Annotated in this window: 99 protein-coding genes and 1 pseudogene (1 of these 100 only partly in view); 65 read left to right on the forward strand and 35 right to left on the reverse strand. The window is 63.6% G+C overall.

Annotated features, from left to right (window positions below; translation table 11 throughout):
* Nucleotides 1–869 carry the 3' portion of a CoA-acylating methylmalonate-semialdehyde dehydrogenase gene (locus HDG34_RS14460; protein WP_184060955.1) on the forward strand. It extends 655 nt beyond the left edge of the window, so 869 of the gene's 1,524 nt are visible here — the last part of the coding sequence; its start codon lies beyond the left edge, outside the window; the stop codon is at nt 867–869.
* A 171-nt stretch (nt 870–1,040) separates the two neighbouring features.
* The gene (locus HDG34_RS14465; protein WP_184060956.1) at nt 1,041–1,193 is read left to right on the forward strand and encodes a hypothetical protein; all 153 of its coding nucleotides are present in this window, start codon (nt 1,041–1,043) and stop codon (nt 1,191–1,193) included.
* Nucleotides 1,194–1,998: 805 nt separating this feature from the next.
* On the opposite strand, the gene gyrB is transcribed toward HDG34_RS14465, so the two are convergent.
* The 3 genes from gyrB to dnaA all read right to left on the reverse strand — a co-directional run bounded on the left by gyrB (nt 1,999) and on the right by dnaA (nt 7,817).
* Entirely contained in the window at nt 1,999–4,470 is a 2,472-nt protein-coding gene (gene gyrB / locus HDG34_RS14470) for a DNA topoisomerase (ATP-hydrolyzing) subunit B (RefSeq protein ID WP_184060957.1), read from the reverse strand.
* A 114-nt stretch (nt 4,471–4,584) separates the two neighbouring features.
* Nucleotides 4,585–5,688 carry a DNA polymerase III subunit beta gene (gene dnaN / locus HDG34_RS14475; RefSeq protein WP_090802283.1) on the reverse strand — a complete coding sequence of 368 codons (1,104 nt, stop codon included), beginning with the start codon at nt 5,686–5,688 and terminating at the stop codon, nt 4,585–4,587.
* A 530-nt stretch (nt 5,689–6,218) separates the two neighbouring features.
* Entirely contained in the window at nt 6,219–7,817 is a 1,599-nt protein-coding gene (dnaA, locus tag HDG34_RS14480) for a chromosomal replication initiator protein DnaA (RefSeq protein ID WP_221309137.1), read from the reverse strand.
* Between the two features lie 383 nt (nt 7,818–8,200).
* Here dnaA and rpmH point away from each other — a divergent pair, with 383 nt between their 5' ends.
* From rpmH to yidC, 4 genes are all read left to right on the forward strand, one after another.
* Nucleotides 8,201–8,335 carry a 50S ribosomal protein L34 gene (gene rpmH / locus HDG34_RS14485; protein ID WP_004198824.1) on the forward strand — a complete coding sequence of 45 codons (135 nt, stop codon included), beginning with the start codon at nt 8,201–8,203 and terminating at the stop codon, nt 8,333–8,335.
* 19 nt (nt 8,336–8,354) lie between these two features.
* Complete coding sequence (gene rnpA, locus HDG34_RS14490; protein ID WP_409259356.1) at nt 8,355–8,834, forward strand: ribonuclease P protein component; 480 nt, start codon at nt 8,355–8,357, stop codon at nt 8,832–8,834.
* A gap of 112 nt (nt 8,835–8,946) precedes the next feature.
* Complete coding sequence (yidD, locus tag HDG34_RS14495) at nt 8,947–9,177, forward strand: membrane protein insertion efficiency factor YidD (RefSeq protein ID WP_167050029.1); 231 nt, start codon at nt 8,947–8,949, stop codon at nt 9,175–9,177.
* 30 nt (nt 9,178–9,207) lie between these two features.
* On the forward strand, nt 9,208–10,866 hold the full coding sequence (gene yidC, locus HDG34_RS14500) for a membrane protein insertase YidC (protein WP_184060959.1): 1,659 nt from the start codon (nt 9,208–9,210) through the stop codon (nt 10,864–10,866).
* A 136-nt stretch (nt 10,867–11,002) separates the two neighbouring features.
* On the opposite strand, the gene HDG34_RS14505 is transcribed toward yidC, so the two are convergent.
* Entirely contained in the window at nt 11,003–11,410 is a 408-nt protein-coding gene (locus HDG34_RS14505) for a helix-turn-helix transcriptional regulator (RefSeq protein ID WP_018418931.1), read from the reverse strand.
* A 382-nt stretch (nt 11,411–11,792) separates the two neighbouring features.
* Between HDG34_RS14505 and mnmE the strand changes: the two genes are divergently transcribed.
* From mnmE to HDG34_RS14520, 3 genes are all read left to right on the forward strand, one after another.
* A complete protein-coding gene (mnmE, locus tag HDG34_RS14510) occupies nt 11,793–13,187 on the forward strand; it encodes a tRNA uridine-5-carboxymethylaminomethyl(34) synthesis GTPase MnmE (protein WP_184060960.1) in 1,395 nt (464 codons plus the stop codon).
* A gap of 183 nt (nt 13,188–13,370) precedes the next feature.
* Nucleotides 13,371–14,540, forward strand: coding sequence for an integrase arm-type DNA-binding domain-containing protein (locus HDG34_RS14515; protein ID WP_184060961.1), 1,170 nt, complete (start codon nt 13,371–13,373; stop codon nt 14,538–14,540).
* A gap of 266 nt (nt 14,541–14,806) precedes the next feature.
* Nucleotides 14,807–14,968, forward strand: coding sequence for a hypothetical protein (locus HDG34_RS14520; RefSeq protein ID WP_184036753.1), 162 nt, complete (start codon nt 14,807–14,809; stop codon nt 14,966–14,968).
* 99 nt (nt 14,969–15,067) lie between these two features.
* Here HDG34_RS14520 and HDG34_RS14525 read toward each other — a convergent pair whose 3' ends face one another.
* The gene (locus HDG34_RS14525) at nt 15,068–15,397 is read right to left on the reverse strand and encodes an ecotin precursor (protein ID WP_184060962.1); all 330 of its coding nucleotides are present in this window, start codon (nt 15,395–15,397) and stop codon (nt 15,068–15,070) included.
* 285 nt (nt 15,398–15,682) lie between these two features.
* On the opposite strand from HDG34_RS14525, the gene HDG34_RS14530 reads away from it, so the two are divergent.
* Entirely contained in the window at nt 15,683–16,798 is a 1,116-nt protein-coding gene (locus HDG34_RS14530) for a diguanylate cyclase (protein ID WP_184060963.1), read from the forward strand.
* Between the two features lie 29 nt (nt 16,799–16,827).
* Here the strand turns inward: HDG34_RS14530 and HDG34_RS14535 are convergent, their stop codons facing one another.
* Nucleotides 16,828–17,667, reverse strand: coding sequence for an SDR family oxidoreductase (locus HDG34_RS14535; protein WP_184060964.1), 840 nt, complete (start codon nt 17,665–17,667; stop codon nt 16,828–16,830).
* A gap of 175 nt (nt 17,668–17,842) precedes the next feature.
* On the opposite strand from HDG34_RS14535, the gene HDG34_RS14540 reads away from it, so the two are divergent.
* Together HDG34_RS14540 and HDG34_RS14545 are read left to right on the forward strand one after the other, a co-directional pair.
* A complete protein-coding gene (locus HDG34_RS14540) occupies nt 17,843–18,778 on the forward strand; it encodes a GlxA family transcriptional regulator (protein ID WP_184060965.1) in 936 nt (311 codons plus the stop codon).
* 101 nt (nt 18,779–18,879) lie between these two features.
* Nucleotides 18,880–19,305, forward strand: coding sequence for an HIT family protein (locus HDG34_RS14545; RefSeq protein ID WP_090805510.1), 426 nt, complete (start codon nt 18,880–18,882; stop codon nt 19,303–19,305).
* Between the two features lie 205 nt (nt 19,306–19,510).
* Here HDG34_RS14545 and HDG34_RS14550 read toward each other — a convergent pair whose 3' ends face one another.
* On the reverse strand, nt 19,511–19,690 hold the full coding sequence (locus tag HDG34_RS14550; protein WP_090805511.1) for a hypothetical protein: 180 nt from the start codon (nt 19,688–19,690) through the stop codon (nt 19,511–19,513).
* Between the two features lie 622 nt (nt 19,691–20,312).
* Between HDG34_RS14550 and sap1 the strand changes: the two genes are divergently transcribed.
* Nucleotides 20,313–20,651, forward strand: coding sequence for a surface attachment protein Sap1 (gene sap1 / locus HDG34_RS14555; RefSeq protein ID WP_018418921.1), 339 nt, complete (start codon nt 20,313–20,315; stop codon nt 20,649–20,651).
* 254 nt (nt 20,652–20,905) lie between these two features.
* On the opposite strand, the gene araH is transcribed toward sap1, so the two are convergent.
* The 4 genes from araH to HDG34_RS14575 all read right to left on the reverse strand — a co-directional run bounded on the left by araH (nt 20,906) and on the right by HDG34_RS14575 (nt 26,250).
* Nucleotides 20,906–21,910, reverse strand: coding sequence for an L-arabinose ABC transporter permease AraH (gene araH, locus HDG34_RS14560; protein WP_184060966.1), 1,005 nt, complete (start codon nt 21,908–21,910; stop codon nt 20,906–20,908).
* Nucleotides 21,911–21,984: 74 nt separating this feature from the next.
* Nucleotides 21,985–23,544 (reverse strand): L-arabinose ABC transporter ATP-binding protein AraG, encoded by a 1,560-nt coding sequence (araG, locus tag HDG34_RS14565; RefSeq protein ID WP_184060967.1) that lies wholly within the window; start codon nt 23,542–23,544, stop codon nt 21,985–21,987.
* Nucleotides 23,545–23,636: 92 nt separating this feature from the next.
* Nucleotides 23,637–24,641: an arabinose ABC transporter substrate-binding protein gene (locus tag HDG34_RS14570; RefSeq protein WP_184060968.1), complete on the reverse strand. Its 1,005-nt coding sequence runs from the start codon at nt 24,639–24,641 to the stop codon at nt 23,637–23,639.
* 160 nt (nt 24,642–24,801) lie between these two features.
* A complete protein-coding gene (locus tag HDG34_RS14575; protein ID WP_184061039.1) occupies nt 24,802–26,250 on the reverse strand; it encodes an aldehyde dehydrogenase family protein in 1,449 nt (482 codons plus the stop codon).
* Between the two features lie 171 nt (nt 26,251–26,421).
* Here HDG34_RS14575 and HDG34_RS14580 point away from each other — a divergent pair, with 171 nt between their 5' ends.
* The gene (locus tag HDG34_RS14580; protein WP_184060969.1) at nt 26,422–27,399 is read left to right on the forward strand and encodes a LysR family transcriptional regulator; all 978 of its coding nucleotides are present in this window, start codon (nt 26,422–26,424) and stop codon (nt 27,397–27,399) included.
* A gap of 142 nt (nt 27,400–27,541) precedes the next feature.
* Complete coding sequence (locus HDG34_RS14585; RefSeq protein ID WP_184061040.1) at nt 27,542–28,096, forward strand: YaeQ family protein; 555 nt, start codon at nt 27,542–27,544, stop codon at nt 28,094–28,096.
* Between the two features lie 44 nt (nt 28,097–28,140).
* On the opposite strand, the gene HDG34_RS14590 is transcribed toward HDG34_RS14585, so the two are convergent.
* Nucleotides 28,141–28,566 carry a VOC family protein gene (locus tag HDG34_RS14590; RefSeq protein WP_184060970.1) on the reverse strand — a complete coding sequence of 142 codons (426 nt, stop codon included), beginning with the start codon at nt 28,564–28,566 and terminating at the stop codon, nt 28,141–28,143.
* Between the two features lie 463 nt (nt 28,567–29,029).
* On the opposite strand from HDG34_RS14590, the gene ada reads away from it, so the two are divergent.
* From ada to HDG34_RS14610, 4 genes are all read left to right on the forward strand, one after another.
* On the forward strand, nt 29,030–30,220 hold the full coding sequence (gene ada, locus HDG34_RS14595) for a bifunctional DNA-binding transcriptional regulator/O6-methylguanine-DNA methyltransferase Ada (protein ID WP_409259358.1): 1,191 nt from the start codon (nt 29,030–29,032) through the stop codon (nt 30,218–30,220).
* Nucleotides 30,217–31,137, forward strand: coding sequence for a DNA-3-methyladenine glycosylase (locus HDG34_RS14600; RefSeq protein ID WP_184060971.1), 921 nt, complete (start codon nt 30,217–30,219; stop codon nt 31,135–31,137). Before ada ends, HDG34_RS14600 begins: the two co-directional genes overlap by 4 nt.
* A gap of 213 nt (nt 31,138–31,350) precedes the next feature.
* A complete protein-coding gene (gene gshA / locus HDG34_RS14605; RefSeq protein ID WP_184060972.1) occupies nt 31,351–32,967 on the forward strand; it encodes a glutamate--cysteine ligase in 1,617 nt (538 codons plus the stop codon).
* Between the two features lie 223 nt (nt 32,968–33,190).
* The gene (locus HDG34_RS14610; protein ID WP_184060973.1) at nt 33,191–33,706 is read left to right on the forward strand and encodes a hypothetical protein; all 516 of its coding nucleotides are present in this window, start codon (nt 33,191–33,193) and stop codon (nt 33,704–33,706) included.
* Nucleotides 33,707–33,757: 51 nt separating this feature from the next.
* Here HDG34_RS14610 and HDG34_RS14615 read toward each other — a convergent pair whose 3' ends face one another.
* Both HDG34_RS14615 and HDG34_RS14620 read right to left on the reverse strand, forming a co-directional pair.
* A complete protein-coding gene (locus tag HDG34_RS14615) occupies nt 33,758–35,320 on the reverse strand; it encodes a DHA2 family efflux MFS transporter permease subunit (RefSeq protein ID WP_184060974.1) in 1,563 nt (520 codons plus the stop codon).
* Nucleotides 35,321–35,531: 211 nt separating this feature from the next.
* Entirely contained in the window at nt 35,532–36,038 is a 507-nt protein-coding gene (locus HDG34_RS14620; protein WP_090802317.1) for a MarR family winged helix-turn-helix transcriptional regulator, read from the reverse strand.
* A gap of 258 nt (nt 36,039–36,296) precedes the next feature.
* Here HDG34_RS14620 and HDG34_RS14625 point away from each other — a divergent pair, with 258 nt between their 5' ends.
* Together HDG34_RS14625 and HDG34_RS14630 are read left to right on the forward strand one after the other, a co-directional pair.
* Entirely contained in the window at nt 36,297–36,695 is a 399-nt protein-coding gene (locus tag HDG34_RS14625) for a hypothetical protein (protein WP_184060975.1), read from the forward strand.
* Between the two features lie 279 nt (nt 36,696–36,974).
* Nucleotides 36,975–38,579: an efflux transporter outer membrane subunit gene (locus HDG34_RS14630; protein ID WP_184060976.1), complete on the forward strand. Its 1,605-nt coding sequence runs from the start codon at nt 36,975–36,977 to the stop codon at nt 38,577–38,579.
* A 138-nt stretch (nt 38,580–38,717) separates the two neighbouring features.
* Here HDG34_RS14630 and HDG34_RS14635 read toward each other — a convergent pair whose 3' ends face one another.
* From HDG34_RS14635 to gspG, 8 genes are all read right to left on the reverse strand, one after another.
* A complete protein-coding gene (locus HDG34_RS14635) occupies nt 38,718–39,497 on the reverse strand; it encodes a type II secretion system protein N (protein ID WP_184060977.1) in 780 nt (259 codons plus the stop codon).
* 28 nt (nt 39,498–39,525) lie between these two features.
* Entirely contained in the window at nt 39,526–40,029 is a 504-nt protein-coding gene (locus tag HDG34_RS14640; RefSeq protein WP_090802323.1) for a type II secretion system protein M, read from the reverse strand.
* The gene (gene gspL, locus HDG34_RS14645; protein WP_184060978.1) at nt 40,026–41,435 is read right to left on the reverse strand and encodes a type II secretion system protein GspL; all 1,410 of its coding nucleotides are present in this window, start codon (nt 41,433–41,435) and stop codon (nt 40,026–40,028) included. Before gspL ends, HDG34_RS14640 begins: the two co-directional genes overlap by 4 nt.
* Before the next feature lie 28 nt (nt 41,436–41,463).
* Nucleotides 41,464–42,576, reverse strand: a complete 1,113-nt coding sequence (gspK, locus tag HDG34_RS14650; protein WP_184060979.1) for a type II secretion system minor pseudopilin GspK — start codon at nt 42,574–42,576, stop codon at nt 41,464–41,466.
* 1 nt (nt 42,577) lies between these two features.
* Nucleotides 42,578–43,252, reverse strand: a complete 675-nt coding sequence (locus HDG34_RS14655) for a type II secretion system protein J (protein WP_184060980.1) — start codon at nt 43,250–43,252, stop codon at nt 42,578–42,580.
* Nucleotides 43,230–43,622, reverse strand: coding sequence for a type II secretion system minor pseudopilin GspI (gspI, locus tag HDG34_RS14660; protein WP_090805517.1), 393 nt, complete (start codon nt 43,620–43,622; stop codon nt 43,230–43,232). Before gspI ends, HDG34_RS14655 begins: the two co-directional genes overlap by 23 nt.
* 52 nt (nt 43,623–43,674) lie before the next feature.
* A complete protein-coding gene (locus tag HDG34_RS14665) occupies nt 43,675–44,202 on the reverse strand; it encodes a GspH/FimT family pseudopilin (RefSeq protein ID WP_409259081.1) in 528 nt (175 codons plus the stop codon).
* A 189-nt stretch (nt 44,203–44,391) separates the two neighbouring features.
* Complete coding sequence (gene gspG / locus HDG34_RS14670) at nt 44,392–44,856, reverse strand: type II secretion system major pseudopilin GspG (protein WP_184060982.1); 465 nt, start codon at nt 44,854–44,856, stop codon at nt 44,392–44,394.
* Between the two features lie 135 nt (nt 44,857–44,991).
* On the opposite strand from gspG, the gene HDG34_RS14675 reads away from it, so the two are divergent.
* Complete coding sequence (locus HDG34_RS14675) at nt 44,992–45,405, forward strand: type II secretion system protein N (protein ID WP_184060983.1); 414 nt, start codon at nt 44,992–44,994, stop codon at nt 45,403–45,405.
* A gap of 76 nt (nt 45,406–45,481) precedes the next feature.
* Here the strand turns inward: HDG34_RS14675 and gspF are convergent, their stop codons facing one another.
* The 3 genes from gspF to gspD are packed head-to-tail and all read right to left on the reverse strand — an operon-like array spanning nt 45,482 to nt 50,611.
* Nucleotides 45,482–46,699: a type II secretion system inner membrane protein GspF gene (gene gspF / locus HDG34_RS14680; RefSeq protein ID WP_090802334.1), complete on the reverse strand. Its 1,218-nt coding sequence runs from the start codon at nt 46,697–46,699 to the stop codon at nt 45,482–45,484.
* A gap of 4 nt (nt 46,700–46,703) precedes the next feature.
* Nucleotides 46,704–48,224 (reverse strand): type II secretion system ATPase GspE, encoded by a 1,521-nt coding sequence (gspE, locus tag HDG34_RS14685; RefSeq protein ID WP_409259361.1) that lies wholly within the window; start codon nt 48,222–48,224, stop codon nt 46,704–46,706.
* Nucleotides 48,221–50,611 carry a type II secretion system secretin GspD gene (gene gspD, locus HDG34_RS14690; RefSeq protein WP_184060984.1) on the reverse strand — a complete coding sequence of 797 codons (2,391 nt, stop codon included), beginning with the start codon at nt 50,609–50,611 and terminating at the stop codon, nt 48,221–48,223. Before gspD ends, gspE begins: the two co-directional genes overlap by 4 nt.
* 496 nt (nt 50,612–51,107) lie before the next feature.
* Between gspD and HDG34_RS14695 the strand changes: the two genes are divergently transcribed.
* Nucleotides 51,108–51,551, forward strand: coding sequence for a lytic transglycosylase domain-containing protein (locus HDG34_RS14695; RefSeq protein ID WP_184060985.1), 444 nt, complete (start codon nt 51,108–51,110; stop codon nt 51,549–51,551).
* Nucleotides 51,552–51,696: 145 nt separating this feature from the next.
* Nucleotides 51,697–52,995: a GTP-binding protein gene (locus HDG34_RS14700; RefSeq protein WP_184060986.1), complete on the forward strand. Its 1,299-nt coding sequence runs from the start codon at nt 51,697–51,699 to the stop codon at nt 52,993–52,995.
* 147 nt (nt 52,996–53,142) lie between these two features.
* Here the strand turns inward: HDG34_RS14700 and HDG34_RS14705 are convergent, their stop codons facing one another.
* On the reverse strand, nt 53,143–53,421 hold the full coding sequence (locus HDG34_RS14705) for an HU family DNA-binding protein (protein ID WP_018418891.1): 279 nt from the start codon (nt 53,419–53,421) through the stop codon (nt 53,143–53,145).
* 17 nt (nt 53,422–53,438) lie between these two features.
* Nucleotides 53,439–53,636, reverse strand: a complete 198-nt coding sequence (locus tag HDG34_RS14710) for a hypothetical protein (protein WP_090802341.1) — start codon at nt 53,634–53,636, stop codon at nt 53,439–53,441.
* A 230-nt stretch (nt 53,637–53,866) separates the two neighbouring features.
* Here HDG34_RS14710 and mnmC point away from each other — a divergent pair, with 230 nt between their 5' ends.
* From mnmC to HDG34_RS14745, 7 genes are all read left to right on the forward strand, one after another.
* Nucleotides 53,867–55,834, forward strand: a complete 1,968-nt coding sequence (gene mnmC, locus HDG34_RS14715) for a bifunctional tRNA (5-methylaminomethyl-2-thiouridine)(34)-methyltransferase MnmD/FAD-dependent 5-carboxymethylaminomethyl-2-thiouridine(34) oxidoreductase MnmC (protein ID WP_184060987.1) — start codon at nt 53,867–53,869, stop codon at nt 55,832–55,834.
* A gap of 940 nt (nt 55,835–56,774) precedes the next feature.
* Nucleotides 56,775–57,980: a cation:proton antiporter gene (locus tag HDG34_RS14720; RefSeq protein WP_090802344.1), complete on the forward strand. Its 1,206-nt coding sequence runs from the start codon at nt 56,775–56,777 to the stop codon at nt 57,978–57,980.
* A gap of 87 nt (nt 57,981–58,067) precedes the next feature.
* On the forward strand, nt 58,068–59,183 hold the full coding sequence (locus tag HDG34_RS14725; RefSeq protein ID WP_184060988.1) for a YbdK family carboxylate-amine ligase: 1,116 nt from the start codon (nt 58,068–58,070) through the stop codon (nt 59,181–59,183).
* A gap of 569 nt (nt 59,184–59,752) precedes the next feature.
* Nucleotides 59,753–60,391 (forward strand): MarR family winged helix-turn-helix transcriptional regulator, encoded by a 639-nt coding sequence (locus tag HDG34_RS14730; RefSeq protein ID WP_184060989.1) that lies wholly within the window; start codon nt 59,753–59,755, stop codon nt 60,389–60,391.
* A 142-nt stretch (nt 60,392–60,533) separates the two neighbouring features.
* Nucleotides 60,534–61,247, forward strand: a complete 714-nt coding sequence (locus HDG34_RS14735; RefSeq protein WP_184060990.1) for a glutamine amidotransferase — start codon at nt 60,534–60,536, stop codon at nt 61,245–61,247.
* Between the two features lie 109 nt (nt 61,248–61,356).
* On the forward strand, nt 61,357–62,469 hold the full coding sequence (locus HDG34_RS14740; RefSeq protein ID WP_184060991.1) for an NADH:flavin oxidoreductase/NADH oxidase: 1,113 nt from the start codon (nt 61,357–61,359) through the stop codon (nt 62,467–62,469).
* Nucleotides 62,470–62,682: 213 nt separating this feature from the next.
* Nucleotides 62,683–63,216 (forward strand): SET domain-containing protein, encoded by a 534-nt coding sequence (locus tag HDG34_RS14745; RefSeq protein ID WP_184060992.1) that lies wholly within the window; start codon nt 62,683–62,685, stop codon nt 63,214–63,216.
* Between the two features lie 83 nt (nt 63,217–63,299).
* Here the strand turns inward: HDG34_RS14745 and HDG34_RS14750 are convergent, their stop codons facing one another.
* Both HDG34_RS14750 and HDG34_RS14755 read right to left on the reverse strand, forming a co-directional pair.
* A complete protein-coding gene (locus tag HDG34_RS14750; RefSeq protein WP_184060993.1) occupies nt 63,300–64,814 on the reverse strand; it encodes a sensor histidine kinase in 1,515 nt (504 codons plus the stop codon).
* A gap of 167 nt (nt 64,815–64,981) precedes the next feature.
* A complete protein-coding gene (locus HDG34_RS14755; RefSeq protein ID WP_013090980.1) occupies nt 64,982–65,668 on the reverse strand; it encodes a response regulator transcription factor in 687 nt (228 codons plus the stop codon).
* 149 nt (nt 65,669–65,817) lie between these two features.
* Here HDG34_RS14755 and HDG34_RS14760 point away from each other — a divergent pair, with 149 nt between their 5' ends.
* Nucleotides 65,818–66,042 (forward strand): DUF3717 domain-containing protein, encoded by a 225-nt coding sequence (locus tag HDG34_RS14760; RefSeq protein WP_184060994.1) that lies wholly within the window; start codon nt 65,818–65,820, stop codon nt 66,040–66,042.
* A 104-nt stretch (nt 66,043–66,146) separates the two neighbouring features.
* On the opposite strand, the gene HDG34_RS14765 is transcribed toward HDG34_RS14760, so the two are convergent.
* Both HDG34_RS14765 and HDG34_RS14770 read right to left on the reverse strand, forming a co-directional pair.
* A complete protein-coding gene (locus HDG34_RS14765) occupies nt 66,147–66,437 on the reverse strand; it encodes a 4a-hydroxytetrahydrobiopterin dehydratase (RefSeq protein ID WP_260321175.1) in 291 nt (96 codons plus the stop codon).
* Nucleotides 66,438–66,636: 199 nt separating this feature from the next.
* Nucleotides 66,637–66,879: pseudogene (locus HDG34_RS14770) on the reverse strand (phenylalanine 4-monooxygenase); the annotation flags it as partial.
* A gap of 150 nt (nt 66,880–67,029) precedes the next feature.
* Here HDG34_RS14770 and HDG34_RS14775 point away from each other — a divergent pair.
* Entirely contained in the window at nt 67,030–67,521 is a 492-nt protein-coding gene (locus HDG34_RS14775; protein ID WP_184036864.1) for an Lrp/AsnC family transcriptional regulator, read from the forward strand.
* An 87-nt stretch (nt 67,522–67,608) separates the two neighbouring features.
* On the opposite strand, the gene HDG34_RS14780 is transcribed toward HDG34_RS14775, so the two are convergent.
* Nucleotides 67,609–68,145: a class IV adenylate cyclase gene (locus HDG34_RS14780; RefSeq protein ID WP_184051682.1), complete on the reverse strand. Its 537-nt coding sequence runs from the start codon at nt 68,143–68,145 to the stop codon at nt 67,609–67,611.
* Nucleotides 68,146–68,381: 236 nt separating this feature from the next.
* On the reverse strand, nt 68,382–69,281 hold the full coding sequence (locus tag HDG34_RS14785; protein WP_184060995.1) for a LysR family transcriptional regulator: 900 nt from the start codon (nt 69,279–69,281) through the stop codon (nt 68,382–68,384).
* Between the two features lie 145 nt (nt 69,282–69,426).
* On the opposite strand from HDG34_RS14785, the gene HDG34_RS14790 reads away from it, so the two are divergent.
* The 26 genes from HDG34_RS14790 (at nt 69,427) to HDG34_RS14915 (ending at nt 100,027) form a co-directional block, all read left to right on the forward strand.
* Nucleotides 69,427–70,980, forward strand: coding sequence for a CoA-acylating methylmalonate-semialdehyde dehydrogenase (locus HDG34_RS14790; protein ID WP_260321176.1), 1,554 nt, complete (start codon nt 69,427–69,429; stop codon nt 70,978–70,980).
* A gap of 150 nt (nt 70,981–71,130) precedes the next feature.
* On the forward strand, nt 71,131–72,846 hold the full coding sequence (locus tag HDG34_RS14795; protein WP_184060996.1) for a GMC family oxidoreductase: 1,716 nt from the start codon (nt 71,131–71,133) through the stop codon (nt 72,844–72,846).
* A 289-nt stretch (nt 72,847–73,135) separates the two neighbouring features.
* Nucleotides 73,136–73,915, forward strand: coding sequence for an ABC transporter ATP-binding protein (locus tag HDG34_RS14800; RefSeq protein ID WP_018418872.1), 780 nt, complete (start codon nt 73,136–73,138; stop codon nt 73,913–73,915).
* Entirely contained in the window at nt 73,912–74,670 is a 759-nt protein-coding gene (locus HDG34_RS14805) for an ABC transporter ATP-binding protein (protein WP_184036876.1), read from the forward strand. Before HDG34_RS14800 ends, HDG34_RS14805 begins: the two co-directional genes overlap by 4 nt.
* A gap of 62 nt (nt 74,671–74,732) precedes the next feature.
* Nucleotides 74,733–75,947, forward strand: a complete 1,215-nt coding sequence (locus HDG34_RS14810) for an ABC transporter substrate-binding protein (protein ID WP_184060997.1) — start codon at nt 74,733–74,735, stop codon at nt 75,945–75,947.
* A 190-nt stretch (nt 75,948–76,137) separates the two neighbouring features.
* Nucleotides 76,138–77,022, forward strand: a complete 885-nt coding sequence (locus HDG34_RS14815; protein WP_184036882.1) for a branched-chain amino acid ABC transporter permease — start codon at nt 76,138–76,140, stop codon at nt 77,020–77,022.
* Nucleotides 77,022–77,993: a branched-chain amino acid ABC transporter permease gene (locus HDG34_RS14820; protein ID WP_167368667.1), complete on the forward strand. Its 972-nt coding sequence runs from the start codon at nt 77,022–77,024 to the stop codon at nt 77,991–77,993. Before HDG34_RS14815 ends, HDG34_RS14820 begins: the two co-directional genes overlap by 1 nt.
* Nucleotides 77,994–78,551: 558 nt before the next feature.
* Nucleotides 78,552–79,718: an ABC transporter substrate-binding protein gene (locus tag HDG34_RS14825; protein WP_184060998.1), complete on the forward strand. Its 1,167-nt coding sequence runs from the start codon at nt 78,552–78,554 to the stop codon at nt 79,716–79,718.
* Between the two features lie 419 nt (nt 79,719–80,137).
* Entirely contained in the window at nt 80,138–81,298 is a 1,161-nt protein-coding gene (locus tag HDG34_RS14830; RefSeq protein WP_184060999.1) for an ABC transporter substrate-binding protein, read from the forward strand.
* 220 nt (nt 81,299–81,518) lie between these two features.
* Nucleotides 81,519–82,574, forward strand: a complete 1,056-nt coding sequence (locus HDG34_RS14835) for a branched-chain amino acid ABC transporter permease (RefSeq protein ID WP_184061000.1) — start codon at nt 81,519–81,521, stop codon at nt 82,572–82,574.
* Nucleotides 82,575–82,578: 4 nt separating this feature from the next.
* A complete protein-coding gene (locus tag HDG34_RS14840; protein ID WP_184061001.1) occupies nt 82,579–84,363 on the forward strand; it encodes an ATP-binding cassette domain-containing protein in 1,785 nt (594 codons plus the stop codon).
* The gene (locus HDG34_RS14845; RefSeq protein WP_184061045.1) at nt 84,363–85,139 is read left to right on the forward strand and encodes an ABC transporter ATP-binding protein; all 777 of its coding nucleotides are present in this window, start codon (nt 84,363–84,365) and stop codon (nt 85,137–85,139) included. Before HDG34_RS14840 ends, HDG34_RS14845 begins: the two co-directional genes overlap by 1 nt.
* 175 nt (nt 85,140–85,314) lie before the next feature.
* Complete coding sequence (gene mnmG / locus HDG34_RS14850) at nt 85,315–87,273, forward strand: tRNA uridine-5-carboxymethylaminomethyl(34) synthesis enzyme MnmG (RefSeq protein WP_184061002.1); 1,959 nt, start codon at nt 85,315–85,317, stop codon at nt 87,271–87,273.
* A complete protein-coding gene (gene rsmG, locus HDG34_RS14855; RefSeq protein WP_184061003.1) occupies nt 87,270–87,953 on the forward strand; it encodes a 16S rRNA (guanine(527)-N(7))-methyltransferase RsmG in 684 nt (227 codons plus the stop codon). Before mnmG ends, rsmG begins: the two co-directional genes overlap by 4 nt.
* A gap of 71 nt (nt 87,954–88,024) precedes the next feature.
* The gene (locus HDG34_RS14860) at nt 88,025–88,816 is read left to right on the forward strand and encodes a ParA family protein (protein ID WP_090802387.1); all 792 of its coding nucleotides are present in this window, start codon (nt 88,025–88,027) and stop codon (nt 88,814–88,816) included.
* An 18-nt stretch (nt 88,817–88,834) separates the two neighbouring features.
* Nucleotides 88,835–89,722, forward strand: coding sequence for a ParB/RepB/Spo0J family partition protein (locus HDG34_RS14865; RefSeq protein ID WP_090802389.1), 888 nt, complete (start codon nt 88,835–88,837; stop codon nt 89,720–89,722).
* A 573-nt stretch (nt 89,723–90,295) separates the two neighbouring features.
* Nucleotides 90,296–90,841, forward strand: a complete 546-nt coding sequence (locus HDG34_RS14870; RefSeq protein WP_184061004.1) for an ATP synthase subunit I — start codon at nt 90,296–90,298, stop codon at nt 90,839–90,841.
* A gap of 165 nt (nt 90,842–91,006) precedes the next feature.
* Entirely contained in the window at nt 91,007–91,858 is an 852-nt protein-coding gene (atpB, locus tag HDG34_RS14875; RefSeq protein ID WP_184061005.1) for a F0F1 ATP synthase subunit A, read from the forward strand.
* 82 nt (nt 91,859–91,940) lie between these two features.
* Complete coding sequence (atpE, locus tag HDG34_RS14880) at nt 91,941–92,210, forward strand: F0F1 ATP synthase subunit C (protein ID WP_007180033.1); 270 nt, start codon at nt 91,941–91,943, stop codon at nt 92,208–92,210.
* Between the two features lie 136 nt (nt 92,211–92,346).
* Nucleotides 92,347–92,817, forward strand: coding sequence for a F0F1 ATP synthase subunit B (locus tag HDG34_RS14885; RefSeq protein WP_090802394.1), 471 nt, complete (start codon nt 92,347–92,349; stop codon nt 92,815–92,817).
* A 2-nt stretch (nt 92,818–92,819) separates the two neighbouring features.
* On the forward strand, nt 92,820–93,359 hold the full coding sequence (locus HDG34_RS14890; protein ID WP_184051706.1) for a F0F1 ATP synthase subunit delta: 540 nt from the start codon (nt 92,820–92,822) through the stop codon (nt 93,357–93,359).
* A 56-nt stretch (nt 93,360–93,415) separates the two neighbouring features.
* Nucleotides 93,416–94,957: a F0F1 ATP synthase subunit alpha gene (gene atpA / locus HDG34_RS14895; protein ID WP_090802398.1), complete on the forward strand. Its 1,542-nt coding sequence runs from the start codon at nt 93,416–93,418 to the stop codon at nt 94,955–94,957.
* Between the two features lie 140 nt (nt 94,958–95,097).
* Nucleotides 95,098–95,982 carry a F0F1 ATP synthase subunit gamma gene (gene atpG, locus HDG34_RS14900; protein WP_184061006.1) on the forward strand — a complete coding sequence of 295 codons (885 nt, stop codon included), beginning with the start codon at nt 95,098–95,100 and terminating at the stop codon, nt 95,980–95,982.
* A gap of 101 nt (nt 95,983–96,083) precedes the next feature.
* Nucleotides 96,084–97,478: a F0F1 ATP synthase subunit beta gene (gene atpD / locus HDG34_RS14905; protein WP_090802401.1), complete on the forward strand. Its 1,395-nt coding sequence runs from the start codon at nt 96,084–96,086 to the stop codon at nt 97,476–97,478.
* Between the two features lie 158 nt (nt 97,479–97,636).
* Nucleotides 97,637–98,062, forward strand: coding sequence for a F0F1 ATP synthase subunit epsilon (locus HDG34_RS14910; RefSeq protein ID WP_090802403.1), 426 nt, complete (start codon nt 97,637–97,639; stop codon nt 98,060–98,062).
* A 234-nt stretch (nt 98,063–98,296) separates the two neighbouring features.
* Nucleotides 98,297–100,027: an AMP-binding protein gene (locus tag HDG34_RS14915; protein WP_184061007.1), complete on the forward strand. Its 1,731-nt coding sequence runs from the start codon at nt 98,297–98,299 to the stop codon at nt 100,025–100,027.
* 789 nt (nt 100,028–100,816) lie between these two features.
* On the opposite strand, the gene HDG34_RS14920 is transcribed toward HDG34_RS14915, so the two are convergent.
* The gene (locus tag HDG34_RS14920) at nt 100,817–101,608 is read right to left on the reverse strand and encodes a transporter substrate-binding domain-containing protein (protein ID WP_184051712.1); all 792 of its coding nucleotides are present in this window, start codon (nt 101,606–101,608) and stop codon (nt 100,817–100,819) included.
* Nucleotides 101,609–101,902: 294 nt separating this feature from the next.
* Here HDG34_RS14920 and hemE point away from each other — a divergent pair, with 294 nt between their 5' ends.
* The 6 genes from hemE (at nt 101,903) to HDG34_RS14950 (ending at nt 113,370) form a co-directional block, all read left to right on the forward strand.
* Entirely contained in the window at nt 101,903–103,003 is a 1,101-nt protein-coding gene (gene hemE, locus HDG34_RS14925) for a uroporphyrinogen decarboxylase (protein ID WP_184061008.1), read from the forward strand.
* A gap of 474 nt (nt 103,004–103,477) precedes the next feature.
* On the forward strand, nt 103,478–105,715 hold the full coding sequence (locus tag HDG34_RS14930; RefSeq protein WP_184061009.1) for a primosomal protein N': 2,238 nt from the start codon (nt 103,478–103,480) through the stop codon (nt 105,713–105,715).
* 169 nt (nt 105,716–105,884) lie between these two features.
* The gene (locus HDG34_RS14935; protein WP_184061010.1) at nt 105,885–107,315 is read left to right on the forward strand and encodes a YeiH family protein; all 1,431 of its coding nucleotides are present in this window, start codon (nt 105,885–105,887) and stop codon (nt 107,313–107,315) included.
* A 109-nt stretch (nt 107,316–107,424) separates the two neighbouring features.
* Nucleotides 107,425–107,598: a hypothetical protein gene (locus tag HDG34_RS39165; RefSeq protein ID WP_260321177.1), complete on the forward strand. Its 174-nt coding sequence runs from the start codon at nt 107,425–107,427 to the stop codon at nt 107,596–107,598.
* A 597-nt stretch (nt 107,599–108,195) separates the two neighbouring features.
* Nucleotides 108,196–112,134 carry a trifunctional transcriptional regulator/proline dehydrogenase/L-glutamate gamma-semialdehyde dehydrogenase gene (putA, locus tag HDG34_RS14945; RefSeq protein ID WP_184061012.1) on the forward strand — a complete coding sequence of 1,313 codons (3,939 nt, stop codon included), beginning with the start codon at nt 108,196–108,198 and terminating at the stop codon, nt 112,132–112,134.
* An 87-nt stretch (nt 112,135–112,221) separates the two neighbouring features.
* Complete coding sequence (locus HDG34_RS14950) at nt 112,222–113,370, forward strand: branched-chain amino acid ABC transporter substrate-binding protein (RefSeq protein ID WP_184061013.1); 1,149 nt, start codon at nt 112,222–112,224, stop codon at nt 113,368–113,370.
* A 97-nt stretch (nt 113,371–113,467) separates the two neighbouring features.
* Here the strand turns inward: HDG34_RS14950 and HDG34_RS14955 are convergent, their stop codons facing one another.
* On the reverse strand, nt 113,468–115,201 hold the full coding sequence (locus tag HDG34_RS14955) for a thiamine pyrophosphate-binding protein (protein WP_184061014.1): 1,734 nt from the start codon (nt 115,199–115,201) through the stop codon (nt 113,468–113,470).
* Between the last annotated feature and the right edge of the window lie 142 nt (nt 115,202–115,343).

Consider the following 115,343-nt stretch of genomic DNA (forward strand, 5'->3'; position numbering starts at 1 on the left):
CAGTCGACGCGCTCATCGACCATCCGGACGTCGCCGCCCTGTCGTTCGTCGGCTCGACGCCGATTGCGGAGTACATCCATACGGAAGCGTCGCGTCGCGGCAAGCGCGTGCAGGCGTTGGGCGGCGCGAAGAATCACCTCGTGGTGATGCCGGACGCAGACCTGGACCAGGCGGTGGATGCGCTGATTGGTGCCGCCTACGGCTCCGCCGGCGAGCGCTGTATGGCTATCTCGGTGGCGGTCGCCGTGGGTGACACCGGGGACGCCCTCATCGAGAAGTTAATTCCGCGCGTCAAATCGCTTGTTATCAAGAATGGCGAGAAACTCGACGCTGAAATGGGGCCGCTCGTGACGGCCGAACACAAGGCGAAAGTGGCCGGCTACATCGCTTCCGGCGAAGCCGAAGGTGCCAGGCTCATCGTTGACGGGCGAACTCACCCGGTCTATTCGAGGCCAGGGTATTTCATCGGCGGTACCCTCTTCGACGACGTTCGGACGGACATGAAAATCTACAAGGAAGAGATATTTGGGCCTGTTCTTGCGGTGATTCGAGTGCCCGATTTCGCGAGCGCAGTGAAGCTAATTAACGCGCATGAGTTCGCGAACGGTGTCTCGCTTTACACGTCGGACGGCGGCGTGGCCCGGGCGTTCGCGCGACAGATTCAGGTCGGCATGGTCGGCGTGAACGTGCCCATCCCGGTTCCGATGGCATGGCATTCGTTCGGCGGCTGGAAGCGTTCCCTTTTTGGCGACCATCATGCTTACGGCGAAGAAGGCGTACGCTTCTATACGCGCTACAAGAGCGTCATGCAGCGTTGGCCGGATAGCATTGCCAAGGGAGCCGAGTTCACAATGCCCGTTGCGAAGTAAGCTCATGACTTGGCGCGGTCGGCGGTTGCGGATGGCGTCCACTGGCCGAGCCGAGCCAGGCTCAGTCGCTTGGGTCATACCACAACAAGGTTGTAGTGGCGGCAAGCGCGCCCCCGCGTTTCAACGCGGGCGCCAGAAGTCGCATGGAGGATTGAAAACATGGAGGCTTGGATGTTTCGTCGCGGTCCTCTCAAGTGGCTCTTGGGGGCGAACCGCGACGAGACGGCGCTGCAGATGCAAGATGCGGTGGATTTGCTGGCAAGGGGGTGGCCGGAAGATTATCCGGCCGGAACGGTGGAATGGTTGATTGCGGGACAGGTTTGACCCAGTGAGTTCGAGCGGGCTCTGATGGTGCCTGTAGACCCATCCGCGATTCGTACGGAGGGCTTTCACGCCTCGCGTGACGCTTCGGAGCCCCCTCCCTAAAAGTGTCCCTCAGCCGCCCTGCGCCCAAAAATTTCAAAGAAAACGGGGGGTAAAAAGACGAGCCGCTCGATGGTTACATGCGCTACCGAATAAATGCGTCCCTAGCCATAGCTGACAAGGCTTTGACCGTTTCGGCACTCTCCGTCAGGGAGGCTTCCATGACGAGGTCGAGGGACACTTTCTTTTTTGCCGGGCACACGGGATGCCGGCCAGCGCCCACGCACTCCACCGTCACCGACTTCGCCAGATTCCAGGTTTTTGCCGGCGTCAGATAGGAGCGCATCAACGGCCATCGCCGCTAGGAGTCGTTCTGAGGCGGTCAGCGCAGTGCGTCTATCTAAAAGAGGCGCATTCGCTAGAGAAGCAAACCGGGTCATCCCAACTACGATGCTCTGGCGCGACCAACGAAGCCGCTGTGCGTGAGCTGGGCGATGCTGTCGCAGGCGAAATCGTTTTCAGTACATTGGGCGGGAGCACAGACGAAAACCGCGGACCAGCGGACGCAGCAGAAGTCCGGCTGAAAAGCCCCCCTGATTGTTGCCGAGACCGAAAAAACTACGGCCACCTCAACACTGTGGCCGTCATTCGTGCGGCTGTGACGTTAGTAAGGTGCCGTCATGTGAGCTATCGGAGCGCGTCTATCGATAAATGTCTCAATGGATGCTTCCCAAAATCTCAGGTTATGACTCCTGCTACAACACCCTCAAACGTCGATATTCCCCGCCCTCAACGCATTCGACTCAATAAAAGCCCTGCGCGGCTCCACATCATCCCCCATGAGCGTAGTAAAGATGCCATCAGCAGCAATAGCATCCTCAATCTGCACCCGAAGAAGACGCCGCACCGCAGGATCCATAGTCGTCTCCCAAAGCTGCTCCGGATTCATCTCCCCGAGGCCTTTATAGCGCTGCTTGGACATATTCCTCTCAGCATCAGCCAGCAGCCACTTCATCGCACTCTTAAAGTCGGTGACAGCCATACTCCGCTCCCCACGCTTGATCACAGCGCCAGAGCCGATCAACCCCTTGAACGTATTAGCGGTGGTCACAAGCTGCTGATAATCCGCAGTCAACTGAAACTCTTCATCGATCACAGAAATCTTCTGATTCCCATGATGCGTCCGCGCGACGCGCAGCGAGCGCAGCTCCCGCACCGGGTCATACATCGTCGTAACGCGCACTTCCGGCTTCAGCGCATCATCCCGCAGCTTCGCCTCAAGCGCGCGAGCCGAAGCTTCGGCCGCCTGCTCGCTGGAGAGGTCGATAGCAACCCCATCCATCACGGCCTCGAGCGCACCCGCGTCATACAGCCGGCTCAACCGATCAACCACTGCCTGCGCCAACAGATAAGCCCGAGCCAACTCACCCAACGCATCCCCGGTAATCGGAGTCGCACCTTCAGAAGCCACCAACTCCGACCCCTGCAACGCGAGCCGAAGAATATGAGCGTTGACTTCCGACTCATCCTTCAGATACCGCTCATCCTTCCCCGCCTTGATCTTGTAAAGCGGCGGCTGCGCGATATAGATATACCCGCGCTCGATCATCTCCGGCATCTGCCGATAGAAGAACGTCAACAACAGCGTCCGGATGTGCGCGCCGTCGACGTCAGCATCGGTCATGATGATGATGCGGTGATAGCGCAGCTTGTCGAGGTTGTAATCTTCCTTGCCGATCCCGCAGCCAAGCGCGGTAATCAGCGTAACGATCTGCTCGGAAGAAAGCAGCTTGTCGTAGCGCGCCTTCTCGACGTTCAGCACCTTGCCGCGCAGCGGCAAGATAGCCTGAAACTTCCGATCACGCCCCTGCTTCGCCGACCCTCCCGCCGAGTCACCCTCGACGATATAAATCTCCGACTTCGCCGGATCCTTCTCCTGGCAATCGGCGAGCTTCCCGGGCAAACCGACGCCATCGAGCACGCCCTTACGGCGCGTCATCTCACGCGCCTTGCGCGCCGCATCGCGGGCACGCGCCGCATCGACGATCTTGCCGCAGATGATCTTCGCGTCGCCCGGCGTCTCGAGCAGGAATTCCTCGAGCGCCTTTGCGACCACTTCTTCCACCTGCGCGCGCACTTCCGACGACACGAGCTTGTCCTTCGTCTGCGAGCTGAACTTCGGCTCAGGCACCTTCACCGACAGCACGCACGACAGCCCTTCACGCATGTCATCGCCCGACGTTTCGACCTTCGCCTTCTTCGCGACTTCGTGATCGGCGATGTACTTGTTCAGCACGCGCGTCATCGCCGCACGCAGACCGGTAAGGTGCGTGCCGCCATCGCGCTGCGGAATGTTGTTCGTGAAGCACAGCACGTTTTCGTTGTAGCTGTCGTTCCACTGCATCGCCACTTCGACGCCCACACCATCCTTCTCGCCGATGATGTGGAAGATGTTCGGGTGCAGCACGGACTTGTTCTTGTTGATGTACTCGACAAAACCCTTCACGCCGCCGACGAACGCGAAATCCTCTTCCTTACCCGAGCGCTGATCCACCAATCGAATCCGCACGCCGTTATTGAGGAACGAAAGCTCACGAATCCGCTTCGCGAGAATGTCGTAGTGGTATTCAACATTGCCGAAAATCTTTTCATCGGCCATGAAATGCACTTCGGTGCCGCGGTTTTCGGTGTCGCCGATCACCTGTATCGGCGACGTGGTCACGCCGTCGATCTCTTCGAGCACGCGGTTCTGCGGCACACCACGGTGGAATTCCATGAAGTGCTTCTTGCCGTCGCGGCGCACGGTGAGGCGCAACCACGCCGACAGCGCGTTCACGCACGACACGCCCACGCCGTGCAGGCCGCCCGACACCTTGTAGCTGTTCTGGTCGAACTTGCCGCCGGCGTGCAGCTCGGTCATCACGATTTCGGCGGCGCTGCGCTTCGGATCGTGCTTGTCGTCCATCTTGAGGCCGGTCGGCACGCCGCGGCCGTTGTCGGTGATCGACACGGAGTTGTCCGCGTGGATGATCACCTGGATGTCGTTGCAATGGCCGGCGAGCGCTTCGTCGATCGAGTTGTCGAGCACTTCGAACACGAGGTGGTGCAAACCGGTGCCATCCGATGTATCCCCGATGTACATCCCAGGCCGCTTGCGCACGGCTTCCAGACCTTCGAGGATCTGGATGGACGAGGCGCCGTAGCTGTTATCGGGCTGCGTATTGTTCGTTTCAGTCATGGATTTTTTCCGGTTCTGCGTTACTGCAAGGTTGCTGCTCTGGACTTTTCAAAACGCCATAAAAACGCCAAAGGGGCGCTGCGCCCCTTGGTGTTCTTCTTGATGTTGGACGCGTCAGATGCGCATCGGCATCACCACGTACTTGAATTCGTCGTTCTCGGGAATCGTGATCAACGCGCTGGAGCTGGCATCACCCAGGCTCACCTGCAGCATGTCGACCTTCAAATTCGCGAGCACGTCGAGCAGATACGTGACGTTGAACCCGATATCGACGCTGTCGCCGTCGTATGCGATTTCCAGTTCTTCCTGCGCCTCTTCCTGATCGGCGTTGGTCGACATGATCTTCAACTGGCCCGGCTCGACGATGCAGCGCACGCCCTTGAACTTATCCGACGTCAGAATCGCCGCGCGTTGCAGCGAACGCTGCAGTTCTTCGCGGCCAATCTGGAATTTGTTCTTGTGCGACTTCGGAATCACGCGCTGGAAGTCGGGGAACTTGCCTTCCACGAGCTTCGACACGAGTTCAACCTGACCGAACGTGAACTTGACCTGCGTCTGCGCGATGTCAATCTTCAGCGTGTCGTCGATGTCTTCGAGCAGGCGCTGTAGTTCGAGAATCGTCTTGCGCGGAATGATCACTTCGTGGCGCGCGAAGGAGCCCTCGATCTTCATCGACGAGAACGCGAGACGGTGACCGTCGGTCGCGACCGCCATCAGCTGATCGCCGTCCACCACCAGCAGCATGCCGTTCAGGTAGTAGCGGATGTCCTGCTGGGCCATCGAGAAATGGACCATGCCGAGCAGCTGGCGGAACGTCTTTTGAGGAACCACCAGGCTCGCGCCGTAGTCTTTGGCCTGAGCGACGGTCGGGAATTCGTCCGCGGCGAGCGTCTGCAGCGCAAAGCGGCTCTTGCCGGATTGCACGGTCAGACGCTTGTCGTTCAGCGTCAGCGTGACCTGGCCGTCAGGCATCGCGCGCAGAATGTCGAGGAGCTTGCGCGCTGCCACCGTGGTCGCGACCGAATCGCCGCCCACGCCGAAATCGGCGCGCGTGGTGATCTGCAACTCCAGGTCGGTCGACAGGAACGATACGTCAGGACCGTTCTTGGTGATCAGCAAATTGGCGAGGATCGGCAACGTATGGCGGCGTTCGACGATGCCGCTCACGGTTTGCAGCGGCCTGAGGAGGTTGTCGCGTTCGGTCTTGACCAGTTGCATAGGGTTCCTTCGTTGGTATAACGGCCTGCACGCCTTACGGGACAAGCGTTTCAGCGCGCAGCCACGGCTCCCCGCCGGCGCCCTGAAAAGCGCCCGACACGGCGTGAAATCCGCCCGTCGCCGCCGGGCGGTTAAACCTGTATTGTGCCTGAAAACGGGACCGCCTCACTAAAATGGGGGCGAGTTCGGGAATAAACAGGTCGATTTTGTAGGGCGTGGTCCGGGCTGCCGCCGACTTGTCGCGCCGCTGCGCGGCGCTACCGGTTCGCAGGCTCGTTGTTCCGCCACTTCTGGCCGGTTGCGCCGCAAATTCGTCACGGGTTTGCCGCGCTTTTTACGTCGCTTCTGCCCGCTTACCGTCGCGTTCCTTGTCATTTCCCGTTCGGACCCGACAGCGCCGCCGGGTTGTGAGTCCCCTGCCCGTTTCTCGATTTACAGCGTTTTCGCGGCCTCATTCAAACCACTGCGTAGCCGCTTCCGGCGTTTCCTGCCGCCGACGTCCGTTTCACGGTCGCGTGCGGCCAGCCCGTTTAGCCCTTCAGCGTCTGCTCCAGCACGTGCAGTTCGTGATTCAGCTGCGCGTCCTTGCTGCGCTCGTCGGCGATCTTGCGCACCGCGTGCAGCACCGTCGTGTGGTCGCGCCCGCCGAAAAGCTCACCGATTTCCGGCAGACTCTTCTGCGTCAATTCCTTCGCCAGGTACATCGCGATCTGCCGCGGCCGCGCGATGTTCGCCGGACGCTTCTTCGAATACATGTCCGCGACCTTGATGCTGTAGAAGTCGGCGACCGTTTTCTGGATGTTTTCCACCGAAATCTGCCGGTTCTGCACCGTCAGCAGGTCTTTCAGCGCTTCCTTGGTCAGTTCGATCGTGATTTCGCGGCCGTGGAACTTCGAATACGCGAGGATCTTGCGCAGCGCGCCCTCGAGTTCGCGCACGTTCGAGCGGAGATGCTTCGCGACGAAGAACGCGACGTCCTCATTGAGGCTCACGAACTCCGATTGCGCTTTGCGCATCAGAATCGCGACGCGCATTTCGAGTTCGGGCGGCTCGATCGCCACCGTCAGTCCGGAGTCGAAGCGCGAGATCAGGCGATCGTCGATACCCGAGATTTCCTTCGGATACGTATCGCTCGTGATAATCACTTGCGCCTTGTTGGCGACCAGCGCCTCAAAAGCGTAGAAGAATTCCTCCTGCGTGCGCGACTTGCCCGAGAAGAACTGAATATCGTCGATCAGCAGCAGGTCGAGCGAGTGGTAGTAGCGCTTGAAGTCGTCGAACGCCTTGCGCTGGTACGCCTTCACGACATCGGACACGTACTGTTCCGCGTGGATGTAGCGAATCCGCGCGCCGGGTTTGTCCATCAGCAACTGATTTCCGATAGCATGGATCAGGTGTGTCTTGCCGAGGCCCACGCCACCGTACAGGAACAGCGGGTTATACGAAATGCCGGGGTTGTCGGCGACCTGGATCGCCGCGGCGCGCGCGAGCTGATTCGCCTTACCGGTCACGAAGTTGTCGAAGGTCAGCACGGGGTTCAGCTTCGAGCGCTCGTACATCGAGTCGCTCTCGCTGGATGCCGTCGCGCCCACGCCTTGGCCTGGGCGCCACGTGCGACGTCCGGCGGCGGCTTCGTTCGCGTCCAGGCTCGGCAGATCGAGATCTGCGACGTCTTCGGCGGCGCTGCGCGAATTCGCGTTTTGCGCTGCGAGCGCCGCAGCCGCGGCTGCGGGATTCGCGCGCGCGGCATGCGCGGCATGCACGGCGCCGACAGCCGCATCGACGGCCGCGACGCCGCCGGCATTACCGCCCTGCGGCGCGGCCGAAGCCGGGCGTGCCGACGACGGAGCCGGCGCCGCGGCCGTTGGGCTACGCATACCGGCCTTCGGATCCAATACGAATTGCACGTCCACCGGCGCATGCCAGAAATCGCGGGCCATATCCGCGATGCGGCCGGAGAACTGGCTCTTGACCCAGTCGAGCTTGAAGCGGTTCGGCGCGGCAATGCTCAACGTGTTCGCATCGGCGTCGAAGGCGACCGGGGCCAAGGGTTTGATCCACGTCACGTACTGCTGGGGCGTAAGCTCACGCTCCAGCAATGCGGAACAGTGTTGCCAGAATTCGTTCATCAAGTTGCTATCGTTATGGTGTGCACGGCGGTCGCCGCTGCCCCTGTCGCGCACGCGCAACAAGGCCCTGAGCAGCCAGGCGTAACAGCCCCAGGAGCCTGTGCCACAAGGGTCTGCGGGACAAGCGTGCCGGAGCGGCGTGCAACATTTTTGGGAAGTAAGGCGAGATTCTAACGCCAAAACGAACCCGAAAGTGAGTTATCCACAGGGACCGATCGCTTGGTCCGGCAACCCCCGGCTGCGCCAGACGACGGCTAAACTATTGACGGCCAACGGAAAACCAGTTTAAATAGCGGGTTCCGCGAAAACCAATTTCAGTAAACCACCGGCCATTGCGCTTTCAGCGATGATCGCGCGGTTTTTTTCGATCAAGTGAGAGCAACATGAAACGTACTTACCAACCTTCCGTTACCCGTCGCAAGCGCACCCATGGCTTCCGCGTTCGCATGAAGACCGCTGGCGGCCGCAAGGTCATCAACGCACGTCGCGCGAAGGGCCGCAAGCGCCTCGCGATCTAAGGCAAGCGGATTGCGCGCTGTGACCGAAACCCGCGGCGAAGCGGGAGCGGCCGGGGCGCAGCAACCGGGCTCGGTTCCGTTGCGAGCGCAAGCCGCCTTCCCCAAAGCCGCAAGGCTGCTAAAAACGGATGAATTTTCATCCGTTTTTCGTTTGCGGCCGTGGCGCCGTACCGCACACTTCGTCGTGTACGGCCGGCCCACCGGCAACGAGGCGCGTCTTGGCCTCGTGATCGGTAAGAAGTATGCGCCGCGCGCGGCCACGCGGAATCTGGTGCGCCGGATGGCGCGCGAAGCCTTCCGGCTGCGTCGCGCGGAATTCGGCGGTTGGGATGTGCTGCTGCGTCTACACACGCGTTTCGACAAAAAAGCTTTGCCGAGCGCGTCATCGCCGCCGTTGAAGGTGCTGTGCCGCAGCGAAATCGAGGCGCTGCTCGACAAGGCAGCGCGCGAAATTACCCGTCGTCAGGCGCCGCCCGCGGAGGCGCCCAAGACGGAATGACGCAGTGACCGCCCGCACCACGGTCGCCGCAATGGGCGTTGCGCCGGCAGCTTCAGAGCGCGGGCGTCGTCCTGTACTTCACGTTGCGCGGCGCCGTACGGCCGCACCTGCCATGCAAACGGTACTCTTCGCTTTATTGCGCTTTTACAAGCTTGCCGTGAGCCCCATGCTCGGCAACCGGTGCCGTTTTTACCCTTCCTGCTCTGATTACGCGCGCGAGGCAATCCAGTATCATGGCGCCGCGCGCGGGACTTATCTCGCCGTGAGGCGTGTTTGCCGCTGCCACCCGTTTTCCGCGGGCGGCATCGATCTCGTCCCGCCACCCACTTCTGAAAAGCGCTGACGCGCCGTTCCATCGACACTGAGACAACGCATGGATATCAAACGCACCGTCCTATGGGTCATCTTTTTCATGTCAGCTGTCATGCTGTTCGACAACTGGCAACGCGACCACGGACGCCCGTCGATGTTCTTCCCGAGCACGACGCCGACCCAGACCGCCGGCAGCGCCACGCCGGGCACCACGACACCGGGCACCCAGCCGGCCGATCTGCCGACAACCAACGCGGCCGCGCCGGGCAACGCGCCAGCGGCCGAGCAATCGCAGCTCGTGAAGTTCGGCACCGACGTCTATAGCGGCGAAATCGACACCCGCGGTGGCACATTGTCGCGCCTGTCGCTCGTCAAGCAGGGCGACGGCAAGCAGCCGGATCTCGTGATCACGCTGTTCGACAAAACGAACAATCACACGTATCTGGCGCGCACTGGCCTGCTCGGCGGTGACTTCCCGAATCACAACGACATCTTTACGCTGATGCCGAATCAGCCGACCCATCTGGCCGACGGCCAGAACTCGTTCCAGATGAGCTTTGAGTCCCCGGAAAAGGGCGGCCTCCGGGTCATCAAGACGTATACGTTCACGCGCGGCAGCTACGTGATCGGCGTCGAGACGAAGGTCCAGAACGTCGGCACCACGCCGGTGACGCCGCAGCTCTATATGGAACTCGTGCGCGACGACCAGCCGGTCGAAACGCCGCGCTTCTCGCATACGTTCATCGGACCGGCTGTCTACACGAACGAGCATCACTTCCAGAAGATGACGTTCAGCGATCTCGACAAGAACAAGCAGAACTTCGCGACGTCGGCCAACGACGGCTGGGTCGCGATGGTCCAGCACTACTTCGCGTCGGCCTGGATTCCGCAGGAAGGCGTGAAGCGCGAGTTCTACGCCGAGAAGATCGATCCGTCGCTGTATCGCGTCGGCATGAAGGAGGCGATGCCGACCATCCAGCCGGGCCAGACCGTCAGCGTGTCCGCGCGTCTGTTCGCCGGTCCGGAAGAAGAAAAGATGCTCGCAGGTATCGCGCCGGGTCTCGATCTGGTGAAGGACTACGGCTGGGTCACGATCATCGCGAAGCCGCTGTTCTGGCTGCTGTCGAAGATCCACGGCTATGTCGGCAACTGGGGCTGGTCGATCGTGCTGCTCACGGTGCTGATCAAGGCGGTGTTCTTCCCGCTGTCGGCCGCGAGCTACAAGTCAATGGCGCGCATGAAGGCGATCACGCCGCGCATGCAGGCGCTGCGCGAGCGTTTCAAGGGCGATCCGCAGAAGATGAACGCGGCGCTGATGGAGCTGTACAAGACCGAGAAGGTCAATCCGTTCGGCGGCTGTCTGCCGGTCGTGATCCAGATCCCGGTGTTCATCTCGTTGTACTGGGTGTTGCTGTCGTCGGTGGAAATGCGCGGCGCGCCGTGGATTCTATGGATCCATGATCTGTCACAGCAGGACCCGTACTTCATCCTGCCGATCCTGATGGCCGTGTCGATGTTCCTGCAGACCCGCTTGAACCCGACGCCGCCGGACCCAGTCCAGGCGAAGATGATGATGTTCATGCCGATCGCGTTCTCGGTGATGTTCTTCTTCTTCCCCGCAGGTCTCGTGTTGTACTACGTCGTGAACAACGTGCTGTCGATCGCGCAGCAGTACTACATCACGCGGATGATGGGCAGCTCGAAGGTGAAGCCGGCCTGATGTTCCGTCCGGTGGCGGCCCGCAGGGCCGCCGTGACGCAAGCTCAAAACGAAAAGCCGCCCGGTGCGAACCGGGCGGCTTTTTTATGGTGCGGCTGAAGGAAATGCGGCGGGCGGCTGCGCTTGAGTTTCGTCGTTCACTCTTCGTCGGAATCTTCGCCGTAAAAACGCACGATCATTTCCTCGACCAGATTCCGGTCCTTCGGGGTCAACGATGCGATCTTCGAAGCGAGTTCGATCGTTTCGGGTGTCGGCGGATATTTTTCGCCACGTGCCATCGGTCGTGCGCTGGCGCCGGGCGGTGGTCCGTAATGGAGCCAGTGCTCCTTGACGTTCAACCATTCGGCGAGCGTGCGCAACTTGTCCGGCTTCGGGATCGTCGTGCCCGTCAGCCATTTGTGTGCGGTCTGGGGCGTCACGGGCCGCTCGCCGTAATAGCGAAGATTGAATTGCTCGGCGAGTTTGGTCCCGCCGCGGATTTTCAGCGGCTCAAGCAGATCCTTCAGCCTCTTGGCGAAGGCGGCTTTTTCTTTGTCGGTCGGCATGGGCCAGATTGTGCAATTCGGAGTTCAGCCAGTTGACAACCGATCAAGCTTTGTTTTCTCTTATTTGAGATAGTTTTAGCTTGTAGCGCGCGCCCCGTAACGCGTTGCGCGAATTTGATTTTTTTCATCTCTCGATTGCCAGGCTTGGCTTTGCCTGAACCGCAGTTCCTGCCGAGTCTCAACAATTCCTAAGTAGCGCGGTAACAATCCTAGCTTAATTGAGATAAATCTGAGTTGTTCAAACAATAGAGGCGAACGGGCACGTCATCCGCTTCGCGTCCTTGTCGCCAGCGCTTCCGTGCGAAGCGCGCGCGTTACAATGCCTCGCGCCGGTTCGACCGACGCGGCCCTGCTCCTCCCCTCCCGTTTCACCCGACTTCACATGCTCACGACCGACTCCGATCCCATCGTCGCCATTGCTACCGCGCCCGGCCGGGGAGGCATCGGCGTCGTGCGGATTTCGTTCGGCCGCGCTGGCGCGGCGGCGGCCCAGCCGTTGATGCAGGCCCTCACCGGCCAGACGCTCGCGGCGCGTCACGCGAGCTACGTGCCGTTTCTCGACGCGAGCGGCAATCCGCTCGATCGCGGCATCGCGCTGTACTTTCCGGCGCCGCACTCGTACACCGGCGAGCACGTGCTTGAACTGCAAGGCCATGGCGGCCCGGTCGTGCTGCAATTGGTCCTGCAGCGCTGCATCGACGCCGGCGGCGCGTTCGGTCTACGGCTCGCCGAGCCCGGCGAATTCACGCGTCGCGCGTTTCTGAACGACAAGCTCGACCTCGCGCAGGCCGAGGCCGTCGCCGATCTGATCGAGGCAAGCACCGAGGCCGCCGCGCGTTCGGCCGGCCGCTCGCTCGACGGCGCGTTCTCGCGCGACATCCACGCGCTGGTCGAAGAGGTGATCACGCTGCGGATGCTGGTCGAAGCGACGCTCGACTTCCCGGAAGAGGAGATCGACTTCCTCGAAGCCGCCGACGCGCGCGGCAAGCTCGTGCGCATACGCGAGCGTCTCGCGCACGTGCTGAGCGAGGCGCGCCAGGGCGCGTTGCTGCGCGAAGGTTTGTCGGTCGTGCTGGCGGGGCAACCGAACGTCGGCAAGTCGTCGCTGCTGAATGCGCTCGCCGGCGCCGAACTCGCGATCGTCACGCCGATCGCCGGCACGACGCGCGACAAGGTCGCGCAGACGATCCAGATCGAAGGCATCCCGCTGCACGTGATCGACACGGCCGGCCTGCGCGAGACCGAGGACGAGGTCGAGAAGATCGGCATCGAGCGCACATGGGGCGAGATCGAGCGCGCGGACGTGGTGCTGCATCTGCTCGACGCGCGCGCCGGAATGACGGCCGGCGACGAAACGATCGCCGGACGCTTTCCGCGCGGCGTGCCCGTCGTCCGCGTGCTGAACAAGACCGACCTGACAGGGCTCGCGCCCGCGACGCAGGCGCTCGACGCCGACCTCGAACTTAGCGAGGTGCGGCTGTCGGCGAAGAAGGGTGACGGCGTCGCGCTGCTACGCGACGAACTGCTGCGGATTGCCGGCTGGCAGGCGGGCGCGGAGAGCGTCTATCTCGCGCGCGAGCGGCACCTGATCGCGTTGCGCGCGGCCGACGAGCATCTGGCGACCGCCGCCGTGCATGCGGAGCAGAACGCGCAGGCGCTCGATCTGTTCGCCGAGGAATTGCGGCTCGCGCAGGATCAACTGAACTCGATCACCGGTGAGTTCAGTTCGGACGATCTGCTCGGCGTGATTTTCAGCCGATTCTGTATCGGCAAGTAACGCCGAACTTGTGCGTCGCCGCAATACGGCCGTCATATAGGCTATCGCGGCCGAATCGGTGCCGCTGCCGCACACGCGAAAATCGCACTCCGTCGACCAAAAACCCACCGGATTTTTGGTACACAACCGGGCAAAGGTTTAGAATCCAGCTGTCCGAGCCTAAACGTACAGCGTCCCCAAAGCATGCCCCGCCTCGCCACCCCGCTCACCGAATCCGAGATCCGCGCGCTCGAACCGCGCGCGACCCGCTACTGCGTCGCCGACGGCAACGGCCTCGTGATCGAGGTCATGACGACCGGCACCAAGGTCTGGCGCTTCCGCTATACGTTGAACGGCAAGCGTCAGCCGCTCGCGACCATCGGCGATTACCGGATGATTTCGCTGCGCGTCGCGCGCGCGAAGGCGCAGAGGTACGCGGCGCTCGTCGCGCAGGGCATCTCGCCGGTCGCCACCGCGCGGCGCGATCGCGGTGCCGAGAGCAAGGCCGACGTGCTGCGCGAAGCGGCCGAGCTTTATCTCGCGACGGCGCTGGCCGGCAAGTCGGATGAATATCGCCGCACCACGCGGCGCGCGCTCGACAAGGACGTGCTGCCCGCGATCGGCAACAAGCCGATCGGCGCGGTCACCGCTGACGACGTCGTCGCGATCTGCGAGCGCATCAAAAGCCGCGGCTCGCCGAAAATGGCGCTGCACACGCGCAACGTCGTGAAGCGCCTGTACGCGTATCTGATCGCGCGCCAGCTCGCGACCAGCAATCCCGCGGAAGTCGTACCGGCGCGCTCGATCGCGACCTTCGACAGCCGCACCCGCGTGCTGTCCGGCGCCGAGATCGGTGTCATGCTGCGCACGATCGACACATCCAATATCCGCCGTCCGCTGAAGCTCGCGCTGCATCTGCTGGTGCTGACGATGGCACGCAAAGCGGACCTCGTCGAATCGACATGGGCCGAGTTCGATCTCGACGACGCGCTGTGGACGATCCCCGCCGCGCGCCTGAACGCGCGCGAGGACCGCGTCGTCCGTCTGCCGCGTCAGGCGGTCGCGCTGCTGCGCGAGCTGCAGCGCGGGCGCACCAGCGAGACGTTCGTGTTCCCGAGCGTCAGGGGCGACGATCGGCCGATCGCGAAAAGCACGCTGAACCAGGCAGTCAAGGCATTGGGGCTCGACGTGGAGCATTTCGTGCTGCATGACTTTCGTCGCACCGCATCGTCGCATCTGCGCGACATGGAACAGCAAACAGATGCGGGGGGCGACATCGCGAAGCGTGAAGCAACCGACGAAGCGGCGTGGCAGGATCGCATGCTTCAGAGTTGGGCTGACTTTGTCGATAGCCAGATGGAAGTCGCGCGGTAGACGGCGAACGGGACGGCTTGACGGCATTGTCATGGGTTTTGGCGTCATGTGACGCTTGCCGTCAGGCCGGTAACAGGATGGTACACAGGCTAAGGCGACCTCGCCCAGACGCTAAGCAAATAAAGGAAAAATCATCAAAAAACAGGTTTCCAAACCGGGCGCAAATGCGCCTTTTTTCGCTTCTCTGGACCGTTTGACATCGTCGTTCTTTCCCCGCTTCCTTCGCCTACACTGAGAGATGGATGCAAGCCGATACGGAGGTTCCGATGCCTGAATCAATGCTCGCTTATCTGATGGGGCCCGCCGTCATGCTGGTGGTCGGCCTTGCCATCTGGATGATGTCGCGTCACCGCGACCCGTCCAGGCCGCCCAGGCTCGAGCGCTGGCTCGACACGCATTACGCGGAGTGGCTGCATCACAAGCATTAAGCCGTGCCTCAAATGGAAAAAGGCCGTCGCATTGGGCGACGGCCTTTTTGTCTGCGCGTTGTTCGGCTGAATCATCCGCGCATCAGAGGCTGGCCGCGCTCACCACTGCGGCTCGGGTTGCGGTTGCGCATAGCCGTACTGTCCGGGCGGCGGTGCGCCGCACGCGACATAGGCGCGCTGATACTGGTCGTAGCAATATCCGGGCGGCGGTGCCACGTAAGCCGGCGCGGGTTGGTACGCGGGTTCGCCATAGACCGGCTGCGGATACGCGACCACCGGCGCCGGCGTCAACGCCGAGGTGACCACCGCGCCCAGCACCGCGCCGCCAATCAGCGCACCCACCACATCACCGCCGTGTCCGTGCGCGGACGCCTGGCCCGCCACCGTCAAACTACCCGCCATTACCAACGCCACTGCGATCTTTTTCATATTGAGCTCCCGCCGTTCAGGCATGGACGAATTGTCGCCGGCGTGCGCGGAAATAGATGCTGCAGTTGGTAACCGGAGATTAACTCTGTAACAGGTGCATAACGTTGGACGCGTTAACCCACGCAAGGCATTGCGCTGCTTTTCATCCAGGCATCGCGGGGAAGATCGCCGCGCTGGCCTTGATGCGGGCGCCGACTATTATCTGACCAAGGGCAGTGGTCAACGAGCGCCTCGCCTCCCCGCAAGCTGACGTGCCCTCCCTGAACTTCATCCTGGCCGAGCCACATGGACACCTCTAAACCGCCCCAGAACGCCGCAACGCTGCATCCCGCAGACGACGCGAACGCGCAGGCGCACGCGCTCGTCGCTGAGGATGCGCCCAGTCTCGCCAGCGACGACGCGCTCGCGCGCATCCTCGCCGACCCGCCGGCGGCCGAGTGCCCGATCATGGTGCTGCTGGTCGACGACCAGGCGGTCATCGCCGAGGGGGTGCGCGAGGCGCTCGCCGACGAGCCGGGCATCGACTTTCGCTACTGCGCGTCATGGGAAGACGCGGTGCGCTGCGCCGAGGAAACGCGCGCGACGGTGATCCTGCAAGATCTCGTGATGCCGGGCACCGACGGTCTGACGCTGGTGCGGCAATACCGGCTGAATGCCGCCACTCGCGACATCCCGATCGTCGTGCTGTCGACCAACGAAGAGCCGCTCGTCAAAAGCGCGGCGTTCGCAGCCGGTTCGAGCGACTACCTCGTGAAGCTGCCCGACCGCATCGAACTGATAGCGCGCATCCGCTATCACTCGTGCTCGTATCTACACCTGCTGCAACGCGACGAGGCGTACCGCGCGCTGCGGCAATCTCAGCGGCAACTGCTGGCGACGAATCTGGAGTTGCAGCGGCTCACGCATTCGGACGGTCTGACCGGCCTGTCGAACCGCCGCTACCTCGACCAGTATCTGGCGGCCGAATGGCACCGTGGCACCCGCGACAAGACCGGCCTCGGCCTCCTGATGATCGACGTCGATCACTTCAAGGCCTACAACGACACCTATGGGCACGTCGCCGGCGACGAAGTGCTGAAGAGCGTCGCGCATACGATCGAAGCGTGCCTCGGCCATTCACTGGATCTCGCCGCGCGCTTCGGCGGCGAGGAGTTCGCGGTGGTCGTGCCGGACACGTCGGCGGGCGGCTTGCGCCTGCTCGCGGAGAAAATCCGCATCGCGGTCGAAGACCGCGCGATCACCCATGCGGGCTCGGCAGAGGGCGTCGTCACGATCAGCATCGGCGCGGCGATGGTGGTGCCGTCGGCCGCCGAACCGGTCACGACGCTGATCGAGGCCGCCGGCGTCGGCCTGTATCGCGCGAAACACGACGGCAAGAATCAAGTGGCCGTGAGCGGCTGAGTCTGGCGCCGCCCTCCTCAACCTTCGGCTTACGCCACCGCGGCGCGCGTATAGCGCTCGGCCGGCGCGCTGCGCGACAGATTCGGCTGCAGATGCAAACGCGCGCTGTTCAGACGCTCCCAGTCGGCGGCATCGGGCAACGACGGGATCGTCACCAGCTCGCCCTGGTCGAGACCGGCAAGCGCCGCGTCGACCATGTCCTCGGCGCTCATCACGATCTGCGAAGGCAGGTTCTCGACCGCGAGACCCGCGCGATCCCAGAACGCGGTGCTCGTCGCGCCCGGCAGCACCGCTTGCAGCCGCACGCCCTTGCCGCCCACCTCGTGATGCAGCGACTGCGTGAGGTTCAACACGTAGGCCTTGGTGCCGCTATAGGTGCCGTTCAACAATTCCGGCGCCAGCGCGACGATCGACGAGATATTGATCACCGTACCGGCGCCGCGCGCGATGAAGCCCGGCAGCACCGCCGCCGTCAGGCGCGTGAGCGAGGTCACGTTCAGCTCGATCATCTGCTCGAGTTGATCGATGTCGGAGTCGACCAGCGTCGCGGTTGCGCCGACGCCCGCGTTGTTGATCAGCATCGTGATGCCTGGCTCGGCGCGCAACTGGTTCTCGATGCGGCGCACGTCGGCCTTGTTGGTCAGATCGGCGCTGACGGTGCTCACGCGGCGGCCGGTTTCCTTCGTCAGCCGGTCGGCGAGGCTGCTGAGGCGTGCGCCGTCGCGCGCGATCAGCAGCAGGTCGTAGCCGCGTCGCGCGAGCCGGTCCGCGTAGACCGCGCCGATACCCGACGATGCGCCCGTGACCACCGCCGTACCCTTGCCTTCGTTCGAATTGCCTTGTACGCCCTTGGCTGCCTGCGTTGCCATTGAAGCTCTCCTTGTGGGCTGCGCATGATGCGGCCGCCCTGTCCGGTGAATGGGAACATCCGTGAACTCGCCGCCTGGCGGCTTTTGCGCTGATACGGCGGGGTTGACGAGCTGAGTTTAGGCGCGTACTGTTTTGTCTCAAATGTCGTATTTCCCTCGTTTCCGGACATCGCAAATGAAACGCATCGCCGTGGTGGTCTTTCCGGGCTTTCAGATCCTCGACATGGTCGCGGTATCGATTTTCGAACTCGCCAATCAGGACACCGGCGAGCCCGCGTACGACGTCGCGGTGATCTCCGAGCACGGCGGCATGGTGCGCAGCTCGGCGGGCGTCGAGGTCGCGACGCGCCCGTTCGGCGATCCCGCCTACGACACGGTGATCGTCACCGGCGCGATGGAGATCGCGCCGTCGTCGCCGGGGCTGCTCGCGTTTCTGAACGACGCCCTCGCCGCCTCGCGCCGCACTGCGAGCATCTGCACCGGCGCATTCGTGCTCGCCGAAGCGGGCATCCTCGACGGCCGTCACGCGACTACGCACTGGGCGCATGCGCGCGATTTGCAACGGCGCTTTCCGCGCGCGCGGGTCGACGAGGACCGCATCTTCATCGTCGACGGCTCGGTGTGGACGTCGGCCGGCATGACCGCGTGTATCGATCTGTGCCTCGCGCTCGTCGAGAACGACCTCGGCGTCGCGGTTTCGCGCGCGATCGCGAAGAAGCTCGTGGTCTATCACCGGCGCACCGGCGGGCAATCGCAGTACTCCGCGATGCTCGATCTCGAACCGAAATCCGATCGGATCCAGAACGCGCTGTCGTATGCGAAGAGCCATCTGCGCGAGCCGCTGACCGTCGAGCAGCTCGCCGACGTCGCGCATCTGAGCCCGCGCCAGTTCAGCCGCGCGTTTCGCGACGAGACGCGCCAGTCGCCGGCCCGCGCGATCGAGGCGCTGCGTGTCGAAGCGGCTCGCACGATGCTCGAAACCGGCCGTCATTCGATCGAAACCGTCGCAGCCGACACTGGCTTCATCGACCCCGAGCGGATGCGGCGCGCGTTTTTGCGCGCGTTCGGCCAGCCACCTCAAGCGATCCGGCGTGCCGCACGCGTGGCGTAAGCGTTCGGGTAGAGAATAGGAAACCCGCGGTGCGAAGCTACGCAAAAAAAGTATCCCGCTCGACCCGTGAATCGAACCCAGCCCAAATGAAAGGAAACGCGATGAGCTACAACGACAGCAACCCGTTCGCCAAAATCTTGCGCGGCGAACTACCGTGCATCAAGGTGGCCGAAAACGACCAGGCGCTGGCTTTCATGGACTTGATGCCGCAGGCCGACGGCCATCTGCTCGTCGTGCCGAAGGAAGCGGTCGCGGAAATTTTCGATCTGTCGGATGCGGCGCTCGTCGCGTCGACGCGCATGGCGCAAAAGCTCGCGATCGCGGTGCGCGCGGCACTGCGTCCTGACGGCGTGTTCATCGGCCAGTTCAATGGCGCGGCGGCGGGACAGACAGTGCCGCACGTCCATTTCCACGTGATTCCGCGCTGGGAAGGCCAACCGCTGAAGCTGCATGCGCGCGAGGTCGCCGATCCGGACACGCTCGAAGCGCTCGCCAAACGGATTCGCGCGCACTGGCGCGCCCACTGAAGCGCGACGCGAGGCCTGCCGACGCAACGTCGCGCCCCGCATTACGGTCACGCCCGGTAACAACTGTAAAAGCCGTTGAAACCACCGATTAGCGTGTCGCGACTAGACTGCTATTGCCTTGTGTTCAAGGCATTGAGTGTGGATCTCTTTTTTTCAGCCTGCCCCTGTGGCAGGCTTTTTTTCTTTGGGGACCCGCTTCGCAATCTCAGAGCCGCTCGCGCGAACGGCGTAGCGGATGCCGCCAGTCGATGCGTCGGCGACGCGCTCGCAACGGCCGTCCGTCGTGCAGGTCTCGATGCTCCTGCCACAGTTCGTCGGAAAAAAGAAACATGACGATCAGCAGCGGAACGACCAGAAAAATCCCGAGTATGACGTGCTCGTTCACGATAGCCTCCGGGTGCAGGAGATTCATTTTCATTGTAGAGCACCGCCTGTACCCGCATACCGGCTCGACGAAGATCCACCTGGATTCAGGCCGCACGCGAAGGGTACATCGCACTGCGATCGCGCCCCCCTCGCCTGTCCACGCGGTTTTGCGCCGCGCGGCTTTTTTCATGCGTTTTCGGCAATGGCGCGTTGCAAGCGTTTCACCAGGGCCCGTGAGATACGGCTGGCACTGTTTATTTTCTGCACTTGCCTCGTTATTGCGCATCGCAGCTTTTGCCTGTGGAATGACTTTGTGTGCGATGCACAAACCCGTTGATTAAATTGTATTAAATCGCTTAATTGACGCTACACGTTTACGTGAATGCGCGCGCAAAGCTTTACCAGCTAAGGCATATGCGAGTGTGGATTTTTAGTTATTCATTTCATTGCCATTCGGTCAGGCGTGTGCTCAAGCTTTAATCAGCTTCGACAGCAGGTGCGACAATTCGCCACTGTTGCGATCGCACACAAGATGTGCTTGTCGTTCTCATCGGTTCTCCTAGAGTGCGAGATGCGGGTCCACCGTTAAAGTTAAATACATAGCTAACCGAGATTTTTTTCGGCCCGCCCCGGAGGAACGAATGAAAACTCGAATTGCCGTTGTTTTCGCCATCGCGGGTTTGGCTGCCGCTAGCGTTCAGGCGCAAGACGTCGTGATCAAGCCGCAGCAAACGATCCAGTTCAAGGCCAATGCCTATGGCTGCGTATCGAAGGACAAGCTCGATGCCGCCGATCACCACGCGCAAGCCGGTGAACAGCAGCAGATGCAGGAATTCTTCTCCGGATATCAATGCGTGTCGACTCCGACCGACTCGAGTTTCCGCGTGGTGCGCGTGGTCGGCCACGACGTCGAGTTCGTGAATTCAGCCAATAGCGATACCGAGGGGCTCTGGGCGAACGACCGATTCATCAAGCAATAAGTACAACACCGGTATTCCGGCAAAAGCCGGAATACCGTCGCATGCGTATCCGCTGCGGCTTTAAAAGTCGCAGGCGTGAACGCGTGAGCTAAAAGAGACGGCTTGGGCATTCCGATGCCAAGCCGTTTTTTTTATTGCTTTTGATACTTGCCAGGCTTCACCTGCAATAAAAAAGCCGATGCGGGTTTTATCGACCCGCATCGGCAGTACGCCTTCTCGCAAAGCGCAGGAAACCGGCCACGAGCAACGGCGCGTCAGTGCACGCGCTTGCTGCGGCGGAACTGGTCGAACAGAACCGCGAGCAGCAGGATGCCGCCGCGAATCAGGTACTGGTAGAACGTCGGTACGTTCAGCAGGCTCATGGCGTCCTGTACCGAGCCCATGATCAGCACGCCGACCAGCACGCCGGAGATCGTCGCGACACCGCCCGTCAGCGACACACCTCCGAGCACGCACGCGGAAATCACGCCGAGCTCGAGCCCGACCGACGTCTTCGGATCGCCGAGGCTCATGCGCGACGCGAGCATCACGCCCGCGAAGCCGGTCACGAGGCCTTGCAGCACGAACACGGTGATCTTGATGCGCGTGACGGGCAGCCCCGCGAGCACAGCCGCTTCGCTATTGCCGCCGACGGCCAGCACGTTCTTGCCGAACACGGTCTTTTTCAGCAGGAAGCCGAACAGAACGAAGCCGACGATGTTGCTCCAGATCGGATAAGAAATGCCGAGGAACGAGCCGCCGCCGAGGTCGAAGAAGCGCTCCTCGGAGATCATCACCGCGTCGCCGTTCGACGTGATGTACGCGAGGCCGCGCACGACCTCCATCATCGCGAGCGTGACGATCAGCGAGTTGATCTTGTAGCGCGCGACCAGCGTGCCGTTGACGAGCCCGACCGCGCCGCCCGCGAGCACGCCGGCCGTGATGCCGACTAACACGCTGTGCGTCGCGGTGATCAGCACGGAAGCCACCACGCCCGAAAACGCGACGATCGACGCCACCGACAGGTCCACCTCGCCGAGCGCGAGCACGAACATCATCGTGACGGAGATCGAGCCGATCAGCGTGACCGACAGCAGCAGGCCCTGGATATTGCGCGTGCTCAGAAAGTCTGGGACCGTGAACGACAGCACCGCGAACAGGATGACGAACACCATCACGATGCCGGATTTGTTGATCAGGTCCCAGGTGCGCGCGGCGCGCGCGGCCAAGCCCACGGAGGCGACGGCGGGGGTCGAGGAATCGGTGGAAGGTGTATTCATGATGTCTGTTCCATTCAATGCCGTTTTCGTTGCGATATTCGGTAAGAGGTCTGGTGGCGCGATCCGTTGGGCGATCAGCGCGGCAATGCCAGCTTGATCAGCGCATCCGGCGTGGCCTGCGCCTTTGGCAGATCGCCGACGATGCGGCCTTCCTTCATCACGATCACGCGATCGGTCACGCCGATCACCTCGGCGAGATCGCTCGACACGACGATGACCGTGCGGCCCGCCTCGGCGAGCCCATACAGCAGCCCATAGATCTCGCTGCGCGCCCCGACGTCGATGCCGCGCGTCGGCTCGTCCATCAGGAACACGTCGATCTCTTCGGCGAGCCAGCGCGACAGGATCACCTTCTGCTGATTGCCGCCGGACAGCGTGCCGATCGGCGTGTCGCCGTTGCGCGTCTTGATCGCGAGCTTGCCGATGAACTCGCGGGTGGTCTGCGCTTCCTTGCGGCCGTTGAGCACGCTGAAGCGGCTGAAGTGGCGGCGGCAGCTGATGTTCAGGTTGTCCGACACCGACGCGATCGACACGATGCCTTCCTGCTTGCGATCCTCGGGACACAGAGCGACACCGGCGCGCACCGCGTCGCGCGGCGTGGCGAACTGCACGCGCTTGCCCTTCAGCGCGACCTCGCCGGCGCTCGGCTTGACCGCGCCGTAGATCAGCTTCATCAGCTCGGAGCGGCCCGCGCCGACGAGTCCGAAGAAGCCGACGATCTCGCCCTTGCGCGCCGAAAACGAAGCCGGTTCGCGCAGGCCCGGTCCCATCAGGCCGTCGACCTGAAGCTGCACGTCGCCGTGCTCGCGCGCGCGATAGCCGTACACATCGGTGATCGAGCGCCCCACCATGCAGCTGATCAGCCGATCGCGATCGAGTCCCGCGCCGGCCTCGAAGGTGTCGATGCGGCGGCCGTCGCGAAACACGGTGACGCGATCGCACAGTTCGTAGACTTCATCCATCCGGTGCGTGACGTAGATGATCGCGCGGCCTTCGGCCTTCAGCGCGCGGATGATGCGGAACAGTTGCGTGGTTTCGCGCGACGACAGCGAGCTGGTCGGTTCGTCGAACGCGATCACGCGCGCGTCGCGCATCAGCGCCTTGCCGATTTCGATCATCTGCCGCTGACCGATCGACAGATGCTTGACCTGCTGCGACGGATCGAGCTTTTCGCCGAGCCGTTCGAGCTCGCGCATCGCACGCGCGACCAAAGCCTTTTCGTCCAGTACGCCGAAGCGATTCGGCAGGGCGCCGAGCATCAGATTCTCGGCGACCGTCAGCTCCGGCACCAGATGCAGTTCCTGATAGATGATCGCGATGCCCGCGGCGATCGCCGCCTTGGTCGTCGCGAACTGCTGCTCGACGCCGTCGAGCGACAACGTGCCCGAGACAGGATGATTGACGCCGGACAGCACCTTCAGCAGCGTCGATTTGCCGGCGCCGTTTTCGCCCATCAGGCCGTGCACCTCGCCGCGGCGCACTTCCAGCGAGACCTGGTCGAGCGCGAGCACGCCCGGAAAGCGCACGGTGATGCCGTCGAGCCGGAGATAGGGGGCGTCGGATGCGGGCGTCGATGCAGGCGAGGGCGTGCGCACCGCCTCGCTGGCATGAGACCCGGTGAATAAGGACGTCATCGAAAAACCTCGAACGGATGAAAGCTGAGCGGGCCGCGCTCGCGCTAAACGCGAGGCACGAGGCGGCCCGCCGTCTGCTGCGAGAACCTCGCTTAAATACCCAGTTCCTTGCGCACGTCCAGCCAGTTGCCGCGCACCATCAGCTTGCCGGTGGTCTGCGTGTCGGCGGGCGGCTGCTTGCCGTCCTTGATCCACTCGATAAGGTTCTCGGTGCTTTCCTTGCCGTGGTTCGTCGAGCTGACCGCGATCGTGCCGTAGAAGCCCGTCGGTTCCTTCTTCTGGAACTCGGCGAACGCCTCGCCCGCGCCGTTGATGCCGACGCCGATCACGTCCGCGGCCGGAATATGCAGCTGTTCGGTCGCGCGCACGCCGCCGAGCACGCTTTCCTCGTTGAGCGCGAAGATCACCCACTTCTTGATGTTCGGATGCTGCGCGAGCACCGGCGACACCGCGTTGAAGCCGCCTTCGTCGTCGGTGGTTTTCTGCGGCGCGTCGAAGACGTTTTCCTTCTTGAAGCCGCCGGCGAGCAGCGACTGCGTCGCGCCGTCGGTGCGCAGCTTCGCGGTCGGCAGCTCATAGTCCGTGATACGCAGCGCGCCGACTTCCTCAGGCTTCCAGCCGCGGCGCTTCATTTCGTCGGTGATCGCCTGGCCCACCTGGTTGCCGATCTTGAAGGCCGACATGCCGAGGTGCGGCACGTTCGCCAGCGGCTTGCCGGTTGAATCGACCAGCTGGTCGTCGACGGTCACGAACTTCATGTTGTAGCGCTTCGCGCGCGCCTGAATCGCCGGTCCGAGACGCACGTCGGGCGCGCAGATCACGAAGCCCTTCGCGCCTTGCGCGCCGAGGTTGTCGATCGCGGCCAGCACCTTTTCGCCGTCGGGCGTGCCGATGTTGACGACCGAGAAGCCGTCCTTCTGGCCGAGCGCGCTCGCGGCTTTCTGTTCGTTGATGAACCACGCCTGTTCGGGCATCTTCACGAGGAAGCCGACTTTGAGCGGCTCATCCGCGTGGGCGGACAGTTGTGCGGCGAACGGGGCGGCGAGGGCGGCGGCGGCCATCGCGGTCAGGGTCAAACGGCGAAGCTTGCTGGTCATCTACTGTCTCCTGAGGGTGAAAAGCTGCATTGATGTCGTGTAGTTGCAGCGGGGTAACGCGGGCGGCGTCAGCCGTCGCGCGAATCGGGGCGGATCTGTGCGCGGCACGCCGGGCGGTTCGCGCAAGTCGCGGTGAAAACTGTGGCGTGGCTCATTGCTTCTAGCTCGCCAGGTACGCCGTTTTCACGGCGGTCCAGAACGCGGCATCGCTCGCGCCATAGGCCGACGCCTTGCGCCCGCCGCCGGGTCCATGATGCTCGACGGTCGTGGTCGGCAGATTGATCGTGACGAGACCGCTCTGCACGTGGCGGCGAAAATGCCGCGCGCGTTCGAGCGAGCGCGTACAGATGCCGGCGCACAGTCCGTAGGCGGTGTCGTTCGCGAGATGTAGCGCGTGTTCGTAATCGTCCGCGCGCAGCACGACCGCGAGCGGCCCGAAAATCTCTTCACGCGCGATCCGATGCTCCGATTCGCCGATAAACAGCGCCGGCTCGAAAAAATAGCCGCGCGTCGCGCGCTCCAGTCGCCGCCCGCCGCGCAGCAACTGCGCGCCTTCCTGCTCGCCGACGCGCACGTAGTCGAGATTGCGTTCGAGCTGCGCGGCGTTCGCCACCGGGCCGATATCGGTGCCGTGCTTCAACGCGTGATCGACGGTGAGTTTCGCGAGCTTTGCCTGCAACGCGTCGACGAACGGCGCGAACACCGCGCGTTCGACGATCAGCCGCGCGGCAGCCGTGCTGCGCTGGCCGGTCGCGCTGAAGGCACCGCTGAGCGCCGCGTCGACCGCGCCGTCGAGATCGGCGTCGGCCAGCACGACGAACGGATTCTTGCCACCCATCTCGAGCTGCACGCGCGCCTGGCGCGTCGCGGCGGCCTGCAGCACGCGCGTGCCGGTGTCGGACGAACCGGTGAAGCTGATCGCCGCGACGAGCGGATGTGCGACGATGCGCGCACCGACCTTGCGTCCGCTGCCCATCACGAGGTTGAACACGCCGGCCGGCAAGCCCGCGCGACTGACGATCGACGCGAGCGCCGCCGCGCAGGCCGGCGCCGATTCGGCCGGCTTGTAGACGACGCAGTTGCCGTGCGCGAGCGCGGCGCCGATCTTCGCCGCGGCGATCGCGAGCGGCGCGCTCCACGGCGCGATGATGCCGACCACCCCGAGCGGCTCGCGCGTCACGTCGATTTCGACGCCGGCACGCGCCGACGCGAGCGGCTCGACGAACGCGCGCAGCGCCTCGGCCGCGAACAGCTTGAACAGTTGCCCTGCGCGCGTCGCTTCGGCGAGCGCCTCGGGCAGCACCTTGCCGACTTCACGCGCGAGCAGCCGGGCCAGCTCCTCGCGGCGCGCGAGCATTTCGCTGCCGATCGCGTCGAGCGCGTCGGCGCGGCGCTGTGCGGAGGCGAGCGACCAGTCGCGAAACGCCGCGTGCGCAGCCTCGATCGCGCTGTCGGTCTGCCGCACGTCGGCGCGCACGTATTCGCCGACCGGCTCGTCGAGATCCGACGGATTGAGCGAAACGCCCGTGGTCGCGCCGGTCTCCCATCCGCCATTGATGTAATGGCGAAACGGGCTGGCAACGAGGGGGACGAGCGGATCGCGGTTCATCGGCGAAAAAAGGCGCACCGTAAGTTCACAAAGTCCACGAATGGTATGAGCCGGCCCAATAACTTTCCAATCCCTTTTTAGGCTTCTCCGATATCAGTTTCGGTATGGCATCATGGAGCTTCAGAGGAAGAACGTACAAAAATCGCTCGTAAAGACCCAGGAGACCCTGCGATGACGCGTAGCTATTCGAACTGGTTCGTGCGCGCTCGGCTGAAGACGCGCCAGTTGCTGCTGCTTGCCGCGATGGAGGAGGAGGGCAACGTGCGCCGCGCGGCCGACGTGCTCGGCATGACGCAGCCGGCCGCGTCGCGCCTGTTGAAAGAGCTCGAGGACATGCTCGGCGTGAGCCTGTTCGACCGCACGCCGCACGGTATGCACGCGACGCTGTACGGCGAGGTGATGATCCGCCACGCGCGCATGGTGCTGTCGAACCTGAGCCAGGCGCACGACGAAATCTCGGCGCTGCGCGCGGGGCTCGCGGGTCAGGTGCGTATCGGCGTGATCGCCGCGGCGGCCGCGACGATGGTGCCGCGCGCGATCGCGAGCGTGAAGGCGCGTTATCCGCAGTTGCAGATCTGGACCGAGGTCGAGACCTCCGACGTGATGCTGCCGCGGCTCGCCGAAGGCGATCTCGACATCATGATCGGCCGCGTGCTCGAAAGGCAGAACCAGTTCAAGACCGACGTGCGCTACGAACCGCTCGCCGACGAACCGCTGTGCGTGGTCGCGCGTCCCGGCCATCCGCTCGAAAATGAAACGGGATTGACGCTGCGCGGCATCGTCAACGCGAGCTGGGTGCTGCATCCGCCGGGCAGCGTGCTGCGCCATCGCTTCGACCTGATGTTTTCGCAGATCGGCCTGAATCCGCCGCAGAACGTCGTCAATACGAACAACTTCCTCGCGATTTCGAGCCTGCTGCTGCAAAGCGAGATGTTGGCGGTTTTGCCCGATGAAGTGGCGCGCCAGTACCAACAGTACGGGGTATTGAAGCGCGTACCGATCGATTTGCCTTGCAGGATGGATACATTCGGTATCATCACGCGCCAGTCGCATCTGTTGTCGCCGGCGGCCGCCGTCGTGCTCGACGCGCTGCGAGATGCGGCTCGCGACGTGTACGGCACGGCCACGGAACCCGCGGTGGCCCGGTAAATGCTTCCTTCTGTGTCATAGGCACCGGCTGACGGCGCGGGAGGAACATACGATGTACAGCAAACACAAGAAACGGCAACGCGCCGTCGACGATTCATTTTCGCTGCGCTCCGGTGGAGCGAGCGCCTGGTTTAGCAACGGCATGGCTCTCAAATCGACGATATACAAGGCGGAACTGCAGATCGCTGACATGGACCGGCACTATTACGCCGACCATTCGCTGACGATCGCCCGTCACCCCTCCGAAACCGACGAACGGATGATGGTCCGCGTCGCCGCGTTCGCGCTGTTCGCGCAGGAACGGCTGGAGTTCTGCAAAGGTTTGTCGGATGTCGACGAACCGGATCTGTGGGCGAAGGATCTGACCGGCGCGATCGACACGTGGATCGAGGTCGGCCAGCCCGAGGAGCGCCGCATCGCCAAGGCGAGCGGGCGGGCGAATCACGTGGTCGTGATCGCGTATGGCGGGCGTACTTCGGAAATCTGGTGGCAGGGCGTGCGCAACAAGGTCGAGCGCCTGCGCAACGTGACGGTCTGGACGCTCGGCGAAGACGTCGCGGCATCGCTCGGCTCGCTTGCCGAACGCACGATGCGGCTGCAATGCACGGTGCAGGACGGCGAAGCATGGCTCGGCAGCGCCGAAGCCGATGCGGTGAAGATCGACTGGACCGTACTCAAGGCGCCCGCCGATGCGTGACGGCTCAGGTCTGAACCAGTTTTTGCGCCGCTTCGTTCTCGCATTCAGAGCGACGTGACCCGCGCCGCTTCCGGCGGCCCCTTCAGCTCGACCATATTGCCCTCCGGGTCGAACAGATACAGCGACGGCCCGAATCCGTCCGCGCCATAACGCACTCCCTGTTCGCCGAGCCGCGCGCCATGCGCGCTCAAATGCGCCTTCAACGCGTCGGCGTCGAACGACTCGACGCGCAGACACAGGTGGTCCATGTTGCGCCCCGTGCCCGCCGCGCCGTTTTCCGCGCGATCGAGCTTCGCGCCGACCTGCAGCAGATCGATCAGCGATCGGCCCGCGCGCAGTTGCGTGAGGCCGAGTTCGCGCTGCTCCTTTTCAACACTGCAACCGAGTACGTCGCAGTAAAAGCGCGCGAGGGTTTCGACCTGCGTCGCCCGGATCACGACGTGGTCGATCTCGCGAATGTGGATTTTCATGTCGAACGCCCTTTCGCTAGTTCGGAGAACCGATTAGGAAGTGTAGGAGAAAGGAAAGGGCGGGGTGGATCGGCGGGAAGTCGTGGGCGAACCGGACCAAATGCAAACCAGGCGCGGACAAAAACCGCAGGCAAAAAAAAGCCCGCTCAAGTGGAGCGGGCTGAATCCATATCAGGAGGAGACATGGAGGAGACAAGCACTAATATACACATCGGCTTGGTGCGACGCAATAACTTTTTAAGGGAAAACCCGATATCGTGCGAAATTGCCGCAGTTTGAGGCAAAACATCCGGCCGCAGGGCATTCCAAGGCGCTTCGGATTGCGATTTGCCGGGTTTGACCCCACTACGGGTACGGACAAGCGCGTCCGAATGACAGAGCAAGATCCGGCGCGTACTGTGTAGCGTTCGGGCCTAGATTGATGAGCATCGACACTGCCTGCCCATCCGGGACCCAGGACATCATGAACGCCACCACTCGCCATTCCGTCCCCATGCGCGCCGCCGCCGACGTCGACACCGCCCAGTGGCGCACCGACGACGAACGCTGGGACGCCGTCACCCACCGCGACCGCGATGCCGACGGCGCATTCTTCTACGCGGTCAGGACGACCGGCGTGTTCTGCCGGCCGTCGTGCGCGTCGCGCCAGCCGCGCCGCGAAAACGTCGCCTTCTTCACCGATGCCGCCGCCGCGCGCGCCGCGGGCTTTCGCGATTGCAAGCGCTGCCAGCCCGGTGGTCTGCCGCGCGAGCTCGACATCGTCGCCAGGGCGTGCGCAGCGCTCGACGCCGATCCGCAGCAGCGCCTCACGCTCGCGCAACTGAGCGATGCCGTGCACGTGAGCCCGTTCCATTTGCAGCGCCTGTTCAAGCGCGTGGTCGGCGTCTCGCCGCGTCAATACCAGGCCGCGCAACGCGGCGCCGCGTTGCGCGATGCGCTGCAGGGCGGCGCCGACGTCACGCGCGCGACGCTCGACGCCGGTTTCGGCTCGCCGTCGCGAATGTACGACAGCGCGCCGGCCGAGCTCGGCATGGCGCCGTCCGCGTATCGCCGCAAGGGCGCGGGCCTGACGGTGCGCTATGCGAGCGCGCCGACCTCGCTCGGCTTCGTGCTGGTCGCCGCGACTGACAAGGGCATCTGCAAGATCGGTTTCGGCGACGACACCGCGCTGCTGATCGACGAATTGCGCGGCGAGTTCGCGAATGCCGAGCTGCGCGAAGACGCCGGCCGGCTCGCGCCGTTCATCGCACAGATCGACGCGTATCTGCGCGGCACGCGCCAGGACTTCGAGTTGCCGCTCGATATCGCGTCGACCGCATTCAAGCAGCGCGTGTGGGATGCGCTGCGGCGAATCCCGTACGGCGAGACACGCAGCTATTCGCAGATCGCCGAGGCGGTCGGCTCGCCGCGGGCGGTGCGCGCCGTCGCGAGCGCATGCGCGACCAACCCGGTCGCGCTCGCGATTCCTTGCCATCGCGTCGTGCAGAAGGGCGGGGCGCTCGCCGGCTATCGCTGGGGGCTGCCGCGCAAGGCCGCGTTGCTCGACAATGAGGCGCAGCACGCAGGCGGCGTTTCAGCCAGCGACGCGCCCCGCCGCGACGCAAGCCGCACAGATGCCGACTCCCACAACTCCCAACTGGATCACGCCGCTTGAGCACGCTTCACGAGGTTGCAACTCTCGAATTGCCGTTCAAGGCACCGTTCGACTGGCCGCGGCTGCTGCGCTTTTTCAGCGGCCGCGCGACGCCTGGCGTCGAAGCCGTCGAGGACGGCGCGTATCGTCGCGCGATCGACTGGAACGGCGACGGCGGCACACTCAGCGTGCGGCTGCATCCGCGCAAGCGCTGCATCGTCGCGAGCATCGAAGGGCCGGCGAGCCGCCACGCCGATGCACTCGCCGCGCCAATCGCAAGAATGTTCGATCTGTGCGCCGATCCAAAGAAGATCGCCGCCGGACTCGCGGCGGACCCGTGGCTCGCGCCGCTCGTCGCCGCGGTGCCCGGCCTGCGCGTGCCGGGCGCGTGGTCCGGCTTCGAACTGGTGGTGCGCGCGATCGTCGGTCAGCAGGTCAGCGTGAAGGCCGCGACGACCATCATCGGACGGCTCGTGCAGCGAGCGGGCGAACGCATCGACGGGCATCCGCACGAAAACACCGCGTGGCGTTTTCCGACGCCGGCCGCGCTCGCCGAAGTCGATCTCGCGCAGATCGGCATGCCGGGCAAACGCGTCGCCGCGTTGCAGGGCTTCGCGCGTGCGGTCGCGAGCGGCGACGTGCCGCTCGACAGCAGCGACACCGTCGACGCCGCGAGCCTGCGTGCCGCATTGCTCGCGCTCGCGGGCATCGGCCCATGGACCGTCGAATACGTCGCGATGCGTGCATGGCGCGATCCCGATGCATGGCCCGAGGCGGATCTCGTGCTGATGCAATCGATCTGCGCGCGCGATCCTTCGCTCGTACGGCCCGCGCAGCAGCGCGGCCGCACCGACGCGTGGCGGCCGTATCGCGCGTATGCCGCGATGCATCTGTGGAACGAGGTGGCGGATCGGGCGGGCGCTGCGCGCGGGGGATGAGCTGAGCGTCGTCGCAACGTGCCGATGCCGATGGCGTAGTTCAGCGCGACCTCGACGTGCTCGCTGAAACTCCGCCGAAGTGGCCGCAAGCAGCGGTTCTGGCGAGATGTTAAAGTGCCCGCTACTGAAAATTCCGCCGAACGTTGTCAGCCGCTATACCGTCTGTGAATCGTCTGGCGATACACGGCGACCGGCAACGCCCAACTTGCATCAATGCCAAACACCACACCTTCCTGCACGACCGACGCGCTTTCGCACCGCCTGTCCGTGCTCGACTCGAGCCCGCAGCGCGATGTGCTGATACGCGGCCTGCGCGGCATCGAAAGGGAAAGCCTGCGCGTGACGCGCAACGGCCAGCTCGCGATGACGCCGCATCCGCGCGGGCTCGGCTCGGCGCTCACGCACCCGTCGCTGACGACCGACTACTCCGAGGCGCTGCTCGAGCTGATCACGCCGGCTGAGCAGGACGCCGCCGAAACCCTCGCGCAACTCGACGTGCTGCATCGCTTCGTCTACGCGGAGCTCGGCGACGAGATCCTGTGGAACAACTCGATGCCGGGACTGTTGCCCGCCACCGACGATGGCATTCCGATCGCGCACTACGGCACCTCGAACATCGGCAAGCTGAAGTACGTGTACCGCGTCGGCCTCGCGCTGCGCTATGGCCGCACGATGCAGTGCATCGCGGGCATCCACTACAACTATTCGCTGAGCGAAGACGTGTGGCGCCTGCTGCACGCCGATCAGCAATCCACCGCGAACGCCGTCGACTTCCAGTCCGACCGCTACCTCGCGCTGATCCGCAATTTCCGCCGCACGAACTGGCTGCTGATGTATCTGTTCGGCGCGTCGCCGGCGCTCGATCGGCGCTTTCTCCGCGATCGCAAACACACGCTCGAGACGTTCGACGCCGACACGCTGTACCGCCCGTACGCGACCAGCCTGCGCATGAGCGATCTCGGCTATTCGAACACGGCCGCGCAAGCCGCGCTGCACGCCGACTACGACACGCTGCCCGGCTATCTCGACGCGCTCGCGAAAGCCGTGAGCCGCCCGTATCCCGCCTACGAGCAGATCGGCACGCAACGCGACGGCGAGTGGGTGCAGATCAACACCAACGTGCTGCAGATCGAAAACGAGTTCTATTCGACGATCCGTCCGAAGCGCGTCACGTATCCGGGTGAGCGGCCGTTGCATGCGCTCGCCGCGCGCGGCGTGCAATACGTCGAAGTGCGTTGCATGGACATCGATCCGTTCGAGCCGGCCGGCATTTCGCTCGAAACGTCGCGCTTTCTCGACGCGTACCTGCTCGTGTGCGCGCTCGACGACAGCGCGCCCCTGCCTCCGCCCGCGTACACCGAAGCGAACCAGAACTTCGGCCGCGTGACGATGGAAGGCCGCAAGCCAGGCCTCGAACTGGTTCGCGACGGCAAGCCGGTCGCGATGATCGACTGGGCCGACGAACTGCTCGTGAAAATCGACGCCGCGGCGGCCGTGCTCGACAGCCTGAAGGGCGGCGACGAACACGCGCGCGCGGTCGCCGCGCAACGCGCGAAGCTCGCGGACGTGTCGCTGACGCCATCGGCGCGCGTGCTGCAAACGATGCGCGACCAGCAGCAAAGCTTCCTCGCGTTCGGCCTCGCGCAAAGCGAAGCGCACGCCGCGTACTTCCGTGCGCGTCCGCTCGATGCCGCGCAGTCCAAGGCGTTTGCCGACCTCGCGGTGCGATCGCTCGACGAACAGGCGAAGCTCGAACGCGACGAGGTTGGTTCGTTCGATGCGTTCGTCGCTGCGTATCGGGCCTATACGCTCAATCGCTTCAGCGTCTGAGCGTTCGGACCACAGCATCCCGGAAGTGCTTCAAGCGGCCCACGTGGCCGCTTTTTCTTTGCCCCGAGTAACGCGCAGGTAACCTCTACGGATTGCGCTCTTCAGGCGTCCGCGGAATCGGCAAATACTCCGCGCGACGTCGCGATTCTCTGATCTGGGTGAAACACCGCTTCGATGGGGTAGTCCAAAATCTTATGACATGCTCCACAGGGGAGGTATCGACGTGAAGAACAAAGCTCTGTTGGCCGCGCTGTGTCTCTTGGCGACGACGGCATGCTCGACCCAGGGTCAGGTCGATCCCGATGTCATGCAGATCGCGACCAGGCCGTTGACGTGTTCGAACAAGGCCGAATGCGACCTCTGGTGGCAACGGGCGCAAACGTGGGTCGCGAGTCATTCGAAGTACAAGATCGAGACCGCTAACGACTCGCTGATCCAGACCGCCGGCCCGGACGGCGGCAAGCGCGCGCTCGCGTTTGAGATCACGCGCGCCGCAGGTCCCGATGGCACTACCACGATCGGCTTTTCGGCGCATTGCGACAGCTCGCTCGGCTGCAAGCCGAATCCGTGGGAAGCCGGTGCGGATTTCAAGCAGTATGTGAGAGGCACCACGGGCACAGCCGCCAGCGCGCCGCAAGGCAGCGCGACGCCATCGCAGAACGCGCCCGATGCGACGCATCCGGAGACGACGCCCCGTAACACGACCAGGCTGCCGAATGGCGAGGCGATGTCGCAATAGATCGAGCGGTGGCCGCAGCGGCGATGCGTTCGCCGCTGCCGCGCGTTTGCTTCAGTGTCCTAATGAAGGCCCGGCGCCTTTGCGCGGCTTCGTGATCCACACGAGCACCGCCAGCACGATAAACGCCGCGCCCGAGATGCGGAAGAAGTCGTTGGTGGCCATCATGTACGCCTGACTCGTCACCACCTGGTTCAGCTGCGCGGTCAGGCTGTCGCCGGAGAGCCCGACGCCCGCCAGCGCATTCGTATAGGCGTTGGTGTTCGCCGAATACGTGCTGACCGTATCGGCAAGCATCGCGTGGTGATAGATCGTGTCGTTTTCCCAGAACGTCGTGCTGATCGCGGTGCCGATCGCGCCCGACAACGTGCGGAAAAAGTTCGACAAACCCGACGCGCTTGCAAGACGCTCGTCGGACACGCTCGACAGCGTGATCGTCGTCATCGGCACGAAGAAGCAGGCGACGCCGATCCCCTGCACGAGCCGCGGCAGGATCACGTGGCCGAACGGTACGTCGAGCGTGAACGTCGAGTTCCAGATCGATACGATCGCGAACACGATGAACGCGAAGCTCGCGACCATGCGCAGATTCAGCCGATGCATGTTCTTGCCGATCATCGGCGACAGAAACAGCGCGAGCAATCCGACCGGTGCCGTGGCGAGACCCGCGAGGCCGGCCGTATAGCCCATCACCGTTTGCAGCCATAGCGGGAAGATCACCACCGAGCCGAAGAACGCCATGAAGCCGAACGAGACGATCACGACGCCGAGCGCGAAGTTGCGATCCTTGAACAGCGACAGGTCGACGATCGGCTCCTTCTCGGTCAACTCCCACACGAGCAGGAACGCGATCGACACGAGCGCGATCACGGCGAGCGCCACGATGAACGTCGAGTTGAACCAGTCGCGGTCCTTGCCGAGGTCGAGCATCATCTGCAGACACGACACGCCGGTCACGAGCAGCACGAGGCCCACCGCGTCGATGCGCTGGCGCGTCGTCTGCGTCTCGCGGCCACGCAGCAGCAGATACGCGCAGAACGCCGAGAACAGGCCGATCGGCACGTTGATGTAGAAGATCCACGGCCACGTGAAGTTATCGGTGATGTAGCCGCCCATCACCGGGCCGAAGATCGGCGCGCAGATCACGGTCATCGCCCATAAGCCGAGCGCGAGTCCACGTTTGGCGGGCGGGTAGGAGCGCATCAGGATCGTCTGCGACAGCGGCACCATCGGCCCGGACACGAGCCCTTGCACGAGCCGGAATGCGATCAGCGATTCGAAGTTGTGCGCGAAACCGCAGGCCGCCGACGCGATCGTGAACAGCAGCACGGACAGCGTGAAGAGTCGTACCTCGCCGACGCGTCGCGCGAGCCAGCCGGTCAGCGGCACAGCGATCGCCGAGGCGACCGAGTACGACGAGATCACCCAGGTGCCCTGGCTTGCGGCGACGCCGAGGCTGCCGGAAATGGTCGGCACCGCGACGTTCGCGATCGAGGTGTCGAGCACCTCCATGAAGGTGCCGAGCGCAAGGCCGACGGTCAGCAGCGCGAGCGTGCCGCCCTGGAGCGGGGCGAGTTCTGCTGCGGGCAGCGTGGCGTTGGAAGCCGTGGCATCCATAGGTTTGTTCTCCTCAGGCGGCGAAAGCTTGTCGCGGCAGCCTTATCGGGTGTTTCAGATACCATGCTTGCATGCCGCATCACCCTCTGCCCAGACAGATATCTGATGACAATGACGCCTTTGAAAAGCGCCTCGTGATTGTCCCGCTAGTACTTCGTGATGACGCGCCGCCGCCATCCGACGACGACCGTTGTTTGACGCATGCCTCGGCTCATCCCGGCGGCTCGTCCGGCGGTGGCGCCGGTCCGCAACCCACGTCGGCGTCTGCCTCGGGACCGTTTGCGATGAAACGGGCGAGCAGGTGAATCAGCGTCGCGTGCTCCTCGGCGGTAAAGCCGCGCAACTGGTCGTTCAGCACAGTTGCGCCGAGGTTCGGCAACTGGCGCGCGGCCTCGTGGCCCTGCTGCGTCAGCTCAAGTTTCACCATGCGTCGGTCGTCGCTGCTGCGGGTGCGCACGACGAAGCCCTTCTTTTCCAGCCGGTCGAGCAGACGCGTCATCGAGCCGCTGTCGTACGACATCGCGCGCGACAGCTCGAATGGCGTGCTCGCGCGCCGCGACGACAGCATCAGAATCACGCCGATCTGCTGCGCGGTGAGCCCGAGCGGCTTGACCGCACGGTCCGTGCGCTCGACCAGCACGTTGCGCGCTTTCGTCAGGTAGTAGCCGAGACTGCTCGTGAGCTCGACCTCGTCCGCTTTGTAGGGGCCATCAGTCATGGGGTATCCGCAACATCCAGGCAAGACGAAGTTTAGCTGCCTAAGCAGACAAGTCAAATCGCATTTTGCGGTGCGCAACGAGGCCAACCGAAATACAACAGTCGAATCAATTGCGCCGCACAGTATCTTGAAATTTGATTGCATAGTCAATATTATGACAAGCAATGAGTTTCGCGCGTCCTGCGCCATTCGCGACCATGTTCTGACCGATCGACCGCACGCCGCCCGCCTCGCGACGCGCGCCAAAGGATTTCCCCGATGCTGTACCTCAAAAACACGCTTGGCGGCCTCAGCCGCTCACTGACCGATTCCGCACTCCATACCTTCCAGGGCCGACACCGCTGGTGGAAGCTCGCGCTGTTTGCGGGACTGTTCGTGCTGCCAGGTGGGTCGGTGGGTGTCGCGTTGCTCGCGTGGGCCGAGCATCGAAGGGGCACGAAGCGGGCGAGGAAAGGCAGCGTTGTGGGCGCGGAATCCAGCGAGATCGTGCTGCCGAAGGAAAGCTTCGTGATAAAGGCGGGAAACGTCGTCCCCGCGACGGCCAACAGCGGTAACGCTTGCCTCGCGCCTGGCGGTGCGTCGTGCCGGGCCTCCGCTGGCAAGCTCGCGTGTCAGCGTCAACGCCAGCAGACCCAATCCACGGAATCGCGGCTCTGAAGGTGCACCGATTCGCAGCGCGCTTTTCGGCACACAGTTTCGCTTCGTCTCGCCGTCTGAACCACCGCGAACCCGCAGCCCCTCGCGCCGCCGGTAACAACGCGTAACCAGCGCGTCACCGCAAGTAACACACCTGCGCACCGCCTCGCATTAACCTTTCGGCTTTCAGTTTCCCGCGCTCGCGCGGGCTCATACGCTAACATTCCGGCAGACCACGATCTCGCCCGGCCGGTGGCGCCATTCCCGGCCGCATTGCGGCGTCCAGAAGGAATTCATTGCATGCAGTCTGATCGAATGTCGCGGGCGCTTGCGCCGCGCGTCCTGTCCCTTGCCGTGAGCGCGGCCTGCGCGACGCTCCTGGCCGCCTGCGCGGTCGGTCCGAACTATCAGCGGCCGGCCACCGAGATCCCCGCGTCGTTCAAGGAAGCCGCGCCCGGCTGGAAAGTCGCCGAACCCGCCGATCAACACGACCGCGGCGACTGGTGGGCGATCTACGAAGACCCGAAGCTCAACGAACTCGAAGCCAAGCTCAACACCGCGAACCAGACCATCGCGCAATTCGCCGCGAGCTACCGGCAGGCGCGCGCGCTCGTCGGCGAAGCGCGGGCAGCGTACTTCCCGACGATCGGTGCGTCGGCGGGCGCGACGCGCTCGGGCAACGGCACGCAAACCAGTGGCAATGCGACTACGGCGACCAGTCGCGAGGGCATCACCAACAGCTTCAACGTGCAGATGACGGCGAGCTGGGAGCCCGACCTGTGGGGCTCGGTCACGCGCTCGGTCAACGCGCAGAAAGCCGGCCAGCAGGGCGCGGCCGCCGACCTCGCGAACGCGCGCCTGTCCGCCCAGGCCACGCTCGCGCAGACCTACTTCCTGCTGCGCGCGCTCGACTCCACGCAGAAGCTGCTCGACGACACCGTGATCGCCTATCAGCGCTCGCTGCAACTCACGCAGAATCAGTACGCGGCCGGCGTCGCCGCGCGCTCGGACGTGATCCAGGCGCAAACGCAGCTGCAATCGGCGCAGGCCGCCGCGATCGACAACGGCATCCAGCGCGCGCAGGACGAGCACGCGATCGCGGTGCTGGTCGGCGTGCCCGCGTCGATGTTCTCCCTGCCGCCGATGCCGCTCACCGCGACGCCGCCCGCCGTGCCTGCGCAGATGCCCTCCGCGCTGCTCGAACGCAGGCCGGATATCGCATCGGCGGAACGCAAGGCCGCGGCGGCGAACGAGCAGATCGGCGTGGCGATCGCCGCCTTCTTCCCGTCGCTGACGCTGTCGGCGACCGGCGGCTTCGAGAACTCGGTGTTCTCGCAATTGTTGACGTTGCCGTCGCGCTTCTGGACGCTCGGCCCGCAACTGGCCGGGACGATCTTCGACGCTGGCCTGCGCAAAGCGCAAACCGAGGCCGCGCGTGCCACCTATGACGCGGATGTCGCGACCTATCGGCAGACGGTGCTCGCCGCGTTCCAGGACGTCGAGGACAACCTCGCGTCGCTGCGCATCCTCGAACAGGAAATCGTCGTGCAGCGGCAGGCGGTCGACTCGGCGCGCCAGGCGCTCGCCATCGTGACGAACGAGTACAAGGCGGGCACGGTCGGCTTCGTCAATGTGCTGACCGCGCAGACCACGGCTTTCACGGCCGAACAGAAACTCGAGAATATCGCCGGGCAGCGGATGGTGTCGTCGGTGGGGCTCGTGAAGGCGCTCGGCGGCGGCTGGGACGCGTCGCAGATGAATCGCGAGACCGGCGATGTCACGGCGCCCGCGCCGCTGCCGGCATCGGCGCCGAGGGCTGCGGCCACGTCAGTCGGCGCGCCGTCCATCGCACAGAGCACCGCGTCGGGCACAGACGCGCCGCAAGCGCGGGTGCAGAGCAAATAATGTCCGCTGCGCTCGCCGCGCAGCAACGCCACAAAACAGAAGAGGCATGGTCGCAACTCGCGGCCATGCCTCTTTTTTCATCGCGCCACGCGCGCGAAACATGCGCCTCGGCACACATCAGCGCACGTCAGCCCCAACTCAGTGCACGAACGTCAGCGCCACCGTATCCGGCCCGCTAGGCCGGCCAAGCAGATTCAGCAGGCCGGCGAGGTTATCGTGCTGTTCCGGCGCGGCGCTCGCCGTGCCATGAAACGACGTCGATGCGGCCGACACCGTGCCGCTGCCGGTCAGCGTCAACGGACCCTTGATCGTGCTCAGATCGAGCGCCGACGACGTGCCCTGCGCCTGAAACCTGACCCGGTACGACCCGAGCGGCTTCACGAGCGACACCCGGGAGCTGACGTCGTCGAGCATCATCGTCAGCTGGCCGAACGCTTCGCCGTTGAAACTGCGCCACTCGGACCACGACAGCTGCACGTTGCCCTGCAGATCGAGCGTGTTGAATGGCGCGCCAAGCCCCGCGAGCAGCGACGCCGGCACCGCGAGCACGCCCGGCGTGACGGTTGCGCCGCGCGGCGTCGCTTCGACCGTGACCGGGTCGGGCATCGCCTCGCTATGGCGCATGACCATGCGCACGCGTCCGGTGAAAAGCGGCCAGAACGCCGTGCGCCATTCGATCCGACCAGGCAGCAGCGTCGCCGCGCTCATATCGGCGCCGGCGGCCAGCATCAGGGTCGCCGAGCCGTGCCACAACGAGCCCTCGGCGTCGACGAGATTGACGTGCCCGTGCGTTTGCCGCGCGAACTGCGGCGTAATCCAGGCGGCCGGCAGTAACGCGAGCGTCACCGCCGCCACCGACAAAACGGCGACCACCAGCCACGGCAGCGCCGCACGCAGGCGCCACATCCAGTAATTCATGCGAGATCCTGTAGCGAGCGGCGCGTTGTTATTTCGCGGTCGACGGTTGCAGCGCGACCGTCAGATCGACCTGGCCGTCGTCTTTCAACGCGGTGATGTGCGCCTCGGAAACCTGCACCTTGAACTGCTTGCGCACGTCATCGACCCACGCGGTCCAGGCCGGAAACGCCACGTTTTTCATTTGCACCTGCACCGCGTTGCCGACGAACTGCACCTGCGTCGCGGCGAGGCCATGTTCGCCGAGCGATGCGGAAAGCGCGTCCTTCAGCGCCGCGCCGGTCGGCGCGACACCTTGCGCGGCCGCCGACAGCGAGCGCGCCTCGTTCGACTGCGCGGTCATCTGCGCAAGCTGCCGCTGCAGGCTGGGCAGCGATTCACGCAGGTGCGCGCGGCCTTCCTGCGCGGGCGCCCACAGCACCGACCACGCAATCGCCACGGCGAGCGCGGCGCCGCCCCACGTCAGCAGCGCCTTTTCGCGATCGGTGCGCTGGTCCCAGAAGCCAGCCCATGTTTGAGCGAGTTCAGCTTTCATTGTCCGTTCCTGATGGTCCACTTGCCGGTACTGCTGTCGATCGCGCCGGTAAGGCCGTTGCGCGCGAGGCGCTTGGCGAAGTCGGGGTCGACCTTGATCGCGGGTTTGAAGGTCACGTCGAGGCGGTGCTCGTGATAGTCGAGCGCGGCAATGCCGTTGACCGGCAGCGGCGACAGCGAGCGCGCGAGGCCGTCGGCGAGCGACAGGAAATCCTCCGGCGACAGCTCGCCCGCCGCCACGCGCAGCTGTTGCACCTGACGCGCCATCTGATCGGGCGCGTCGAGTACGACAGTCGTCTTCGGGAACGTATTGAGCAGCAGCTCCGTCATCTGCGTGTTGATCGCGTCACGCTGACGCGCAAGCATCAGCCACTGCACGTTCGCGCCGATGATCGCGACGACGAGCGCGGCGAGCGCGAGCACGATCGGCAGACGCAGACGCCGCAGCGTCGCGCGATCGAGGCGCCACGGCTGCGACGCGAATTCGAACTGGCACAGGTCGAAGCGGCATTCGAGCGCGCGTCGCGCGAGCTGCTCGAACGGCAGCGGACTCGCGCCGTGAATATGCGAGGCGAGCCGCGCGGGACTCGTCGTGGATTGGTTCGGCTCGTTGCCGGGCACCTCGGTCAGCATGTACAGCGACACCGGCGCCGCACCCGCTAGCGCGGACAGCGTCGCGTTCACCGCATCGGCCGGCGCCGCGAAACCCTCGCCCTGGACACCGCGTGCAATCGCCAGTTCGACGCGCGGCACGCCGCTGTCGAGCGCGCCTTCGACGAGCAGCGCGGGTGCGGTCTGCACGACCGCACCGAGCACCGCGGCCACCATCGGCACGATGGACGGCGCTTCGGGCGCGACCACCGGCGCGATGCCCGGTAGCGACGTCGCGACGCTCGCCGCGCCAGCCATCACCGGCTCGCGCACTTCGGCTGTTTCATCGTCGTTCGCGGCAACTTCGGTCACCGGCGCCAGCGGCAGGCAACGCGTGACCGGCACCGCGCGCAGACTGCGATGACCGGCCGTCGTGAACGCCTCACAGATGAAACGGAACCAGCCGCGATCAATGATCGCGAGCAGGTGCCGACCTTCACCAAGCCCCTGCGGATCGACCGCGATATGGCAGGTCTGCGGGTCCTGGATCAGTTGATCCTCGACGATATTGGGCAGCGCCTGGCGCAGCTTCGGGCCACGCAGCGGCGGCAGCGTCGCGGGCATCAGCAGCAGGTCGCGCGCGGCGAGCATCAGCACCGTCGTGCCGGCGCGCGGCAGCAGCGCGAGCGCCGAGCGGCCGGCGCGCTGCGTGCGCCCCGTCTTGTCGAGCAGCACGAACGGCAGCTCGGGCACTTGCCATTCCTGCGAGGGCACCGCCGGATCACGCGGTGGCAATAGGACGATCAGCGTGCTCAAAGGCCACTCTCTCTATGGATTGCGTTGTTCACAGTTGGTCTTGTACCCGCACGATACGCGTGGTGTGAGTCAGTGGATCGCGATAGACGAGCGTCGTGCGATCCACTTCGGCGCGCTCGTGCTGCACACTGCCGTGGACTAAAAAGTAGCTCGAGTTGACGTCGAACTGATTCGGATCGATCGACACCGATTGCACACCGGCGGCGGTCAGCGCGAGCTGCACGTCGCCGACGTTGCGGAAAAACACGGTCTGGCGCCGCGCGACGAGTGCTTGCGCTTGCGACACGGTCATGCCCGGCACCACTGCCGCGATCACTTCGGCCGACGCGGTGTTCATGTTGATCGCGGTGGTCGTAGGCAGCACGGTGACGAACGGCCGCAGCTTCGCGACGATCTCCGGCGTGTAGCCCGGAATGTCGAGCAGCGAATCGACGCCCGTCATCAGCAGCGGCGCGACCGCCACGTTGTCGTCGCCGTCCTCGATGCCGGGCTGGTTCGTGAAGTTGCCGCCCGTCATACCGCCGCCGCCCACCTGCGGCGTGCTGCTGATGGACGTGCCGGTCTGAAAGCGCGTCGCCGACTGCGACAGCCCCGCGCGCACGTGCAGCGCGGTCACTTTGGCGAGCTGCCCGCTCAGGCCGAGCGACACCAGCAGGCGCTGATACGCGGCCATCTGCTCGGCGCTGATTTGCGTCACGCCGGGCGCCGGACTTGCGACCAGATTGCGCAGATTGAATCGGGACTGCGCGTCCTCGATCGAGCCCGACAGGTAGGTGGCCGCGCCTTGCTCAGCGCGTACCTCGCCAATCTGGCCGAGAAAATCCGACAGCCGGGTTTTCGCGATCGGCACGCCCCACAAGCCGCCCAGATACGTGATGCCAGCCGACGTATCGCCTTCGGAGCGCAGAATCAGCCGGGTCCAGTCGAGCGCGCCGCGCGCGACCCATTGCGCCTGCGACAACAGCCGCTGATTCTCGATGCGCCGGATTTGCACCTGCTGGCGCCACAACATGCCGGACACGAGGATCGCCGACAGGGCGACGACGAGCAGCGCGCTGATGATGGCCACACCGCGCTCGCGCGCGCCGGCCACGCGCGAACCGGATGCCGACTTTTTCGACGACGACGAGGAGAACGTCATGTCATTCTCCGACCAGAAAAACGCGCGTGACCGGCCGCGCGAGCGATGTTGCGCCAATGCTGACCTCGAGCCCCGTCACCGAGCGCGGCATCGGCGCGTTGCCGAGCTGCGGCACCTTCAGGTTGTTGACGGCTTCGGTCATCGCGGTCTGTACGTCGTTCATCCGTATGGTCCAGCCGAGCTTCGGCACGTACATGCGCGCCGAGATCGAGCCGACGCCACCCATCAGCGGCACCGCGCTCCAGCCTTCGTCGCTGCCGTGCAACGCGCGCCGCAATTCGCCGACGTTGCCGAGCGGCGGCGACGCGTAGCGCACCACGCGGCCGTTCGAGATCTGATAGCGCACCACCTGCAGACGCGGCGCGGTGGCCGGCAGCACCATGTGCCGCACGATCTGCAGCGCGTTGCCGGACACCGAGACCGCGGCCTGGCCTGATTCGTCGTCGCTGGCGGCCTGGCGTGCGTCGATGCGCATCTGGTCGAACAGCTGCGCGAACACGCGTTCGTCTTCCATCGCGTTCGTGATCGTCGTGCGGCCACGGATGATCTGATCGAGCCCGCGCCATGACAGCACGGCGATCACCGCGAGGATCGCGATCGCGACCAGCAGTTCGATCAGCGTGAAGCCGTGCGCGCCATAACGGCGGCGGCGCTCACAGCGAGCGGTTGTTTTCATTCGCGACCACCGTGACCATCTGCGCGAGATTGCCGGACTGCCCAGGCATCGTCACCATCACTTCGACACGGCGAAACACCGGATTCGGCGTCGCCGTCACATGCTCGGTACAGCGCAGTTGCAGATTGCCTTGCGAGCAATCGAAGCTCGTTGAGCCGATGTTGGGCCATGCATGCTTCAGATGAAGGTCCGCGAGCGCGTTGTCCGCGCTCCAGCCGGCGAGCAGACGCCGGTGCAGCTCGGCTTCGCCGCTCGCGAGACTGCCGACCGCGCGCAGCGACGCGGCAAGCGCGACCGCGATGATGGCGAGCGCGACCAGCACCTCGATCATCGTGAAGCCACGCTCCTCGCGGCACCCGACATCGCGCATCATGAAGAGGGAAGGGGCACGGACCGACCTGCCACAGCGAAGCATCCGCATCTCAGCGCACCTCGTAGCGGCCATTGCCGGTACCGACGATCGTCGCCTGGCCGGCCGCCGAAAACAGCGTGACCTGCACCGGCACGTCGATCGCCTCGGTACCGAACACGATGCGATCGGCGTGCGAATCCGAGCCCGGGTAACTGATCGCGACACTGGTCACACCGCCTTCCCACTGACGCGGTCCGAGCAGATCGTCGCGCAGCGGACGCCAGCCGTCCTGGGTGCGCTGATCGAAACGGAAGCCGCCCTCGAACGGCTGCCACGCGATCGGCCGCGCGCGCACCTGCGCTTCATCGCCAGCCGATTCGAACAGCAGCGCGAGACGCTGCGCTTCCTCGTTCAGATCGGTGCGCGGATTGCGGGTCATCGTGACCGCGGTCAGCGACACGAGCAGGCCCGCGATCACGAGCACGACCATCATTTCGAGCAGCGTGAAGCCTGCCGCGCGGCGGCGGCGCAGGCGGGAGCGCGGCCGCGAAGCCGTACACGGAGTGTCCACACGGGACTTGCAAGCGGACGTGCGCATAGTGCCGGGCATCGACGATCAACGGAAATTCATACAGCAATGCATCGGTGAAGCACGCACGCTTGCACGCGCCGCGAACATAACGGCGTGGCGGGCAGGGCGCCTCGCGAAACAAGCGGCCGAACCGGTGGCAAGGAGGGCGCGTGCATGAACATCATCGAGTCTGCCGGGATGCCAGGTTCAGCCTGTTCATTGCCAGGACCCGACGTCGGAGTCGTTGCCCTCGCCGCCCGGCTTGCCATCGGCGCCGTAGCTGAACACATCGACCTCGCCGTGCACGCCGGGATTCAGGTACTGGTACGCATTGCCCCACGGATCGTTCGGCAGACGCTCGAGATAGCCGCCTTCCTTCCAGTTGTTCGGCACCGGGTCGGTGGACGGCTTTTCGATCAGTGCGTGCAGGCCTTGCTCCTGGGTCGGATAGCGGCCGTTGTCGAGGCGATAGAGCTTCAACGCCTGCATCACGGTGCCGATGTCCTGCTTCGCGGCAACGCGCCGCGCTTCGTCCGGACGGCTCATGATCTTCGGCACGATCAGCGCGGCGAGAATGCCGAGAATGGCGATCACGACCATGATTTCGATCAGCGTGAAACCGCGTTGACGACGGCCGCGCGAACCCGCGTTGTCAGCGCGGCGAATGGTCGACAGTTGCATAGGTTGCTACCTCTTTTCAGGTGAAATTTTTGGCCCGGCCTATCAGATTGAACACGCCGGGCCGTCATTTTAATGTCATGCAGTTGAAGGGCTTCAACCCACCGCAATTTTCACAATAGTCCGTACAATGTGCGCATGAACGCCATCCAAATTCGCCTCCTGTCGCTCGCGCTGTTCGCCGCTTTCTGCGCGACGCTGACCTACTGGGTCATCACGCTCATCACGTTGTCCGGCGCGCCGTTGCCGGCTGCGGCGGCGCATGCGCAGGTCTCGACCGATCAGGCCGCGACGCTGTTCGGCGGACAGCTCACGCGCAACGTCAATCAGGACATCCATCTCTTCGGCATCCTCGCGTTGAGCAAAGGCGCCGCGGCGATCGTCAGCGTCGGTGGCGAGCCGCCGCGCGCGGTATCGCTCGGCAGCACGCTGATGCAAGGCACCAGGCTCTCCGAAGTCCGCGCCCGCTCGATCATCATCGACCGCAATGGCGCCCACTCGGAAATCTTCCTCCCCGCCTACTCCAGCGGTCCCACCATTTACGTGCGCTGAAACCCGAAGCGGTTGCGCGGCTGATACCGCATGCCGCGCAAATCCTTTCTCTTCCTTCCTCGCGCTACGACGACTACTACTGCACGAGGTTGTTCAGTTCGATGATCGGCAGCATCACCGCGAGCACGATCACCAGCACCACGCCCCCCATCGCCAGGATCAGCAGCGGCTCCAGCAGGCTCGTCAGGAACATCGTGCGACGCTCCAGCTCGCCCGCTTCGCCATCGGCCGCGCGATCGAGCATCGTCGTCACGTCGCCGGTCGCTTCGCCCGAGCGGATCAGGTGCACGAGCACCGGCGGAAACGTCTTCGTGTTGCCGAGCGCGCGCGACAGCGACGTACCTTCGCGCACTCGCACGATCGCGTCGTCGATGTTCTCGCGCATCGCATTGTTGCTGAGCGTTTCGGCCGCGGCTTGCAGCGCGCGCAGAATCGGCACGCCCGCCGCGGTCAGAATGCCGAGCGTGCTGGCGAAGCGGACCGTGTTATAGCCGCGCACGAGCTTGCCGATCAGCGGCGCGGTCAGCAGCCAGCGGTCGAAGGCGAGCCGTGGGCCCGGTTGCCTGAGGGTCGCGCGCACCAGATAGACGACCACGATCGCGCCGATCAGCATCGCCCACCACCAGTGCCGCACGAAGCCGGACAGCGCCATCATCACGATCGTCAGAAACGGCAGTTGCTGCTTGGTGCTCGCGAACACGTTGACGACCTGCGGCACCACATAGCTGAGCAGGAACGTGACGATGCCGAACGCGATGATCGTGACGATCGTCGGATACGTGAACGCCAGCACGATCTTCTGCTTCAGTGCATTGCGCTGCTCGATGTAGTCGGCGAGCCGCGACAGCACCAGGCCGAGCTTGCCTGTGTGTTCGCCCGCCGCGACGAGCGCCCGGTAGATCTCGGGGAAGTCCTTCGGATGCTGCTGCAGCGCATTCGCGAGCGAATGACCGCCGAGCACTTCGGCGCGAATCGCCGCCATCAGCTCGCGGATGTAGTCGCGCTCCGACTGCTCGGTGAGCACCGCGAGCGCTTCGTCGAGCGGCAGACCCGCGATCAGCAGACTCGCGAGCTGCCGCGTCAGAATGGCCTGCTCGCGCTGCGACAGACGACGCCCGAGCGCAAGCCGCTGATTGCGCTCGCCGCGGGTGCGCGACGCCGCCGGTTCGACGACGAGCGGAGTGAGTCCCTGCGAGCGCAGGTTGGTGCGCGCGCCGCGTGCACTGTCGGCGTCGAGCACGCCTTTTTGTGCCTTGCCCGCCGCGTCGATCGCTTCGAAACGGAATGCCGGCATGCGCTTATGCTCCGCCCGTCACGCGAATCACTTCTTCGAGCGACGTCAGTCCCGATGCGAGCCAGCGCTCCGAATCCTCGCGCAGCGTGCGCATGCCGTGCGCGCGGCCCGCTTCGAGAATTTCGGCGTCCGCCGCGTTGCGGTGGATCAGCGCACGGATCGTCTCATCGATCAGCAGCAGCTCGTAGACGCCGCGCCGTCCCGCGTAACCGGATTGGCCACAACGGTCGCAGCCGACCGGATGCCAGCGCTTGCTGCCGTCCTCTTCGGTGCGCTCTTCGCGGCACACCGGGCACAGCCGCCGTACGAGCCGCTGCGCGAGCACGCCGAGCAGCGACGAAGCGAGCAGATACGGCTCGACGCCCATGTCGGTCAGACGCGTGACCGCGGATGCCGCGTCGTTCGTGTGCAGCGTCGCGAGCACCAGGTGGCCGGTCAGCGACGCCTGCACCGCGATCTGCGCGGTTTCGAGGTCGCGGATTTCACCGATCATGATGATGTCCGGATCCTGACGCAGAATCGAGCGCAGCGCGCGCGCAAAGCTCATGCCGATCCGCTCGTTGACCTGGGTCTGGCCGATGCCTGACAGGTCGTATTCGATCGGGTCTTCCACCGTCATGATGTTGGTGGTCGCCGTCTCCAGTCGCGACATCGACGCATACAGCGTCGTGGTCTTGCCGGAGCCGGTCGGGCCCGTCACGAGCACGATGCCGTGCGGCTTGCCGATCAGCTTGTCGAACTTGCCGAGCGTGTCGGATGCCATGCCCAGCGCTTCGAGATTCAGTCGCGCCGCGTCTTTTTCGAGCAGCCGCAGCACCGCGCGCTCGCCGTGGCCGGTGGGCAGCGTCGATACGCGCACGTCGACCGGACGACCGCCGACGCGCAGCGTAATGCGGCCGTCCTGCGGCAGACGTTTCTCCGCGATGTCGAGCTGCGCCATGATCTTGATCCGCGAGATCAGCGCGCCGTGCAGCGCTTTTTTCGGCCGCACCACGTCGCGCAGCGTGCCGTCGACACGAAAGCGCACCACGGACGCATTCTCGAACGGCTCGATATGAATATCCGATGCCTGTTCGCGCGCCGCTTGCGTGAGCAGCGCGTTGATCATGCGGATGATCGGCGCGTCGTCTTCCGATTCGAGCAGATCCTCGACCTCGGGAATGTCCTGCATCAGACGCGACAGATCGACTTCGCCTTCCACTTCACCGACCACCTGCGCGGCGCTGCCGTCCTGGCGCGCATAGGCCTGGTTGATCGCCTGCGCGAGATCGTCGGCGGGCACGCGCACCACCGATACCGTGCCGTAGTTGCGCGCGATTTCGGCAAGCGCGGCTTCGCTCGTGCGCTCGCTGATCCAGACTTCGAGGCTATCGGCATACTGATGCGCGACCAGGATCTGGCCGCTGCGCGCGAAACCGTACGGCACGAGCCGGGCGGCGAGCGGCGAGGGCGCCGCGCGCTCGCCGGCGGCGGCGCCGTTCAACAGACCTTGCGATGGCGCGGTTTGCGCGGGCGTCTGCGTCACGGACGCGCTCCCGGCGATACCGTGCTCGGCACCACTCCGCTGGCCGGATCGACGACCGCCGGTTGCGGCACGGGTTGCGGCACGGGTTGCGGCACAGGTTGCGTCGTGGGCTGCGCGTTGGCTTGCGGCACGGCCTGCGGCGGTACCTGTTGAGGCACCTGTTGCGGTGCCTGCTGCGGCATCATCTGCTGGCGGCGCATCTGGTTCAGATCGAACAGGTTCAGCGCCGGCACACCGCCCTGGCTCGGGCCGAGCGGCATCGGCGGCACGATCGGATCGTCGCGATCCCTCATGATGTTGTTGTCCGAACGGTACGCACCCTGCACGCCCTGGATGTAGTCGTAGCGGTTCGCCGTGACGGCCTGGGTGGTGTCGCGATCGGCGAGAATGACCGGGCGCAGGAATACCATCAGGTTAGTCTTGTCGCGCGTCTTTTGCTCGGAGCGGAACAGCTGGCCCAGCCACGGAATGTCGCCGAGCAGCGGCACCTTGCTGTTGCTGACCTGGTAGTTGTCCTGCATCAGGCCGCCGAGCACGATGATCTCGCCGTTGTCGCACAGCACGGTCGACTGGATCGAACGCTTCGTGAATTCCGGGCCCGCCGGGTTCGTCGCCGCGTTGTTCGTACCGTTCACGATCGCCGAATCTTCCGTGTAGAGCTGCAGCTTCAGGATGCCGCCGTCGGTAATCTGCGGCTTCACGTGCAGCGTCAGACCGACGTCGACACGGTCGAACGTGTTGAACGCCGCGCTCGTCGTGCCGCTCGTCAGGTTCGAGTACGAACCGGTCTGGATCGGCACGTTGGTACCGACGATAATCTTCGCTTCTTCGTTATCGAGCGTGATCAGGTTCGGCGTGGACAGCACGTTCGCGTCGGCAGTTTGCGACAGCGCCTGCAGCAGCGCGCCGAGACCCTGCACGCCGAAAATGTTGTGGATCCAGCCGACGTTCAGGCCCTGTTGCAAGTTCTGGGCGCCCAGCGCCGTAGCGAGACCGCCGGTCGAGCCGGCAGCGGCCGCGGCTGCCGTCAGGTTGATGATGCTGTTGCCCGAGCCAGTCGACAGGTTGGTACCGGCAAACAGGTTACCGTTCGCGACCTGCCACTGAATCCCGAGGTTGCCGCTCGTATTCGAGTTCAGCTCGACGATCAGCGCCTCGATATACACCTGCGCGCGACGTGCATCGAGCTGGTCGATCACCGCGCGCAAGTTGCGGTACGTCGCTTCGGGCGCCGTGATGATCAGCGAGTTGGTTGCGGGATCGGCCGTGATCATGCCGCCGCCCTGGTCTTCGCTCTTCTCCTTTTCTCCGCCGAGAAAGCCGCCACTATTACTATTCGAGCCCGAGGCGCCGCCGCCCATCGGCGAGTTCATCGAGCTGCCGCCGAGTCCGCCTGACGGCAACGGTGGCGTGCCTGACGTGCCCGTCGAATTGCTGGCGTTCGACAGACCGCCGCCGCCACCACCACTGCTGTTCTGGTTGAACGAGTTCGCCTCGTTCGAGCCGCCCGACGAGCCTTCGCCGCCGCCCTTGCCGAGCATGCTGCGCAGCGTGCGCGCGAGCTTCGTCGCATCCGCGTTGCGCAGCGGCACGACGTGAATGTTGCCCGGCATCGTGGTCGGCACGTCGAGCTGTTTCGCGAGCTCCTTTGCCGCCGCGAGACGTGCGGTGTTCGACGCGCGCATCAGTAGCGAGTTGGTGCGCGGATCCGACGCGATCGACACCTTCAGCGTCGCGTCCGTACTGCCTATCGCGCCCGGATCGAGCATCTTGTTCATCTGCTGCGCGATGTCGATCGCATTCGCATTCTTCAGCGGCACGACCGCCACCGACTGGCCTGCCGCGTTATCGATGCCCGCGATGATCTGCGCGATGCGCCGCACGTTGTCGGCGTAGTCGGTGACGACGATCGTATTGTTGGCGGGGTAGGCCGCGACGGTGTTGTTCGGCGAAATCAGCGGACGCAGTACCGGCAGCAGGTTGTTGGCCGATTCGTTCCTCAGCGTGAAGACCTGCGTGACGACCTGGTCGCCGCGCGCCGTCGGCGCGTTGCCGACGTAGGTCGGCACGCCTTGCAGCTTGGCGTCGGCCTCGGGCACCACTTTCAGCACGCCGTGATCCTGCACGAGCGCGAAGCCCTGCATGCGCAGCGCGGACTGCAGGGTTTTGAGCGCCTGATCCTCGGGTACCGCGTTTTCGGACACGAGGTTCAGTTGCCCCTTCACCCGCGGATCGACGATGATCGTCTTGCCGGTCGCCGCGCCGATCGCCTTGGCGACCTGGTCGATGTCGGCGTTGACGAAGTTGAGTGTCACCTCTGCCTGTGCTGTCTGCGCGGTGATCAGTCCAGCCACCAGCAGCGCCGTTGCCACGCGACGCAAAGCCATACAATTTCTTCTCATGGAATGTGATATCGATGCCGGCAGCCTCTGCCACCGGCGGTCATGCGATGCGGACCTGGCAGCAAACTACCGCCCGGTCGGTCTGTGAGCCGGCCCCAAAAGCGAGTTTCGCTTCGAGCTCCAGCGTCCCGACGTCCGAAAAAAACGAACAGTAACAGCTTTTCATGTCGGATTTGAAACAAAACAAGGGTCCTCATGCGAATCCTTAGGGATCGCAGGGTTGTTATTAAATTGAAAGCTGACCGGCACCGTACACAGACGCCATTACCCGGCTTTGTACGGTCTTATGTCGGTTAGCCAACTTGACGAAGGTCGGACTGCCGGTATGATACGAGCCGTTCGACTCACTGCTATGTGTTTGCTGACGCGGGTTTTCCCCGATGCTCGACAAATGCCCGGCCAGCTTGCCGTTGTGGCTGAAATGCGGCCGGCAAACTGCCTTACCGATTCTTACCTCGGGTTTATCCAGTCCTGTTGACCGATGAAAAGTCCGCTCGTCACCGTCGCCGCCACGCTCGCGCTGCTCGTCGCAGCCGGCTCCGCGCGCGCCGACTGCTTCGACGAAGCGGCGAAGTATCAGAAGGTCAACCCATTGATTTTACGGGCTATCGCGTGGCAGGAGTCGCACAACCGGCCGGATGCGCAGCACAAGAACGCGAACGGCTCGACCGACTACGGTGTGATGCAGATCAATTCGGTGCATCTGCCGGTGCTCGCCCAGTACGGGATCTCGCAGGGCACGCTGATGGAGCCGTGCAAGAACGTTTATATCGCGGCGTGGCATCTGCGCCGCCAGATGAACAAGTACGGCAATACCTGGCAGGCGGTCGGAGCATACCACTCTGAGACGCCGACGTTGCGGGACAAATACGCGCAACAGATCGCCGCGATTCTGCGCAGCTGGAAGTTGATGCCCGCGCGGTAGGCTTCTCCAGCGCTGTCGCTCGCGCAGGCTGCGCCCGTTTTAATGCACAATGCGGCTTCATGCTGCTGTCGCGCCGTCGCAGCGACGCCGACCATTTGGCCCCGCCCCCGGCACGCCTTTCAATCCTCCCGTATTCCGTACCGCGATGAACCAGCCGCTATTGCCCATCACCGTGCTCTCCGGTTTTCTGGGCGCCGGCAAGACCACGCTCCTGAATCACATCCTCGCGAATCGCGCCGGTTTGCGCGTCGCCGCGATCGTCGACGATCTCGCCGCGGTCAATATCGACCCGACGCTCGTGCGCCAGGCGGCCGACCTGTCGAGCGTCGACGAGCAGGTCGTTGAACTCAAGAACGGCTGTATCTGCTGCACGCTGCGCGACGAGCTGCAAAACGAAATCCATCGCCTCGCCGGCGAAAATCGCTTCGACGCGCTCGTGATCGAATCGAGCGGCATCGCCGAGCCGATGTCGAGTGCCGAAACCATTACATTCGAGGGCCACGAAGGCGCGTCGCTCGGCGACGTCGCGCGGCTCGATACGATGGTCACGATCGTCGATGCGTTCAACTTCCTGCGCGATTACGCGTCGGCCGATGCGCTCGCCGAACGCGGCATCACGGTCGACGAAGACGACGACCGTACGATCGTCGAATTGCTGATCGAGCAGATCGAGTTTTGTGACGTGCTCGTCGTGAACAAGATCGATCTCGTCAGCGCCGACGAGCTCGCGCGTTTGCAGCGCATCCTCGCACGCCTGAACCCGCGCGCGGTGCAGCTCGTGAGCCGCTTCGCCGACGTGCCGCTCGAGCAGATCGTGAACACCGGACGCTTCGATTTCGACGAAGCGTCGAATGCGCCGGGCTGGCTCGCGGCACTCGAGCACGAGCACGGCGGTCGACACGGCCACATGCATCGCAGCGAAGCCGACGAATACGGCGTCGGCCATTTCGTCTATCGCGCACGCCGGCCGTTTCATCCGCAGCGGCTGTGGGAGCTGCTGCATCGGGAGTGGAAGGGCGTACTGCGTAGCAAGGGATTCTTCTGGCTCGCGACGCGCAACGATATCGGCGGTTCGCTATCGCAGGCCGGTGGCGCTTGCCGGCACGGTCCGGCGGGCATGTGGTGGGCCGCGCAGGATCGCAGCGAATGGCCGGCAGGCGACGACGAGCTGGCCGCCGAAATCGCCGCCGACTGGTACGGCGCGCCGGACGATACCAGCATCGGCGATCGTCGTCAGGAGTTCGTGCTGATCGGCATGGATATCGACCCTGCCATCTGGCGCGCGAAGTTCGACGCCTGTCTGCTCACCGACGACGAATACGCGCTCGGGCCGCAAGCCTGGCAGCAGTTCCCTGATCCGTTCCCGGCGTGGGAGTTCGACGACCACGATCACGATCATGATGATGATCGCGGCCGTCATCATCACGGGCACGGCGACGACTGAGAACATGGCGGACATGACCACGGCGCGAACGCGCATCGTCATGACTGAACGAAGCACGTCCCGCGCTTGAACCATATGCATGGACGAAAAAAAACCCGCCACTGGCGGGTTTTTCTCGCGGGTGTCAACTGCCCGGCAGGAATCTGCCTAGCGCTTGTTGACCGAGTCCTTGAACGCCTTGCCTGCCGTGAATTTGACGGTCTTGGCAGCCGGGATCTTGATAGTTTCGCCGGTCTTCGGATTACGACCCGTACGCGCTGCGCGCTTGCCCGAACCAAAGCTACCGAAGCCAATCAACTGGACCGCCTCACCCTTCGACACAGACTTCTTGATCACTTCAAGCAACGTGTCCAGCGTTTCACCGGTTTGAGCCTTGCTGGCGCCCGTCTGTCCTGCGACAGCGTCGATCAGTTCCTGTTTGTTCATTAAGGTTCCTTTCTGAGTTAGGTTGATACGAACAGCGCGACCGCGCCGATTATACGTGCGCGCACCGCGCCGTCGAGCAGCTGCGGCCCTGATCCTGACGATCTCCCGCGCCGGACAAAACCCTGTTCGGCGGCCGTGCTGCCGCTCCCTTCGCGGCGCTTGCTATGATAGCGCAGCGCAAACCCAATCAGGATAAGGGTTTCGAGGAATTGCACGGTTTTCGGGCCGTTCTTGCAAGGAAATCGAAATTTTGCCCCTCAGCACCCCCTAAACGAGGGCTGAAACCCAGTCCTGGCGGGGGTTAGCGTTGGTTTTTGCCAACGCAGCAAAGCGTCTAAATGCGTCCTGATGGGTCTTTTACGGCGACTCGCGCGCAGCGCGCGCCGGCTCGAACCATCGAACCCGCTCTTTCGAGCGACCTTTTGAGCGAGTTTTCCCGTCGCGCATGACCGATCCGCTGATCCCCGCCGTCCTCGCTTTCCGCGACAACGGCAGCCCCTTTTCACCACACTACGACGACATCTATCACAGCGCCGTCGGCGCGCTCGAGCAGGCTCACCACGTCTTTCTGCGCGGCAACGAATTGCCCGAAAGATGGCAGAGCCGCCGTACGTTCACCGTGCTCGAAACCGGCTTTGGCATCGGCATCAACTTTCTCGTCACGTGGGCGGCATGGCGCGCCGATCCGGCTCGCTGCGAGCGGCTGCATTTCGTGTCGACCGAAAAGCATCCGTTTAGCGCCGCCGATCTGCGCCGCGTTCACGCAACGACGATCTCCGATCCGCTGATCGCCGGGCTCGCGGACACGCTCGCGAACGCTTGGCCGATGCTCGTGCCCGGCACGCACCGGGTCGAATTCGAAGGCGGCCGCGTCGTGCTGACGTTGATCTTCGCCGATGCGCTCGACAGCCTGCCCACATTGCGGCTGCGTGCCGATGCGTTCTATCTGGATGGCTTTGCGCCCGCGAAAAATCCAGAGCTGTGGAGCCCGGCGATCTTCAAGGCGCTCGCGCGCGTCGCCGGCGATGACGCGACCTTCTCCACCTATAGCAGCGCGGGCGACGTCAAACGCGCTTTGACGCAATGCGGCTTCGAGTATCGCAAGGTCGACGGCTTCGGCTGGAAACGCGCGATGCTGGTCGGTCGCTTCGCGCCGCGCTGGCGTGTGCGCCGTTATGAGCCGCCCGCGCCGTTCTGGCACGACGAACGACACGCGGTCGTGATCGGTGCGGGACTGGCCGGCTGCGCGGTGATCGAGCGGCTTGCGGCGCGCGGCTGGCGCGTGACTTCGCTCGAGCGGCATGCGTCGGTTGCACAAGATGCGTCTGGCAATCCAGCCGGCGTATTCCACCCAATGATTTCGCGCGACGACAGCGTCGCGTCGCGCGTCACGCGGGCGGGCTTTCTGTACGCGCTCAATCGTTGGGCCGCGCTCGAAAGTGCAGGGCATCGGCTCGCGCGCGGCGATCGCGGTCTGCTGCAGATCGCCGCGGACGACGACGAGGCGCGCGCAATCGGCGAGGCCATCGGCGCGTTCCGCTATCCGTCCGACTACGTGACGCCGGTGTGCGCGTCCGATGCCGAGCGACTCGCCGGCGTGCCGCTCGCGCGTGGCGGCTGGTTCTTTCCGCGCGGCGGCTGGATCGATCCGACTTCGCTGTGCACGGCGCAATTCGCATCGGCAGGCGGCTTGCTCGAACGACGCTTCGGTGTCGACGTCGCGCGGCTCGAACGTTCCGGCGATCAGTGGACCGTTTTCGATATCGCGGGAAAGGTAGTCGCGCGAGCGCCGGTCGTGATCGTCGCTGGTGCGCATGAAGCTGCGCGCATCGCTGGCTTGCGTCATGCGCCGACCCGCAGCATTCGTGGTCAGTTGAGCTTGCTGCCGGCGGGTACCGTCGCGCCGCTTGCGCTGCCGGTGATCGGCGAGGGCTACGCCGTGCCGCTCGCGAACGATGTCACGCTGACAGGCGCGACCTATGAACTCGACGAGCCCGACACGTCGCTGCGCGCGGACGGTCATCGCGAGAATATCGAGCGCGTCGCTCAGATGTTGCCGTCGTTCGCAAGCGCACTCGATGCCGCGCCGCTGACCTCGCTCGCCGGACGCGTTGCGTTTCGCTGCGTGAGCTCGGATCGCATGCCGATGATCGGCCAGTTCGCCGACGAAGCCGCTGCCGCCCGCGATGCTGCCCGCCTGCGCGGCGCATGGCCGCTCGATCTGCCGCGCCTCGACGGTCTGTACGGCGCATTCGCTTATGGTTCTCGCGGGCTGGTGTGGGCCGCGCTCGGCGCTGAACTGATCGCCTCGCAGATCGAAGGCGAGCCGTGGCCGCTCGAACGCGATCTCGCGGAAGACATCGACCCTGGGCGTTTTCTGCTGCGGTCCTTGCGACAGGGAACGATCGGTTAACCGGCTTCGACCATTGCGAAGTTATCTCTGCGCCCGGCACGTTAACTCCGCCCGCCCGGTAAACCAGGTTCCGGCTTATCCACTACCACCTGTGGATAACCGCGCGGTTAACCGGCGCAAGTCGTGTGGAACCGTTGTGGACGTAAACGGGGTAACTGGGACATCGCGAAAAAGTGCGAAAAGTTGCTCGCGTATACCGGCAGCCGCCGCACATGCTGTGCATCCGGTTATGCGGCCGGGAACTCGATGATTTGTTTCGGTAAACATAGGTTATCCACAGAAACCGAGGCAGCTTGTTAACTGTTACTACGTATACATACGGTAAACCAGTAAACAGCAAAGACGGGGGCTAACGCCCCGCCGATCGGGCTAGCTGAATTTCGTTCGAGTTCGCGTAAAACGGATCGCTCGACGCGCTGCGTTAACGACAAAACCGCGCATCGAAATCACCGAAGCAGCGGCAACGCCCCGGAGCGGATTCGCCGTTTGCGACGTGGTCGAAACTGATGCGATACCTCGAAAAAAGGTCGCTTTTTCCGTTCACTGGGAAAATAACGTTCTTTTTTACCGTTTTGCCTGCGAGTTAACGTCTTTTCGGTTAACCCGGAAAAAGCTATGGCACAATCCCCGTTTTTCCGCGTCGTGCCACAGCAACTGACGGCACGCGCAGCAATGGAACGGTGCCGGTCAAACAGAATCTGATTCAAGGTCGACGGCGTTCCTTCAGCATCCCTGTTGCTACTGCCGCATCCCGTGTATGTGCCCGACTCCGTGCGGTTCTTCGCGGCCGTGGCGCATTCCGATCATCCGATCATTGAAACCTCGCAACGCTGATTTCGCGAAGCGCTTGCGACAACGTGCGCTCCCCGTGCGCTCGTGACGGCGTGCGTGTGCGCCGGTTCGTGTCGTCTGCCGTTGCTGCCAAGGAGAACCCATTACGATGAATTCGGCGTTTTCGTTTTTGCCAGCGTGGCCGCTTTCGCCCGACGCCATTTTCTGGGCGGGTCTTGCATTGCTTGCCGCCGGTCTGTGCGGCGAGCTTTGCTATCGCGCGTGGCGTTTACCGCGCATTTCCGGCTATGCGGTGATCGGACTCGTGGCCGGCGCGGCAGGCTTTGGCGTGATCGATGCGGATTCCGCGAGCGCCGCGCGGCCGCTGCTCGACGTCGCGCTCGGCCTGTTGCTGTTCGAACTCGGCAGCCGGCTCGATCTGCGCTGGATCCGCCGTAATCCGTGGCTGATTCTGTCGAGCGTCGCCGAAGCCACGCTGACTTTCGTGCTGGTGCTGCCCGTGTTGCTGTTTCTGCACGTGCCGCTGATGGTCGCGACCGTACTCGCCGCGATCGCGATGGCGACATCGCCCGCGATGGTGATCCAGCTCAAAACCGAACTACGCGCGGAAGGCCAGGTCACGCAGCGTCTTCTGACCTTGACCGCGCTGAACAGCATGTACGCGGTCGTGATCGAAAAGCTCGTGTCGAGCTGGCTGCATCAGGAGGTTTACGGCAACGTGTTCGCGACCATCCTGCAGCCGTTGTACCTGCTGGTCGGCTCGCTCGTGCTCGCGTATCTGCTCGCGCGCACCTGCACGTTCTTCTATCGGCGCCTGAACATGCAGGACGAGCATTCGTTCGTGGCGCTGTTCGGTCTCGTGCTGCTCGCGATCGCGATCGCGCATCTGTTCAAGCTGTCGACGATTCTCGCGCTGCTCGCCGCGGGCATCATCGTGAAGAATCACGAAGTGCGTCCGCAGTTGTGGCCAGAGCATTTCGGCACCGCGGGCTGGCTGCTGACGGTGATCCTGTTCGTGCTGACGCTGACGTCGTTCGAATGGAAGCACATCGCGTTGGGCGGAGTCGCCGCGCTGGGTCTGATCGTTGCTCGCCTCGTCGCGAAGCTGGTCGGCGTGCTGGCGTTCGCGAAGCCGAGCGGCCTGAACTTGAAGCAGGGCATCGCGCTCGGCCTGTCCTTGTCACCGATGTCGGCGCTCGCGTATCTGCTCGTCGACGACACGTACAACCTGTATCCGAACTTCGATCCGCAGCTGCGCGCAATCGCTATGTGTTCGATTTTCGTGCTGCAGATTCTCGGGCCGTGGCTCGTCTATCGCAGCCTCGCGCTCGTCGCCGAGCGGCGCGAGGGGTAAGCGTGAAACGCGCATGGGCTGCCATGCGCGTTTCACGAACCCGTCTTTCAATTCCTTCGCCTCAAACGACCTGACTCAGGGGACGCCATGTCACTCGAACCCTTCATCGACTCGAAACCGTTCACGTTCGGTATCGAGCTCGAAATGCAGATCGTCAATACGCACGATTATGATCTGACCAAAGCCGGCACGGATCTGCTGCGCCTCATCAAGGACGAAAAAATCCCCGGCAATATCACGCCGGAAATCACCGAAAGCATGATCGAGCTGTCGACCGGCATCTGCACGTCGCACGAACAGGCGGTCACCGATCTGCGCAAGATTCGCGACACGCTGGTGTCCGCGGCCGATCATCTGAACGTCGGTCTGTGCGGTGGCGGCACCCATCCTTTCCAGCAATGGAGCGAGCGGCAGATCGTCGATACGCCGCGCTTTCAGTATATTTCCGAGCTATACGGCTATCTCGCGAAGCAGTTCACCGTGTTCGGCCAGCACGTGCACATCGGTTGCCCGAATCCGAACAGCGCGCTGTATCTGCTGCATTCGATGTCGCGCTTCATCCCGCATTTCATTGCGTTGTCCGCGTCGTCGCCTTTCGTACAGGGCGTCGATACCGGATTTCATTCGGCACGTCTGAATTCCGTGTTCGCGTTTCCGCTGTCGGGCCGCGCGCCGTTCGTGCTGACGTGGGACAGCTTCGAGGAGTATTTCTCGAAGATGGTCCACACGGGCGTGGTCAATAGCATGAAGGATTTCTACTGGGATATCCGTCCGAAGCCGGGCTTCGGCACGATTGAGGTCCGCGTGATGGATACGCCGTTTTCGGTGGATCGCGCCGCGGCGATCGCCTGCTACATCCAGACGCTCGCGCGTCATTTGTTGCTCGATAAGCCGATCCTGCCGCAGGAAGACGACTATCTGGTCTACACATTCAACCGTTTCGAAGCCTGCCGCTTCGGACTCGGTGGCACGTGCATCAATCCGCAAACCGGTGAACGCAAGACGATTTCCGAAGATATTCTGGAAACGCTCGAACAGATCGGACCGCATGCGGAAGCGCTCGGCTCGGTGAATGCGCTGGCCGAAGTCGGCGCGATCGCGCGCGGTCAGGTCAACGACGCGACATGGCTGCGCAGTGTGTTTGCGCAGGAAAAGTCCTTGCACGAGGCGGTACGCCAGCAGTGTCTGCAATGGCGCGCCTAGTCGCGAAGACTTCATGAAACCGTTTGCGTGCGCCAGCTACGCGACGTTCCGACGAAACCCGCCGCGTGCGGGTTTTTTTTCGTAAGAAATTTTTATGGTTTTTCGCGCGCGCAACCCTTCAGATTTTTCGAAAGTTTACGTATACCAGCGTAGTAGTCGTAAGCAGGCATTGCCAAAGGCTGTGGACAACTGAATAATTTCCTGCAAAGTCAATGCGCTGGGGAAATGATAACTGGGCTCGTAAAACGGGCTCCGGCCACGCCTGGCAAGCGCAACCGAGGAAACGTTCAACACGCTGCAAGTGCTTGTTGCAAAACGGTACACAGGCTGTCCAAGCGTTTTCCCCTGCTTATCCACAGCTCGCGTTGGATAAGTTAGCTGTACGATTAGCCGCTGTCGCATAGAATGTCGTTTTTCGCCGCCTTCGGCTTCCAGGACGGTGTATTTTTGAGATAGTACAAACGGTTTCATCCGCGGTTGGACGAAGCTACCCCACACACGCAACGGGTGTACTCCGGCAGGCAGCCGCCGGCATTGCACCAAAGCGGTAAATAAACGAATCGAAGATTATGAGCGAAGGCGTATACGGAGAACAGGCAGCCGGGCGAGTGACCCACAGCCTCTTGCGATTGAGCACGGCGATGCGAAGCCAGGCTTGGGAATGGGCGGAAGGCGCGGGCCTTACGCCGACCCAGGGCGAGATCCTCGTGCTGTTGATGCAACGTAAGGGGCCGATGCGTCTCGGCGAAATCGCGCGTGAAACGGCGCTGACTGCCGCGACCACCAGCGATGCGGTCAGCACGCTCGAGACCAAGGGCCTCGTCGAAAAGCGTCGCGCACTCGACGACGGTCGCGCGCTCGCGGTACGTCTGACCTCGCGTGGCCGCACCGCTGCCAAACGCGCCGCGCAATGGCCGGACTTCCTCTCGAAGGCGGTCGGTACGCTGCGCGACGACGAGCAGTCCGTGTTCTATCGCACGCTGCTCAAGACCATCTATCAGCTCGAAGCGCAAAACACGATTCCGCCGCATCGTATGTGCCTGAGCTGCACGCATTTCCAGCCGAGCAAGAATCCGAAGAAGACGCCGCATCACTGCGCGCTGCTCGACCTGAACATGTTGGACACCGATGTGCGTCTCGACTGCTCCGTGCATGAAACGGCGGACGTCGCTACCCAGAAGAAGACCTGGAAGATCTTCGCCCAATAACCGGCGTCTTCCTGGGCAATCCGCTAACATGGCCTGGCCGGCGACGGCGGGCGGTATGCGCCGCCTGCTTGCCGGCTGGTGCCGTGCAAGGATAAAGTCGTTGGCGGCAGCTCGTTAGTCAACCTGAAGATAGGGCAGGCCGATGAATCGGGAAGTACTCGCCATCCGCCATGTGCACTTCGAGGATCTGGGCAGTCTTGAGCTCGTGCTCGGCGAGCGCGGGCGTCCGGTCCGTTATCTCGATGTGGGCGTTGCCCGTATCGAGGCGCCCAATCCGGTTGCCGCGTCGCTGATGGTCGTGCTGGGCGGCCCCATCAGCGCTACCGACGACGCGCTGTACCCCACGCTCGCGCCGCTGCTGTCGTTGATCGAAAAACGCATCGAGGCCGGTCTGCCGACACTCGGTATCTGCCTTGGCGCACAACTGCTCGCGCGGGCGCTCGGTGCGCGCGTCTACCCCGCGGCTCAGGCCGAACTCGGCTGGACGCCGCTCACGCTGACCGATGCCGGCCGCGCCTCGCCGCTGCGTCATCTCGATGGCGCTCATACCTCGATGCTGCATTGGCACGGCGACACCTTCGATCTGCCAGCCAACGCCACCCGTCTGGCATCGACTCCGGCTTGCGAGAATCAGGCCTTCGCATGGGGCGATCACGTACTGGGCTTACAGTGTCATCCCGAGATCCGCACCGATCGGTTCGAACCTTGGCTGATAGGGAATGCGAACGAACTCTCGGGCCACGGCATCGACGCGCGTCAGTTGCGCGCCGACACCGGCCGATACGGTCCCGTGCTCGAAGCCGCCGCGTGCCGCATGTTCGGCGAATGGCTCGATCACGTCGAGACGCAAGCCTGAATGGCTAGCCGAATGGCGACGTAAGCGTCCAGCCAGGTGCCACGTTCATGCAGTAAACCGCGTGCGGTGCTATCCTCGATCGCTCTCGGGCTTTCACTGGGCGTAATCCATGAGCGCGCTTTTCTCTCCGCTCACGCTGCGTAGCGTGACGCTTCCCAATCGGATCGTCGTCTCCCCAATGTGCCAGTACTCCGCCGAACGCGGCGAAGCGACCGCCTGGCACATGATTCACCTCGGCGGTCTCGCGCTGTCCGGCGCGGGCATGCTGTGCATCGAAGCAACCGCCGTCGAGCCGGACGGGCGCATCACCCCCGGCGATCTCGGCTTGTGGGACGACGCGACCGAAGAGGCGCTCGTGCCGGTGCTGGCCGCGATCCGCAAGCATTCGCACGTCAACGTGACGATGCAACTGGCGCACGCGGGCCGCAAGGCATCGAGCCACGTGCCGTGGGAAGGCGGCCAGCTGATTGCGGTGTCGCAAGGCGGGTGGCTGCCGCATGCGCCATCGGCGCTGCCGCACAAGCCGGGCGAGGAGCCGCCGCTCGCGCTCGATGTCGTCGGCCTGAACCGGATTCGCGAGGCGTTCGCCGCGTCCGCGCGGCGTGCCGCGCGTCTTGGCATCGATGCGCTCGAAGTGCATGCCGCCCATGGCTATCTGCTGCATCAGTTCCTGTCGCCGATCGCCAATCAGCGCACCGACGACTACGGCGGCTCGGTCGAAAACCGCATGCGTTTTCCGCTCGAAATCTTCGACATCGTGCGTGCCGCATTTCCTGCCGACAAACCGGTCGGCGTGCGCGTGTCGGCGACGGACTGGGTCGAAGGCGGCTGGACGCTCGAAGACACGATCGCGTTTGCACACGAGCTGGAAAAGCGCGGCTGCGACTGGATCGACGTGTCGTCGGGCGGTGTCTCGCCGCTGCAGCAAATTCCGCTCGAGCCAGGCTATCAGATTCCGTTCGCGAAGGCGGTCAAGCACGCCACCGGTCTGACGACGATCGGCGTCGGACTCATCACTGATCCGCTGCACGCCGAGCAGCTGATCGAAACGGGCGATGCCGATCTGATCGCGCTGGCTCGCGCGCTGCTCTATAACCCGCGCTGGCCGTGGCACGCCGCCGCTAACCTCGGTGCGACCGTCGAAGCGCCGCCGCAGTACTGGCGTTCACAACCGCGTGAGCAGAAAGCGCTGTTCGGCGACATTTCGTTTGGTCAACGGTGACGCCCGTCGCATGTTGAACAAACGCATCGGCTGACGGTTGAAGGAAGCCGTGGACAACGTGTAGGATGCCGGTTGTGGCGCGGTGCGCGTCGCAAGTCGACGCGGCGCTTTCAGGGCGCCGCGTTTGCTATTCGCGTCAGAAAAAAGCCGCGCGCACGACGTGCCTGACGATTGCCAGATTTGATTCCCCAGTTCTTCACAAGGATTCATTCAATGAATTCACGCAGGATCGCCGTGCGCCGTTCGGGTGTGCACGGCAAAGGCGTGTTTGCTCTCGAACCGATCGCGGCCGGCGAGCGACTGATCGAATACAAGGGCGAGCGGATTACCTGGAAAGAAGCGTTGCGCCGCCATCCGCATAATCCGGCTGAACCGAATCACACGTTTTATTTCGCGCTGGATAACGGCAAGGTCATCGACGGCAAGGTGAACGGCAATAGCGCGCGCTGGATCAATCATTCATGCGCGCCGAACTGCGAAGCCGAGGAAATCGACGGACACGTGTACGTGCATGCGCTGCGCGATATCGCGGAGGGCGAGGAAGTCTTTTACGACTACGGCCTCGTGATCGACGCGCGTCAGACGAAAAAGCTGAAAAAGGAATACGAATGCCGCTGCGGCGCGCGCAAGTGCCGCGGCACGATGCTGGCACCGCCGCAGAAGGGCAAGGGCGGCGGCAAGTCGGGTAAAGGCGCCGACAAGGCGGAAAAGTCGAGCAAATCGGCGAAGAAATCGAAGAAGAAATGAGCCGCGGGTCGGTGCGCGGCGGTAGCTGTCTGCGCTGATCGAAGCGCTGAGGCGAACGCCGCCGCGGCAGCCGGGCAAACTTTCTACAAATCGACCGGCGCCGAGTGCGCCGGTTTTTTCGTGGCGCGCCGTGCGTTGGCATCGTTGGCGGTGGCAGCGCCTGCGGACGCACCGGGCGGCAGCAACGGAATCCTCACGATAAAGCGTGCGCCGCCCTCCGGTGCGTCCTCGTAATGCACGCTGCCATGATGCAGCACCATGATGTCGTGGACGATCGCGAGGCCCAGACCCGCGCCGCTGTCGACGCCCGCCTCGGTCTGCCCGTCGCCGCGGAAGAATCGCTTGAACAGATCCGACTGCTGCGAACGCGGCACGCCCGGCCCGTTGTCTTCGACGACGATCTCGGCCATGCGCAGATCGTCGATCAGCGTCTGCGAAACTGTGACCGTGATACGCCCGCCGTCGACCCGCGAAGGCGGCACATACTTCAGCGCGTTATCGAGCAGATTCGCGATCACTTCATGGAGCAGCACAGGGTTGCCGCGCGCCATCAGCGGGTCATCGTTGGACGGATCGTCGAGGCGCTGGAAGCCGAGGTCCACGTGTACCGGTAGCGCGCGCGGCACCCATTCGGCGCCGGTGTCGAACGCGAGCGCGGCCATGTCGACATTGACGAAGCGGGCCGCCTGTTCGCCCGGCTCGGCGCGCGCGAGCGACAGCAATTGATTCGACAGCCGCACGGCGCGATCGGCCGCGGCGCGCAGTTCGCGCACGGCAGCGAGCGTCTGCTGTGGATCGCGTGCGACGACCGCCTGCTCCGCATGCAGCTTCACGGCGGTGAGCGGCGTGCGCAGCTGATGCGCGGCATCGGCGATGAATTTACGTTGCGCATCGAGGGCGGCTTTCAGACGATCGAGCAACGCGTTCAGCGCGCCCGTCAGCGGACGGATCTCGACCGGCACATAGGTTTCGTCGACCGGCTCGAGCGACGTGTGCGTTTGCCGGTTCAGCGAATCGGCGAGCGCCGTCAGCGGATTGAGCTGCTGATTGACGACGCGCCACACGATCACCCAGCCGGCTAGCAGCAGCAGCAATAACGGCATCATGATCGCGATGAGGAACTCGGCGGCGATGCGGAAGCGGTGATGCACGGGCTGGCCGACTTCGACGACGATCGGATTACCGCTCGGCTGATCGACGCGCACCTGAGCGACCCGCACGGTCACGCCTTCGTGCTGCGTCTCGAACACGTACGCGTAATGCATGCGGCGCACGTTGGTGCCTTGCAGCGGCAGATTGTGATCGCCGGCGATTTCGGTGTCACCGGTGCTGATCCGGTAGACCAGATGCTCGACGGGGTCGGAGAACATCGCCTGCGCGAGCGGTGGCACCGTGATCGGCGCTTCCGGTCCGGCAATCTGGATCTGTTTGGAGATCGCGGTCGCGAGGTCCGCGAGCGAACGGTCGACCACGTGCTGCGTGTACTGCCATGCGAGCCAGTAAGCGATCAGGCCGCTCATCAGCGCGAGCAGCGACAGGGGAGCAGCGAGGCGCCGCAGCAGCGTGCGGCGCAGACTATTGGCGGCCGGCTGGTGCATGATCGAACGCGCGGGAAAGTTGTGACTGCGGTGGCAACTGCGGTAGTAATGGCGCGAGGCGCCTTGAGACGGCCCGGGGCCCGGCACAAGGCGCCGAGGGCACAGCCGATGCGCGGCGCCGCTCCGGCGCCGTCAGGCCGCGACGCAATGCGCGGCCTTCACGACGATCATGCGGCCTGGCGAATTTCCTGCAACAGGTAGCCAAAGCCACGCACGGTGACGATTTCGACACGGCAGTTCTCGAGCTTCTTGCGCACGCGGTGCACGTAGACTTCGATCGCGGTATCGCCGAGGTCGCCGCCGAAGTGTGTCAGATGATCCTGTAGTTGCGCCTTGCTGACGACGCGGCCGTGACGCAGCAGCAGCATTTCGAGCACCGCGAATTCGCGCGGCGACAGTTCGAGCGGTTTGTCGTCGTTGAAGATGCGGCGGTCGACGCCCGACAGCCGCACGCCGCCCAGCGACACTTCCGGACGCGGCATGTCACCGTGCGGACCGCTGCGGCGCATCACCGCGCGAATACGCGCTTCGAGCTCGGCCGGCTCGAACGGCTTCAGCATGTAGTCGTCCGCGCCCGAGTTCAGGCCTTGCACGCGGTCGTTCAGTTCGTCGCGCGCGGTCAGGATGATCACCGGCGTGTGACGGTTGCTCTGGCGGAAACGCGACAGCAGCGTCATGCCGTCGATGCCCGGCAGACCCAGATCGAGGATCACGAGTTCGTGGCGATTTTGCGTGAGGGCCTGCTCGGCAAAGATGCCGTCATGGACCATGTCGACGGTGAAGCCGGCTTGTTCGAGACTGCTTTGGATGCCGCGTGCGATGGGGCGGTCATCTTCGATCAGAAGGAGTCGCATGGATTTCGCTCAAGTACAATGGGTTTAGGCGTTTGGGCAAGCGGTTCGCCGGGGCGCCTGCTACACAGCCAGCGTGCGAAGCGGCGGCAGACGCGCCACGAAGCAGCTGTCGAGCCGAATCGAAGCACCGTGCCAGCCATCACGAAGTCATGTCCGAGATCAGCATTCACGAACTGGAAGCCGCGATCAACTTCTGGCGCACCCGCTCACCTTCAAGCGGCGACGAACACGTTCTGTGCAAGGAGGCAAGCGCGCTCTCCAAGCCGTATGCGCTGCTGATTGTACAGCGTCAGCCGTCGCTATCACTCGATCGTTTCGACCCGATTGCACGGCAGGCCTGGGAAGCTTACGTTCAACTTAAGAATAGCCTGTAGAACTGAAGGTTTACCTAAGGAATTGCCTGCATTGTCCTTTCATGGTCACCTGATTAGGCGGCGAGTTATGCATAAACACGCATAAAGGCCCGTAATTATTGGTATTACATAGTAATCCCGTCGATGAATGCGGCAAGCGCGATGTCGCGTTCGGTCACGCCGTTCGCTTCATGGGTGGACAGCGTGATGTCGACCTTGTTGTACACGTTGAACCACTCGGGATGGTGGTCCATCTCCTGCGCCTTGATCGCGACGCGCGTCATGAAGCCGAAGGCCTCGTTGAAGTCGGCGAACTCGAACGCGCGGCGAATCGCATCACGCTCAGCCACGTTTTGCCAGCGATTCAGTTTCGCCAGTTGCTGGGTTCGCTCGTCGGAAGTCAGTTTCTGAATCATGGTGTTACCTCGCTCGTGGAACACGCTCGCCGGCAGGCGGACGAATCCGTCATTTTTTCATGGTTGCGCAACGCTCGCCGCACGCTGGGCCGGATCGGTTTGCGATGGATTTTCGTTCAAACGTCGCCGCCGGTGTTCCAACCCTCGCGGGTTCCGCGCGTAATCACGCAGTCAACAGGTCGCCCGCCGCGTAGGCAGGTGCGTTGACGTCTTCGAAGGACGGCACGCGCTCCGACGGCAGGCCGATGCGCTCGACGCCCGCGAAGAATTCATCGCAGACACGGCCTTCGAGCAAGGCTGTTTGGCGCGCGTACAGTTGTCGCCAGCCCGCATGGTCAACCGTGCCGTAGCACTCAAGCGGCTGATCGATCGTGAAGTCGGCGCGGGTCTCGAGACCGGCGTCGAACTGTTCCTTGAGTTTGGCGGTGCTGGCGGTGGACATGGCGAGGCTGCCGTAACAAGACGGATTGCATGAGATCGGTGTATGCGAGTGTAGAGCGGAGCACGTGCGGAAAGGGCGCAAGTTTCGCGTATAAGCGGATAGTTATGCGATAATCGTCTGTTGAATGGCAGATTAATGCGGGATATCACCATGCTTGAACTCGACCACTTCGATCTCGCGCTGCTCGACGTGCTGCAGCGCTTCGGCCGCGCCACGCATCAGCAGTTGGCGGAGCAGGTGCCGCTGTCGCCGTCGCAGATCGGGCGACGCCTGCAACGGCTGGAACAGGTCGGCGTGGTGGATGGCTATCGCGTCGTGCTGCGGCCCGAAAAGCTTGGGCTCGGTGTCACCGCTTTCACGAGCCTGAAGCTGAAGCATCACGGCGATTCGATCATCGAGCAGTTTCAGCACCAGATCGACTTGCTGCCCGAAGTGCTCGAATGTCACGCGGTCGTCGGCGATGCCGACTATCTGCTGCGCATTGTCGCGCCGGATCTGAATTACCTGTCGACCTTCGTGATGAAGAAGCTGATGCGCGTGCCGGGTGTCGATAGCGTGCGCTCGAATATCGTGCTGACCACGTTCAAGCGCAATGGGCCGTTGCCGCTCGGGCATCTGGCGCCGGGGGCGGCGGCGGTTTGAGGGTTCGAAGCCGTTGCCGGCAGTGCCGACTGACAGGAAGAGGGGAGCCGCGCATGCCTTGCCGCGGCCCCTGCGGTGACGGGATCTCTATGCCGCCCGCTGCGGCTCGTCGTCGGCATTCAGCAGATCGACATACGCGACCGGCACCAGATCCGCTTCCGATACGCCAAGGCTCTTGAACATCGCTTGTGCTTCCGCGTGGCCGCCTTCTTCGTCGTCGTCCTGCGCGAGCACCACTTCGAGTTCGACGAAATCGCCGAGACCGTCGACGCGATCCAGATGAATCCGCGTGCGCCCGCTCAGATATACGTGCCGCTCTTTCGAGACGATGCCGCGCGTGGTCAGCGCGGTCGCGAGCAGCGCATGCATCGCTTCGGGATTCGTCACCGGACTGCGCGTGTAGTACGACGCCTTCGGGCCGTCGCGGTCGTCGCGCTGATAGAAGATCAGCTCGGCCGGCGTGCCGTCGTCGAACTGGCGCAGCTTCAGGCGGCCGCGCGGCACGTCGTAGAAAAAGTCCTGCTGGCGGAAGATCAGCGGCGCGTCCGTCGCGAGCTGTGCGGCGCGCTCGCGCAGTTGGTCGAAATGCTGGGCGCGGGCTTTGATTTCGATGTTGCGTGCCATGTCAGGCTCCTGTGGATGGGGGAAGTGACCGGCGGCTCCGGAGTTGCTGGTGTTGCCGGGCGGAGGCCGCCGGGAAGGACGAAGCCAGGCGGAACGGAAAGCTGCGAGGGCGCTGCGCGAGCGCAAACCGCTAATCTAGCAAAAACTTCGTGACGGAGCGGTTTCAGCTCGGCGGACAAGTGGGAGAGGGCGGGCATTAGCGAGACTCATATCGCAACGCGTCAGACCGTCCCCGCTCAAATCGCCCACTGCTGTTCGATCAGCTTCAACGCCGCCGCGATCGCTGGCTCGTCCTTGCGCTCGTCGAGCGTGATGAAGCTCAGCTGCGTCGGCACCGTTATGCCATCGACGATCGTCAGCGCGTGCGCATGCGCCTCCGCGATCGCGGTTGCATCGCGCGCAAGCGTGAGACCGACGCCCGATTTGACCAGATCGAGCATCGACGGCTCCTGGTCCACCTCGGCCACCTTGACCGGCTTCACACCGGCTTCGCCGAAACAGCGCGACAGCAGCCGGTTGTGCGCGGACGCCGGCGGCGTCCAGATCCACGGCAGCGCCGCGAGCGAGCGCCAGTCTCGCGCACCCTTCACGCGATCTTTCCAGCCCGCCGGCGCGAGCACGCGATACTGGAAATGCGTGAGCGTGACCGCGTGAAACGTGGCGCCGTCGCGCGTCTCGTCGTCGGCGGGCAGGCCAATGTAATAGCCGACGTCGAGCTCGCCCGCGCGAATCTGTTCGCGCACCCAGCCCGACATGCCGTGGCGCAGCGCGGTTTCGATCTGCGGCCAGGTCTCGACGAGCTGCTTCAGGAAACCGCCGAGGCGCAAAAACTCCGGGTCGAGAATGGTGCCGATGCGCAGGCGCCCGCGTACTTCCTGGCGCAGCGTCTGCGCCGCCCGCTGCACGTCGGCTGCCGCGCCGAGCGCGCGTTCGGCATGCGGCAGCAGCGCCTGGCCGTCGCGTGTCAGCGCGAGCCCGTGCGAAGTCCGCGTGAACAGCGTCACGCCGAGCGTCTCCTGTAAGTGCTTGATTTGCAGGCTGACGGCAGGTTGGGTCAGATGCAGTTGCACCGCGGCACGCGTAAGGTTGCCCTCGCGTGCGACGGTGACGAAGGCCCTAAGGAGAGTCAGATCCATATGCTGATATTAGCTCGGCTTATAGCGCAGATGAGCATTACTTATTGGATTTGTCGCTTGTAAGGGCCGTACGCTTGGTGTTCAGCACGCTTGTGCGCGCGGCATCGCGCGCGAAGCGGAAGATTTCACAGGAAAGAGGAACGAGATGAGCGAGACATATTCCAACGCAACCGCGCAGGACGAAGCCGCACGCAGCGCGGCGAGTGCACGCGCGCTGAGCCATTTCATCAACGGCAAGACGGTCGAAGGCACGAGCGGGCGCTTCGGCGACGTCTTCAATCCGGCGCTCGGCAGCGTCAGCGCGCGCGTGCCGCTCGCGAGCGTCGCCGAGGTGGACGCCGCGGTCGCTGCCGCCAAAGCCGCGTTTCCCGCCTGGAGCGAAACCGCGCCGATCAAACGCGCGCGGGTGCTGTTCAAGTTCAAGGAACTGCTCGACCGTCATCACGATGAGCTCGCGGAGCTGATCACGCGCGAGCACGGCAAGGTGTTTTCCGACGCCAAGGGCGAGGTGATGCGCGGCATCGAGATCGTCGAATTCGCGTGCGGCATCCCGAATCTGCTGAAGACCGATTTCACCGATCAGATTGGCGGCGGCATCGACAACTGGAATCTGCGGCAGCCGCTCGGCGTGGTCGCGGGCATCACGCCGTTCAATTTCCCGATGATGGTGCCGTGCTGGATGTTCCCCGTCGCGCTCGCGTGCGGCAACACCTTCGTGCTGAAACCGTCCGAACGCGATCCGTCCGCGTCGAACCGGCTCGCCGAACTGCTGAAGGAAGCCGGCCTGCCGGACGGCGTGTTCAACGTCGTGCACGGCGACAAGGTCGCGGTCGACGCGCTGCTCGTGCATCCGGAAGTCAGCGCGCTGTCGTTCGTCGGCTCCACGCCGATCGCCGAATACATCTACACCGAAGGCACGAAGCGCGGCAAGCGCGTGCAGGCGTTGGGCGGTGCCAAGAATCACCTCGTCGTAATGCCCGACGCCGATCTCGACCAGGCCGTCGACGCCCTGATCGGCGCCGCCTACGGCTCGGCCGGCGAGCGCTGCATGGCGATTTCGGTGGCGGTCGCGGTGGGGCATATCGCCGATGAGCTGATCGAGCGTCTGACGCCGCGCGTGAAGAACCTGAAGATCCTCGACGGCATGGAAGCGGCGGCCGAGATGGGGCCGCTCGTCACCGGCGCGCATCGCGACAAGGTGCTCGGCTATATCGACGCTGGCGTCGCCGCGGGCGCGAAGCTCGTCGTCGATGGGCGCGGTCATCAGGTCGCGGGGCACGAGAAGGGTTTCTTCCTCGGCGGCACGCTGTTCGACGACGTGTTACCCGACATGAAGATCTACCGCGAGGAGATTTTCGGACCGGTGCTGTGCGTCGTGCGCGTGCCCGACTTCGCCTCCGCAGTCGAACTGATCAACGCGAATCAGTTTGCGAACGGCGTGTCCCTGTTCACGTCCGACGGCGGCATTGCACGCGCGTTTTCCCGACAGATCGAGATCGGCATGGTCGGCATCAACGTGCCGATTCCGGTGCCGATGGCCTGGCATTCGTTCGGCGGCTGGAAGAAGTCGCTGTTCGGCGATCATCATGCGTACGGCGAGGAAGGCGTGCGGTTTTACACGCGCTACAAGAGCATCATGCAGCGCTGGCCTGACAGCATCGCGAAGGGCGCCGAATTCACGATGCCGGTCGCCAAGTAAGCTAGCGGCTTTGCGCGGCATCAAGTCGGCAAGCGCGCCAGGAAAACAATAAATGAGCAATAAAAGCGCAATAAAAGCGCTTCGCGGCGCACGCGTGGAAGCGATCGAGCAGCCACGCGTGCGCCGCAAAAATGCTTAGGAGGCTGAACGATGAGTCATACCGACAGTACGCCTCGCGCCGCACGGCGACTCGAAGGCGAGTTCGACTACGTCATCGTCGGCGCGGGTACCGCCGGCTGCGTGCTGGCGAACCGGCTCACCGAAGATCCCGACATCCACGTGCTGCTGCTCGAAGCCGGGGGGAAGGACGACTATCACTGGATTCACGTGCCGGTCGGCTACCTGTATTGCATCGGCAATCCGCGCACGGACTGGCTGTACAAGACCCAGGCCGAGCCGGGTCTGAACGGCCGCACGCTGTCGTATCCGCGCGGGCGTGTGCTCGGCGGCAGTTCGTCGATCAACGGCATGATCTACATGCGCGGTCAGCGGGAAGACTACGACGAGTGGGCGCGTGTGACGAACGACAGGACGTGGTCCTGGAACGCGGTGCTGCCGGTCTTCAGGCGCAGCGAGGATCACCACGGCGGCGCCAACGAAGCGCACGGCGCGGGCGGACCGTGGCGCGTCGAGAAGCAGCGCCTCAAATGGAAGATTCTCGAAGAGTTCGCGCAAGCCGCGCAGCAAACCGGCATCCCCGCCACCGACGATTTCAATCGCGGCGATAACACCGGCGTCGGCTACTTCGACGTCAACCAGAAGCGTGGCATTCGCTGGAATGCGTCGAAGGCATTTTTGCGGCCCGCGTTGAAGCGGGAGAACCTCACTGTCATCACCGGCGCCCACACGCAGCGTGTCGTGTTCGATGGCCGCCGCTGCACCGGAGTCGAATATCGTGGCGGCGAGGTCGACTATCTCGCCAAAGCGCGTTGCGAAGTGATCCTTTCCGCCGGCGCGGTCAACTCGCCGCAACTGCTCGAATTGTCCGGTGTCGGCAATGGCGCGCGTCTGCAGAATCTCGGCATCGAGGTCGTTCAGGATCTGCGCGGTGTCGGTGAAAATCTGCAGGACCATCTGCAACTGCGCATGGCGTATCAGGTGCAGGGCGTGCGCACGCTGAATACGATGTCCGCGCACTGGTGGGGCAAGCTGATGATCGGCATGCAGTACGCGTTGTTTCAGAGCGGACCGATGTCGATGTCGCCGTCGCAACTTGGCGCGTTCGCGAAGTCCGACGCCGACGATCGCTCGCTGTCGCGACCCGATCTCGAGTATCACGTGCAGCCTTTGTCGCTTGATCGCTTCGGGGAACCGCTGCATCGCTTCAATGCGTTCACGGCTTCGGTGTGTCAGCTGCGCCCCACGTCGCGCGGCAGCATTCATATTGCGTCGGCCGATGCTTGCGCGCCACCGTTGATCGCGCCGAACTATCTGTCGACCGACTACGACCGCCACGTCGCCGCGAACGCGCTACGTCTGACGCGTCGCATCGTCGCGGCGCCCGCGCTCGCGCGCTATCAGCCGCGGGAGATCCTGCCGGGCCTCCAGTATCAAAGTGAAGAAGAATTGCAGCAGGCCGCGGGCGCGGTCGGCACGACGATCTTCCATCCGGTCGGCACCTGCCGCATGGGCACGACCGACGATCCCGCCGCGGTCGTCGACAATCGGCTACGAGTTATCGGAGTCGAGGGCTTGCGTGTCGTCGATGCGTCGGTGATGCCCAACATCACGTCAGGTAACACCAATTCGCCGACGCTGATGATCGCCGAGCGCGCCAGCGACATGATCCGCGAGGATCGTCGCGCGCGCGTGAGCGGCAGCATGGCCGCGCATACCGGTGTTGCCGCGTCGATGTCAGCTGTGTGACATGACTCGGTGAGCGCACCAGTCAGGTTTTCCGCCGCGTACGTGAAGCGTGTGAACCGCGCGTCACATACGCACGGCGCGGGCCTCGTTCCCTAAGTGCAAATCCCAATGATTGCGCTGCATCATTGGCGCGACAATGGCAGCCATGCTGCGTGCCGCGCCATGGCTCACCGTCCGGATTGGTGCAGCACGCCAACGAGCGGCAAGGGGTGCCGCAAAAATAACAAGTCGCGCGGAGCTTCGCGCGGAAAGATCGTAGTGCTTCGCCTTACTCCGTATGGAAGGGAACATGATTCTCGGCGATACGATTCTCGAAACGCGCGGTCTCACCCGCGAGTTCAAAGGCTTTGTCGCCGTGAACGGCGTGAACCTGCGCGTGCGCCGCGGCTCGATCCATGCGCTGATCGGCCCCAATGGAGCGGGCAAGACCACCTGCTTCAATCTGCTCACCAAATTTCTCGAACCCACCGCGGGCCAGATCGTTTTCAACGGTGTCGATATCACCGGCGAACGGCCAGCTCAGATCGCGCGGCGCGGCATCATCCGTTCGTTCCAGATTTCCGCGGTATTTCCGCATCTGACGGCATTGCAGAACGTGCGCATCGGGTTGCAGCGCTCGCTCGGCACCGCGTTTCACTTCTGGAAGAGCGAGCGTACGTTGCGCCGTCTGAACGATCGCGCGATGGATCTGCTGACCCAGGTCGGCCTGACCGATTTCGCCGATGTGTTGACGGTCGAGCTCGCCTACGGCCGCAAGCGCGCGCTCGAAATCGCGACCACGCTCGCGATGGAGCCGGAACTGATGCTTCTCGACGAGCCCACGCAAGGCATGGGTCATGAGGACGTCGATCGCGTGACCGCGCTGATCAAGAAAGTGTCGGCCGGACGCACGATCCTGATGGTCGAACACAATATGAATGTGATCGCCGGTATCTCCGACACGATCACCGTGCTGCAACGGGGTGAAGTGCTCGCCGAGGGCAGCTACGCGGAAGTGTCGAAGAATCCGCTCGTGATGCAAGCCTACATGGGCAGCGCCGACGCGGCGCTCGCCGGAGCCCACGCATGAATACGACGGTCGAGCGCGAAGGCCTCGAAGCGAACGAAACGAAAAGCGGCGCACCCGCGCTGGAAATCGCGGGACTGCAAGCCTGGTACGGGGAATCCCACATTCTGCACGGCGTCGATCTGTCGGTCGGCCGCGGCGAGGTCGTGACGCTGCTCGGGCGCAATGGCGCGGGCCGCACCACGACGCTACGCGCGATCATGGGCCTCACGGGTCGCCGTACCGGCTCGATCCGTATCGACGGACGCGAAACGGTCGGCTTGCCCACGCATCGCATCGCGCATTGCGGCATCGGCTATTGCCCGGAAGAGCGCGGCATTTTTTCGAGCCTGTCGTGCGAGGAAAATCTGCTGCTGCCGCCGCCCGTCGGCGACAAGGCGCGCATGATGTCGCTCGAGGAAATCTACGCGATGTTCCCGAATCTGCACGAGCGGCGCATGAGTCAGGGCACGCGGCTCTCGGGCGGCGAACAACAGATGCTCGCGGTCGCGCGGATTCTGCGCACTGGCGCGAATCTGCTGCTGCTCGACGAAATCTCGGAAGGGCTCGCGCCCGTGATCGTGCAGGCGCTCGCGCGCATGATCGTTACGCTGAAGGCGCGCGGCTACACGATCGTGATGGTTGAGCAGAACTTCCGCTTCGCCGCGCCGCTCGCGGATCGTTTCTATGTGATGGAGCACGGCATGATCGTCGAGCATTTCGGGGCTAGCGAACTCGAAGGCAAGATGCCGGTGCTGCACGATTTACTGGGCGTATAGACACGGGCACACGCGCGCCCGACTGCCTCTGATAACCACAAGCGAAGAACCAGGAGACATGCATGAAAAAGAACCCACTCGCGCGAATTGCCTCACTCTGTTTCGCAGTCGCCGCCGGCACCGCACTGACGCTGGGCAGCGCGCAAGCGGCCGACGATGCTGTAAAGATCGGCTTCATCACGGACATGTCGGGGCTGTACGCGGATATCGACGGGCAGGGCGGTCTTGAAGCGATCCGGATGGCGGTCGCCGACTTCGGCGGCAAGGTCAACGGCAAGCCGATCACGGTGCTGTACGCGGATCACCAGAACAAGGCGGACATCGCGGCATCCCGCGCTCGCGAGTGGTTCGACCGCGACGGCGTGGACATGGTGATCGGCGGCACGAACTCGGCGACCGCGCTGTCGACTAACACCGTCGCGGGCGAGAAGCACAAGGTCTATATCAGCGTCGGCGCCGGCGCCGATACGTTGACCAACGAGCAATGCACGCCGTACACGATCCACTACGCATACGACACGACCGCGCTCGCGAACGGCACGGGCTCGGCCGTGACGAAGCAGGGCGGCAAGACCTGGTACTTCCTGACGGCAGACTACGCATTCGGCAAGGCGCTCGAAAAAGCGACCGCGGAGGTCGTGAAGGCGAACGGCGGCCAGGTGCTCGGCGAGGTGCGTCATCCGCTGTCGGCGTCGGACTTCTCATCGTTCCTGTTGCAGGCGCAGGCGTCGAAGGCACAGGTCCTCGGCCTCGCGAACGCGGGCGGCGACACGATCAACGCGATCAAGGCCGCGAAGGAATTCGGCATCACCAAGACGATGAAGCTCGCCGCGCTGCTGATGTTCATCAACGACGTGCACAGCCTCGGTCTCGAAACGACGCAAGGTCTGGTGCTGACCGACAGCTGGTACTGGAACAAGGACGCCGACACGCGCAAGTGGTCGCAGCGGTACTTCGACAAGATGAAGAAGATGCCGTCGAGCCTGCAGGCTGCCGACTACTCGGCGGCGATGAACTATCTGAAGGCGGTGCAGGCGGTGGGCTCGACCGATCCGGACAAGGTGATGGCGCAGTTGCACAAGACGAAGATCGACGACTTCTACGCGAAGGGCTACATCCGTCAGGACGGCAGCATGATCCACGACATGTACCTGATGCAGGTGAAGACGCCGGCCGAATCGAAGGAGCCGTGGGATTACTACAAGATCACTGCGACGATTCCGGGCGATCAGGTCTTCACGACCAAGGCGCAGACCCGCTGCGCGCTGTGGAAGTAAGCGCGGGCGCAGTAAGCGGTCGAGGACCGCGCAGACCTGAGAGAACCGCCGGCGCTGCAGGGGCACGCGCTGGCGGATGACCGTTTCAGATGCCGTACGCCGATGGGCGGCGTCGCCGCTCGTCGCGTGCCGGCCGGATCGTGCGTCACCGATCTCACCTTGACGATGGCTTGAAGGGCTAAGGGCTTCAATGGACATCTTTGGCGTTCCGCTACCGGCGATGCTGAGCCAGCTTCTGCTCGGGCTCGTGAACGGCTCGTTCTACGCGATTCTGAGCCTCGGGCTGGCGATTATTTTCGGCCTGCTCAACGTGATCAACTTCGCGCATGGCGCGCTGTTCATGCTCGGGGCGATGCTCGCGTGGATGGGGCTGTCGTATTTCAATCTGCCGTACTGGGTGATGCTCGTGCTCGCGCCGCTGATCGTCGGACTGGTCGGCGTCGCGATCGAGCGCTCGATGCTGCGCTGGCTTTACAAGCTCGATCATCTGTATGGCCTGTTGCTGACGTTTGGCCTCACACTCGTGATCGAGGGCGTATTCCATTCGATCTACGGCTCGTCGGGCCAGCCGTACGATGTGCCGTCGGCGCTGTCGGGCGCGACCAATCTCGGCTTCATGTATCTGCCGAACTATCGCGCATGGGTGGTGGTCGCGTCGCTGGTCGTGTGCTTTGCGACATGGTTCGTGATCGAGAAGACGCGGCTTGGCGCGTATCTGCGCGCGGGCACCGAAAACCCGAAGCTCGTCGAGGCGTTCGGCGTCAACGTGCCGCTGATGATCACGCTGACCTACGGCTTCGGCGTCGCGCTCGCGGCGTTTGCCGGCGTGCTCGCCGCGCCGGTGATTCAGGTCTCGCCCCTGATGGGCCAGTCGATGATCATCACCGTGTTCGCGGTGGTCGTGATCGGCGGGATGGGCTCGATCATGGGCTCGATCCTGACCGGCCTGATGCTCGGCGTAGTCGAAGGACTCACGCGTGTGTTCTACCCCGAGGCGTCGGCGACCGTCGTCTTCGTGATCATGGCGCTCGTGTTGCTCGTGCGTCCGGCGGGTCTTTTCGGCAGGGAAAAATGATGCAGAGAAAGGTGCTCTACGGTCTGCTGCTGATCGTGCTGCTCGCGGTGCCGGTGCTCGGCATCTATCCGCTCTTCGTGATGAAGGTGCTGTGCTTCGCGCTGTTCGCGGCCGCCTTCAATCTGCTGATCGGCTATACGGGCTTGCTGTCCTTTGGTCATGCGATGTTTCTCGCGTCGGCCGGTTACGTCACCGGCTATGCGATGCAGACGCTCGGCTTTTCGCCGGAGCTCGGCGTGCTGAGCGGCACCGCGGCGGCGACGCTGCTTGGGCTCGTCGTCGGCTTCTTCGCGATTCGCCGTCAGGGTATCTACTTCGCGATGGTGACGCTCGCGCTCGCGCAGATGGTCTACTTCGTGTTCCTGCAGGCGCCGTTCACGCACGGGGAAGACGGTCTGCAAGGCGTGCCGCGCGGCAAGCTGTTCGGCGTGCTCGATCTCTCTTCGGACCTCGCGCTATATTTCGTCGTACTCGCGGTGATCGTCGCGGCTTTCCTGCTGATCGTGCGGATCGTGCATTCGCCGTTCGGGCAGGTGCTCGTCGCGATCAAGGAAAACGAGCCGCGCGCGGTGTCGCTCGGCTACGACACCGACCGTTTCAAGCTGCTCGCATTCATCCTGTCGGCCGGCATTGCGGGTCTCGCGGGTTCGCTGAAGGTGCTGGTGCAAGGCTTCGAAACGCTGAGCGATGCCTATTGGACGATGTCCGGCCTCGTGATCCTGATGACGCTGGTGGGCGGTATGGGCACGCTGTTCGGGCCGTTGCTCGGCGCCGCGTTGATCGTGTCGCTCGAAGACAGGCTCGGCGATATCGGCGCGGCACTCGCGTCGATGACCGGCATCGACTGGTTCCGCTCGCTCGGCGAATCGGTGACGATCGTCACCGGGCTGATTTTCATCGCGTGTGTGCTGGCGTTCCGGCGCGGCATCGTCGGTGAGATCGTCGCGCGAGTGCGACCGTTGCGGGCTTGAGATTGGCTGGTTGATCCCGCCCGCGTGGTCGCTCGCTTGATGCAGTGCGGTACGAAATTGCTTCGACGTCCGATCTAATTGCGGCTCGTGCTGAAGGTCCGCTGGATCAGGGACTCGGGCGAACCTGTGGCAAACCGTGCGACGAAAAGCGCCCTACGCGCCCCAATCCGGTGCCGCAGTGCACCACTAGGGTAATTGCTAGTTGTGACTGTTGGGGTGGTCGTTTAATCTTCATGCAGTTCTGATGCACCACGAATTTGCAGGTGGAGAACGAGGAGACAAGTGAGGCACTCAGTGCCCAGAAGAAAGCGCTGTTGGATTGATATCCAACAGCGCTTTTTTATTTGTGTTTATCGAATCTTTGACGCGATCGCCCGGCTATTTCACGCGCCATTTTTTACTCTCCGCCAACCGCTGCAGGTAAACATCACAAGCCTGCGAAACGCTTGCAGCACGGCGCTTGCGTCCGCTACACTCGCTTATTCACCGACCACTGGGTTGGCAATTAAATCCGCGGATTTAATTGCAATTGAATAACGGGGTTAATAGAGGAGCAGGATGAAGTCGGCATTGCGTTGGATCAGCGCGGCATTGGTCGCCACAGGGGTCTCGGCTGCCTGGAGCGGCCATGCATTCGCGGACGTGAAAATCGGCGTCACCGTGTCGGCAACAGGACCGGCCGCATCGCTCGGCATTCCGGAAAAGAACACGATCGCGCTACTGCCGAAAGAAGTGGCGGGCCAGAAGATCGACTACATCGTCCTCGACGACGCAACCGATTCCACCCAGGCGGTCAAGAACGCCCGCAAGCTCACTAGCGAAGACCACGTCGATGCACTGATCGGCTCGACCGTCGTGCCGAACTCGCTCGCCATGATCGACGTCGCTGCCGAAACCTCGACGCCGATGATCTCTCTGGCCGCGGCCGCGGGCATCGTCGAGCCGATGGACGCGAAGCGTGGATGGGTCTTCAAAACGCCGCAAAACGACATTCTGATGGCCACGGCGATTGCGCAGCACATGGCCAATCACGGTGTGAAGACGGTCGCGTTCATCGGCTTTTCCGACGCGTACGGCGAGAGCTGGTTCAAGGAATTCAGCAAAGCCGCTGACCTCGCGAAGATCAAGATCGTCGCGAACGAGCGCTTCGCGCGCAACGATGCATCGGTCACGGGCCAGGTGCTGAAGATGATGTCGCAGAACCCGGACGCGGTGCTGATCGCCGGTGCGGGCACGCCGGCCGCGCTGCCGCAGAAAACGCTGAAGGAGCGCGGCTACAAGGGCAAGTACTATCAGACGCACGGCGTCGCGAACAACGACTTCCTGCGCGTGTGCGGCAAGGATTGCGAAGGCACGTGGCTGCCCGCTGGCCCACTGCTGGTCGCCGAGCAACTGCCCGAGGCGAATCCGGTGAAGAAGAGCGCACTTGCGTACAAGCATGCGTATGAAACGGCATATGGCGCGGGGTCGGTGTCGACGTTCGGCGGTCACGCATGGGACGCGGGTCTGCTGCTGCAGCATGCGATTCCGCTCGCGTTGAAGAAGGGGCAGCCAGGCACGCCGGCATTCCGCGAGGCGCTGAGTGCCGCGCTCGAAGGCACGAAAGATCTGCCCGCGTCGCACGGCATCTTCAACATGAGCAGGAACGACCATGCCGGCCTCGATCAGCGGGCGCGCGTGATGGTGCAGATCGTCGACGGCAAGTGGAAGCTCGCCGGCGACTGAGCGAAGGCTCTGCGCCACGGGACCTCATCGAAAAAGACGCGTGCAGTTGACGCGTCTTTTTTATTACCCGGGCCAGGTGTCCGCATCGCGCAAAAGTGTGGTTTCACTGCTTCAGGACAAACCCGCATTTGGCGCACGCTCTCTTGACCGTCGATAATGCAGAACGCAAACTACTAACATATTAGTGGTTTATGAGATGCCTGGTTGGAATAAAGCCGCGGCACAGAAACGCGGCGTATGACGCGAATGCGCACTCGCGCGACGCGAGAGGAGCGGTACCCAACGCAGCTGGGGAAGGTATGCGCGCCGAGCAGGGAAAACCATGCTTGGCACACCTGAACCCGCTCACTAGATTCAAACACCCGGCCCAGCAAGCCGGCTTACAGATAGGCGCTTTTCAAAGCGTTTGGAGACTCGCAATGAAAAAGACAAGGCATTGGGTACGCACCGGCATCGCGATGGCGCTGATGTGCGGCGCGGGGGCTGCATTCGCGCAGGTGAAGATCGGCGTCACGTTGTCGACGACGGGGCCGGCCGCGTCGCTCGGGATTCCTGAAAAGAACACGATCGCGTTGCTGCCGAAGGAGATCGGCGGCAAGAGCGTGCAGTACATCATCCTCGACGACGGGTCGGACACCAGCAAGGCCGTGCAGAACACGCGCAAGCTGATCGACGAAGACCACGTCGACGCGATCATCGGCTCGACCGTCACGCCGAATTCGCTCGCGATGCTCGATCCGGCCGCTGAGGGCAAGACGCCGGTGATCTCGCTCGCGGCATCGGCCGCGATCATTCAGCCGATGGATGCGAAGCGCGCATGGGCATTCAAACCGCCTCAGAACGACAGCCTGATGGCCGAAGCGATCGCCGATTACATGCAGCATCACGGCGTGAAGACGGTCGGCTTCATCGGATTCTCGGACGCATACGGCGACAGCTGGAACACGACGTTCGACGCCGCCGCCAAAGCGCACAACCTGAAGATCGTGTCGAACGAGCGCTTCAACCGCACCGATGCATCGGTGACGGGCCAAGTGCTGAAGACGATGGGCGCGAATCCCGACGCGGTGCTGATCGCGGGCTCGGGCACGCCGTCGGCGCTGCCGGCCAGGACGCTGAAGGAGCGTGGCTACAAGGGCAAGATCTATCAGACTCACGGGGTCGCGAACAACGACTTCCTGCGTGTGTGCGGCAAGGATTGCGAAGGCGAACTGCTGCCGGCCGGTCCGATTCTTGTCGTCGATCAATTGCCGGATTCGAACCCGGTGAAGAAGTCGGCGGAAGCCTATAAGAACGCCTATGAGAAGGCTTATGGCGCGGGTTCGGTCGCGACCTTCGGCGGCCACGCATGGGATGCCGGCCAGATGTTGCAGGCTGCGATTCCGGTCGCGCTGAAGACCGCCCAGCCGGGCACGCCGGAGTTCCGCATGGCGCTGCGCAACGCGCTCGAAAACATCAAGGAGCTGCCAGTGTCGCACGGCATCATGAACACCACCGCGAACGACCACAACGGCCTCGACCAGCGCGCACGCGTGATCGTGCAGATCGTCGACGGCAAGTGGAAGTTGCAGAACAACTAAGACTATTTACAAAAACCAGTAGCGGTACGCGCCTCTCGCGCAATCATGCGGTGCATGACGCCGCATTGCCATTGTGTTCGACGACAATGGCATCGACCGCCGCGCCGCGTCCCGGCGCGGCGGTTGTCTTTTCTGACATGCAGATCGATGGCCGGCTTCGCACCGCGCCGTCGCGACTGTTTCGCGGTTTTTCGATTTCGACGCTTCAGGACGAGGAAGTATGGATCTATCAATTGCGGCGATCCTCGCGCAGGACGGCATCACGACCGGCGCGATCTACGCGCTGCTCGCGCTTGCGCTGGTGCTGGTGTTCTCCGTCACGCGGGTGATCTTCATCCCGCAAGGGGAGTTCGTTTCGTACGGTGCGTTGACGCTCGCCGCACTGCAAACGCAGAAGTTTCCGGCCACCTGCTGGCTGTTGATGGCGATGGGCGCGGCATGCTTCGTCGTCGAGACGGCGGCCGTCTTGCGGCATGCTGGGCGGCGTCGTCATGCGGCGCGCACGCTGCCCGTGCTGGCGGGGAAGTACCTGCTGTTTCCGATCGCGGTCTACGCGCTCACGCGCGGCATCTTCCTGCAGCCGCTGCCGATGATCGTGCAGATCGCGCTGACGCTGCTGATCGTGATTCCGATGGGTCCGTTCGTGTATCGCCTTGCCTACGAGCCGATCGCGGAGGCGACCACGCTGCTGCTGTTGATCGTCGCGGTGGCCGTGCATTTCGTGATGGTCGGTCTCGGCCTCGTGATGTTCGGCGCCGAAGGCTCGCGCACCAACGCGTTTTCCGATGCGACGTTCAACATCGGCACGTTGTCGATCTCCGGACAGAGCCTGTGGGTGATCGGCACCGCGGCCGTGCTGATCGGCGCGCTGTATTTGTACTTCGATCGCTCGATTTCGGGCAAGGCGTTGCGCGCGACGTCGGTGAACCGGCTCGGCGCGCGGCTCGTCGGCATCGGCACCACGCAGGCGGGACGCCTCGCATTCACGCTTGCGGCGGGGCTCGGCGCACTGTGCGGCATCCTCGTCGCGCCGCTCACGACGATCTACTACGACTCGGGCTTCCTGATCGGTTTGAAGGGCTTCGTGGGCGCGATCATCGGCGGTCTGGTCAGCTATCCGCTGGCGGCGGCCGGCTCGATTCTCGTTGGTCTGCTGGAGTCGTATTCGTCGTTCTGGGCAAGTGCTTATAAGGAAGTGATCGTGTTCACGTTAATCATCCCGGTGCTGCTGTGGCGCAGTCTGGCGAGCCCGCACGCCGAAGAGGAAGCGGAGTGACACGATGAAACGAATCATGCAAAAGAAGTTCTTCTGGTTGTTCCTCGTGGTGCTGTTCGCTTTGCCGGTTCTGCCGCATCCGATCCATGTACCCGAGTACTGGGTCACGCTGCTGAACTACATCGGTCTCTATTCGATCGTCGCGATCGGCCTCGTGCTGTTGACCGGCATCGGCGGGATGACGAGCTTCGGGCAGGCCGCGTTCGTTGGCATCGGCGCGTATGCAACCGCGTATCTGACGACGAACTTCGGCGTGTCGCCGTGGCTCGCGCTGATCGCGGGCGTGATCGTCACTGCCCTGGTTGCGCTGATGCTCGGTCTCGTGACGATGCGCCTATCCGGCCACTTTCTGCCGCTCGGCACGATTGCGTGGGGGCTCGCGCTGTTCTACCTGTTCGGCAATCTCGACATGCTCGGCAAGTACGACGGCATCAACGGCATCCCGGTGTTGAATGTTTTCGGGATCAATCTTGAGTCCGGCCGCCATATCTATTACCTGATCTGGGTGGTCGTGCTCGGTGCGGTCGTCTCTGTTCAGAATCTTCTTAATAGCCGGCCGGGTCGCGCAATCCGCGCGTTGCGCGGCGGTGGTCTGATGGCCGAGGCAATGGGCGTCAACACCGGCTGGATGCGCGTCGTGATTTTCGTCTATGCGGCGGTGCTTGCGTCGGTCTCGGGTTTTCTGTACGCGCACTTGCAGCGCGCCGTGAATCCGACGCCGTTTGGACTGAATCACGGCATCGAGTTCCTGTTCATGGCGGTGGTGGGCGGCGTCTCGCACGTCTGGGGCGCGGTGCTCGGCGCGGCGATCCTGACCGTGCTGCAGGATTATTTGCAGACGCTGCTGCCAAAACTGCTCGGCGAGAACGGCAACTTCGAAGTGATCGTGTTCGGCATCGTCATGGTGCTGCTTCTGCAGTACGCGCGGCAGGGCGTCTGGCCGTTCGTCGCGCGCTTTTTCCCGCGTGGCCCGCGGGCGCATCTCGCCGATCACGCGGATCCTCTGCCGCAGCGCAACAAGCCACAGACCGGCGAAGACCTGCTGACGGTGAACAAGGCGCGCAAGCAGTTCGGCGGTCTCGTCGCGGTGAACGACGTCAGCTTCGAGGTCAAAGCAGGGCAGATCATCGGGCTGATCGGACCGAACGGCGCAGGCAAGTCGACGACCTTCAATCTCGTGACCGGTGTGCTGCAGGCGACGAGCGGCGAGATCACGTTCCGCGGCGAGCGCATCGATGCGCTGAGTTCGCGTGAAATCGTCAAGCGCGGCATCGGCCGGACGTTCCAGCACGTGAAGCTGCTGCCGGGTATGACCGTGCTCGAGAACGTCGCGATCGGTGCGCATCTACGTGGCCATGCGGGCGTGTGGCGCAGTGTCGTGCGGCTGAACAGCTCCGAAGAGCAGCGGTTGATGGCCGAAGCCGCTCGGCAGATTCGCCGCGTCGGCCTCGAACAGCACATGTATGACGAAGCGGGTAGCCTGGCGCTTGGTCAACAGCGGATTCTCGAAATTGCGCGCGCCCTGTGCTGCGACCCGACTCTGCTATTGCTCGATGAACCGGCCGCTGGTCTCCGGTATCAGGAAAAGCTTCAGCTCGCCGAACTGCTGCGCAGACTGAAGACAGAAGGGATGAGCGTGCTGCTCGTCGAGCACGACATGGATTTCGTGATGAATTTGACGGACCGGCTCGTGGTGATGGAGTTCGGCACGCGGATCGCTGAGGGCCTGCCGCAGGAAGTCCAGCAGGATCCGGCGGTGCTCGAAGCGTATCTGGGTGGGGTGGAATGATGGACGACATGACAACGACCGGCGTGGCGTCGGCGGGACCGATTCTCGAAGTGAGCCAACTGTCCGTCCGCTACGGCAAGGTTGAAGCGCTGCACAATGCGGCGATCAAGGTGCGGGCGGGGCAGATCGTCTCCGTGATCGGCCCGAACGGCGCGGGAAAGTCGACGCTGCTGAATGCGATCATGGGCGCGTTGCCGACGTCCGGTCATGCGAAAGGCGCGGTTTCCTATCAGGGCGACGAGGTCAGCGCGATGCCGGTCGAAAAACGCGTTGCGCTTGGTATGTGCCTGGTGCCGGAAAAGCGCGAGCTTTTCGCTTCGATGACCGTCGAGGACAATCTGCTGCTTGGCGCCTACCGGCGCAAGCGAGCAGGGGAGCGCAACTTTCTCGATCAGCTGGAACCGGTGTTCGAACTGTTTCCGCGGCTGAAGGAGCGGCGCAAGCAGGCGGCCGGCACGCTTTCCGGCGGCGAGCGGCAGATGCTCGCGGTCGGCCGCGCCCTGATGGGCAAGCCCGATCTGCTGATGCTGGACGAGCCGAGCCTCGGTCTCGCGCCGCTGATCGTGAAGGAAATCTTTCACATCATCAGCGCCTTGCGGCAGACGGGCGTCGCGACGCTGCTGATCGAGCAGAACGCGCGCGCTGCATTGCAGATCTCGGACTACGGCTACGTGCTGGAAACCGGCGAGTTGGCACTGGAAGGACCGGCGACCGACCTCGCGCAAAATCCCCGGGTGATCGAAACCTATCTCGGTCTTGCCAAAAAGGTCGCATAAGCCCGCACTTATTTCGCTGATCGCTGTCTCTGGAAGCGGTGTGTTTCACGTGAAACACACCGCTTTTTTATTGCTTCACCATTCGGACGAAATTCGGGCCGAAACCGAACCCGTTATAATTCGCCCATACATTTCTTTTGAAGGCTCACGCGACGATCTGGCGTGAGATCCCGCGATGCTTTTTCCCTCAGAATTTGACGTAATCGTCGTCGGTGGCGGTCATGCCGGCACCGAAGCTGCTTTGGCGTCGGCGCGCATGGGCAACAAAACGCTGCTTTTGACCCATAACATCGAGACCCTTGGTCAGATGAGCTGCAATCCGTCGATTGGCGGCATAGGCAAAGGCCACCTGGTCAAGGAGGTCGACGCGCTGGGCGGCGCCATGGCGGCCGCTACCGACGAAAGCGGCATCCAGTTTCGGATCCTGAATTCGTCGAAAGGACCGGCGGTCCGCGCGACGCGCGCTCAGGCTGACCGCATGCTGTACAAAGCGGCGATCCGCCATCGTCTAGAGAATCAGCCGAACCTCTGGCTATTTCAGCAGGCCGTCGACGATCTGATGGTCGAGGGCGACCGCGTGGTCGGCGCCATCACGCAAGTGGGTATTCGTTTCCGGTCGCGCGCGGTGGTGCTGACGGCGGGCACGTTCCTCGACGGCAAGATTCACGTGGGGTTGAACAACTACACAGGCGGACGCGCGGGCGACCCGGCTGCGGTTTCGCTGTCGGCGCGGTTGAAAGAGCTGAAGCTACCGCAGGGCCGGCTCAAGACCGGTACGCCACCGCGAATCGACGGTCGCACGATCGACTATTCGCAGCTCGAAGAGCAGCCCGGCGATCTGGACCCGGTGCCGGTGTTTTCGTTCCTCGGGCGTGTCGAGCAGCACCCGCGCCAGGTGCCGTGCTGGGTCACGCATACGAATCAACGGACACACGACATCATTCGCGGTGGTCTCGATCGTTCGCCAATGTACACGGGCGTGATCGAGGGGGTGGGGCCACGCTATTGCCCGTCGATCGAGGACAAGATTCACCGGTTTGCGTCGAAGGAATCGCATCAGATCTACCTCGAGCCGGAAGGTCTGACGACCAACGAGTTCTATCCGAACGGGATCTCGACGAGCCTGCCCTTCGACGTGCAGCTCGAGTTGGTGCGTTCCATGCGCGGGCTCGAGCATGCGCATATCCTGCGCCCGGGCTACGCGATCGAGTACGACTATTTCGATCCGCGTGGCCTGAAGGCATCGCTAGAAACGAAGGTGATCAGTGGCCTGTTCTTCGCCGGACAGATCAACGGTACGACCGGCTACGAGGAGGCAGCTGCACAGGGCACTCTGGCCGGCATCAACGCCGGTCTGTTTGTGCAAGGCAAGGAAGCATGGTGTCCGCGTCGCGACCAGGCTTATCTCGGCGTGCTCGTGGACGATCTAGTCACGCGCGGGGTGTCCGAGCCGTACCGGATGTTCACGAGCCGCGCGGAGTACCGTCTGAGCTTGCGCGAAGACAACGCCGATACGCGGCTGACGGAGATCGGGCGCGAACTCGGCGTGGTCGATGACGCTCGCTGGGACGCCTTCAGTCGCAAGCGTGACGCTGTTTCACGTGAAACACAGCGCTTGCGTTCAACCTGGGTCAATCCTAAGACCTTATCGGCAGAAGAGGCGACCGCCTTGCTTGGCAAGCCAATCGACCACGAATACAGTCTCGCGGACCTGCTGCGTCGTCCGGGCGTCAGCTACGACGGCGTCTGCGGGCTGCGTGACGGCACCTGTGGCGCGCCCGAAGTACTTGCGGAAGACCCCGTGCTGCTCGCGCAAATCAAGGAACAGATCGAAATTGGCGTCAAATATCAGGGCTACATCGACCGACAGGCCGGTGAGATCGAACGCAACGAGGCGCAAGAGAACACGCGTCTGCCTGAAGGGCTGGACTACACCGAGGTCCGTGGGCTGTCGTTCGAAGCTCGCCAGAAGTTGATGCAGTTCCGGCCGGAAACGATCGGACAGGCGTCGCGTATCTCCGGTATCACGCCTGCCGCCATCTCGCTGCTGATGGTCCATCTGAAGCGTGGCCTCGGGCGTCGTCCGTCGAAGTCCACCGAGCCCGGCGCCGACAGCACGCCGGTGGTTCAATGACGGCAGCGCAGAGGGGAATCGACCAGCAGGCCTTGGCGTCATTGCTGGCGGACGGTGTCCGCGAACTTGGTCTCGAACTCAGCGACGCGCAGCAGCGCAAGCTGCTCGATTACGTCGCGCTGCTCGCGAAGTGGAACAACGTCTACAACCTGACAGCGATCCGCGATCCGAGGCAGATGCTAATCCAGCACATTCTCGATTCGCTATCGATCGTGCCGCACCTGGCGCCGCGCGGGCCGTCGTCGGTGCTCGACGTCGGTTCGGGCGGGGGGCTGCCGGGCATCGTGCTCGCGATCGTGCTGCCCGATTGGACCATCACGACGAACGACATCGTCCATAAGAAGACTGCCTTTCAGTCGCAGGCGAAGGCGGAACTGGGCCTCGCGAACCTGTCGATTGTGACCGGTCGGGTGGAGACGCTGCGGCCTGGCGCCGAAGTACCGGCAAAGTTCGACGTAATTGTCTCGCGCGCGTTCGCAGAACTCTCGGATTTCGTTACACTGGCCCGTCATCTGGTTGCGGAGCAGGGCGCAATTTGGGCGATGAAGGGTATGCGGCCGAATGCCGAAATCGCGCGTCTGCCGGCGGGCGCTCACGTGGAACAGATCATCCGGCTGAACGTGCCGTCGCTCGATGCCGAGCGGCATCTGATCGAGGTGCGAGTGGACCCCGAAAGCTGACGGCCACTTCGGCCTGTCAGCACCCTCAACGATTTTCACTTCATCCAAGCAGCAAAAGGGACACACCAACGATGGCAAAAATCTTCTGCGTTGCGAACCAGAAGGGCGGCGTCGGCAAGACGACCACCACAGTCAATCTGGCCGCGAGCCTGGCAGCGCAGGGACAGCGAGTCCTTCTCATCGATCTTGACCCGCAAGGCAACGCCACGATGGGCAGCGGTATCGACAAGGCCGAATGTACGAACACGGTCTACGAGGTGCTCGTGGACAACGTGTCGGTGGCCGATGCCCGCGTACGGCCCGAGGCGGTCGGATACGACGTGCTTCCCGCGAACCGTGAGCTCGCGGGCGCCGAGGTCGAACTCGTCAGCATGCAGAATCGCGAGCGTCAACTGAAGGCGGCGCTCGCCGGGGTCGAGGGCGAGTACGATTTCGTGCTGATCGATTGCCCGCCGGCTTTGTCACTGCTGACGCTCAACGGACTATGCGCCGCGCACGGCGTCGTCATTCCGATGCAGTGCGAATACTTCGCGCTCGAAGGGCTGTCCGACCTCGTCAACACGATCAAGCAGGTCCATGCGAATCTGAATCGCGACCTCAAGGTGATCGGTCTGCTGCGCGTCATGTTCGATCCGCGCATTACGTTGCAACAGCAAGTCTCGGATCAATTGAAAGAGCACTTCGGCGACAAGGTCTTCGACGCGGTGATTCCACGCAACGTGCGATTGGCCGAGGCGCCCAGCTATGGGCTGCCCGGTGTGGTGTTCGACAGGGCGTCGCGAGGCGCGCAGGCGTACGTGCAGTTCGGCGTCGAAATGATTGAGCGGGTGCGCGCGCTGAATGACGCGCCCCAGGCATCCTAAGCGGATCGAGGAAGCACGATGAACGCAGTAGCAAGAAAGAAGGGACTGGGCCGCGGTCTGGAGGCATTGCTCGGCGGCACCGCCGATATCACCGAGGCAGCGGTGATCGACGGCGCGCCGAACGTATTGCCGCTCGGCAAGATGCAGGCGGGCAAATACCAGCCGCGCACGCGCATGGACGAAGGCGCGCTGCAGGAGCTTGCGGCGAGCATCCGCGCGCAAGGGCTGATGCAGCCGATTCTCGTGCGTCCGATCGCGGCGGACCGCTATGAGATCATCGCGGGGGAGCGGCGTTTTCGCGCGGCGCGGCTTGCGGGCCTCGACGAGGTGCCGGTGCTTGTGAAGGACGTGCCCGACCAGGCCGCCGCGGCGATGGCGCTGATCGAAAACATCCAGCGCGAGGATCTGAATCCCCTCGAGGAGGCCCAGGGTATCCAGCGCCTGCTCGACGAATTCAATTTCACACATGAGCAGGCGGCAGAGTCGGTGGGCCGCTCGCGCAGCGCGGTGTCGAACCTGCTGCGTCTGCTGAACCTTGCGACACCGGTACAGACGATGTTGCTCGCCGGCGATCTCGACATGGGCCACGCTCGCGCGCTGCTCGCCGTCGATGCCGCGACGCAGATCACGCTGGCCAACCAGGTCGTCAACAAGCGCCTGTCTGTGCGCGAGACGGAAAAGCTGGTTGCGATGACCACGAAGGTGACGCCGGCGGCCAAGGCCCGCGCGAATCCGGACGGCGGCCGTGACACGCGACGCCTGGAAGAGGAACTGTCGGACCTGCTGTCCGCTACGGTGAAAATCAAGCTCGGCCGACGCGGTCGCGGCCAGGTGCTGGTGGACTTCGGCGATCTCGACGCGCTGGAAGGCATTCTGGTTCGTTTGCGAGGGAACGCGAACGTCTGAGCACAGATTGGCGCTCAGCAGGCAAGAGTGGTGAACGGCTGGCGGCCTGTGCATGAGCACTGCCGCGAGTTGGTCTACCTCGGTGCGAGCGACTATGCGGATTCCAAAACAACCGATGCACGAATAATCAGGAATCCTAGCTTCAGACGCTCCACATTCACGCGATAATCATCCTGACGAGCCGCTATCAAAAGCGACCCGATCATCATCGAAATTTGCGGTGAGGCTGATTCAGCTCATTAGAAGAGCTATCCCGTTCAGCCCTTAAAAAAGACGCATTTGTTGCATTTTCGAGACGTCTGCCGCTGCGTCGGAACGCACTGCCAACGAGCTTCGATCCACGCGACCACCCGCACGGGTTTTGCCGCCCCCGCCCGCCTTACATTTGACGTGTTTCGCGTCGTTAGCGTACGTTTTACCGCATCGTGAAGGGAAGTTTCACGCGGTTATAGGCTGGCCTAAAGTCTTGAATTGCCTGCAACTATCGCTTACAATCGCCCGGATTTAATTGCACGGCAACCCCGTAAGCGCTGCGTAAACTCGCGGGCTGAACGAGACTTTCGGAACATTGCGATGGCGGTCAAAACGTCGAATCTGTCGCCGGAGAATGGTGACGACAGACACCGCGCTGAACGCTCCGCACCCGAGATGTCCTCCAGTCGGCAGTTCGATCCGGCCGAAGCGTGGGATGACGCTCAGGAAGATAACAATATCGTTCCGCTCACGCGGGCCGAGGCGGAAAAGCTGTTTGGTCCCGGCGTGGGTCGTCCATCGCGCGTAACGCCGTTCAGGGTCGTCGCAGCGCAAATGGTTTTGTCCCTGGTCGCAACGCTGTTGTGGTGGCTGTTCTACAAGCCGCCGGGCGCTGCTGCGCTGTCCGCGTTCCTCGGGGGGGCGATCTGCTGGGTGCCGGGCGCGTTGTTCGCGGCACGACTGAAAAAGCAGGGCGGCGCCGAGACCGTGATGAGCTGGATGATCGGCGAAGCACTCAAGATGGGGACAACGGTTGCGATGTTTGTCGCAATCGCCTTCTGGTATCACGACGTACGCTGGATTCCGCTGCTCGTGACCTACCTCATCGCGCTGAAGACTTACTGGATCGCCTTGGCGTGGCGCTAAGGTAGCAGCACAAAAAACAGCAGCAAAAAGAATTTAAGGCCGGCGCGCAGCGCCGGCACGGGTGTGCGGGTGAGACAGGGCCCGCACCCGGCGCGTTCCCGCAACACAGTGTTCCGGCGGGAGCGGCCTCGAACGATTTTCGACAATTTGGGTGGCTTTAACGATATGGCAGCTAGCGAAGGCACGCGCGCAATGGATCCGTCCGAGTACATCGCGCACCACTTGCAGAACTTTTCCACCGCACACCAGACGTCGATTTTCGACATCCATGTGTGGAATCTCGACACCCTTTTCTGGTCGATCGTGTGCGGCCTCGTCACGATCTTCGTGCTGCATCTGGCAGCCCGCAAGGCAACGGCCGGCGTGCCGGGTCGCTTCCAATGCGCGATCGAAATGCTTGTCGAAATGGTCGAGGATCAATCGAAGGCCATGATCCACGGCTCGCGCACCTTCATCGCGCCGCTCGCGCTGACCGTGTTCGTCTGGGTCGCGCTAATGAACTCACTCGACTTCATACCCGTCGACCTGCCGGGCCGTGTGATCGGCTGGCTGGGTCTGTCCGAAGCCATCCCGCACCACCGCATCGTGCCGACCGCCGACCTGAACGGCACGATCGGTATCGCGCTCGGCGTGTTCGTGCTGATGATTTACTACAACTTCAAGATCAAGGGCGCTGGCGGCTTCGTGCGTGAACTGCTGTCCGCTCCGTTCGGCGCGCATCCGCTGCTGTGGATCCCGAACCTCGCACTGAACATCATCGAGTTCGTCGCGAAGACGGTCTCGCTCGGCATGCGGTTGTTCGGCAACATGTACGCGGGCGAACTGTTGTTCCTGCTGATTGCCCTGCTCGGCAGCCTCTGGAGCTTCGGCGCGGACACGACGGTGCTTGGCTTCATCGGCCACGTGGTCGCCGGCACAGTGTGGTCAATCTTCCACATCCTGATCGTTCTGCTGCAGGCGTTCATTTTCATGATGCTGACGCTGGTGTACATCGGCCAGGCACACGACACGCACTAACCTGCGCCGTCGGTAAAAGAATCGTAGTTTTTCAAATCCCAGTTCCAACCAGTTCTAAAAGACTTTTCACAAAGGAGTGATCATGCAAGCTTTCATCGCCAACATCCAGGGTCTGACCGCCATCGGTATCGGCATCATCATCGGCCTGGGTGCTATCGGCGCCTGTATCGGTATCGGTCTGATGGGCGGCAAGTACATTGAAGCGTGCGCCCGTCAACCGGAACTGATGAACCCGCTGCAAACCAAGATGTTCCTGCTGGCTGGTCTGATCGATGCGGCGTTCCTGATTGGCGTTGGTGTGGCAATGCTGTTTGCGTTCGCGAACCCGCTGCTCTCGAAGCTGGCAGGCTGAGGTTCCTCGGAGGTTTGCGCCTGAGCTATAACTGGTAAAGGCGCAGGGCGGAACGGGTACTGGGGCGCTGATCGAGCAGAATCGATGAGCGCCTTGCCGTTTCACTTTCCGAACTAGCAACGTTTAAGGAAACACCGTGAATCTCAACGCAACCCTGTTTGCGCAAATGGTCGTGTTCCTGATCCTCGCGTGGTTCACGATGAAATTCGTGTGGCCGCCGCTGATCAACGCCATCGATGAGCGCGCGAGGAAGATCGCCGACGGTCTGTCCGCCGCGGAAAAGGGCAAGCAGGAACTCGAAGCCGCTCACAAGCGCGTCGACCAGGAACTGGCTCAGGCTCGCAACGACGGCCAGCAACGCATTGCCGACGCTGAAAAGCGCGCTGTCGCAGTCGCCGACGAAATCAAGGCTCAGGCGCAGGCGGAAGCCGCCCGCATCATCGCGCAGGCGAAGGCCGACGCGGATCAGCAAGTCGTGAAGGCGCGCGAAGCGCTGCGTGGCGAAGTTGCTGCACTCGCTGTGAAGGGCGCTGAACAGATCCTGCAGCGCGAAGTCGACCAGGCGGCTCATGCTGACCTGCTGAATCAACTGAAAGCCGAGCTCTGATCATGGCCGAACTTGCAACCATCGCCCGTCCGTACGCGGAAGCGCTGTTTGGCGTGGCCGAAGCTGGTGACATCGCCGCCTGGTCCACGCTCGTGCAGGAGCTGGCACAGGTTGCGCGTCTGCCCGAAGTGCTGTCGATCGCCTCGAGCCCGAAAGTGAGCCGTGCCCAGGTAAGCGATCTCCTGCTGGCCGCGGTCAAGTCGCCGCTCAAGGACGACGCGCAAGCGAAGAATCTGGTGCAGATGCTGGTGGACAACCATCGCCTGCAGCTGCTGCCGGAAATCGCCTCGCAGTTCGAAGAGTTGAAGAACGCCCGCGAAGGGGCAGCAGATGTGCTGATCGTCAGCGCATTCCCGCTCGAAGGTGCGCAGTTGAACGAACTCGTCGCAAGCCTCGAACGCAAGTTCAAGCGCAAGCTGAAGCCGACGGTCGAAGTCGATCACTCGCTGATCGGCGGCGTACGCGTGACGGTCGGCGACGAAGTGCTCGATACCTCGGTCCGCGCGCGGCTCGCCAGCATGCAAACGGCCCTGACGGCCTGAAGCGCTTCGCGTTTTAGCGGCTGGCACGCAACAGAATTGACTATCAGGAGCGAATAATGCAACTCAATCCCTCTGAGATCAGCGAGCTGATCAAGAGCCGGATCCAGGGCCTTGACGCGAGCGCAGACGTTCGCAACCAGGGCACCGTGATCTCCGTGACCGACGGTATCGTGCGTATCCACGGCCTGTCGGAAGTGATGCAGGGCGAAATGCTCGAATTTCCGGGCAACACCTTCGGTCTCGCGCTGAACCTCGAGCGCGACTCGGTCGGCGCCGTGATTCTGGGTGAATACGAACACATTTCGGAAGGCGACATCGTCAAGACGACGGGCCGCATTCTCGAAGTGCCGGTGGGTCCGGAACTGCTCGGCCGCGTAGTCGATACACTCGGCAACCCGATCGACGGCAAAGGCCCGATCAACGCGAAGAAGACCGATGCAATCGAAAAGATTGCACCGGGCGTGATCTGGCGTAAGTCGGTTTCGGAACCGGTCCAGACCGGTCTGAAGTCGATCGACGCGATGGTGCCGATCGGCCGTGGCCAGCGTGAGCTGATCATCGGCGACCGTCAGTGCGGCAAGACCGCAGTCGCAGTCGACGCGATCATCAACCAGAAGGGCAAGAACCTCTTCTGTATCTACGTCGCGATCGGCCAGAAAGCTTCGTCGATCATGAACGTGGTGCGCAAGCTGGAAGAAACCGGCGCGCTGGAATACACGATCGTCGTGTCCGCTTCGGCTTCGGAATCGGCTGCGATGCAGTACCTCGCACCGTACGCCGGCTGCACGATGGGCGAATACTTCCGCGACCGCGGTCAGGACGCGCTGATCGTTTATGACGACTTGACCAAGCAGGCTTGGGCATACCGTCAGATCTCGCTGCTGCTGCGCCGCCCGCCGGGCCGTGAAGCTTATCCGGGTGACGTGTTCTATCTACACTCGCGTCTGCTTGAGCGTGCTGCTCGCGTGTCGGAAGAGTACGTCGAGAAGTTCACCAACGGCGAAGTGAAGGGCAAGAGCGGTTCGCTGACGGCACTGCCGGTCATCGAAACGCAGGCAGGCGACGTGACCGCATTCGTTCCGACGAACGTGATCTCGATTACCGACGGCCAGATCTTTCTTGAAACCGACCTTTTCAACGCAGGTATCCGCCCGGCGATTAACGCTGGCGTGTCGGTGTCGCGTGTGGGTGGCGCGGCTCAGACGAAGGTCGTGAAGAAGCTGTCGGGCGGTATCCGTACCGACCTCGCGCAGTACCGTGAACTCGCTGCGTTCGCGCAGTTCGCATCGGACCTCGACGAAGCGACCCGCAAGCAGCTCGAGCGCGGCCGCCGCGTGACGGAACTGCTGAAGCAGCCGCAGTATCAGCCGCTGCAGGTGTGGGAACTGGCTGTGTCGCTGTTCGCGGCGAACAACGGCTATCTCGACGACCTCGAAGTTGCTCAAGTCCTGCCGTTCGAAAAGGGCTTGCGCGACCACCTGAAGTCGAGCCATGCTGACCTGGTCAAGCGTATCGAAGACACCAAGGAACTCTCGAAGGACGACGAAGGCCTGCTGCACACGGCCGTCAAAGACTTCAAGAAGTCCGGCGCTTATTGATCCGCGAGTGATCCGCAAGGCATAAACGGACCTTGAAGCGGCGCGGGCCGCATGCGAATGCTCCCGCGCTACTTCGGCCGCATTGCATGGGACCCGAGTAAGCGCTAAAGCGCTAACTCGGGCCGACAAAGGAGCAAGCAATGGCTGGAATGAAGGAAATTCGCGGCAAGATCAAGAGCGTGCAAAACACGCGCAAGATCACGAAAGCGATGGAGATGGTGGCCGCATCGAAGATGCGCCGCGCTCAGGAGCGCATGCGCGCTGCTCGCCCGTATGCCGACAAGGTCCGCGATATCGCCGCGCACATGAGCCGTGCGAACCCGGAGTATCGTCACCCGTTCATGGTGTCGAACGAAGGCGCGAAGGCGGCCGGCATCATCCTCGTCACGACTGATAAAGGTCTGTGCGGGGGGATGAACACCAACGTGCTGCGTGCGTCGCTGCAGAAGTTCAAGGAACTGGAAGGCCAGGGCAAGACGTTCGAGGCAACCGCGATCGGCAGCAGGGGTCTGGGCTTCCTGAACCGCCTGCAGGCGAAAGTCGTCTCGAACGTCGTGCAACTGGGCGATACGCCGCATCTGGAAAAACTGATCGGCGCTGTGAAGGTGCAGCTCGACCTGTACTCGGAAGGGAAGATTTCGGCGGTGTACCTCGCGTACACGCGCTTCGTCAACACGATGAAGCAGGAGCCGGTGATCGAGCAACTGCTGCCATTGTCGGCGGACCAGTTCGAGCGCACGGAAGAAGACGGTACGACGCCGAGCACGCAGTGGGACTACATCTACGAGCCGGATGCGCAGGCAGTGGTGGACGAACTGCTGGTGCGTTATGTCGAAGCGCTGGTCTATCAGGCCGTCGCGGAAAACATGGCATCGGAGCAGTCGGCCCGCATGGTCGCGATGAAAGCCGCTTCGGACAACGCGAAGACGGTCATCAACGATCTGCAGCTCGTCTACAACAAGAGCCGTCAGGCCGCGATCACGAAAGAACTGTCGGAAATCGTCGGTGGAGCGGCGGCCGTCTGACCCCGGTCAGGCAGGTCGTTGCGTGTGCGCCCGAGCGGCGCGCCCATCGGAGAAACTGCGCCTTTGCGCGAGTGAAGAATTGAGTATCTAAAGGAAAAGCGATGAGTACTACTGCTTTGGTAGAAGGCAAGATCGTACAGTGCATCGGCGCGGTGATCGACGTGGAATTTCCGCGTGAAACCATGCCGAAGATCTACGACGCGCTCATTCTGGAAGGTTCGGAACTGACGCTCGAAGTCCAGCAGCAGCTGGGCGACGGCGTGGTCCGTACCATCTGTCTGGGTGCTTCGGATGGTCTGCGCCGCGGCACGATCGTGAAGAACACGGGCAACCCGATCAGCGTGCCGGTCGGCAAGCCGACCCTCGGCCGTATCATGGACGTGCTTGGCCGTCCGATCGACGAAGCCGGCCCGATCTCGAGCGAAACCACGCGTGCGATCCACCAGAAGGCTCCGGCGTTCGACCAACTGTCGCCGTCGACCGAGCTGCTCGAAACCGGCATCAAGGTTATCGACCTGATCTGCCCGTTCGCGAAGGGCGGTAAGGTGGGTCTGTTCGGTGGCGCCGGCGTGGGCAAGACCGTGAACATGATGGAACTGATCAACAACATCGCGAAGGAACACGGTGGTTACTCCGTGTTCGCCGGTGTGGGCGAGCGTACCCGCGAAGGGAACGACTTCTATCATGAAATGAAGGACTCGAACGTTCTCGACAAGGTCGCGCTGGTGTACGGCCAGATGAACGAGCCGCCGGGCAACCGTCTGCGCGTCGCGCTGACCGGCCTGACGATGGCCGAGCACTTCCGTGACGAAGGCCTCGACGTGCTGTTCTTCGTCGACAACATCTACCGTTTCACGCTGGCCGGTACCGAAGTGTCGGCACTGCTCGGCCGTATGCCGTCGGCAGTGGGCTATCAGCCGACGCTGGCTGAAGAAATGGGTAAGTTGCAAGAGCGTATTACGTCGACCAAGACTGGCTCGATCACGTCGGTGCAGGCCGTGTACGTCCCTGCAGACGACTTGACCGACCCGTCGCCGGCTACGACCTTCGGCCACCTCGACGCAACCGTCGTGCTGTCGCGTGACATCGCTTCGCTCGGTATCTACCCCGCGGTGGACCCGCTCGATTCGACCTCGCGTCAGATCGACCCGCACGTGATCGGCGAAGAGCACTATTCGATCACGCGCGGCGTGCAGCAAACGCTGCAGCGCTATAAGGAACTGCGCGACATTATCGCGATTCTGGGCATGGACGAACTCGCGCCGGAAGACAAGCTCGCCGTCGCGCGCGCTCGTAAGATTCAGCGTTTCCTGTCGCAGCCGTTCCACGTCGCTGAAGTGTTCACGGGTTCGCCGGGCAAGTACGTGCCGCTGAAGGAAACGATCCGTGGCTTCAAGATGATCGTCGAAGGCGAGTGCGACCACCTGCCGGAGCAAGCGTTCTACATGGTCGGCACGATCGACGAAGCCTTCGAAAAAGCCAAGAAGATCCAGTAAAGGTCGGGTGTAACGAAGCGGGCGCCGACCTCGCGCATCACGGCTGCCAAAACGGTAGTGTTGCGCAAAGCCAGCGTCTCTGATTACGCTCAACCCGCCTTGCATGGGACGGGAGTCAGCACTCAAGCGCTAACTCTCGTCGACAGGAGTCGACACATATGGCAACCATTAAAGTAGACGTCGTCAGCGCGGAAGAGCAAATCTTTTCGGGCCAGGCGAAGTTCGTCGCGCTGCCAGGCGAAGCGGGTGAACTCGGCATTCTGCCGGGCCACACGCCGCTCATCACGCGGATCCGTCCGGGTGCGGTGCGCATCGAAGTTGAAAACGGCGAAGAAGAGTTTGTGTTCGTCGCCGGCGGCATCCTCGAGGTCCAACCGGGTGCAGTGACGGTTCTCGCCGACACCGCGATCCGCGGCAAGGATCTCGACGAAGCCAAGGCCGAAGACGCACGCAAGCGTGCGGAAGAGGCGCTGCAGAACACGGGCTCGAACCTCGAGTACGCGACCGCACAGGCGGAACTCGCGTACGCGACGGCGCAGCTCGCGGCAATCCAGCGTCTGCGCAAGCTGCGCGGCCAGCACTAAAGCAGCACGTAGTGGAAGAAAGCAGCCTGCGCGGCTGCTTTTTTTTGATAGCTAGTTGACGTTTACGTAAAGGTCGGCAAAATCCACGAGGTTGGAGAAACGGACGGTCGCCGCTCGCCGCGGTCGATGCGACGCGGTGCGGGTAAGACTTGATGCCGGCCGGATACGCGCCGGTGCACAATCGATTTCAAATTCATTTCAATCGAGCGCGCTTGCGCTCACGGAGACAACACCATGGCAACGCATAGCTCGGGAGAAGGTGCGCTCATCGAACCTGCGGATGGACTGTCGTATGTGCGCGGGTCGACCGAAAATCCGTTGAGCGAAGCGACCGTCGGCGAGCTTCTGCGCGACACCGCGGCGCGCTTTCCCGACCGGCCGGCCGTGGTGTTTCGGGAGCAGCGCATCCGCTGGACGTGGAGCGAATTCGCGCAGGAAGTGGATGTGCTTGCGTCCGGGCTGCTTGCACTCGGCATCGCGAAGGGCGATCGCGTCGGCATCTGGTCGCCGAACCGCGTCGAGTGGCTGCTGACGCAGTTCGCGACCGCGCGTATCGGCGCGATCCTCGTCAACATCAATCCTGCCTACCGGCTCGCGGAGCTCGAATACGCGCTGAACAAGGCCGGTTGCAAGGCGATCATCACCGCCGAGCGCTTCAAGACGTCGATGTACCTCGAGATGCTGCAGGAACTCGCGCCCGAATTGGCGACGCAGCCGCCGGGCGAACTGCATGCCGCGAGGCTGCCGGAACTGCGCTACGTGATCCGCATGTGCGACACGGAGACCCCAGGCATGCTGAGCTTTTCCGACGTGATCGAGCGTGGCCGTGCGTCGTTCGACGCCACCCGGCTCGATGCGATCGGCGCGACGCTGTCGTGCCGGGAGCCGATCAACATCCAGTTCACGAGCGGCACGACGGGCAATCCGAAGGGCGCGACGCTGACGCATCGCAACGTCGTGAACAACGCGCGCTATATCGCGATGGCGATGCGGCTCAGCGAGCAGGACGGCCTGTGCATTCCAGTGCCGCTGTACCACTGCTTCGGGATGGTGCTGGCGGTGCTCGCGTGCGTGTCGGTCGGGGCGAACATGGTGTTTCCGGGCGAGGGCTTCGATCCGGCCGCGACACTCACCGCGACGGCGGAGGAAAAATGCACCGCGCTGCACGGCGTCCCGACGATGTTCATCGCAGAACTCGACCATCCGAGCTTCGCCTCGTACGACTTCTCGCGGCTGCGCACCGGCATCATGGCGGGCTCGCCGTGCCCGATCGAGACGATGAAGAAGGTCGTCTCGAAGATGCACCTGAGCGAGATCACGATCGCCTACGGCATGACGGAAACCAGCCCAGTCTCGTTCCAGAGCTCGACGACCGATCCGCTCGACAAGCGTACGACGACAGTCGGTCGCATCCAGCCGCATCTCGAAGTGAAAATCGTTGATCCGCTCGGCAATATCGTGCCGGTCGGCGAAACGGGCGAGCTATGCACGCGCGGCTACTCGGTGATGCTCGGTTACTGGGGGGACGACGCGAAGACGCACGAGAGTATCGTCGACGGCTGGATGCACACGGGCGACCTCGCGACGCTCGACGCCGAAGGCTATTGCAACATCGTTGGCCGGCTGAAGGACATGCTGATTCGCGGCGGCGAAAACATCTATCCGCGCGAGATCGAGGAGTTTCTGTTCCGTCACCCGAAGATCCAGAGCGTGCAGGTGTTCGGCGTGCCCGATACCAGGTATGGCGAAGAAGTATGCGCGTGGATCGTGCTGCGGACCGGCGAACAGGCGACGGCAGAAGAAATCCAGCAGTTCTGCCAGGGACAGATTGCGCACTACAAGGTGCCGCGGTATATCCGCTTCGTCGATGAGCTGCCGATGACCGTGACCGGCAAGGTGCAAAAATTCGTGATGCGCGAACGGATGATCGGCGAGTTGAAACTCAGAGAGGACAAGACGGCATGACGCCGCCGCAGCACGCTGCGCAGCCAAATATGCCAAATAGGTACGGTAGAACAGGAGTTGCGCGGCGAGGATTCGTCGCGCGCAAACGTTTGAGCAGGCGAAAAAAAAGCGGGCCTGGAGCCCGCTAAAAACCACACGCTACGGGGTTAGCGCGAGGAGACCAAAGATGGGACGGTTATCACGACGCCCCTGCGTCGATGACGGCCCCAGCAGGGATGCCCCTTTACAGGGCTTCGGCAAGCGCCGACCGGCAAGTGCATCGTATCCGCTCACACCACGCACACAGCCACATCCGTGTTGAAACCGTTGAGGGCATTGTGGGCGAATTACCCTATGAACGCGGTAACAAAGTGTTTCAGGTTGTAACGCCCGCCAGATAAGGCGCTGCGGGATTTATTGCCAAAATGAAACCTTTAAAACGTAGTTATTACCGATGACTACGCCGCAATTTGATACGCATGATTGATGCCATTCATGACGCCTGGTGCAGCAGAAATTGGGTCACTAATCAGCGTGAAATGGTTGCGTCTGCAGCGTTCGAGCGACGAATTTCCTGCGGTACCAGCGCTGGGACCCTGCCCCGAAATACATCGCAATTCGATGAAAAACCTGTGATGCAATGCAGCAAAGCAAATCCGCTTGTGCAGCGTATTGGAAAGGGGCGCATCGCTGCACCTTGGACCTGACCCGGACAGTTATACGACCCGACGACGTCGCCCTTCGTTACATCATCGCCGGCCCCCAAATCTCCAGGCGCGCGCAGGCCGCCCTCCAACGGACACGGTCGGCTTACTTCAACCACTTGTCCGAGATAGCCTGATACTCGCCGGTCGCTCGAGCGAGATGCAGCCACTGATCGACGTATTGCTGGAACGCGACATCCCCGCGCGGTAGCAACCAGGCCTTCTCGCCGTACTGGAACGGCTTGTCCGGATGCACCGAGCAGAGGCCGGGATTGAGTTTCTGCTGCAGCAGCGTTTCCGACGCATCCGTCACCATCACGTCCGCCTTGCCCGCGAGGATCTGCTTGAAGATCGTCACGTTGTCCGGATAAACGGTCACGTTTGCGTGCGTGAAGTATTGCTTCGCGAACTTCTCGTTGGTGCCCCCCGGATTGACGATCACTCGTGTGGACGGTTGATCGATCTGCGCGACCGTCTGATATTTGTTGACGTCGTCGCAACGGACGATCGGCGTTTTGCCGTCGATCATGTAAGCCTGTGTGAAGAACGCATGCTTCTGGCGCTCGAGCGTCGGCGACACACCGCCAATGCCGATGTCGCACTTTGCGACGAAGTCGTTCATCAGGTTCGACCACGACGTCTTGACGAACTCGACCTTCACGCCGAGCGACTTCGCGAGCGATTCAGCCATGTCGATATCGATGCCCTCGAACTGGCCATCGCCCCTGTAGAACGAATACGGCTTGTAGTCGCCGGTCGTGCAAGCGCGCAGCGTGCCGCGGCTGATGATGTCGTCGAGCCTGGACGGCGCGGGCGCGGCGTTTTGCGCGCTGGCTACGCCGACGTGCATCAGGACGCCGGCGAGCGCGCCGAGCATTGCGAGTGCTGCCTTCTTCATCGAGTCTCCTAGCGGTGTGTAGTGTGCAGTTCATCGGTAAAGCTGTTGGATAGTAGCTTGGCAGCGCGGGCTTGAACATCGGCCGTTCAGCCAGGGCGACCCGGGCAGCGAAGGACATCGACCCTGACCCGTGCGGGCAGTGGCGGGCGGTAGCTGATCGAGGTGCGTCCGAGCTGCTTCCCGCCCGCTTCCCACGACGCGCCGTCGCCACATTCATTACCCCGCGACGCACGATGTCCGGAGCCGCCTCCGGTAAAATGCTCCTTTGCCCTCAGCTCTTCAGTCGCACGCAACGTGGCCCATCAACTCCTGAACGACACTTTTCTGCGCGCGCTGCTGCGCCAGCCCACCGACTACACGCCGATCTGGCTGATGCGGCAGGCTGGCCGCTATCTGCCGGAATACAACGCCACGCGCGGCCGCGCGGGCAGTTTCCTCGGTCTCGCGAAGAACCCGGCTTTCGCGACGGAAGTCACCTTGCAGCCCCTCGATCGCTATCCGCTCGACGCCGCGATCCTGTTCTCCGACATCCTGACTGTGCCCGACGCGATGGGCCTCGGTCTCGAGTTCGTCAACGGCGAAGGGCCGAGATTTGCCCGTCCGGTGCGCACCGAAGACGACGTCGCGCGCCTGGCGGTGCCCGACATCGACGCGACACTGCGCTACGTGACCGACGCCGTGCGTGAAATCCGCTCGGCGCTGAAGGACGCGCAAGGCCGCCAGCGCGTGCCTCTGATCGGTTTCTCAGGCAGCCCGTGGACGCTCGCGTGCTACATGGTGGAAGGCAGCGGCTCGGCGGACTTTCGCACCGTCAAATCGATGCTGTACGCGCGTCCCGATCTGCTGCAGCGGATTCTCGAGGTGAACGCGCGCTCGGTCGCGGCATATCTGAACGCGCAGATCGAAGCTGGCGCGCAAGCGGTGATGATTTTCGACACATGGGGCGGAGCGCTCGCCGATGGCATCTATCAGCGCTTTTCGCTGCGCTACATCGAGCAGGTGGTCAGCCAGCTGAAGCGCGAACACGACGGCGAAAAAGTGCCCGTAATCGCGTTCACGAAGGGGGGCGGCTTGTGGCTCGACGACATCGCCGCGAGCGGCGTCGACGCGGTGGGCCTCGACTGGACCGTGAACCTCGGCAAGGCGCGCGAACGTGTCGGTGGCAAGGTGGCGCTTCAGGGCAACATCGATCCGTCGGTGCTGTTTGCGCCGCCTGCCGCGATCCGTATGGAAGCGCGCGCGGTGCTCGACAGTTTCGGCAACCATCCCGGCCACGTTTTCAATCTGGGTCACGGCATTTCACAGTTCACGCCGCCAGAGCATGTTGCTGAACTGGTCGACGAAGTGCATCGTCACAGCCGCGCTATTCGTAGTGGCGCACATACGCCCGCGTGAGTGTGTAATCATTACCGTTTCTTGTTGCATCGCAGCGAATTGGGCTCTCGCCCTAAGGACCGCAGCTCCGCGAATACGCCGCCAGATGGTGGTCTTACGAAAGTCAAGAGCTGACTTATGCACACTTCGCACGCTGCGGCGCGGTAGAGACTTTAATCGTGCCCCGACCCTTGCACGTACTCGGCGCATTTGATCTGAGCCTTGCCGGGCAAGGGTTTGCGGGGCGCGTGATGAAATGTGCGGAATCCCACACAAGGCCGTCGCGGCGCCGTTTGCGGCCCGTCGAAGCGAAGTTCTCAACAAAGTTATCCACAGGGCCGCGAGCCGAGCGCAATTGTTCAGTCGAATCCAAAACTTAGCGGTGAAATTAAGGTTTTACTTTAACTTCTACGGCTTCGCGTTCCGTGCGACCCACCCCGCGCCGCGAGTTGGCCTCTTGCCGGCTCATCCTCAGCGCCACGCCGAGTGAACGAAATGTTCGTCCGCGTCGCGCTCGACCATCCGCTGCCGACCCTGTTCGACTACCGCTGCGACATCTCCGGGGCGGCTGTCGTAGGCACGCTCGTCAGCGTTCCGTTTGGCAAGCGGCACGTGGTGGGGCTCGTTTGCGAAGTGACCGCTCACAGCGACGTGCCGGCCGAGCGCCTGCGTGATGTGGATCAGGTCTGCACGGCGTGTCCGCCGGTGTCGACACATTGGCTCGCGCTCGCCGCATTCGCCGCGGACTACTATCAGCGCGGTCTCGGCGAAGTGGCGCTGCCGGGGCTGCCGCAGGCGCTGCGCGACGCGTCGCGCTGGTCGCGGCTGTTCGCGCCGGAAGAGCGCTATCGGTTGACGGCCGAGGGCCGCACGGTATTGCCTGACGCCTTGCCGGCCCGCGCGACCGCGCTCCGAGCGCTCGCGCAAGCGCTCGCTCGAGCCGACTTCCTCCTCGCTGCCCACGCCCGCGCGCTGCATCCGAAGGCGCTGGCGACACTCGACACATGGCAGACGGCAGGCTGGGTCACGCTCGATGTGATCGACGCCGCCACGGTGCCCGCCGCCGCGTCGCTGCCGAACATGCCCGCGCCTGCCCTGCCAACCCTCACCGACGAACAGGCGAGTGCCGTCGAAGCGATCCGCGACGCCCACGGCTTCGCGCCGTTCCTGCTGCACGGGGTGACGGGCAGCGGCAAGACCGAGGTGTATCTGCGCGCGCTCGCCGCGATTCTGGCCGGCAAGCCCGATGCGCAAGCGCTCGTGCTGGTACCGGAAATCAACCTGACGCCGCAGTTCGAGGCGGCGTTCCGCGCCCGCTTCGCCGCGCTCGACGCCAGCGCGATCGTCACGCTGCATAGCGGCCTCGCCGAAGGCGAGCGCGCCCGCAACTGGTTCGCCGCGCACACCGGCCGCGCGCGCATCGTGCTCGGCACGCGGCTCGCGGTGCTCGCGTCGCTGCCGCGGCTGGCGATCATCGTCGTCGACGAGGAGCACGATCCGGCCTACAAGCAGCAGGAAGGCTTGCGCTATTCGGCGCGCGATCTCGCGATCTATCGGGCGAAGCAACTCGGCGTGCCGGTCGTGCTTGGCTCGGCGACGCCGTCGCTCGAGAGCTGGTGGCAGGCAGATCAGGGCCGCTACGAGCGGCTCACGCTGTCGCGCCGCGCCGTCGCCGAGGCCGCACTGCCGAGCGTGCGTCTCATCGATCTCGAAGACGAGCGCCGGCGCGGGCGGGCATCGATCGAAGGTTTGTCGGGCCCGTTGATCGCCGCGATGAAGGCGCGGCTCGAACGCGGCGAGCAGAGCCTCGTGTTCCTCAACCGCCGTGGCTACGCGCCGCAACTCGCCTGCGACGCGTGCGGCTGGGTGGCCGGTTGTCCGCGCTGCAGCGCCTATGTCGTGCTGCACAAGCCCGAGCGCGCGCTGCGCTGCCATCACTGCGGCTGGGAGTCTCGTATCCCGCGTTCGTGCCCGGAGTGCGGCAACGTCGATATCGCACCGCTCGGGCGCGGCACGCAGCGCGTCGAGGAAACGCTTGCGAGCGCGGTGCCGGGCGCCCGTGTGCTGCGTATCGACGCCGACAGCACGCGCCGCAAGGGCAGCGCGCAGGCGTTGTTCTCGGACGTGCACGCGGGCGAGGTCGATATTCTGGTCGGCACGCAGATGATTGCGAAGGGACACGATTTCCAGCGCGTGTCACTGGTTGGCGTGCTGAACGCCGATACCGCGCTGTTTTCGCATGATTTCCGCGCGAGCGAGCGCCTGTTCGCGCAGCTGATGCAGGTGAGCGGCCGCGCGGGCCGCGCCGGTCTGCCGGGCGAAGTGCTGGTGCAGACGCGCTATCCGCGTCACGCGCTGTATCACGCGCTGTGCCGTCATGACTACGTCGGCTTCGCCAATGCGACGCTCGCCGAGCGACGCGACGCGCACCTGCCGCCGTTCGTCTACCAGGCGCTGTTGCGCGCCGAAGGCCGCACGCTCGAAGCGGCGCTCGCGTTTCTGCAGCAGGCCGCCGCCGAACTTGCGCGGATTCCTGCCGCCGGGCGCGTCACCGTCTACGACGCAGTGCCGCTCACGATCGTCAAGGTGATGCACGTGCATCGCGCGCAGTTGCTGATCGAAAGCGCATCGCGCGCGGCGCTGCAGGCTACGCTGCGCGCGTGGCAGCCACTGTTGCGCGTGCTCAAGGGCGTGCTGCGCTGGAACCTCGAAGTCGATCCGCTCGACATCTGACGCCACGGGCCAGATGACGCCCGCCATACTTCTTTGAGTCATATCCATAGAGCGAATGATCGTTTCGCTTTGCGATCCCGCTCGCCTATAGTCGCCAAATCGGCGCATTTTGGGGCTAAACGACAATAACTTCGCGCCGATGCCACCCAACTTTCGCGGGGCATCTGCAATGAGCGACACCCGTCACACCGTGCCGGAGGGCACCGCGCTGGGTCAGCGGCAAGGTACACAAGACGCGCAAACCGCACGAGGCAGCGGCTTTTCGCTGACCGAAGACTGGCTCGCCGCGGGCGTCGGCCTGCTCGTGATCGTGATCGCGTGGGCGCTGTTCGCGTCGGGCAGCAGCATCAAGTGGCTCGCGGTCGCGCCGGCCAAATGGTCGAGCGTCGCGCAGGCCGCGCAGGACATCGGCAAGCATCTACCCAACTACTTTGCGCTATTCGCGACATTCGCGGTGCTGTTCGGCGCGAGCGTCGCCCTGCTCCGGCAGCGCGTCGGCGCGTTTCTCGCCGCGTTCGTCGTGGTGTTCGTCGCTTCCGCGCTGATTCTGACGCTCGGCGCATGGGTCGACGCGTCCAGGTACAACCTCGAGCCGCCGCTCGTCGCGCTCGCGCTCGGGCTGCTCGTGTCGAACCTGTTCACACTGCCGGAGTGGCTCGCGGCCGGGCTGCGCGTCGAGTTTTACATCAAGGTCGGTATCGTGCTGCTCGGCGCGACGCTGCCGTTTACGCTGCTCGTGTGGGCCGGTCCGGTCGCGGTCGTCCAGGCGAGCATCGTGTCATTGGTGACGTTCTTCGTGATCTTTCTCGTTGCGCGAGCATTCGGACTCGATCGACGCTTTGCCGCCGTGCTCGGTGTCGGCGGCGCGGTGTGCGGCGTGTCGGCAGCGATCGCGATTGCCGGCGCGGTACGGGCGAAACGCGAGCAGGCGTCGGTCGCGATCACGCTGGTCGTGCTGTGGGCGATCGTGATGATCTTCGTGCTGCCGTTCGCGTCGCGCTCGCTCGGACTGCCGACGGCCGTCGCCGGCGCCTGGATCGGCACCTCCGAATTCGCCGACGCCGCGGGCATCGCCGCTGCCCAGGCCTACGGCGATTTCGCGCGCCACGCAGGCGGCGCGATCGCCGGCGCGCCGGAAGCGTCGTTGCAGGCCTTCACGCTGATGAAGGTGGTCGGCCGCGACATCTGGATCGGCATCTGGGCGTTCGTGCTCGCAATCGTCGCGACGACGCGCTGGGAAGCGCAGGACAGCGGCGTCGCCGCGCGCGCGAATGCCGGTGAGATCTGGGTGCGTTTCCCCAAGTTCGTGATCGGCTTCGTGATCGCGTCGGCGTTGGTCACGTGGATCGCGAGCCATTATTCACTCGCCGATTACCGTAAGGTCGTCACGCCGGAGTTCGTCGCGCCGATCACGGTGCTGCGCACGTGGGCGTTCACCTTCTGCTTCCTGAGCATCGGTCTGACGACGCGCTTGCGCTCGCTTGCCGCGACCGGTCTGAAGCCGTTCCTCGCGTTCACGGCGGGCGTGGTGGTCAATATCGCGATCGGTTACGCGCTGTCCGCACACGTGTTCGCGTCGTACTGGAACAGCCTCGGATAACGCCATGAAGATTTCGATGGATCGTGGCGCCGGCGCTGCGCCATACGTAGGCGCCGTAGAGCGCAGCTGCGCGGCGGACGCGCCCTGCTGCGCCGCATGCCGGCATCGCGTGAGCGAACGGGATGCGCTCGAGCAGCGCATCCCAGGGCTTGCCGTGTTCAGTTCAGGGTTCGGCGCGAGCGTCGCCGATAGCCGACTGTGTGGTCTGCATGACCAGTTGGTATCGCCCGGCGATGTCTGTGCGCGGTTCGAGCCGGTTGCGCCGTCGCTCGGGCCGCGCTGATCCAACAGCGATCTTCAGGCGCAACTCCCCGTGTCAATCCAGTCGCGAATCCCCACATTCGCGCGCATCCGGCTTCATGAGCCGTTGCGCGCCTCTCCTGATCTCAGTCGTTCAGCGCGTTTCGCGTATCGCCCGCCGATCCACGCGAGGCCGCGCTCGCACGCTTGCGCTCCTCTTCGCGCCGATTCGAGCCCCGTGTCGCGCCTCGAATGAAAAACACCGCACAGGCCGCGCACAGCGCCCAGATGCCCAGTATTACCAGCCACTTTTCCATTACACCAACCCTCGAGAACCCCGTTTATCTTTTCTGCGTGCCCTGAAACCGACGTTTCGGGCCGTCCGTCTTCGTGCTTCTGTATATCGGCGCGCGAAGTCGTTTGATAAGGCTTATTTCAAAAAGAATCACGCCAGGGAAAGTACCGATCGAAAACACCCCGGTTCGACTGTCGGTCATCGCCCGGAAACCCATGTTCCATAAGGCTTCCGACGGGGTGCAACCAACCTGCCGATTTGGTTGCACCTTTTTATTTGGAGGCGTACGATTCGCCCAACTTTTAGTCTTTCGCCAGGCTCGCGCCCGATATCAGAGAAGGAAACATGGCTAGCACCACCCTTGGCGTCAAGGTCGACGACCTCCTGCGTTCCCGGCTCAAAGATGCCGCCACCCGCCTCGAGCGCACCCCGCACTGGTTGATCAAGCAGGCGATTTTCGCCTACCTCGAAAAGATCGAGCACGGCCAGTTGCCGCCCGAACTGTCAGGCGCGACCGGCACGGCCGATCTCGGCGACGGCGCGGCGGTCGAGAACGAGGAAGACGGCGCATCCCATCCGTTCCTCGATTTCGCGCAGAACGTTCAACCGCAGTCGGTGCTGCGAGCGGCGATCACCGCCGCATATCGCCGCCCTGAACCCGAGTGCGTGCCGTTCCTGCTCGGCCAGGCGCGTCTGCCGGCCAACCTCGCCGGCGACGTGCAGGCGATGGCCGGCAAGCTCGTCGAAACGCTGCGCTCGAAGAGCAAGGGCGGCGGCGTGGAAGGGCTGATCCACGAGTTTTCGCTGTCGAGCCAGGAAGGCGTCGCACTGATGTGCCTCGCCGAGGCGCTGCTGCGCATCCCCGACCGCGCGACCCGCGACGCGCTGATCCGCGACAAGATCAGCAAGGGCGACTGGAAATCGCACGTCGGCCAGGCGCCGTCGCTGTTCGTCAATGCGGCGACCTGGGGCCTGATGATCACCGGCAAGCTGGTGACGACCAATAGCGAGACGAGCCTGTCGTCGGCGCTCACGCGCCTGATCGGCAAGGGCGGCGAGCCGCTGATCCGCAAGGGCGTCGACATGGCGATGCGCCTGATGGGCGAGCAGTTCGTGACCGGCGAGAACATTTCGGAAGCGCTCGCCAACAGCCGCAAGTACGAGGCGCGCGGTTTCCGCTATTCATACGACATGCTGGGCGAAGCGGCCACCACCGAGGCCGACGCGCAGCGCTACTACGCGTCGTACGAGCAGGCGATCCACGCGATCGGCAAGGCCGCGGGCGGCCGCGGCATCTACGAGGGCCCCGGCATCTCCATCAAGCTGTCCGCACTGCATCCGCGCTACTCGCGCGCGCAGCAGGAACGCACGATGAGCGAGCTGCTGCCGCGCGTGCGTTCGCTCGCGATCCTCGCGCGCCGCTACGACATCGGCCTCAATATCGACGCCGAAGAAGCCGACCGCCTCGAACTCTCGCTCGACCTGCTCGAAGCGCTGTGCTTCGATCCTGAGCTGCAAGGCTGGAACGGCATCGGCTTCGTCGTGCAGGCGTATCAGAAGCGCTGCCCGTTCGTGATCGACTACCTGATCGATCTGGCGCGCCGCAGCCGCCACCGTGTCATGGTGCGGCTCGTGAAGGGCGCGTACTGGGATACGGAAATCAAGCGCGCGCAGGTCGACGGCCTCGAAGGCTATCCGGTCTACACGCGCAAGGTCTACACCGACGTGTCGTACCTCGCCTGCGCGAAGAAACTGCTCGGCGCGCCCGATGCCGTCTATCCGCAGTTCGCGACGCACAACGCGCACACGCTGTCGGTGATCTATCAGCTCGCAGGCAACAACTACTACCCCGGCCAGTACGAGTTCCAGTGCCTGCACGGCATGGGCGAGCAGCTCTACGAAGAAGTCACCGGCCGCGACAAGCTGAACCGCCCGTGCCGCGTGTACGCACCGGTCGGTACGCATGAGACGCTGCTCGCGTACCTCGTGCGCCGGCTGCTCGAGAACGGCGCGAACACGTCGTTCGTGAACCGCATCGCCGACGAATCCGTCGCGATCAAGGACCTGGTCGCCGATCCGGTCGAGGAAGCGTCGAGGATCGTGCCGCTCGGCGCGCCGCACGCGCGCATTCCGCTGCCGCGCAATCTGTATGGCGCGCAACGGCTCAATTCGATGGGCTTCGATCTGTCGAACGAGCATCGGCTCGCGTCGCTGTCGTCGGCGCTGCTCGCGAGCGCGCATCATCCGTGGCGCGCCGCGCCGATGCTCGAAGACAACCAGATTGCCGTCGGCGCCGGGCGCGACGTGCGCAACCCGGCCGACCATCGTGATCTCGTCGGCACGGTCGTCGAAGCGACGGCGGAGCACGTGAGCGCCGCGCTCGGCCATGCGGTGGCCGCCGCGCCGATCTGGCAGGCGACGCCGGTCGAGGCGCGCGCGGATTGCCTCGCGCGTGCCGCGGATCTGCTCGAAGCGCAGATGCATACGCTGATGGGCCTCGTGGTGCGCGAAGCGGGCAAATCGCTCGCCAACGCGGTCGCGGAAATCCGCGAAGCGATCGACTTCCTGCGCTACTACTCGACGCAGATCCGCGACGAGTTTTCGAACGACACGCATCGGCCGCTCGGTCCGGTGGTCTGTATCAGCCCGTGGAATTTCCCGCTGGCGATTTTCATGGGCCAGGTGGCCGCCGCGCTCGCGGCCGGCAACACGGTGCTCGCGAAACCGGCCGAGCAGACGCCGCTGATCGCAGCTCAGGCGGTGCGAATTCTGCGCGAAGCGGGCGTGCCGGCGGGCGCGGTGCAACTGCTGCCGGGCAATGGCGAGACGGTCGGAGCCGCGCTGGTCGCCGATCCGCGCACGCGTGCGGTGATGTTTACCGGCTCGACCGAAGTCGCGCGTCTGATCAACAAGACGCTGTCCGGCCGACTCGATCCGGATGGCAAGCCGATTCCGCTGATCGCCGAAACCGGCGGCCAGAACGCGATGATCGTCGACTCGTCGGCGCTCGCCGAGCAGGTCGTCGCCGACGTTCTGCAGTCGTCTTTCGACTCCGCCGGTCAACGGTGTTCGGCGTTGCGCGTTCTTTGTTTGCAGGACGATGTCGCGGACCGCACGCTCGAAATGCTGACGGGCGCGATGCGCGAACTCGCGCTCGGCAACCCGGATCGGCTGTCGACCGACGTCGGCCCGGTGATCGACCTGGACGCGAAGCGCGGCATCGACGCCCACATCGCGGCGATGCGCGACAAGGGCCGCAAGGTCGAGCAACTGCCGCTGCCGGAGGGCGCGACGCAGGGTACTTTCGTGCCGCCGACGCTGATCGAGCTCGACAGCATCGACGAGCTGAAGCGCGAAGTGTTCGGTCCGGTGCTGCACGTGGTGCGCTATCGCCGCAGCCAGCTCGACAAGCTGCTCGAACAGATTCGCGCGACGGGTTACGGTTTGACGCTCGGCATCCACACGCGCATCGACGAAACGATCGCGCACGTGATCAGCCGCGCGCACGTTGGCAACATCTACGTGAACCGCAACGTGATCGGCGCGGTGGTCGGGGTGCAGCCGTTCGGTGGCGAAGGACTGTCGGGTACGGGGCCGAAGGCCGGCGGTGCGTTATATCTGCAGCGTCTGCTCGCAACGCGTCCGGCTGGTTTGCCGAAGTCGCTCGCGCAGGCGCTGGTGGTCGAAGTACCGCAGGCGGCGCAGGCTGCAGAACAGGGCGACAATCCGGCGGCCGCGCTGAGCGCGTTGCGCGACTGGCTGATCGCCGAGCGCGAGCCGCAGCTTGCCGCGCGTTGCGACGGCTATCTGTCGCATGTGCCGGCGGGCGCGACCGCGGTACTGTCGGGGCCGACCGGCGAGCGCAATACGTACACGCTGGGCCCGCGCGGCACGGTGCTGTGTATCGCGTCGACGGCGAGCGGCGCGCGCGTGCAGTTCGCGGCGGCGCTGGCTACGGGAAATCGTGCGTTGTTCGAGGGCGCGGCCGGTGAACAATTGGTTTCGCAATTGCCGGCGTCGCTGAAGGCCCACGCGAGCGTGAAGAAGAGCGCCGACGCGCCGTTCGACGCCGTGCTGTTCGAAGGCGACAGCGATGAGCTGCTTGCGCTCGTGAAGGAGGTCGCGAAGCGCGCGGGGCCGATCGTGTCGGTGCAGGGCGTCGCGGCCCGTGCGCTCGCGAGCGGCGACGAGGACTATGCGCTCGAGCGTCTGCTTACCGAGCGCTCGGTCAGCGTGAATACCGCGGCGGCAGGCGGCAATGCGAATTTGATGACGATCGGTTGAGCGAACCTCGGCGATTTATTCGATAGAAAGGAAGCGGGACGGCGACCCCGACACCGCTTCATCCACACCTGGTACCAAGGAGAAGCTATGCAACACAAAATGAAACAGCTGGCAGGCGCAGCTCTGGTTGCCGCCATGTCGCTGGCGGGGACGGCCAACGCTCAATCGACGGAAGACGTGAAGATCGGTTTCGCCGGTCCGATGACGGGCGCACAGGCGCACTATGGCAAGGACTTCCAGAACGGCATCACGCTCGCGGTCGAAGAGTTCAACGCGACGAAGCCGGTGATCGGCGGCAAGCAGGTTCGCATCGTGCTCGACTCGGCCGACGACCAGGCCGACCCGCGCACCGGCACGACGGTCGCGCAAAAGCTCGTGGATGACGGCATCAAGGGCATGCTGGGCCACTTCAACTCGGGCACGACGATTCCGGCCTCGCGCATCTACGCGAACGCGGGCATTCCGCAGATCGCGATGGCGACGGCGCCGGAATACACGCAGCAGGGCTTCAAGACCACCTTCCGCATGATGACGTCCGACACGCAGCAAGGCTCGGTCGCTGGCGCGTTCGCGGTGAAGAACCTCGGCATGAAGAAGATCGCGATCGTCGACGATCGCACCGCTTACGGCCAGGGTCTTGCGGATCAGTTCGAGAAGGCTGCGAAGGCGGCAGGCGCGACGATCGTCGATCGTGAATACACGAACGACAAGGCCGTCGACTTCAAGTCGATCCTGACCAAGCTGAAGTCGTCGAACCCGGATCTGATCTATTACGGCGGCGCGGATTCGCAAGCCGCACCGATGGTCAAGCAGATGAAGCAGCTCGGCGTGAAGGCGCCGCTGATGGGCGGCGAAATGGTCCACACGCCGACCTTCATCAAGCTCGCCGGCGATGCGGCGAACGGCACGGTGGCCTCGCTCGCCGGTCTGCCGCTCGAAGAAATGCCGGGCGGCAAGGCATACGTCGAGAAGTACAAGGCGCGCTTCAACGAAGACGTGCAAACGTACTCGCCGTACGCGTTCGATGGCGCGATGGCGATGTTCACCGCGATGAAGAACGCGAACTCGACCGATCCTGCCAGGTACCTGCCGGTCCTCGCCAAGACGTCGAAGCCGGCCGTGACGTCGGCCAACCTCGCGTACGACGCGCGCGGCGATCTTAAGAACGGCGGTATCACGCTGTACAAGGTCGTCGATGGCAAGTGGACGACGCTGCAAAGCGTGGGCGGCAAGTAAGTTTTTTGCTGACTACGGTCGATAATAGAAAACCCCGCTCTGGCGGGGTTTTTTATGGGCGGCGCATTCGACACGCTGTCAGGCCACGCGGCGATTTTCACTGCCCGCGCATCTTCCTCCCCTGCTCACGAATCATCTCGAGCGTCGCCGCGGGCGTGCTCGCTTCCTGCGGCATGCGAATTTCGATCACGGCCGGCAGCTGCGATTCGATCGCGCGTTGCAACGCCGGCAGAAAATCCCCGGTACGTTCAACGGTTTCGCCATGCGCGCCGAACGATCGCGCGAATGCCGCGAAGTCCGGATTCGTGAGGCCGGTGCCATGCACGCGATGCGGATAGTGTCGCTCCTGATGCATGCGGATCGTCCCGAATTGGCTGTTGTTGACGACGATGAACAGTACGCGCAGGTCGTACTGCATCGCTGTCGCGAGCTCCTGCGCGGCCATCATGAAGCAGCCGTCGCCGGCGAGCGCGACCACCGCGCGCTGTGGATACAGCGACTTTGCCGCGAGCGCCGCCGGCACGCCGTAGCCCATCGCGCCGCTCGTCGGCGCGAGCTGAGAACGGAAGTGCCGATACGAGAAATGCCGATGCAGCCACGTCGCGTAATTGCCCGCGCCGTTCGTGAGGATCGCGTCGTCGGGCAAGTGGGCGCGTAACTGCCGGATCACTTCACCCATCTGCACATCGCCGGGAATTGGGCGCGGCGCGCGCCAATCCAGATACGCGCGATGCGCTTCCTCAGCGGCACCCGCCCAGGCGAGCCTGCCGGACGACGACGGTTTCAGTTCCGCAAGCATCGCCGCAAGCTCAGGCATGCCCGAGACGATCGGCAGATCGGCCGCATATACGCGGCCCAGTTCTTCCGCGCCCTGATGCACGTGCACGAGCGTCTGCTTCGTCTTCGGGATGTCGAGCAGCGTGTAGCCGTTGGTCGTCGCTTCGCCGAGGCGCGGACCGAGCGCGAGCAGCAAGTCCGCGTCGCGAATGCGCTGCGCGAGCGCCGGGTTGATGCCGAGACCGACGTCGCCCGCGTAGTTCGGATGCTCGTTGTCGAAGGTGTCCTGGAAGCGGAACGCGAGGCCAATCGGCAACTGCCAGTTTTCGATGAAACGCCGCAGGTCCGCGCATGCGGCCGCTGTCCAGCCGCTGCCGCCGGCGATCACCATCGGCCGTTGCGCGCCTTCGAGCAACTCGCGCAGCTTCGCGATCTGCGCGGCCGATGGCGACGCCGCCACGCGGTGATAAGCGGGTGCGCCAGGTACCGCGTCGCAGGCGTCGCTCAGCACGTCTTCGGGCAGCGCCAGCACGACCGGCCCGGGCCTCCCCGAGGTGGCCGTATGAAACGCATGGCTCAGATATTCGGGGATGCGCTTCGGGTCGTCGATCTGCGCGACCCACTTCGCCATCTGACCGAACATGCGCCGGTAGTCGATCTCCTGAAAGGCCTCGCGATCGAGATGTTCGCGCGCGCACTGACCGATCAGCAGAATCATCGGCGTCGAGTCCTGAAACGCAGTGTGAACGCCGATCGACGCATGCGTCGCGCCCGGCCCGCGCGTGACGAGTGCGACACCCGGGCGGCCGGTCAGCTTGCCGAGCGCTTCGGCCATGTTCGCGGCCGCGGCTTCGTGACGGCAGACGATCGTCTGGATGCGCCCGGTTTCGTCGTGCAGCGAATCGAGCACGGCGAGAAAGCTTTCGCCGGGGACGCAGAACACGCGCTCGACGCCGTGTGTGAGCAATGCCTCGACGACGAGGCGCGCGCCGGTCGTGCGTGCGGTATGGGAAGCGATAACGGAATTGGAAGCGGGAGCATTCGGCAGCGACATTGCGAAGAAGCCTCCTGGCAGTGCGTGGGTGCGTTGGGATGGAGCCGCATCGGCGGAACGTGCAACAGCGGCCGATGGGCGCTTCGACAGCTTACGCCGAGCATGTGGGCGCTGTCATGGCGCAGCGCAACTGTTCGATCGG

Source organism: Paraburkholderia sp. HC6.4b (assembly GCF_014200875.1).
Taxonomy (GTDB): domain Bacteria; phylum Pseudomonadota; class Gammaproteobacteria; order Burkholderiales; family Burkholderiaceae; genus Paraburkholderia; species Paraburkholderia tuberum.

What these genes read in the sequence shown, in the direction of transcription:
- araG (WP_184060967.1), bottom strand. Translation starts at nt 23,544, where the DNA reads ATGACGTCCTTATTCACCGGGTCTCATGCCAGCGAGGCGGTGCGCACG.
- HDG34_RS14700 (WP_184060986.1), top strand. Translation starts at nt 51,697, where the DNA reads ATGAACCAGCCGCTATTGCCCATCACCGTGCTCTCCGGTTTTCTGGGC.
- mnmG (WP_184061002.1), top strand. Translation starts at nt 85,315, where the DNA reads ATGCTTTTTCCCTCAGAATTTGACGTAATCGTCGTCGGTGGCGGTCAT.
- HDG34_RS14920 (WP_184051712.1), bottom strand. Translation starts at nt 101,608, where the DNA reads ATGAAGAAGGCAGCACTCGCAATGCTCGGCGCGCTCGCCGGCGTCCTG.
- HDG34_RS14890 (WP_184051706.1), top strand. Translation starts at nt 92,820, where the DNA reads ATGGCCGAACTTGCAACCATCGCCCGTCCGTACGCGGAAGCGCTGTTT.
- atpD (WP_090802401.1), top strand. Translation starts at nt 96,084, where the DNA reads ATGAGTACTACTGCTTTGGTAGAAGGCAAGATCGTACAGTGCATCGGC.
- HDG34_RS14870 (WP_184061004.1), top strand. Translation starts at nt 90,296, where the DNA reads ATGGCGGTCAAAACGTCGAATCTGTCGCCGGAGAATGGTGACGACAGA.
- HDG34_RS14910 (WP_090802403.1), top strand. Translation starts at nt 97,637, where the DNA reads ATGGCAACCATTAAAGTAGACGTCGTCAGCGCGGAAGAGCAAATCTTT.
- HDG34_RS14585 (WP_184061040.1), top strand. Translation starts at nt 27,542, where the DNA reads ATGGCTCTCAAATCGACGATATACAAGGCGGAACTGCAGATCGCTGAC.
- HDG34_RS14935 (WP_184061010.1), top strand. Translation starts at nt 105,885, where the DNA reads ATGAGCGACACCCGTCACACCGTGCCGGAGGGCACCGCGCTGGGTCAG.
- HDG34_RS14930 (WP_184061009.1), top strand. Translation starts at nt 103,478, where the DNA reads ATGTTCGTCCGCGTCGCGCTCGACCATCCGCTGCCGACCCTGTTCGAC.
- HDG34_RS14750 (WP_184060993.1), bottom strand. Translation starts at nt 64,814, where the DNA reads ATGCACCAGCCGGCCGCCAATAGTCTGCGCCGCACGCTGCTGCGGCGC.
- HDG34_RS14535 (WP_184060964.1), bottom strand. Translation starts at nt 17,667, where the DNA reads ATGGCAACGCAGGCAGCCAAGGGCGTACAAGGCAATTCGAACGAAGGC.
- HDG34_RS14695 (WP_184060985.1), top strand. Translation starts at nt 51,108, where the DNA reads ATGAAAAGTCCGCTCGTCACCGTCGCCGCCACGCTCGCGCTGCTCGTC.
- mnmC (WP_184060987.1), top strand. Translation starts at nt 53,867, where the DNA reads ATGACCGATCCGCTGATCCCCGCCGTCCTCGCTTTCCGCGACAACGGC.
- HDG34_RS14620 (WP_090802317.1), bottom strand. Translation starts at nt 36,038, where the DNA reads ATGACTGATGGCCCCTACAAAGCGGACGAGGTCGAGCTCACGAGCAGT.
- HDG34_RS14825 (WP_184060998.1), top strand. Translation starts at nt 78,552, where the DNA reads ATGAAGTCGGCATTGCGTTGGATCAGCGCGGCATTGGTCGCCACAGGG.
- HDG34_RS14765 (WP_260321175.1), bottom strand. Translation starts at nt 66,437, where the DNA reads ATGATTCAGAAACTGACTTCCGACGAGCGAACCCAGCAACTGGCGAAA.
- HDG34_RS14465 (WP_184060956.1), top strand. Translation starts at nt 1,041, where the DNA reads ATGTTTCGTCGCGGTCCTCTCAAGTGGCTCTTGGGGGCGAACCGCGAC.
- HDG34_RS14735 (WP_184060990.1), top strand. Translation starts at nt 60,534, where the DNA reads ATGAATCGGGAAGTACTCGCCATCCGCCATGTGCACTTCGAGGATCTG.
- HDG34_RS14505 (WP_018418931.1), bottom strand. Translation starts at nt 11,410, where the DNA reads ATGCCGACCGACAAAGAAAAAGCCGCCTTCGCCAAGAGGCTGAAGGAT.
- yidD (WP_167050029.1), top strand. Translation starts at nt 8,947, where the DNA reads ATGCAAACGGTACTCTTCGCTTTATTGCGCTTTTACAAGCTTGCCGTG.
- HDG34_RS14530 (WP_184060963.1), top strand. Translation starts at nt 15,683, where the DNA reads ATGGACACCTCTAAACCGCCCCAGAACGCCGCAACGCTGCATCCCGCA.
- HDG34_RS14775 (WP_184036864.1), top strand. Translation starts at nt 67,030, where the DNA reads ATGCTTGAACTCGACCACTTCGATCTCGCGCTGCTCGACGTGCTGCAG.
- HDG34_RS14795 (WP_184060996.1), top strand. Translation starts at nt 71,131, where the DNA reads ATGAGTCATACCGACAGTACGCCTCGCGCCGCACGGCGACTCGAAGGC.
- gspD (WP_184060984.1), bottom strand. Translation starts at nt 50,611, where the DNA reads ATGGCTTTGCGTCGCGTGGCAACGGCGCTGCTGGTGGCTGGACTGATC.
- HDG34_RS14580 (WP_184060969.1), top strand. Translation starts at nt 26,422, where the DNA reads ATGACGCGTAGCTATTCGAACTGGTTCGTGCGCGCTCGGCTGAAGACG.
- HDG34_RS14570 (WP_184060968.1), bottom strand. Translation starts at nt 24,641, where the DNA reads ATGACCAGCAAGCTTCGCCGTTTGACCCTGACCGCGATGGCCGCCGCC.
- gspF (WP_090802334.1), bottom strand. Translation starts at nt 46,699, where the DNA reads ATGCCGGCATTCCGTTTCGAAGCGATCGACGCGGCGGGCAAGGCACAA.
- HDG34_RS14665 (WP_409259081.1), bottom strand. Translation starts at nt 44,202, where the DNA reads ATGCGCACGTCCGCTTGCAAGTCCCGTGTGGACACTCCGTGTACGGCT.
- HDG34_RS14955 (WP_184061014.1), bottom strand. Translation starts at nt 115,201, where the DNA reads ATGTCGCTGCCGAATGCTCCCGCTTCCAATTCCGTTATCGCTTCCCAT.
- HDG34_RS14745 (WP_184060992.1), top strand. Translation starts at nt 62,683, where the DNA reads ATGAATTCACGCAGGATCGCCGTGCGCCGTTCGGGTGTGCACGGCAAA.
- araH (WP_184060966.1), bottom strand. Translation starts at nt 21,910, where the DNA reads ATGAATACACCTTCCACCGATTCCTCGACCCCCGCCGTCGCCTCCGTG.
- gspG (WP_184060982.1), bottom strand. Translation starts at nt 44,856, where the DNA reads ATGCAACTGTCGACCATTCGCCGCGCTGACAACGCGGGTTCGCGCGGC.
- HDG34_RS14520 (WP_184036753.1), top strand. Translation starts at nt 14,807, where the DNA reads ATGCCTGAATCAATGCTCGCTTATCTGATGGGGCCCGCCGTCATGCTG.
- HDG34_RS14780 (WP_184051682.1), bottom strand. Translation starts at nt 68,145, where the DNA reads ATGGCACGCAACATCGAAATCAAAGCCCGCGCCCAGCATTTCGACCAA.
- HDG34_RS14840 (WP_184061001.1), top strand. Translation starts at nt 82,579, where the DNA reads ATGAAACGAATCATGCAAAAGAAGTTCTTCTGGTTGTTCCTCGTGGTG.
- HDG34_RS14525 (WP_184060962.1), bottom strand. Translation starts at nt 15,397, where the DNA reads ATGAAAAAGATCGCAGTGGCGTTGGTAATGGCGGGTAGTTTGACGGTG.
- HDG34_RS14675 (WP_184060983.1), top strand. Translation starts at nt 44,992, where the DNA reads ATGAACGCCATCCAAATTCGCCTCCTGTCGCTCGCGCTGTTCGCCGCT.
- yidC (WP_184060959.1), top strand. Translation starts at nt 9,208, where the DNA reads ATGGATATCAAACGCACCGTCCTATGGGTCATCTTTTTCATGTCAGCT.
- HDG34_RS14830 (WP_184060999.1), top strand. Translation starts at nt 80,138, where the DNA reads ATGAAAAAGACAAGGCATTGGGTACGCACCGGCATCGCGATGGCGCTG.
- sap1 (WP_018418921.1), top strand. Translation starts at nt 20,313, where the DNA reads ATGAAAACTCGAATTGCCGTTGTTTTCGCCATCGCGGGTTTGGCTGCC.
- HDG34_RS14760 (WP_184060994.1), top strand. Translation starts at nt 65,818, where the DNA reads ATGTCCGAGATCAGCATTCACGAACTGGAAGCCGCGATCAACTTCTGG.
- HDG34_RS14635 (WP_184060977.1), bottom strand. Translation starts at nt 39,497, where the DNA reads ATGAATTACTGGATGTGGCGCCTGCGTGCGGCGCTGCCGTGGCTGGTG.
- putA (WP_184061012.1), top strand. Translation starts at nt 108,196, where the DNA reads ATGGCTAGCACCACCCTTGGCGTCAAGGTCGACGACCTCCTGCGTTCC.
- HDG34_RS14740 (WP_184060991.1), top strand. Translation starts at nt 61,357, where the DNA reads ATGAGCGCGCTTTTCTCTCCGCTCACGCTGCGTAGCGTGACGCTTCCC.
- HDG34_RS14655 (WP_184060980.1), bottom strand. Translation starts at nt 43,252, where the DNA reads ATGAAAACAACCGCTCGCTGTGAGCGCCGCCGCCGTTATGGCGCGCAC.
- HDG34_RS14820 (WP_167368667.1), top strand. Translation starts at nt 77,022, where the DNA reads ATGCAGAGAAAGGTGCTCTACGGTCTGCTGCTGATCGTGCTGCTCGCG.
- HDG34_RS14805 (WP_184036876.1), top strand. Translation starts at nt 73,912, where the DNA reads ATGAATACGACGGTCGAGCGCGAAGGCCTCGAAGCGAACGAAACGAAA.
- HDG34_RS14640 (WP_090802323.1), bottom strand. Translation starts at nt 40,029, where the DNA reads ATGAAAGCTGAACTCGCTCAAACATGGGCTGGCTTCTGGGACCAGCGC.
- dnaA (WP_221309137.1), bottom strand. Translation starts at nt 7,817, where the DNA reads ATGAACGAATTCTGGCAACACTGTTCCGCATTGCTGGAGCGTGAGCTT.
- HDG34_RS14865 (WP_090802389.1), top strand. Translation starts at nt 88,835, where the DNA reads ATGAACGCAGTAGCAAGAAAGAAGGGACTGGGCCGCGGTCTGGAGGCA.
- HDG34_RS14810 (WP_184060997.1), top strand. Translation starts at nt 74,733, where the DNA reads ATGAAAAAGAACCCACTCGCGCGAATTGCCTCACTCTGTTTCGCAGTC.
- HDG34_RS14630 (WP_184060976.1), top strand. Translation starts at nt 36,975, where the DNA reads ATGCAGTCTGATCGAATGTCGCGGGCGCTTGCGCCGCGCGTCCTGTCC.
- HDG34_RS14845 (WP_184061045.1), top strand. Translation starts at nt 84,363, where the DNA reads ATGGACGACATGACAACGACCGGCGTGGCGTCGGCGGGACCGATTCTC.
- HDG34_RS14720 (WP_090802344.1), top strand. Translation starts at nt 56,775, where the DNA reads ATGAATTCGGCGTTTTCGTTTTTGCCAGCGTGGCCGCTTTCGCCCGAC.
- atpA (WP_090802398.1), top strand. Translation starts at nt 93,416, where the DNA reads ATGCAACTCAATCCCTCTGAGATCAGCGAGCTGATCAAGAGCCGGATC.
- HDG34_RS14725 (WP_184060988.1), top strand. Translation starts at nt 58,068, where the DNA reads ATGTCACTCGAACCCTTCATCGACTCGAAACCGTTCACGTTCGGTATC.
- ada (WP_409259358.1), top strand. Translation starts at nt 29,030, where the DNA reads ATGAACGCCACCACTCGCCATTCCGTCCCCATGCGCGCCGCCGCCGAC.
- rsmG (WP_184061003.1), top strand. Translation starts at nt 87,270, where the DNA reads ATGACGGCAGCGCAGAGGGGAATCGACCAGCAGGCCTTGGCGTCATTG.
- gshA (WP_184060972.1), top strand. Translation starts at nt 31,351, where the DNA reads ATGCCAAACACCACACCTTCCTGCACGACCGACGCGCTTTCGCACCGC.
- rpmH (WP_004198824.1), top strand. Translation starts at nt 8,201, where the DNA reads ATGAAACGTACTTACCAACCTTCCGTTACCCGTCGCAAGCGCACCCAT.
- HDG34_RS14915 (WP_184061007.1), top strand. Translation starts at nt 98,297, where the DNA reads ATGGCAACGCATAGCTCGGGAGAAGGTGCGCTCATCGAACCTGCGGAT.
- HDG34_RS14835 (WP_184061000.1), top strand. Translation starts at nt 81,519, where the DNA reads ATGGATCTATCAATTGCGGCGATCCTCGCGCAGGACGGCATCACGACC.
- HDG34_RS14785 (WP_184060995.1), bottom strand. Translation starts at nt 69,281, where the DNA reads ATGGATCTGACTCTCCTTAGGGCCTTCGTCACCGTCGCACGCGAGGGC.
- gspK (WP_184060979.1), bottom strand. Translation starts at nt 42,576, where the DNA reads ATGACGTTCTCCTCGTCGTCGTCGAAAAAGTCGGCATCCGGTTCGCGC.
- HDG34_RS14590 (WP_184060970.1), bottom strand. Translation starts at nt 28,566, where the DNA reads ATGAAAATCCACATTCGCGAGATCGACCACGTCGTGATCCGGGCGACG.
- HDG34_RS14755 (WP_013090980.1), bottom strand. Translation starts at nt 65,668, where the DNA reads ATGCGACTCCTTCTGATCGAAGATGACCGCCCCATCGCACGCGGCATC.
- HDG34_RS14730 (WP_184060989.1), top strand. Translation starts at nt 59,753, where the DNA reads ATGAGCGAAGGCGTATACGGAGAACAGGCAGCCGGGCGAGTGACCCAC.
- atpB (WP_184061005.1), top strand. Translation starts at nt 91,007, where the DNA reads ATGGCAGCTAGCGAAGGCACGCGCGCAATGGATCCGTCCGAGTACATC.
- HDG34_RS14515 (WP_184060961.1), top strand. Translation starts at nt 13,371, where the DNA reads ATGCCCCGCCTCGCCACCCCGCTCACCGAATCCGAGATCCGCGCGCTC.
- dnaN (WP_090802283.1), bottom strand. Translation starts at nt 5,688, where the DNA reads ATGCAACTGGTCAAGACCGAACGCGACAACCTCCTCAGGCCGCTGCAA.
- HDG34_RS14615 (WP_184060974.1), bottom strand. Translation starts at nt 35,320, where the DNA reads ATGGATGCCACGGCTTCCAACGCCACGCTGCCCGCAGCAGAACTCGCC.
- HDG34_RS14575 (WP_184061039.1), bottom strand. Translation starts at nt 26,250, where the DNA reads ATGAACCGCGATCCGCTCGTCCCCCTCGTTGCCAGCCCGTTTCGCCAT.
- HDG34_RS14625 (WP_184060975.1), top strand. Translation starts at nt 36,297, where the DNA reads ATGCTGTACCTCAAAAACACGCTTGGCGGCCTCAGCCGCTCACTGACC.
- HDG34_RS14860 (WP_090802387.1), top strand. Translation starts at nt 88,025, where the DNA reads ATGGCAAAAATCTTCTGCGTTGCGAACCAGAAGGGCGGCGTCGGCAAG.
- atpE (WP_007180033.1), top strand. Translation starts at nt 91,941, where the DNA reads ATGCAAGCTTTCATCGCCAACATCCAGGGTCTGACCGCCATCGGTATC.
- gspI (WP_090805517.1), bottom strand. Translation starts at nt 43,622, where the DNA reads ATGCGCGATGTCGGGTGCCGCGAGGAGCGTGGCTTCACGATGATCGAG.
- HDG34_RS14705 (WP_018418891.1), bottom strand. Translation starts at nt 53,421, where the DNA reads ATGAACAAACAGGAACTGATCGACGCTGTCGCAGGACAGACGGGCGCC.
- mnmE (WP_184060960.1), top strand. Translation starts at nt 11,793, where the DNA reads ATGCTCACGACCGACTCCGATCCCATCGTCGCCATTGCTACCGCGCCC.
- HDG34_RS14540 (WP_184060965.1), top strand. Translation starts at nt 17,843, where the DNA reads ATGAAACGCATCGCCGTGGTGGTCTTTCCGGGCTTTCAGATCCTCGAC.
- HDG34_RS14545 (WP_090805510.1), top strand. Translation starts at nt 18,880, where the DNA reads ATGAGCTACAACGACAGCAACCCGTTCGCCAAAATCTTGCGCGGCGAA.
- HDG34_RS14790 (WP_260321176.1), top strand. Translation starts at nt 69,427, where the DNA reads ATGAGCGAGACATATTCCAACGCAACCGCGCAGGACGAAGCCGCACGC.
- HDG34_RS14950 (WP_184061013.1), top strand. Translation starts at nt 112,222, where the DNA reads ATGCAACACAAAATGAAACAGCTGGCAGGCGCAGCTCTGGTTGCCGCC.
- atpG (WP_184061006.1), top strand. Translation starts at nt 95,098, where the DNA reads ATGGCTGGAATGAAGGAAATTCGCGGCAAGATCAAGAGCGTGCAAAAC.
- HDG34_RS14800 (WP_018418872.1), top strand. Translation starts at nt 73,136, where the DNA reads ATGATTCTCGGCGATACGATTCTCGAAACGCGCGGTCTCACCCGCGAG.
- HDG34_RS14815 (WP_184036882.1), top strand. Translation starts at nt 76,138, where the DNA reads ATGGACATCTTTGGCGTTCCGCTACCGGCGATGCTGAGCCAGCTTCTG.
- gyrB (WP_184060957.1), bottom strand. Translation starts at nt 4,470, where the DNA reads ATGACTGAAACGAACAATACGCAGCCCGATAACAGCTACGGCGCCTCG.